This is a genomic window from Paenibacillus qinlingensis (assembly GCF_031455095.1).
GTDB lineage: Bacteria > Bacillota > Bacilli > Paenibacillales > NBRC-103111 > Paenibacillus_E > Paenibacillus_E qinlingensis_A.
Genome location: NZ_JAVDSB010000008.1, coordinates 57,672 through 173,014, shown reverse-complemented (window position 1 = coordinate 173,014; position 115,343 = coordinate 57,672). Strand labels below are relative to the sequence as shown.

Annotated in this window: 107 protein-coding genes (2 of these 107 cut by a window edge); 81 read left to right on the top strand and 26 right to left on the bottom strand. The window is 45.4% G+C overall.

Going from position 1 to position 115,343, the window contains the following annotated elements; genetic code table 11:
• Both J2736_RS20900 and yhbH read right to left on the bottom strand, forming a co-directional pair.
• Positions 1 to 587 carry the beginning of a SpoVR family protein gene (locus tag J2736_RS20900; RefSeq protein ID WP_310500516.1) on the bottom strand. The gene continues 847 nt to the left of window position 1, outside the view, so the window shows 587 of its 1,434 coding nt (coding positions 1–587); the start codon lies at positions 585 to 587; the stop codon falls past the left edge of the window.
• Positions 584 to 1,741, bottom strand: a complete 1,158-nt coding sequence (gene yhbH, locus J2736_RS20895; protein WP_310500515.1) for a sporulation protein YhbH — start codon at positions 1,739 to 1,741, stop codon at positions 584 to 586. The genes J2736_RS20900 and yhbH overlap by 4 nt, the downstream gene beginning before the upstream one ends.
• Before the next feature lie 316 nt (positions 1,742 to 2,057).
• On the opposite strand from yhbH, the gene J2736_RS20890 reads away from it, so the two are divergent.
• The 9 genes from J2736_RS20890 to J2736_RS20850 all read left to right on the top strand — a co-directional run bounded on the left by J2736_RS20890 (position 2,058) and on the right by J2736_RS20850 (position 15,786).
• Positions 2,058 to 2,624 carry a Uma2 family endonuclease gene (locus tag J2736_RS20890; protein WP_310500514.1) on the top strand — a complete coding sequence of 189 codons (567 nt, stop codon included), beginning with the start codon at positions 2,058 to 2,060 and terminating at the stop codon, positions 2,622 to 2,624.
• A gap of 215 nt (positions 2,625 to 2,839) precedes the next feature.
• The gene (locus J2736_RS20885; protein ID WP_310500513.1) at positions 2,840 to 4,366 is read left to right on the top strand and encodes a replicative DNA helicase; all 1,527 of its coding nucleotides are present in this window, start codon (positions 2,840 to 2,842) and stop codon (positions 4,364 to 4,366) included.
• A complete protein-coding gene (locus J2736_RS20880; RefSeq protein ID WP_310500512.1) occupies positions 4,350 to 5,111 on the top strand; it encodes a DUF6063 family protein in 762 nt (253 codons plus the stop codon). The genes J2736_RS20885 and J2736_RS20880 overlap by 17 nt, the downstream gene beginning before the upstream one ends.
• Complete coding sequence (locus J2736_RS20875; RefSeq protein ID WP_310500511.1) at positions 5,095 to 9,525, top strand: coiled-coil domain-containing protein; 4,431 nt, start codon at positions 5,095 to 5,097, stop codon at positions 9,523 to 9,525. Before J2736_RS20880 ends, J2736_RS20875 begins: the two co-directional genes overlap by 17 nt.
• Complete coding sequence (locus J2736_RS20870) at positions 9,522 to 10,763, top strand: plasmid pRiA4b ORF-3 family protein (protein WP_310500510.1); 1,242 nt, start codon at positions 9,522 to 9,524, stop codon at positions 10,761 to 10,763. Before J2736_RS20875 ends, J2736_RS20870 begins: the two co-directional genes overlap by 4 nt.
• 286 nt (positions 10,764 to 11,049) lie before the next feature.
• On the top strand, positions 11,050 to 11,883 hold the full coding sequence (locus J2736_RS20865; RefSeq protein WP_310500509.1) for a (2Fe-2S)-binding protein: 834 nt from the start codon (positions 11,050 to 11,052) through the stop codon (positions 11,881 to 11,883).
• 233 nt (positions 11,884 to 12,116) lie between these two features.
• Complete coding sequence (locus J2736_RS20860) at positions 12,117 to 13,958, top strand: FAD-dependent oxidoreductase (RefSeq protein WP_310500508.1); 1,842 nt, start codon at positions 12,117 to 12,119, stop codon at positions 13,956 to 13,958.
• 191 nt (positions 13,959 to 14,149) lie between these two features.
• Complete coding sequence (locus J2736_RS20855; protein WP_310500507.1) at positions 14,150 to 14,716, top strand: hypothetical protein; 567 nt, start codon at positions 14,150 to 14,152, stop codon at positions 14,714 to 14,716.
• A gap of 113 nt (positions 14,717 to 14,829) precedes the next feature.
• Positions 14,830 to 15,786, top strand: a complete 957-nt coding sequence (locus J2736_RS20850; RefSeq protein WP_310500506.1) for a 3'-5' exoribonuclease YhaM family protein — start codon at positions 14,830 to 14,832, stop codon at positions 15,784 to 15,786.
• A gap of 446 nt (positions 15,787 to 16,232) precedes the next feature.
• Here the strand turns inward: J2736_RS20850 and J2736_RS20845 are convergent, their stop codons facing one another.
• Together J2736_RS20845 and J2736_RS20840 are read right to left on the bottom strand one after the other, a co-directional pair.
• On the bottom strand, positions 16,233 to 16,358 hold the full coding sequence (locus J2736_RS20845; RefSeq protein WP_310500505.1) for a hypothetical protein: 126 nt from the start codon (positions 16,356 to 16,358) through the stop codon (positions 16,233 to 16,235).
• A complete protein-coding gene (locus J2736_RS20840; protein ID WP_310500504.1) occupies positions 16,355 to 16,816 on the bottom strand; it encodes an Lrp/AsnC family transcriptional regulator in 462 nt (153 codons plus the stop codon). Before J2736_RS20840 ends, J2736_RS20845 begins: the two co-directional genes overlap by 4 nt.
• A gap of 271 nt (positions 16,817 to 17,087) precedes the next feature.
• Here J2736_RS20840 and J2736_RS20835 point away from each other — a divergent pair, with 271 nt between their 5' ends.
• The 11 genes from J2736_RS20835 to J2736_RS20785 all read left to right on the top strand — a co-directional run bounded on the left by J2736_RS20835 (position 17,088) and on the right by J2736_RS20785 (position 30,291).
• The gene (locus J2736_RS20835; RefSeq protein WP_310500503.1) at positions 17,088 to 18,473 is read left to right on the top strand and encodes an amidohydrolase family protein; all 1,386 of its coding nucleotides are present in this window, start codon (positions 17,088 to 17,090) and stop codon (positions 18,471 to 18,473) included.
• A gap of 25 nt (positions 18,474 to 18,498) precedes the next feature.
• Positions 18,499 to 19,494, top strand: a complete 996-nt coding sequence (locus J2736_RS20830) for an aromatic ring-hydroxylating dioxygenase subunit alpha (protein ID WP_310500502.1) — start codon at positions 18,499 to 18,501, stop codon at positions 19,492 to 19,494.
• Positions 19,495 to 19,706: 212 nt separating this feature from the next.
• Complete coding sequence (locus J2736_RS20825; protein ID WP_310500501.1) at positions 19,707 to 20,789, top strand: ABC transporter substrate-binding protein; 1,083 nt, start codon at positions 19,707 to 19,709, stop codon at positions 20,787 to 20,789.
• Between the two features lie 24 nt (positions 20,790 to 20,813).
• Positions 20,814 to 22,193 (top strand): amidohydrolase family protein, encoded by a 1,380-nt coding sequence (locus J2736_RS20820; protein WP_310500500.1) that lies wholly within the window; start codon positions 20,814 to 20,816, stop codon positions 22,191 to 22,193.
• A 9-nt stretch (positions 22,194 to 22,202) separates the two neighbouring features.
• Positions 22,203 to 22,925, top strand: coding sequence for an NAD(P)H-dependent oxidoreductase (locus J2736_RS20815; RefSeq protein WP_310500499.1), 723 nt, complete (start codon positions 22,203 to 22,205; stop codon positions 22,923 to 22,925).
• A 101-nt stretch (positions 22,926 to 23,026) separates the two neighbouring features.
• Entirely contained in the window at positions 23,027 to 23,839 is an 813-nt protein-coding gene (locus tag J2736_RS20810; protein WP_310500498.1) for a creatininase family protein, read from the top strand.
• A gap of 38 nt (positions 23,840 to 23,877) precedes the next feature.
• Positions 23,878 to 24,681 (top strand): ABC transporter ATP-binding protein, encoded by an 804-nt coding sequence (locus J2736_RS20805; RefSeq protein ID WP_310500497.1) that lies wholly within the window; start codon positions 23,878 to 23,880, stop codon positions 24,679 to 24,681.
• Positions 24,682 to 24,701: 20 nt separating this feature from the next.
• Positions 24,702 to 26,045 carry an FAD-binding oxidoreductase gene (locus J2736_RS20800; RefSeq protein WP_310500496.1) on the top strand — a complete coding sequence of 448 codons (1,344 nt, stop codon included), beginning with the start codon at positions 24,702 to 24,704 and terminating at the stop codon, positions 26,043 to 26,045.
• Between the two features lie 135 nt (positions 26,046 to 26,180).
• Positions 26,181 to 26,960, top strand: a complete 780-nt coding sequence (locus tag J2736_RS20795) for an ABC transporter permease (RefSeq protein ID WP_397341245.1) — start codon at positions 26,181 to 26,183, stop codon at positions 26,958 to 26,960.
• Positions 26,961 to 26,999: 39 nt separating this feature from the next.
• Complete coding sequence (locus J2736_RS20790; RefSeq protein WP_310500590.1) at positions 27,000 to 28,241, top strand: amidohydrolase family protein; 1,242 nt, start codon at positions 27,000 to 27,002, stop codon at positions 28,239 to 28,241.
• Between the two features lie 142 nt (positions 28,242 to 28,383).
• Positions 28,384 to 30,291: a HAMP domain-containing sensor histidine kinase gene (locus tag J2736_RS20785; RefSeq protein ID WP_310500495.1), complete on the top strand. Its 1,908-nt coding sequence runs from the start codon at positions 28,384 to 28,386 to the stop codon at positions 30,289 to 30,291.
• A 43-nt stretch (positions 30,292 to 30,334) separates the two neighbouring features.
• On the opposite strand, the gene J2736_RS20780 is transcribed toward J2736_RS20785, so the two are convergent.
• From J2736_RS20780 to J2736_RS20770, 3 genes are all read right to left on the bottom strand, one after another.
• Positions 30,335 to 30,574, bottom strand: a complete 240-nt coding sequence (locus J2736_RS20780) for an NHLP leader peptide family RiPP precursor (protein ID WP_310500494.1) — start codon at positions 30,572 to 30,574, stop codon at positions 30,335 to 30,337.
• A gap of 74 nt (positions 30,575 to 30,648) precedes the next feature.
• Entirely contained in the window at positions 30,649 to 31,587 is a 939-nt protein-coding gene (locus tag J2736_RS20775) for a hypothetical protein (RefSeq protein WP_310500493.1), read from the bottom strand.
• On the bottom strand, positions 31,584 to 33,869 hold the full coding sequence (locus tag J2736_RS20770; RefSeq protein ID WP_310500492.1) for a helix-turn-helix domain-containing protein: 2,286 nt from the start codon (positions 33,867 to 33,869) through the stop codon (positions 31,584 to 31,586). Before J2736_RS20770 ends, J2736_RS20775 begins: the two co-directional genes overlap by 4 nt.
• 274 nt (positions 33,870 to 34,143) lie before the next feature.
• Here J2736_RS20770 and J2736_RS20765 point away from each other — a divergent pair, with 274 nt between their 5' ends.
• The 8 genes from J2736_RS20765 to J2736_RS20730 all read left to right on the top strand — a co-directional run bounded on the left by J2736_RS20765 (position 34,144) and on the right by J2736_RS20730 (position 42,052).
• Positions 34,144 to 35,067 carry an ABC transporter permease gene (locus tag J2736_RS20765; RefSeq protein ID WP_310500491.1) on the top strand — a complete coding sequence of 308 codons (924 nt, stop codon included), beginning with the start codon at positions 34,144 to 34,146 and terminating at the stop codon, positions 35,065 to 35,067.
• Positions 35,068 to 35,079: 12 nt separating this feature from the next.
• Positions 35,080 to 35,970, top strand: coding sequence for a carbohydrate ABC transporter permease (locus J2736_RS20760; protein WP_310500490.1), 891 nt, complete (start codon positions 35,080 to 35,082; stop codon positions 35,968 to 35,970).
• Between the two features lie 75 nt (positions 35,971 to 36,045).
• Entirely contained in the window at positions 36,046 to 37,647 is a 1,602-nt protein-coding gene (locus J2736_RS20755) for an extracellular solute-binding protein (RefSeq protein ID WP_397341242.1), read from the top strand.
• 143 nt (positions 37,648 to 37,790) lie between these two features.
• A complete protein-coding gene (locus tag J2736_RS20750; RefSeq protein ID WP_397341240.1) occupies positions 37,791 to 38,231 on the top strand; it encodes a MarR family winged helix-turn-helix transcriptional regulator in 441 nt (146 codons plus the stop codon).
• 39 nt (positions 38,232 to 38,270) lie between these two features.
• Positions 38,271 to 39,191 (top strand): AEC family transporter, encoded by a 921-nt coding sequence (locus J2736_RS20745; protein ID WP_310500589.1) that lies wholly within the window; start codon positions 38,271 to 38,273, stop codon positions 39,189 to 39,191.
• 98 nt (positions 39,192 to 39,289) lie between these two features.
• Positions 39,290 to 39,592 (top strand): hypothetical protein, encoded by a 303-nt coding sequence (locus J2736_RS20740; protein ID WP_310500487.1) that lies wholly within the window; start codon positions 39,290 to 39,292, stop codon positions 39,590 to 39,592.
• 35 nt (positions 39,593 to 39,627) lie between these two features.
• Positions 39,628 to 39,996, top strand: a complete 369-nt coding sequence (locus J2736_RS20735; protein ID WP_310500588.1) for a DUF423 domain-containing protein — start codon at positions 39,628 to 39,630, stop codon at positions 39,994 to 39,996.
• 190 nt (positions 39,997 to 40,186) lie between these two features.
• Positions 40,187 to 42,052: a putative bifunctional diguanylate cyclase/phosphodiesterase gene (locus J2736_RS20730; RefSeq protein WP_310500486.1), complete on the top strand. Its 1,866-nt coding sequence runs from the start codon at positions 40,187 to 40,189 to the stop codon at positions 42,050 to 42,052.
• Positions 42,053 to 42,095: 43 nt separating this feature from the next.
• Here J2736_RS20730 and J2736_RS20725 read toward each other — a convergent pair whose 3' ends face one another.
• A complete protein-coding gene (locus J2736_RS20725; protein WP_310500485.1) occupies positions 42,096 to 42,590 on the bottom strand; it encodes a hypothetical protein in 495 nt (164 codons plus the stop codon).
• Positions 42,591 to 42,725: 135 nt separating this feature from the next.
• Here J2736_RS20725 and J2736_RS20720 point away from each other — a divergent pair, with 135 nt between their 5' ends.
• The 13 genes from J2736_RS20720 to J2736_RS20660 all read left to right on the top strand — a co-directional run bounded on the left by J2736_RS20720 (position 42,726) and on the right by J2736_RS20660 (position 57,560).
• The gene (locus tag J2736_RS20720; RefSeq protein ID WP_310500484.1) at positions 42,726 to 42,998 is read left to right on the top strand and encodes a hypothetical protein; all 273 of its coding nucleotides are present in this window, start codon (positions 42,726 to 42,728) and stop codon (positions 42,996 to 42,998) included.
• A 125-nt stretch (positions 42,999 to 43,123) separates the two neighbouring features.
• A complete protein-coding gene (locus tag J2736_RS20715; RefSeq protein ID WP_065854190.1) occupies positions 43,124 to 43,426 on the top strand; it encodes a YunC family protein in 303 nt (100 codons plus the stop codon).
• Positions 43,427 to 43,700: 274 nt separating this feature from the next.
• Positions 43,701 to 44,441, top strand: coding sequence for a basic amino acid ABC transporter substrate-binding protein (locus tag J2736_RS20710; RefSeq protein WP_310500587.1), 741 nt, complete (start codon positions 43,701 to 43,703; stop codon positions 44,439 to 44,441).
• An 83-nt stretch (positions 44,442 to 44,524) separates the two neighbouring features.
• Positions 44,525 to 45,172: an amino acid ABC transporter permease gene (locus J2736_RS20705; RefSeq protein WP_310500483.1), complete on the top strand. Its 648-nt coding sequence runs from the start codon at positions 44,525 to 44,527 to the stop codon at positions 45,170 to 45,172.
• Between the two features lie 12 nt (positions 45,173 to 45,184).
• Positions 45,185 to 45,907, top strand: a complete 723-nt coding sequence (locus J2736_RS20700) for an amino acid ABC transporter ATP-binding protein (protein ID WP_310500586.1) — start codon at positions 45,185 to 45,187, stop codon at positions 45,905 to 45,907.
• Positions 45,908 to 46,032: 125 nt separating this feature from the next.
• Complete coding sequence (locus J2736_RS20695) at positions 46,033 to 47,787, top strand: sensor histidine kinase (protein ID WP_310500482.1); 1,755 nt, start codon at positions 46,033 to 46,035, stop codon at positions 47,785 to 47,787.
• Positions 47,788 to 47,795: 8 nt separating this feature from the next.
• The gene (locus J2736_RS20690; RefSeq protein WP_310500481.1) at positions 47,796 to 49,355 is read left to right on the top strand and encodes a response regulator; all 1,560 of its coding nucleotides are present in this window, start codon (positions 47,796 to 47,798) and stop codon (positions 49,353 to 49,355) included.
• Positions 49,356 to 49,512: 157 nt separating this feature from the next.
• The gene (locus J2736_RS20685) at positions 49,513 to 50,202 is read left to right on the top strand and encodes an ABC transporter ATP-binding protein (protein ID WP_310500585.1); all 690 of its coding nucleotides are present in this window, start codon (positions 49,513 to 49,515) and stop codon (positions 50,200 to 50,202) included.
• The gene (locus J2736_RS20680; RefSeq protein ID WP_310500480.1) at positions 50,192 to 51,226 is read left to right on the top strand and encodes an efflux RND transporter periplasmic adaptor subunit; all 1,035 of its coding nucleotides are present in this window, start codon (positions 50,192 to 50,194) and stop codon (positions 51,224 to 51,226) included. Before J2736_RS20685 ends, J2736_RS20680 begins: the two co-directional genes overlap by 11 nt.
• A 64-nt stretch (positions 51,227 to 51,290) precedes the next feature.
• Positions 51,291 to 54,197, top strand: a complete 2,907-nt coding sequence (locus J2736_RS20675; RefSeq protein WP_310500479.1) for an ABC transporter permease — start codon at positions 51,291 to 51,293, stop codon at positions 54,195 to 54,197.
• Positions 54,198 to 54,199: 2 nt separating this feature from the next.
• Positions 54,200 to 55,084, top strand: a complete 885-nt coding sequence (locus tag J2736_RS20670; protein WP_310500478.1) for an ABC transporter ATP-binding protein — start codon at positions 54,200 to 54,202, stop codon at positions 55,082 to 55,084.
• A 112-nt stretch (positions 55,085 to 55,196) separates the two neighbouring features.
• On the top strand, positions 55,197 to 56,492 hold the full coding sequence (locus J2736_RS20665) for a homocysteine synthase (protein ID WP_310500477.1): 1,296 nt from the start codon (positions 55,197 to 55,199) through the stop codon (positions 56,490 to 56,492).
• 204 nt (positions 56,493 to 56,696) lie between these two features.
• Positions 56,697 to 57,560, top strand: a complete 864-nt coding sequence (locus J2736_RS20660) for a M15 family metallopeptidase (RefSeq protein WP_310500476.1) — start codon at positions 56,697 to 56,699, stop codon at positions 57,558 to 57,560.
• Positions 57,561 to 57,615: 55 nt separating this feature from the next.
• Here J2736_RS20660 and namA read toward each other — a convergent pair whose 3' ends face one another.
• Positions 57,616 to 58,620: an NADPH dehydrogenase NamA gene (namA, locus tag J2736_RS20655; protein WP_310500475.1), complete on the bottom strand. Its 1,005-nt coding sequence runs from the start codon at positions 58,618 to 58,620 to the stop codon at positions 57,616 to 57,618.
• A 240-nt stretch (positions 58,621 to 58,860) separates the two neighbouring features.
• Between namA and J2736_RS20650 the strand changes: the two genes are divergently transcribed.
• Both J2736_RS20650 and J2736_RS20645 read left to right on the top strand, forming a co-directional pair.
• Positions 58,861 to 59,877 (top strand): Gfo/Idh/MocA family protein, encoded by a 1,017-nt coding sequence (locus J2736_RS20650; protein WP_310500474.1) that lies wholly within the window; start codon positions 58,861 to 58,863, stop codon positions 59,875 to 59,877.
• 36 nt (positions 59,878 to 59,913) lie between these two features.
• The gene (locus tag J2736_RS20645) at positions 59,914 to 60,882 is read left to right on the top strand and encodes a helix-turn-helix domain-containing protein (protein WP_310500473.1); all 969 of its coding nucleotides are present in this window, start codon (positions 59,914 to 59,916) and stop codon (positions 60,880 to 60,882) included.
• 300 nt (positions 60,883 to 61,182) lie between these two features.
• Here the strand turns inward: J2736_RS20645 and mtnA are convergent, their stop codons facing one another.
• Both mtnA and mtnK read right to left on the bottom strand, forming a co-directional pair.
• Complete coding sequence (gene mtnA / locus J2736_RS20640) at positions 61,183 to 62,259, bottom strand: S-methyl-5-thioribose-1-phosphate isomerase (RefSeq protein ID WP_310500472.1); 1,077 nt, start codon at positions 62,257 to 62,259, stop codon at positions 61,183 to 61,185.
• Complete coding sequence (gene mtnK / locus J2736_RS20635) at positions 62,256 to 63,476, bottom strand: S-methyl-5-thioribose kinase (RefSeq protein ID WP_310500471.1); 1,221 nt, start codon at positions 63,474 to 63,476, stop codon at positions 62,256 to 62,258. The genes mtnA and mtnK overlap by 4 nt, the downstream gene beginning before the upstream one ends.
• A 199-nt stretch (positions 63,477 to 63,675) precedes the next feature.
• On the opposite strand from mtnK, the gene J2736_RS20630 reads away from it, so the two are divergent.
• From J2736_RS20630 to sufB, 8 genes are all read left to right on the top strand, one after another.
• Positions 63,676 to 64,134 (top strand): Dps family protein, encoded by a 459-nt coding sequence (locus J2736_RS20630; protein ID WP_310500470.1) that lies wholly within the window; start codon positions 63,676 to 63,678, stop codon positions 64,132 to 64,134.
• A gap of 91 nt (positions 64,135 to 64,225) precedes the next feature.
• Positions 64,226 to 64,384 carry a hypothetical protein gene (locus tag J2736_RS20625; RefSeq protein ID WP_310500469.1) on the top strand — a complete coding sequence of 53 codons (159 nt, stop codon included), beginning with the start codon at positions 64,226 to 64,228 and terminating at the stop codon, positions 64,382 to 64,384.
• Positions 64,385 to 64,513: 129 nt separating this feature from the next.
• Positions 64,514 to 65,083, top strand: coding sequence for a DUF1802 family protein (locus tag J2736_RS20620; protein ID WP_310500468.1), 570 nt, complete (start codon positions 64,514 to 64,516; stop codon positions 65,081 to 65,083).
• 166 nt (positions 65,084 to 65,249) lie between these two features.
• Positions 65,250 to 66,080 (top strand): Fe-S cluster assembly ATPase SufC, encoded by an 831-nt coding sequence (gene sufC, locus J2736_RS20615; RefSeq protein WP_310500467.1) that lies wholly within the window; start codon positions 65,250 to 65,252, stop codon positions 66,078 to 66,080.
• 53 nt (positions 66,081 to 66,133) lie between these two features.
• Positions 66,134 to 67,429 carry a Fe-S cluster assembly protein SufD gene (gene sufD / locus J2736_RS20610; protein WP_310500466.1) on the top strand — a complete coding sequence of 432 codons (1,296 nt, stop codon included), beginning with the start codon at positions 66,134 to 66,136 and terminating at the stop codon, positions 67,427 to 67,429.
• Entirely contained in the window at positions 67,426 to 68,652 is a 1,227-nt protein-coding gene (locus tag J2736_RS20605; protein WP_310500465.1) for a cysteine desulfurase, read from the top strand. The genes sufD and J2736_RS20605 overlap by 4 nt, the downstream gene beginning before the upstream one ends.
• Complete coding sequence (gene sufU / locus J2736_RS20600) at positions 68,639 to 69,073, top strand: Fe-S cluster assembly sulfur transfer protein SufU (protein ID WP_310500464.1); 435 nt, start codon at positions 68,639 to 68,641, stop codon at positions 69,071 to 69,073. The genes J2736_RS20605 and sufU overlap by 14 nt, the downstream gene beginning before the upstream one ends.
• 62 nt (positions 69,074 to 69,135) lie before the next feature.
• Positions 69,136 to 70,533, top strand: coding sequence for a Fe-S cluster assembly protein SufB (sufB, locus tag J2736_RS20595; RefSeq protein WP_056624188.1), 1,398 nt, complete (start codon positions 69,136 to 69,138; stop codon positions 70,531 to 70,533).
• A gap of 54 nt (positions 70,534 to 70,587) precedes the next feature.
• Here the strand turns inward: sufB and J2736_RS20590 are convergent, their stop codons facing one another.
• Positions 70,588 to 71,013, bottom strand: coding sequence for a PH domain-containing protein (locus J2736_RS20590; protein WP_310500463.1), 426 nt, complete (start codon positions 71,011 to 71,013; stop codon positions 70,588 to 70,590).
• A gap of 189 nt (positions 71,014 to 71,202) precedes the next feature.
• Here J2736_RS20590 and J2736_RS20585 point away from each other — a divergent pair, with 189 nt between their 5' ends.
• The 6 genes from J2736_RS20585 to J2736_RS20560 all read left to right on the top strand — a co-directional run bounded on the left by J2736_RS20585 (position 71,203) and on the right by J2736_RS20560 (position 75,587).
• Positions 71,203 to 72,324, top strand: coding sequence for a C40 family peptidase (locus tag J2736_RS20585; RefSeq protein ID WP_310500462.1), 1,122 nt, complete (start codon positions 71,203 to 71,205; stop codon positions 72,322 to 72,324).
• Between the two features lie 121 nt (positions 72,325 to 72,445).
• A complete protein-coding gene (locus J2736_RS20580; protein WP_310500461.1) occupies positions 72,446 to 72,667 on the top strand; it encodes a hypothetical protein in 222 nt (73 codons plus the stop codon).
• The gene (locus J2736_RS20575; RefSeq protein WP_310500460.1) at positions 72,664 to 73,329 is read left to right on the top strand and encodes a hypothetical protein; all 666 of its coding nucleotides are present in this window, start codon (positions 72,664 to 72,666) and stop codon (positions 73,327 to 73,329) included. Before J2736_RS20580 ends, J2736_RS20575 begins: the two co-directional genes overlap by 4 nt.
• Before the next feature lie 4 nt (positions 73,330 to 73,333).
• A complete protein-coding gene (locus J2736_RS20570) occupies positions 73,334 to 74,530 on the top strand; it encodes a glutathionylspermidine synthase family protein (protein ID WP_310500459.1) in 1,197 nt (398 codons plus the stop codon).
• Positions 74,527 to 75,201, top strand: coding sequence for a signal peptide protein (locus tag J2736_RS20565; RefSeq protein ID WP_310500458.1), 675 nt, complete (start codon positions 74,527 to 74,529; stop codon positions 75,199 to 75,201). The genes J2736_RS20570 and J2736_RS20565 overlap by 4 nt, the downstream gene beginning before the upstream one ends.
• Positions 75,198 to 75,587 carry a DUF350 domain-containing protein gene (locus J2736_RS20560; protein WP_310500457.1) on the top strand — a complete coding sequence of 130 codons (390 nt, stop codon included), beginning with the start codon at positions 75,198 to 75,200 and terminating at the stop codon, positions 75,585 to 75,587. The genes J2736_RS20565 and J2736_RS20560 overlap by 4 nt, the downstream gene beginning before the upstream one ends.
• Positions 75,588 to 75,599: 12 nt before the next feature.
• Here the strand turns inward: J2736_RS20560 and J2736_RS20555 are convergent, their stop codons facing one another.
• Genes J2736_RS20555 through J2736_RS20545 form a run of 3 tightly spaced genes read right to left on the bottom strand, consistent with a single transcriptional unit; the run spans position 75,600 to position 78,486 of the window.
• Positions 75,600 to 76,649: an HD-GYP domain-containing protein gene (locus J2736_RS20555; RefSeq protein WP_310500456.1), complete on the bottom strand. Its 1,050-nt coding sequence runs from the start codon at positions 76,647 to 76,649 to the stop codon at positions 75,600 to 75,602.
• Between the two features lie 46 nt (positions 76,650 to 76,695).
• Positions 76,696 to 77,760, bottom strand: coding sequence for a ThiF family adenylyltransferase (locus J2736_RS20550; protein WP_310500455.1), 1,065 nt, complete (start codon positions 77,758 to 77,760; stop codon positions 76,696 to 76,698).
• A 21-nt stretch (positions 77,761 to 77,781) separates the two neighbouring features.
• Entirely contained in the window at positions 77,782 to 78,486 is a 705-nt protein-coding gene (locus J2736_RS20545) for a molybdenum cofactor biosynthesis protein (protein ID WP_310500454.1), read from the bottom strand.
• A 123-nt stretch (positions 78,487 to 78,609) separates the two neighbouring features.
• On the opposite strand from J2736_RS20545, the gene J2736_RS20540 reads away from it, so the two are divergent.
• The 11 genes from J2736_RS20540 to J2736_RS20490 all read left to right on the top strand — a co-directional run bounded on the left by J2736_RS20540 (position 78,610) and on the right by J2736_RS20490 (position 89,977).
• Positions 78,610 to 79,080, top strand: coding sequence for a hypothetical protein (locus J2736_RS20540; RefSeq protein WP_310500453.1), 471 nt, complete (start codon positions 78,610 to 78,612; stop codon positions 79,078 to 79,080).
• A 68-nt stretch (positions 79,081 to 79,148) separates the two neighbouring features.
• Positions 79,149 to 80,615: a bifunctional metallophosphatase/5'-nucleotidase gene (locus J2736_RS20535; protein ID WP_310500452.1), complete on the top strand. Its 1,467-nt coding sequence runs from the start codon at positions 79,149 to 79,151 to the stop codon at positions 80,613 to 80,615.
• 49 nt (positions 80,616 to 80,664) lie between these two features.
• The gene (locus J2736_RS20530) at positions 80,665 to 81,483 is read left to right on the top strand and encodes an undecaprenyl-diphosphate phosphatase (RefSeq protein WP_310500451.1); all 819 of its coding nucleotides are present in this window, start codon (positions 80,665 to 80,667) and stop codon (positions 81,481 to 81,483) included.
• Positions 81,484 to 81,600: 117 nt separating this feature from the next.
• A complete protein-coding gene (locus J2736_RS20525) occupies positions 81,601 to 82,734 on the top strand; it encodes an HD-GYP domain-containing protein (protein WP_310500450.1) in 1,134 nt (377 codons plus the stop codon).
• 69 nt (positions 82,735 to 82,803) lie between these two features.
• Complete coding sequence (locus J2736_RS20520; RefSeq protein WP_310500449.1) at positions 82,804 to 85,044, top strand: MMPL family transporter; 2,241 nt, start codon at positions 82,804 to 82,806, stop codon at positions 85,042 to 85,044.
• A gap of 126 nt (positions 85,045 to 85,170) precedes the next feature.
• The gene (gene yfkAB / locus J2736_RS20515) at positions 85,171 to 86,298 is read left to right on the top strand and encodes a radical SAM/CxCxxxxC motif protein YfkAB (RefSeq protein WP_310500448.1); all 1,128 of its coding nucleotides are present in this window, start codon (positions 85,171 to 85,173) and stop codon (positions 86,296 to 86,298) included.
• 24 nt (positions 86,299 to 86,322) lie between these two features.
• Complete coding sequence (locus tag J2736_RS20510) at positions 86,323 to 87,660, top strand: hemolysin family protein (protein ID WP_310500584.1); 1,338 nt, start codon at positions 86,323 to 86,325, stop codon at positions 87,658 to 87,660.
• A 14-nt stretch (positions 87,661 to 87,674) separates the two neighbouring features.
• Complete coding sequence (gene ytvI, locus J2736_RS20505) at positions 87,675 to 88,721, top strand: sporulation integral membrane protein YtvI (protein WP_310500447.1); 1,047 nt, start codon at positions 87,675 to 87,677, stop codon at positions 88,719 to 88,721.
• Between the two features lie 162 nt (positions 88,722 to 88,883).
• Complete coding sequence (locus J2736_RS20500; RefSeq protein ID WP_310500446.1) at positions 88,884 to 89,129, top strand: spore coat associated protein CotJA; 246 nt, start codon at positions 88,884 to 88,886, stop codon at positions 89,127 to 89,129.
• Positions 89,126 to 89,392: a spore coat protein CotJB gene (locus J2736_RS20495; RefSeq protein ID WP_310500445.1), complete on the top strand. Its 267-nt coding sequence runs from the start codon at positions 89,126 to 89,128 to the stop codon at positions 89,390 to 89,392. The genes J2736_RS20500 and J2736_RS20495 overlap by 4 nt, the downstream gene beginning before the upstream one ends.
• Positions 89,393 to 89,407: 15 nt before the next feature.
• Positions 89,408 to 89,977, top strand: a complete 570-nt coding sequence (locus J2736_RS20490; protein WP_310500444.1) for a manganese catalase family protein — start codon at positions 89,408 to 89,410, stop codon at positions 89,975 to 89,977.
• Positions 89,978 to 90,104: 127 nt separating this feature from the next.
• Here the strand turns inward: J2736_RS20490 and J2736_RS20485 are convergent, their stop codons facing one another.
• The 3 genes from J2736_RS20485 to nagB form a co-directional block, all read right to left on the bottom strand.
• Positions 90,105 to 91,514: an MDR family MFS transporter gene (locus tag J2736_RS20485; protein WP_310500443.1), complete on the bottom strand. Its 1,410-nt coding sequence runs from the start codon at positions 91,512 to 91,514 to the stop codon at positions 90,105 to 90,107.
• A gap of 438 nt (positions 91,515 to 91,952) precedes the next feature.
• Complete coding sequence (gene nagA, locus J2736_RS20480) at positions 91,953 to 93,125, bottom strand: N-acetylglucosamine-6-phosphate deacetylase (RefSeq protein ID WP_310500442.1); 1,173 nt, start codon at positions 93,123 to 93,125, stop codon at positions 91,953 to 91,955.
• Positions 93,122 to 93,850 carry a glucosamine-6-phosphate deaminase gene (gene nagB / locus J2736_RS20475; protein ID WP_310500441.1) on the bottom strand — a complete coding sequence of 243 codons (729 nt, stop codon included), beginning with the start codon at positions 93,848 to 93,850 and terminating at the stop codon, positions 93,122 to 93,124. The genes nagA and nagB overlap by 4 nt, the downstream gene beginning before the upstream one ends.
• Positions 93,851 to 94,064: 214 nt before the next feature.
• On the opposite strand from nagB, the gene J2736_RS20470 reads away from it, so the two are divergent.
• The 4 genes from J2736_RS20470 to J2736_RS20455 all read left to right on the top strand — a co-directional run bounded on the left by J2736_RS20470 (position 94,065) and on the right by J2736_RS20455 (position 96,666).
• The gene (locus J2736_RS20470) at positions 94,065 to 94,736 is read left to right on the top strand and encodes an HAD family hydrolase (protein WP_310500440.1); all 672 of its coding nucleotides are present in this window, start codon (positions 94,065 to 94,067) and stop codon (positions 94,734 to 94,736) included.
• A gap of 75 nt (positions 94,737 to 94,811) precedes the next feature.
• Complete coding sequence (locus tag J2736_RS20465; protein WP_310500439.1) at positions 94,812 to 95,036, top strand: spore germination protein; 225 nt, start codon at positions 94,812 to 94,814, stop codon at positions 95,034 to 95,036.
• 183 nt (positions 95,037 to 95,219) lie between these two features.
• Positions 95,220 to 96,263 (top strand): cation diffusion facilitator family transporter, encoded by a 1,044-nt coding sequence (locus J2736_RS20460; RefSeq protein WP_310500438.1) that lies wholly within the window; start codon positions 95,220 to 95,222, stop codon positions 96,261 to 96,263.
• 79 nt (positions 96,264 to 96,342) lie between these two features.
• Positions 96,343 to 96,666 carry an ArsR/SmtB family transcription factor gene (locus J2736_RS20455; RefSeq protein ID WP_397341236.1) on the top strand — a complete coding sequence of 108 codons (324 nt, stop codon included), beginning with the start codon at positions 96,343 to 96,345 and terminating at the stop codon, positions 96,664 to 96,666.
• A gap of 57 nt (positions 96,667 to 96,723) precedes the next feature.
• On the opposite strand, the gene J2736_RS20450 is transcribed toward J2736_RS20455, so the two are convergent.
• From J2736_RS20450 to J2736_RS20430, 5 genes are all read right to left on the bottom strand, one after another.
• Positions 96,724 to 97,830 carry a YheC/YheD family endospore coat-associated protein gene (locus tag J2736_RS20450; RefSeq protein ID WP_310500437.1) on the bottom strand — a complete coding sequence of 369 codons (1,107 nt, stop codon included), beginning with the start codon at positions 97,828 to 97,830 and terminating at the stop codon, positions 96,724 to 96,726.
• Between the two features lie 6 nt (positions 97,831 to 97,836).
• Positions 97,837 to 98,964, bottom strand: a complete 1,128-nt coding sequence (locus J2736_RS20445; RefSeq protein WP_310500436.1) for a YheC/YheD family endospore coat-associated protein — start codon at positions 98,962 to 98,964, stop codon at positions 97,837 to 97,839.
• Entirely contained in the window at positions 98,964 to 100,328 is a 1,365-nt protein-coding gene (locus J2736_RS20440; protein WP_310500435.1) for a YheC/YheD family endospore coat-associated protein, read from the bottom strand. The genes J2736_RS20445 and J2736_RS20440 overlap by 1 nt, the downstream gene beginning before the upstream one ends.
• 102 nt (positions 100,329 to 100,430) lie before the next feature.
• Positions 100,431 to 101,537 (bottom strand): YheC/YheD family endospore coat-associated protein, encoded by a 1,107-nt coding sequence (locus J2736_RS20435; protein WP_310500434.1) that lies wholly within the window; start codon positions 101,535 to 101,537, stop codon positions 100,431 to 100,433.
• Positions 101,538 to 101,551: 14 nt separating this feature from the next.
• On the bottom strand, positions 101,552 to 102,943 hold the full coding sequence (locus J2736_RS20430) for a YheC/YheD family endospore coat-associated protein (protein ID WP_310500433.1): 1,392 nt from the start codon (positions 102,941 to 102,943) through the stop codon (positions 101,552 to 101,554).
• A 382-nt stretch (positions 102,944 to 103,325) separates the two neighbouring features.
• On the opposite strand from J2736_RS20430, the gene J2736_RS20425 reads away from it, so the two are divergent.
• The 7 genes from J2736_RS20425 (at position 103,326) to J2736_RS20395 (ending at position 109,646) form a co-directional block, all read left to right on the top strand.
• Positions 103,326 to 103,643, top strand: a complete 318-nt coding sequence (locus tag J2736_RS20425) for a hypothetical protein (protein ID WP_310500432.1) — start codon at positions 103,326 to 103,328, stop codon at positions 103,641 to 103,643.
• Between the two features lie 32 nt (positions 103,644 to 103,675).
• A complete protein-coding gene (locus J2736_RS20420; RefSeq protein WP_310500431.1) occupies positions 103,676 to 104,653 on the top strand; it encodes an FAD:protein FMN transferase in 978 nt (325 codons plus the stop codon).
• Positions 104,650 to 105,222, top strand: coding sequence for a ferric reductase (locus J2736_RS20415; protein ID WP_310500430.1), 573 nt, complete (start codon positions 104,650 to 104,652; stop codon positions 105,220 to 105,222). Before J2736_RS20420 ends, J2736_RS20415 begins: the two co-directional genes overlap by 4 nt.
• 116 nt (positions 105,223 to 105,338) lie before the next feature.
• Positions 105,339 to 106,394, top strand: a complete 1,056-nt coding sequence (locus tag J2736_RS20410; protein WP_310500429.1) for an acyltransferase — start codon at positions 105,339 to 105,341, stop codon at positions 106,392 to 106,394.
• Between the two features lie 629 nt (positions 106,395 to 107,023).
• Entirely contained in the window at positions 107,024 to 107,752 is a 729-nt protein-coding gene (nfsA, locus tag J2736_RS20405) for an oxygen-insensitive NADPH nitroreductase (RefSeq protein ID WP_310500428.1), read from the top strand.
• A gap of 101 nt (positions 107,753 to 107,853) precedes the next feature.
• On the top strand, positions 107,854 to 108,141 hold the full coding sequence (locus J2736_RS20400; RefSeq protein ID WP_310500427.1) for a hypothetical protein: 288 nt from the start codon (positions 107,854 to 107,856) through the stop codon (positions 108,139 to 108,141).
• A gap of 176 nt (positions 108,142 to 108,317) precedes the next feature.
• Positions 108,318 to 109,646 carry a DRTGG domain-containing protein gene (locus J2736_RS20395; RefSeq protein ID WP_310500426.1) on the top strand — a complete coding sequence of 443 codons (1,329 nt, stop codon included), beginning with the start codon at positions 108,318 to 108,320 and terminating at the stop codon, positions 109,644 to 109,646.
• On the opposite strand, the gene J2736_RS20390 is transcribed toward J2736_RS20395, so the two are convergent.
• The 3 genes from J2736_RS20390 to J2736_RS20380 form a co-directional block, all read right to left on the bottom strand.
• Positions 109,643 to 109,936 (bottom strand): YtpI family protein, encoded by a 294-nt coding sequence (locus tag J2736_RS20390; RefSeq protein ID WP_310500425.1) that lies wholly within the window; start codon positions 109,934 to 109,936, stop codon positions 109,643 to 109,645. The two genes, J2736_RS20395 and J2736_RS20390, sit on opposite strands and share 4 nt — an antisense overlap.
• Before the next feature lie 85 nt (positions 109,937 to 110,021).
• Positions 110,022 to 110,513, bottom strand: a complete 492-nt coding sequence (locus J2736_RS20385) for a hypothetical protein (RefSeq protein WP_310500424.1) — start codon at positions 110,511 to 110,513, stop codon at positions 110,022 to 110,024.
• The gene (locus tag J2736_RS20380) at positions 110,510 to 110,842 is read right to left on the bottom strand and encodes a YtrH family sporulation protein (protein ID WP_310500423.1); all 333 of its coding nucleotides are present in this window, start codon (positions 110,840 to 110,842) and stop codon (positions 110,510 to 110,512) included. The genes J2736_RS20385 and J2736_RS20380 overlap by 4 nt, the downstream gene beginning before the upstream one ends.
• A 125-nt stretch (positions 110,843 to 110,967) precedes the next feature.
• On the opposite strand from J2736_RS20380, the gene J2736_RS20375 reads away from it, so the two are divergent.
• Together J2736_RS20375 and J2736_RS20370 are read left to right on the top strand one after the other, a co-directional pair.
• A complete protein-coding gene (locus tag J2736_RS20375; RefSeq protein WP_310500422.1) occupies positions 110,968 to 114,543 on the top strand; it encodes a DNA polymerase III subunit alpha in 3,576 nt (1,191 codons plus the stop codon).
• Between the two features lie 430 nt (positions 114,544 to 114,973).
• On the top strand, positions 114,974 to 115,343 hold the 5' portion of the coding sequence (locus J2736_RS20370; protein ID WP_310500421.1) for a phosphatidylglycerophosphatase A family protein. The gene runs 131 nt beyond the window's last position; the window shows 370 of its 501 coding nt (coding positions 1–370); the start codon lies at positions 114,974 to 114,976; its stop codon lies off the right edge, out of view.

Sequence of the window (115,343 nt, the reverse complement as noted above, 5' to 3'; positions counted from 1 at the left end):
TCATAACCATAGGTAGCTTCGCCTCGCACCGCTGGTGTAGCCGCTTTATTATTCTCTTGGCGTTTACGAGACTGACCATACGTTAGCGTTAGCACAGGGTCAATGTGCTCTTGGATAGCGAGAACAGCATCTATGAATTGTTCGACCTCATCGATGCCATGCTCAATTTCATATTGCCGGATGCGTTCGGCTGTCGCTGACATGCTTTCCACCATATTTCGATTCGTTTTGGAGAAGCGGGCATTATTTTTGAAGAAGTCGCAGTGAGCCAACACGTGAGCGACGATCAGTTTATTTTGAATTAAGGAATTCCCGTCCAAAAGGAAGGCATAGCAAGGGTCGGAGTTGATGACCAATTCGTAAATTTTACTAAGCCCAAAATCGTACTGTGTCTTCATGCGATGAAAATTTTTACCAAAGCTCCAGTGACTATATCGCGTTGGCATCCCATAAGCACCGAAGGTGTAGATGATTTCTGCTGGACAAATTTCGTATCGCATCGGAAAGAAGTCGAGCCCAAAGCCTTTGGCAATCTCGTTAATTTCATCAATGGCATATTCCAACTTCTGGATTTCGGATTTACTCACTTTGCAGGCACTCCTTCCTGTTTGGTGAAGAAGGTTTTTAACGCTTTATAGACTTCACCTTTTTCACGGATGACATAATGCAGGAATTTAGGGTTGTTAATATGACGGAAGGCCGACATGAGCGTTGAGCTGCGGTTGTATTGATTCACTTCCCCGTAACCGAACATGTTCGAGCGCTCCATCAACTGCGTAATCAGCTTCACACAGCGTTCGTTATCGGAAGTTAAATTATCGCCATCCGAGAAATGGAAGGGATAAATATTAAACTGAGAAGGGGGGTACCTTTTATCAATAATATCAATGGCGGTTTGGTAAGCCGAGGAGCAGATCGTGCCTCCGCTCTCCCCTTTGGTGAAGAACTCTTCCTCTGTCACTTCTTTCGCCTCGGTATGATGCGCGATGAACACAATCTCAACGTTCTCATACTTCGTGCGCAAGAAGCGGGTCATCCAAAAAAAGAAGCTGCGGGCTATGTACTTCTCAAAGGAGCCCATGGAACCAGAGGTATCCATCATGGCAATAATAAGCGCATTGGAGTGCGGCTTTTCGATCTCTTCCCATGTTTTGAACCGCAAATCATCTGGTGAAATATGATGAATACCCGGTGCGCTGCCTCGTGAATTACGTCGCATATTTTCGAGAATCGTCCGCTTCTTATCGATATTGGACATGATTCCTTTTTTACGAATGTCGTTGAAAATAACTTCGGTCGACGTCATGTTCCGCTTATCTTTTTGCTGTAGATTCGGAAGTTCCAACTCGGAGAACAGCATGGCTTGCAGTTCCTCCATGCTGACCTCGGCCTCGTAATAATCATCGCCGGCTTGATCGCCCGCGCCTTCGCCTTTGCCTGGCCCTTGCGCAGGCTGCGGGTCTGTTCCTAGAACATCGCCTACCTGTGAATCACCGTCGCCTTGGCCGACATGCTTGCCTTTGTTGAAGTTATAGCGGAAGCGGTATTCGTCCAAACTTTTTATCGGTACCTTCACGACTTGTTTTCCATTGGACATGACAATGCTTTCGTCTGTGACGAGATCCGGAAGGTTCTGTTTAATCGCATCTTTGACCTTCTCTTGATGTCTGGTTTGATCTTGGTATCCTTTGCGGTGGAGTGACCAATCCTCTTTGGAAACGATAAATAAGGGCTCTGTCATGGGGACACCTCCTTGGCGTTTATGATAAGCGGCAGCGCTAATCAGACATAGGGAAATAAAGCTTGTTATTAAATATATTCAGGAGTGTGGGGGATATGTGGTGCAAATTTTTTTGATAGCAAGGAATTAATGGCGTATGAGTTTGGCTGTTGAAATGATTTTGACAGGTTGGCAGTACGGATAGGGATGGTTACAGGTTGAATAGTTCGCATCCGGTAATAATGGGAAGAGAAGGTCTGTTGCCGGATTTACAACTTCGACTTTTCATCTATATGTGATAAAATAAGAGGAATATAGTAGAGAGTGAGGGACTTTCATGAAAATGCCTGAACAGGATCACCACTATAATTTTCAAGATCTGCAAGAATGGGAAGGCAGATGGGAGTTAATTAGTGGAGTACCATTTAATATGACGCCTGCTCCTTCTACGACACATCAACGAATCTTAAGTAGCATCTTTCTTGAACTTCACTCATCGCTCAAGGATTCCATATGTGAGGTATTTATCTCTCCGTTTGATGTGAGATTAAGTGAAACAGAAGAATACGACAATCCCGATACTGTCTGTCAGCCAGATCTATCCGTTATATGTAATCCATCTCAAATTGATGATAGAGGAGCGAAAGGGGCTCCCAAGCTCATTGTTGAAATATTATCTCCAGCTACTGCGATTAAAGATAGAAACCAAAAGTTTAAAACATATGAAAAGTTCGGAGTTTCAGAATATTGGATTGTTGACCCCGCACATCAAACTGTTGAAGTTTATGGTTTAGAAGAGGGGTCGTTTCAAAAGCGAGAGGTTTTTGGAAGAGAAGACAAGTTATATTCATTTGCTTTTCCAGAATGCGAATTTGAATTGAAGAATATATTCGTAATTGTGTAATACTGCTGTGGTGCAAGGATTGATTCATGCAACTACAAAAGTCTGCCTAATCTCCTGATGCCAAGCATTGGAGTTTAGGTGGATTTTTTTTCTTATTTCTGGAAGCTGTCAATGAGTAATGGTTTGAACGATTACAATCGGTTATGATGTAAGGTGGATAATTTCTCAAACACGAGTAACACACACGAGCTTTGCAAGATTTGGAGGCACACAGGATGGACTACCTAGACATTGGTCAAGTGATTTCCGGGTTTCGGGAACGCATGACCAAGCTGGCACTTTTTGACCCGCTCTATGAGCTGCAGAGAAAACGGCAAACAGATCGACAAAACAAACCAATTGATTTTATGGAACTTGGACTTTTAACATTACTTTACTTCTTTGAGCAAAAGCTGATGCGAAATAACAAGGCTGGCGTTAAGGACCTGGCCGAGTTTCTTTTGAAAGTAACGGGGGTCTTCATTGATTTAGATGAAGCTGGGTTCGAGGATCTGGCGAGGCAGATCACGCAAGTGTTTCGTCCTACGACAGGGAAGAAGCGCGATTTTACATTTATGAACTGGGAATCTGGCCAGAAGGAACATATTTACATATCGATTCTGAAAGCGAATGCCTTCGACTTAAAAACGAATACGCAGTACTACACGCTCGACGAGGATGGGTTGGAGCTTATTTTTGCGACCAAAGAATTTTATACTGAATTTCAATTGTCTATTCATCAATTGGTATTGCGCAAACAGCTGGAGAAGGGTGAGTTCGAAGGTGCCTTGCGTCAAATTAATGAAATGCGGATCGATGTGGAAGCTCTGCAGGAGCGGATGGTCAAACTTGAGCATGAGTTAAAGAGAAACATTGTATCTGAGGAAACATTCGGACGATATAAAGGTCTGCTAGAAGATATTTATGTGCGATTACAAATGGAAAATGACGAGTTTGAAGAATTACGACAATTCGTGAAAGAGACCAAGGATCGTGTTCATGCTCAGACCGTTAGACAAGTGGATCAACGACCTTATGAGTTAATTTTACGAATATCCAATGAACTCGAAAAGGTGCATGGCGAGCATTCTGTTCTTTTTCACCAGAGTATGGTGCTGAAATCACATGCCTTAGGCGCAGCGCAAGAATCCTTGTATTATACGGGACTGGATTCCTTTAATTGGGATCAGGATATTGCTTCGCTTATTTTCAGTACGCCGCTGCCTTTGGAGACGATGAAAGGTGTCATTGCCCCGTTCTTGCCAATTCAAGAGACGAAGATGTGGTCACTGTTGACAGTGTGGTCCGAGCAAAACTTGCTGGAAGACAGCACCGGTCAGGAGCGGGATGATACGTTTCTGGAAATTGGCGGAGACAGCGACGAATACCGGTACCAGACGATGCAGAAAAAGTTGTACAAGCATCTGATGGAGCTCCTTTTGCAGATGATGGAAGAGCAGGGACAAGTTGAAGTGAAACTTTTCATTGCATGGTTAGAAATGAATGAAGATACCAGATTGCTGAGCGAGCGAGCATTTTATGATTTTTGGATTTATCTACATCAGAGAAGCCCCTTACAGTCGGTGGATATGGATCAGCAGCATAATGAGGAGCAGGCGACGTTACTGGAAGATATGTATGCGCTACTCGGAAGCCGCTGTTTGGTCGTAATTGAACAAGGGGACATCATTCAGGTGAATGACAGGTTTAGCATACAGAATATGTTGATTTCATGGGGAGAACAGGATGACAATCGGACTTGATAATGGAACAGTAATGAAAGCTTTTCGAATTTACACGTTGCTCGCTCGCGATAACGAAGTCGGGAAAGAGTGGCTTCAAGCCTACATGGCGGACGACGTGGTACGCGGACTTGTGGATCAATTTGCCCGAGAAGTGGACTGCGTAACGATCATTGCTGGCGAACAATTGTATATGATTCCGGAGACAAGGCTATCTCCTTTTCATATGAATAATGAAGTAATTAAACGCACTTATCTGCGAGCGAACGCGGTAAATGCCGATCTATATCTCATGTATGTCAGCATTATTGTGTTGATAGGTGCTTTCTATGACAGTTACCAAACCATGGAGCCGACGAGAAGTTTTATCGGGATTGAAGAGTGGACTGCGCTTGTGAATGAGCGAATTGCCTTATTGCGTACACATCCGGAAGCGGAATTAAAAGAGATGGAGAAGGAATTCTCCTATAACTGGACAGCCCTAATCGAAAAATGGAGCGCTATGGACGATATCAAAGAAACGGCCGCAAAGCAAAGCGGGAATACAATAAGCCGGGTCAGCTTTATGGACTCTGTCCGCAAATTTCTCATCGCGCAAGAACTGGTAATTGATATTGGTAATCAAGAGATTACATTAACTGAAAAGGCCAAAGTCGTTGTGCAGCGGTATTTCATGGAGTTGGAGTATAACCGCGGTATTTTGGAGTTTTTATATCACAGTAATACGTTCGAGGGGGAGGGGAGCGAACATGCCAGCGATCTCTAGAATTCGGTTTACGAATGTCGTCTACGAGGACGGAAATAAGCGTTACAACGATGAATTGTTTCATTTCGATGGGCATAACGGCGCGATTTTGCTCGAAAATGGGGGAGGCAAGACGGTTTTCATCCAGTCAGCTATGCAAGCTATCCTTCCGCATGAGGAGCTAGCTGGACGTAAAATCAAAGATACGTTAAGTCTCGAAAATGGTCCTGCGCACATCGCGATTGAGTGGATTTTAAGTGAAAGGCCACGACGCTATGTCGTGACCTGTATCAGTTTGTTTTTGACAGCTACTGGGATTGATTCGTATCGATATGTGTATGACTATCCGGTGCTTGATCCCGACGCCATTGATCGGATTCCTTTTGTAAAGGGGAGTGCCGGGCATCTTCGTGCAGCGGATAAAGGCGAAATTCATGATTATTACCACGGCATGACGGCGAAAAGAATGAATGCGAAGATGCCTTCAACGATGAAAGAATACCGTAAAATATTGGAAAATAATTACCATATTATCGCGTCCGAGTGGGAACGAATTGCGAAGATCAATAGCTCGGAGGGCGGGGTCGAGAGCTTTTTTGATGAATGCAAAACGACGGGCCAATTGCTTGATCGCTTGTTAATCCCGACAGTTGAAGATGCCATGGCTGGTTATGAACAAGGCGAGTTCGCGAATAATTTTGAAATGCATAGGGATAGCTTCAAAAAATATAAAGAATTAAAGGAAAAAATCGAAGAAAACAAAAAAATCCTCGTGGAATTAGACCAGTATGTGCTTCATTATGCCACGATGGATACGAAGCAGATGGCATATGCAACTGCACAATCTGAAACGAAGGCGTATTGGCTGCTCGTTGGTGGGCAGAAGAATGAGGAAACCGCTAAGCTCTCACGGTGGCATCAGATGATGGCAGCATGCGATGAGCAATTGCAAGGACTCGCTCGGAAGAAGGAATCACTGCATATTGCGAAGCAAGTACAGGAGCAATCTGTCTTGGAAACAAAGCTCAAATTGGTCGAGGATGACGTGGAGTTCAAAGAACAACTTGTCCGAAGTGCGAAGGAGAGCTACTATTCGTTGCGTTTAGCCGATTACAAGCAGCAATGGACATCTGCCGAGGAGCGCATGAACTATGTGCAGCGCGAACTTGACCAATTCGGTCAAACGCAAGAAGAGGATGCACTGCGCAACGCGTGGACCCAGAATGGCGGGCAAATTCGCAGTATTTATAGCAAGATGGAGCGGGAGTGGCATGCTGAAGAAGAGAAACTCAGTCTGGAAGTAACTGCGCATCAGAATAGATTGAATCTAGAGGAAACGATTCTGAATGAACTCTCAAGTGAACTAGAGCTATTAAACAAGCAGCTCATTGAACATAGATCCCTTGTGCAAGCACGAGAAAGAGATAAAGATGAGTTGAGAGCTAATGTTTTGGCCAATCCTGCCGCCCAGAGCGTGGAAGACAGTATGGTTGACTGGATTCAGCGTTATCAGAAGTTGGATGAGGGCAATGTGGGGCTGGTGCAGAAGAACAAAGATTTAGCATTTGCTAAAGAGGAAAATGAAAGACAACTGGGGGATGTGAGTGAAAGTCTCAAGACCGCCTTTGTAGATCGTGCTAGTGCAGAGCATAAGTTTGCTTCATTTGAAAAAGAGCAGCAATCCATGCTGGAACAAATTGCTTCGTACAGGTCTGCATGGGGAAGACTCACGTCTGTTTATGAGAAGCAGAGTTCGATTGAAGAACGGCTTAGTGAGGATACGGCAAAACTGTTGATGGACAAGGAAGCTTACTTGCAGAAAGAGCGTCTTGCGTTCCGATATATCGATGATTATAGCGTTCAGTCTATATTTTTTGCCGATGACTATGTGGCGGGTTTGGTGGAGAAGTGGAAAAACCAGTTCACCTTATTGGAGACAGGTATTTACTATTTGCAGCGTTTAAAGTTAACGGAGCGTTCGTTGACTCATCCCTTGTGGTCTGTAACCTTGATTACGACCGAAGGCGAAGTCGGGGCAGTCACAAGCAAGCTTCGGCAGTATGCGGAAGATATGCAGTTCCCGATTCAAGTGATCTCCTCCCAAGAAGCGGCACGTCTGGTCAATAGTGAAACACCGGCTGCAACGGAGAACAGCACGTGGGTTGAACCGCGACATTGGCGTGATAATGCGGAGGACGCGGAATTCGTCATCTGGAAGCAGATGATCTCCATGAAAGGAGAAGAAGTTCGCACAGCACGCCAAGAAAAAGAACGTGATCTGCAGCGTACTTCTGAGCTTCAAGCTGCTTTTAGTCGATTCCTTCTGGCATATCCGCTTGAAACTAAGCAAGAATTGGAGCGGCAAGTAGGACTTGCTCGCGACTCCGTTCGTGAGCTAGAGAGCCAAGAGGATACCATCAAGAAAGCCATTCGTCAGGCAGAGATGATGATTCAACAGCATAATGCCGTTGTAGATGAGCAGAAAGAAGAGATGGTCCAGCTTGGGCAGTGGATCGAAAAAGGGCGGAAGTATGCCGAGCTAGGCAAAGAAATTGTCACATTAAACGGGGCAATCGATCAGCTTGCCCAGCAGTCTGACGATCAGCAGCATAAGCTGGAGGGCAGACGACGCTCGATGGAGCAGGCGAAGCTGCAGAGCGAATTGGTGAGAGGCAGAATGAACGTTTTGAAGACGGAGAAAGCGAGTCTGCAAAGCCAAGACCTGTACCTTGAATTAAGTGATGTACAGCCCATAGAGGCAAATCATAGCTTAGATTGGCTGAAAACAGAGCGAAAAGATTTGCATCTCAAGCTCAATCATATCTCCCAAGGACGCCAGCAGCTGGAAACGGAATTGAAGCATGCTCAGATTAGCAGAACATCGTTGGAGCGGGAGATGAACAAGCTTCGCTTAGAACAAGCGGACCTGAACTTGAACGAGGAACTCGCTTTCTCTGTCACGGGTGAAGATCAGATGTCTCAGCTCATGTCCGACCTCAAGGAACACGAGGCACGACTGATGCGCGATAAGGAAGAATTGGTTCGGATTAACAAACAATGTAATGAGATTACAGCGAGAATTAAATTACTTGTTGAGCAATATAGTGATACCCATCAGGGTGAACGGCCGCTGGCATTCTCAGAGTCGCTGAGCACAGTGGATGTACACGTCCAAAGTGAGGATACACGTCTACAACAGATGAAGTCGGACTTGCAACAGCAGCATACGCAAATCCAGGCGCAATTAAGTAAAATCGGAGACGTGATCGATTACTTAAATCAATACAAAATTTTGCATGGGTTTGAGAATCCACTCATTCAGGCAGCCTTAATCACACCGGAGCATAAAGCGGAGTTTCCGAATGACAGACTGAAATGGGTACAGAAATCTGTAGCCTCACTTACCGGATTAATGAAAGAACTGGAAGCGGAAGAGTCGACGGTGAAAAAGGCGAGACTTCATTTCATTGATTTTTGCCGGAAACAAATTAAGGATGTCAAGATGAGAGAGATGGCTGAGCAAGGGGTTGAGAACAAAGACAACTATCTCGAACTAACACAATTTCAGCATAAAATGCACAGCCGCATTGAACGCGTCAATCATGTCGCGGAAGAGACGATGCGCACGCACAACCAGCAACTCGAACAGTATATCATTCATGTGCACAGCCATTTGAAGCTGATCGCCTCTGAACTTCGAGATATTCCGAATAAAACGAGAGTGAGAGTCGAGGATCAGTGGAAACATATCTTCTCATTTCTCATTCCCGAATGGGATGAACTGGAGGCGAAGGATCATCTGCGTAAGCATCTGGAATGGGTTTTAACCGAACTGCAAAAAGGTCATTACCGCGATGAAAACGATCAAGAAGTGAAATCAACGGTTCGCAAGGAACTAGAAAAATGGCTGGATACCAAGCAGCTTCTGCAGATTGTTTTGCAAGAAAAAATCATGAAAGTCTCCTGTCGTAAGGTCACCAATGAGAATAACGTTACCAAAGCCTCATTCTCATGGGAGCAGTCGAACAATTGGTCTGGCGGGGAAAAATGGAGCAAGAATATGACGTTATTCTTAGGACTGCTCAACTATGTCGCTGAGAAACGCCAACATATTCAAGCGAACATGAAGCGGCATCGCACCGTAATCTTAGATAATCCCTTCGGTAAAGCATCGAGTGACCATGTGTTAAGTCCCGTATTTTTTATCGCGGAACAGCTTGGCTTCCAGATCATCGCACTGACTGCGCATGCGGAAGGCAAATTCCTCAAGGACTATTTCCCTGTTGTCTTTAGCTGTAGGCTCAGACAGGCGGCCAATGGCAGCAAACAGGTTATGACCAAAGAAAAGGAAATTAATCAAGCATATTTCCGTGATCATGCGCCGTTTTCGTTGGAAAGATTAGGGGACGTTAAGCAGATGGAGTTGTTTATATGAGGAGACACGAAATAGATAGGGAACATCTTGCAAAGTTTGTAAAAGTACCTGAACAACTTATCAAAGACTTCCTAACTTTTACGGATTATCTTACATCCCAAGAGGTTGGACTAACGAAGTCTAAGCAATGGCTTTCAAGAAATAACTTAATGGAACTGAATGCTCGAATGTCTGTACCTGAAGTGGGTCGTACGAAGACATCCGATCAGGACGCATATCCTCTCTTGCATTTGTATTATCATATTTGTATTGCAGCAGGATTTTATAACAAAATTCAGTCGAAGAGTGGGAAAGCAACACTTGAGGGAACAGAACGCCTCGCCTTGTTTCTTCAAATGAATGAGACCGAACAGTATACTTGCTTACTAGAAACCTTTTGGGTCGATGTAGATTGGGATGATCTGCAGTATGGAGAACGCTATAGCCCTGGTTATGGTGTATCTATTGTAATTGAACAAATACTGAAATACCCATTAGGAACTGTAGTAGCTGTAAATGATAACTCTGATAATGAGAATCTCGCATCATTCTTTTATAGATGGAACTATTTTATGCATTATTTTACCTATTTCGGATTCTGGGAGTTGACCAAAGACGAGGAACGTTCAGTTATATTTCATGCAAAATATTATTATATAGCTAAAACGATTACGCCGTCTCAATTACTTTACCAACTAGGTCCTGTTCTAATAGAAACAAGAGATTTGTGCGATTGGAATTTACAATTAAGACGTGACTCAGGAGATTGGCGTGGAGATTCGGATGAGTCTTTTATAGAAACACTTAAACCATTATTTCCAAGCGGAGAGCTGGTAAGTTCCTTGCCTAGACTAACGGGGATATTCTTAGATGGGACGTATGATCTTAGAATCACCTTGCACACTAAGTGCTGGCGTACCATTCGGATTTCATCCCATCATACCTTGCATCAACTGCATATCGCGATTCAAAGTGCATTTGATTTTGAAGATGATCATTTATATGCATTTTTTATGGATGGTCAGAGTTGGTCTAGATTTGCCTTCTATTCACCTGATGACGGAGAAGAGCCAGGGGCGGATGAGGCGGAACTTGGCGAGTTAAATTTAAGGATTGGTCAAACATTCCTGTATATATTCGATTATGGACTTGAATGGCACTTCCAGATTAATGTAGAAAGTGTGTCGGATATGAATTCGAAGGGAAGTAACCCTCAATTGTTGGATGGGAAAGGAAAGTCGCCCAAACAATACAGTTAATTCAAGTGTACTTGACAAGTGAACTTACCGCTTTAGACGAAGCTAAAGAAGGGATGATGGGTCAATTCACTGGCGGGAGATAGTCGTTGGTATGAATTAGCAACGTTGAAATACATAGAGAAAGCCTGTCTAATCGATCTCATTCAGTCGGAGAACGAGCAGGCTTTTTTTCGTTGTCATGAAATTAATTTTTCTTGCCATTAATAATGATTGTCATTATCAATGGTGGTATAATCAAGTGAGAATTCTAATGGGGTGAACTAAGCAACGACAAGGAGAGAGGAACATGAGCATATCAGTTCAGGTATATATAGCAGAAAATTACGGAGTTACAATGGATTCCCACCCTGACCCGATTTTCACAATGGAAGGAACAGTTCTATTGACGAAGAGAGGGATGGAGGAGCTATTGTATCTTTACTCACCTCTGATGAAAGCACTCGAACCCGCAGCTGCTGGAGCCTACTTAATCAGCCGTCTCGGAAGCCTAAATGCAGCGATGCAGTATATGGTTACACATGATGAATTAGTTGATCTGTCTCCTGAGCTTTGGTCGCTGCAAATGTATCGAAGTGAGAAGGGGTTTATTGAATTCCGTGTTGTGCTTCAAGAAATAAGAAAACTGAGCGGTCCGCTGTGCGGACTTCGAAACGAATGGCGTGAAGAGCACTTATCCCGTTGGTATGCGGAGACGATCCGGCCGCTTGTGGAAGCGATTGCCGCAGCTGCAGATATGGACATTATGCACCTTTGGAAAATTGTACCGGGACGACTTCGCATTATTTTTGGACAATGGAAAGCAGCGAGCACCTCTGAAGAATGGCAGGCTCGTTATGAAGAGGACCATCTTTTCGTTACAAAAGAGTTGAAGGGTGAGGTATTCGGCCGCCTCCGCAATCCTTTGTTTGTCAAAGTTGTGAATCTGGATTACCCTGGTAATCCCGGTGAGCCAGACACACCGATTAAGATGAAAACGGCCTGTTGCATGTTTTACCGAACGGAAGGCGGGCAATATTGTTACACATGTCCCCGTATGAAACCACAAGAGCGCGAAGAGCGCAAAGAACAATTGCGAGTTCAGTTCGCCGAAGCGGCAGCTGCTAAAAGTGTTGCGAAATAGCCATGATGTGCCAGTGGGGTTCAAAGAAGTCTGTTTCTCATTTCCGGCGGCTATGGCTGGGTTAATTGATTTCCATCGTGAAATCGGTTAGCTCTTTTTTTACATAACTCCTATTGCTTAATCGTATCTGTTGACTTTTTTGTTGGTTTTTTTCCACTTTATGCATACAATAAGGGAAGCACTAATTCGATGCAGCAGGGTGATGAATATTGAAAAATTGGTTCATGAGTAATATGAAATCGACAGTAATCTGTAGCATTCTCATCATCGTCGCGGCTGTTGGCGGAGTGTTAGGCTATTTCGGATTGCACCGAGATAGTGACGGCGGCTTCACGCTGCATACACAAACGTCTTTTCGGCCTGATGTCGTTGTGATGGGAACCGAGCTTGAAGGGATGTATCTCGCACAAAGGGCTAAACAGGAAGGCCTAGGCGTATTAATCCTTGAAACGAAGGGCAGATTGGGTGGACAGCTTATCCAGGGGGAAATGCTCTATCTCGATGGTACCTATGATGATGATGGTGACCAGCTCATGCAAGGCGGTATGAAGGAGTTATTTCAGCAGTACACGAAAGGAAGCGTTCGTACTAAAACAGATTTTGCTCATTATTTTCATAGGATAATTGAAGGAATTCCACTAGAGAAAAATGTTGTTCTTGAAGACGTGAGCATGTCAGGGAACAAAGTAGATTCGCTAACTTATCTTGACGGTAATGGAAAAAGGCGAATAGTAAAGCCTTCCTATTTCGTAGATAATTCGGATGATGCTGCCTTCATTCGCAAGCTTAATGTGGAGCCTCTCCCAGGGTTGGAAGCGCTATATGGGAGTAAGGAACGCGAATATATGAGCGGCACGTATATGATGAAATTCAAAGGGGTCGACTGGGACAAGTTTCAAACGCATTATTGGAAAATGAATAAAGTAGAGAGAGCACACAAATACGGACCTGAAAGTTATGTGAATTCACACATCGCCTATGGGTTCCCGCCAGTTGTATCGGCGTATGAACTGCGTAACAAGCAGGATCTGAACCTTCGAGGATTGAACATCCTGAATCAAGGTAACGGAGAAATTATTATTAACGCGTTGCAGGTATATGGTATCGATCCGAGCCAGAAAGAAACGATTCAACGAGGTATGGCGTTGGCGAAAGCAGAAATGCCCTTCATACGCGATCATCTTCGTAATCACATGGTGGGCTTCGAGCAGTTGGAAATAGGTGGAGAACCTAACGAACTGTACATCCGAGAGTTTAATCACTACCCAACCGAATATGTCCTGCAAGCCTCAGACTTAATGAGTGGCCGCATGTTCTGGGATAACGTAAGCATTGGCGGCTATTTTATGGACATTCAAGGTTCGCGCTCCAATCGGGAAGGATTAGCTATCGGTCGTCCAGATAAATATGGGATTCCTTTGCGAAGCTACTTGCTGCATGACTACGATAACGTTGTAACTACGGGGAAGCTGGTTGGGGCAACAGCGGTGGCCTATGGAAGTGCAAGGATTCAACCGAACGGAGCAATGGCTGGGGAAACAATCGGTGTGCTCATGGGGCAAATGAATGGAAGAAGTTTGAAGTCGACATCATCAGAGGAAATTAAGCGACTTCATGAACGGATGGAACACAAATATCAGATCAAGCTAGATGATCGCATAACAGCCAAGAATAAAATCGCTCATCTCTCTGAGGGAGAGAAAGCGGAATTGAATAGTGGAAGGATTACGCTGCTGAAAGGCAATAGGATTGCCCATCATCTGCCATTCATTCGGGTTAGCGTGGAAGGTCAGGCCATCACATACAATGGCATTAAGCCTATTGTCATTAATGGTATCCCCTGGGTGCCGTTAAGTCAGACATTCGAGAAGATAGGCCTTGGCGATGCTACTTATGATGAAGAAAACAAACGAATCCTTTACACGTTCAAGGGGAAATCAGGAACGATTGAGTCGGCAGACGTTCAGATACTGAACAATTTTGTACTTGTAAGTTGGGCGAAACTCGCGGAAGTGCTAGGCTACTCCTGGGAGTGGAATACAGCAGGAGACGAAGTTCTAGTAAGACGTCTTTAATGGCACTACAACGAAAATCTGTCGATTCTCCCTAGGAGGAAGGCAGATTTTTTGGGTTTTCAACTTGCAACGTTGGCTTACCAAGCCCGCACCATCTCCCGACATTAGCAATAGTCTACTCTATATGGAGTTTGGGAGTGTGAACATGGATGAGAATTAATCGAAAATGGAAGTTGACATCGAAAGCTAGCATGTCTGCAACAAGACCTATCCAACAACGGGTGTATGCCATACGCAAGGTTGCTACAATCATGCTGCCATTTTATCGTAAGCTTGCTAGCAGCCTTACTTTTTCCATACAGTGGGCAACAGCTGTGCGGAAAACAGATATTGCCCGGATGAATAAGCTGCTGCGTTCGGTCATCGGCGCAGAACCACTATCGGCCCTTGGATCTAATGGTGTAGGGTGGTTCGTTGATTTTCCGTTGCCGAAGCCGCTGCTAGAGATCACCAATGGCACCACGATTCGCCCAGGGCAAGTGCAATTCACATTCAGCTCCACGATAAATCGTGCCATCGCGAAGGCCGTTATTCCGCTGTATAAGGAGATTAGTTGTAACCCCTATTACGCGGCGCTTATCGTGAAGGCGATTAATACGCAGAATAAGGTATTGTTGAATCGCTTGGTACGGAGCACTGTAACAAGTCGGAGGTTAGTCTCGGTTGACATTGATTTCTCTGGCTTCTTTCTCGGTTTCAAATATCCAGAGAGTAAGTATGTGTATTTGAATGAAGTTTTTAGGGAGTATGTCATGTGATTTCGGAGTCATGTGCTGGCAAGAAGGATGCGGTATAAATTTCTAAGCGTGACACTAATCAATTGGGCCTATTTCGTAGTATAATGTTCCTATTGATTATTGGAGGCACATACATGACATTAATTAAACATTTTCAGGCACCAGATGAATTTACGGGCTTTTACTTAATTAAAGAATTGGAAATTAAACAAACGAATACAACACCTGCCAAAGATTTCATGGATATTGTACTCTGCGATGCGAGTGGACAGGTGTCCGCCAAGATGTGGGACGTCAGCGCTGCGGACAAAGAGACATTCTTTCCGATGACGTTAGTGAAGGTGCAGGGACTTGTTCAATTGTACCGCGAACGTTTGCAAGTGAAGGTTGGCAAGATTCGCAAAGCACTGCCGGAAGATGGCGTGCAAATCACTGATTTTATCCGCTCTGCGCCGATCAGTCCAACCGACCTCATTCATACGATTAATCATGTATTAGCGAGTATAACGAACCCAACGATTCAGTCCATCGTCTCGTTCTGTGTCGCGAAGGTACAAGATAAACTGGATCATTATCCAGCGGCCAAAACGCATCACCATGCGTATTTCGCAGGACTTGCTTATCATATCGTGCGGATGCTCGAGCTCGGTGAATTTATTTGCAAACAGCGTCCATTTCTTAATGCTGACCTGATCAAAGCGGGCATCATTCTCCATGATATCGCGAAGCCAGAGGAAATGATCTCGCAGCTCGGCATTGTCTCTGACTATAGCGTGCAAGGTAAGCTATTGGGGCATATCTCTATGGCCTCCAATTGGATTACAGAGGCTGCTTTGCACCATGGGGTTGATCTTCAATCGGACATCGTCATTGGATTGCAGCATATTGTATTGTCCCACCATAACTTACCAGAGTGGGGAAGTCCTGTTCTGCCACAGCTTCCGGAAGCTGTCGCGCTTCATTATATCGACTCGATGGATGCGAAGCTGCAAATGGTTGAGGACACGTTGCTACTTACACCGGAGTCCGATCAATGGACGCCGATGATTCGCGGGTTGGAGAACAAAGCGATGTATCGCTTGAAGCTGTAACATGGGAAGCTGTTTCCAAGTGGAGAGATCTACTTGGAAGCAGCTTTTTGTATGTAGAGGAAGAGCTTGTGTAAAGTGCCACCGCAAGGCCGTCTCCAATAGTGCCCGCCCCCGCCCCCAAGCTCAAACCAAAATCCGCGTCTTCAACCCAAGCCTAAGCGGTCAGCTAAAGGAATAGATGGAAAATATGTAGCTATTATCTTGTTAATCTTCGTTTTATTTGAAATAACTGTAAAAGTACAGCTGTTTCAGCCGAAATCGTCGAAATCCACAGAATCGAGAGAATTAAATGTACTTTTTCCATCTAATCTATAAATTTCACCTTAAATTGACGAAATAGCTGGAGTTTTTCCAGTTAATTGAGTTTGATGGGGTGAGTAGTTTGAGAGGGTTGAAAGGTTTGAGAATTTTGCGGCGACGGAGAGCTCTAAAAGGGCCGAATGATGCTATTTAACACCCAAGCCTGCCACAATTTTCACATTCAGCAGCATTACTATCAAGCTGTCACCTCGCCTGCCGAATTGAAGGCAGACAACCTCTCCCACCCAGTTGCTGCCAATCCACCAAATCATAGCTCCAGACCAGTCCCCTGCTTGAATCGTTTAATGACCATTTGTGTGTTCACCCGCACGACGCCGTTTAACTTGTAGATGTTCTTATAGAGGAATTCCTCCAACGCAGCGTCATCCTTCAATAAGGCATGCATATGCAAGGAGCTAGTTCCCGTCATTTGGTAGATCGACACCACATTCGGATCAGCCGAGAGTGTGTTTCCAACTTCTTCCGCGTAGCGCGGCTCCACTTCCACTTCGAAGAAAGCACTTACTACCTTCCCTAGCTTTGTTGCATTCAAACGTATCGTAAAATTCTCGATAATTTCATTGTCGATAAGGTTTTCAACGCGCTTTTGAATGGCGACACGCGATAGATTCAAAATTCCACCTATTTTCGCATAGGACATTCGACTATTCTCATGCAGCAACTTAATAATTTCTTGATCAACGGGGTCGAGATCGTGCAAATCTAACATGAATATCACTCCTCAAATTTTCTGAAAATATATACAATTGTTCATTATTCCATGCTATCTTCATTATTTGCTACAAAAAACACTTTAAAAATAACAGATGTTAATCAATTATTATAAAAAACGCGAATAAACGCAATCATTTTTGTAGTATGCATTTACACATGATGTTGACGATACTAGAATGTATACATATAATCGTGTTAATTAATATAACATGAAAATCCAAAAATACTTTTAATGTTAAACAATATAACATGAAAGAGGCTGTCACATGTCCAAAAAACTCATCTACAACGGAACCGTCCTGACGATGGATGCCACGAACCAAATGTTCAAACCAGGCTATGTGTACATGGAGCATGATGTCATTTGTGAAGTTGGCGAATGGAAGTCGGATGGCAGCTTAGATCACCTGCTCACTGAGGCCACTTACCGATACAATGCAGAGGGAAAAGTAGTTATTCCCGGTATCGTAAACGGTCATACACATCTGTTCCAAACATTTATGCGAGGCGTATCCGATCACTCCCCCTTAGCACAGTGGCTAAAAGAGATTATTTGGCCGATGAGTCTCGCGATGGAGCCAGAGGATTTCTATTTAGCTGCATTAATCGGTTGCATTGAGAATTTGAAATCTGGTGCGACGTATATGATGGATCATCACTATATCCACACGTATCCAGAGAATGATGCCAGTGTGCTAAGGGCGATGGTAGATTCAGGGATTCGAGGACATTTGGCACGAGGAGGCTCTGACCTAGCAGGAGAAGTTCGATTGCGAGAGACTGGTGAGCAGGTTTTCAACGCCACAGATCAATTACTTGATCAATGGGAAGGCGCAGGAAATGGCCGCATCCGAATAGCACTTGGTCCACTCAACTTATATGGTTGTTCCCGGGAATACCTCGAACGAGCTGCGGTGTTCAGTCGAGATCGCAAACTCATTTCTCATGTACATGTCGCAGAAACGAGCGAGCAAATTGAGACGACAATGGAGCGATACGGTCTTAGGAATTTGGAACTCCTAAATGAAGTAGGCTTACTCGGCGATCAGACACAGGTTGTTCATGGTGTTTGGCTGGACGACAGAGAGCTCGAGCTCATCAAAGAAAAACAAGCATCCGTCATTCATTGCCCTGTTTCCAATATGTATCTAGCCTCTGGTGTTGCACGTGTACCTGAGATGCTGCAGATGGGCATCAATGTTGCCCTAGGAACAGATGGCCCTGGCAGCAACAACTGCCAAGACAATCTTGAAGTGCTGAAGTTTACTGCGTGCTTGCACAAAGTGAATGAGCTGGATGCCACATTATTACCCCCCATGGATGTGTTGCGAATGGCAACCGTAAATGGCGCAAAGGCAGTAGGCCGAAGCCAAGATCTAGGCAGTCTCGAACCTGGGAAGAAAGCAGATCTAGTAACAGTTGATATGATGAAAGCCCATATAAGTCCCGTGCATCGCGCTTCTTCAGCTCTAGTCTATAATGCGAATGGCAACGATGTCGATTTGGTGATGGTAGGCGGGCAAGTAGTCGTAGAACATGGCAAGAGCACATGGATTGATGAGCAGGAAGTTTTAAAAAGAGCGCAAGCCAGAGTTGACGTACTTAGAAGTAAGTTAGCGGGGCAGTACCCTATTTTTGCTAATCAAATGTAGGTCCAATTAGAGGAGGATGAATTCTATGGCATTACAACGTCTACATGATCCCGTTCTTGAAAATGATTGGCATGCGGTGTACCTTGCATCTGAGCTGAAAGATCAACCGGTAGGTGTCATCATTTTAGGAGAAAGAGTGGCCCTTTATCGCTCAAGCCGAGGCGTTCACGCCATGCAAGATCTCTGCGTCCATCGTGGAGCCATGTTATCCAAGGGGTGGGTCAAAGATGATGTGCTGGTCTGTCCGTATCATGGCTGGCAGTACGACTCCTCTGGACAGTGTGTCTGTATTCCTGCACAACCCAAAGGCGAGAAGATTCCACTTCGCGCGAAAGCCGTGACGTATGCTTGTGAAGAAAAATATGGCTTCATCTGGGTATGTATTGGTGAACCAGCAGCCCCAATCCCGCATTTTGAAGAGTTTGCGAATCCTGAGTACCACCCTCTTCCGTGCGGACCCTATAAGGTTGCTGCAGCAGGGACGCGTGTCATTGAAAATTTCACAGACTTCGCTCACTTAATGTTCGTTCATCAAGATTTACTAGGTCACCCAGATTATGCCGAGCTTCCTGATTTCCAGGTTGTCAAAGAAGAGGATCGCATCTATATCGAAAATATTCCGATCTTCCAGCCTGTTGCGCATTCGGGTTCGGATAAAAGTGAGGGCACTACGTATGTCTATATGAAGGAAGTGTATCGGCCATTGTCAGCTAGACTATCGAAGGCGGATCCAAGTAATGGTCAAACGTTATGGATTATGCTCACCGTTCTGCCTGTAGCCGCTGAAGAATGTGTTGTCTTTATGATGGTTTCACGTAACTATGCGTACGACGTTGATGATGCGAACTTCATTAAATTCCAAGACATCGTGTTTGAACAGGATGCTAGAGTCATTGAGACGCAGAAGCCGGAGTTGCTGCCATTAGATCTGCAAGTTGAGCTGAATCATAAGGTGGACCGCTTCTCCATAGCATATCGTCGTTGGCTAAGAGAATTAGGTGTGGTGGTTGGGACAGTTTAGCTCCAAGGTACATTGTTCGGGTTTTAATGGAAATATTCAATTTACAATAATTATATAGTTGTAAAAGTGATTAAAAGACGTACTTTTATTGTGAAAAATTACAAAACGTTAGTCTATTTGTTGACGCAAACAAGCCGTGAAACGTATATTTGACTCAAGGTTAAACAAGATTCGTAGACATAGAAAAAACCAATATGGAGGGGAAGTTAACCATGAAACAAATTCAACGTACACTTGCACTTGCAACGAAACGCCCAGGAGCTGTATCCCTTAGTTTAGTGATGATTTCCAGTTTGCTAGCCGCGTGCGGAAGTTCCAGTACGCCCGTTTCCTCGTCAGCGCCAGCAGCAGCACCAACGGTGGCGGCGGCTTCTCCTGCAGCATCAGCAGCTCCAGCAGCCAAGCCGATTGTTCCAGCAACGGTGGTGTTGAACTGGTTCGCTGAGCCTGAGCATGGCGGGAATTTCGCAGCATTGTCCAAAGGCTACTACAAGGATGCAGGCTTTGATATGACATTAATGCCTGGTGGTCCTTCCGTTTCCTCGACACAGATTGTAGCTTCTGGTAAAGCCCAATTCGGGATGGCGAACGGTGATGATATTTTGGTAGCCAGACAAGAGGGGATTCCTGTAGTAGCTATTGCAACCTCGATGCAGAAGAGTCCACAAGCCCTGTTTTATCATAAGGATTCGGGTGTAAAAGACTTCGGAGACTTAAACACGCACAAAGTGTACGTAGCATCCACGGCGAGCTTCTGGCAATTTATTAAGAACAAATACAAATTAACGAATGCACAAGAAATGAAATATACAGGTCAATTAGTGAACTTCGTGAGTGACAAAACAGCGCTAACGCAAGGCTACGTGACCTCAGAGCCATTCACGATGGATCAACAAAAAGTTGATTATGGCACACTCTTGGTAGCCGATTCTGGTTATAAAATTTATGCTGGCGTGTACTTCACGACAGAGAAAATGATTGCCGAGCATCCCGATCAAGTCAAAGCTTTCGTTGAAGCAACAGTAAAGGGTTGGGATTATTACAAAGATCATTCCGATGAGATCAACCCAAGCATCCAAACGAAGAATCCAGATATGGGCCTCGACATGATGAAGTATAGTGCAGCGAAAGAAATGGACTTTGTATTCGGTGGCGATGCAGCGACCAAGGGCACAGGCATCATGACCAAAGAGAGATGGGAAGAAGTGCAGAAGCAATTGGTGGAAGTTGGCGTTCTGAAGACGGCTGAGAACATTGATAAAGTGTTTACGACACAATTTTTGCCTAAGAAATAAACAAAACTTCGGGAGGTGGCGGCATTGGCTTCTAACAACAATATCGATCTATGTAACGTCAGATTGCCATTATTAAATGAAGGGGAATTATATCGTCTCTCGATTCGCGATGGGAATTGGACACACATTCGACTGCAAGAAGCAGATGCCGCTGCGTCCCTTTCAACCTCGCTGGAGTCATGGAATCCTAATCAATATGGAGAAACGTCCAGCATCACAACACTTGATCTTGAAGGTAAAATGTTGCTGCCAGGCTTCGTGGATTCACATATGCATCTCGACAAAGCGTTCTCGTTAACAACGGTTGAGAATATTAGCGGTACGCTAGAAGAGGCTGTTCGCAATTATTCGGCGGCATCGCCTACATTCTCAAAAGAAGAAATTAAAGCCAGAATGATGCGATCTGCGCTACAGGCTCTGTCTTTTGGGACTACGCACATTCGCACGCATCTGGATTTTAATCTTCGATTTTCACGTGACATTGCTTTACGCACAATTGAAGCCGCATTGGAGGCTAGAGAAGCCTTAGCACCCTACATGACTTTGCAGCTCTTCCCAATGTGTCCCTACAATTTCATGTCGCTGGATAATGAAGCCATTGAGGAAGCTTTACGTATGGGTGTGGATGGCATTGGTGGCGCGCCGCATTTATCGTTAACCCCTAAGGAAGATATTGATTTTATTTTCAAAATGGCAGAGAAATACGATGTACCGATTGATCTACACTGTGATGAAACGGATAATCCACAGATGCGAACGGTTGAATATGTCGCAGAACGCACGAAAGAAACAGGCTACGAGGGCAGAGTGACCGTTGATCACTTGTGTGCATTAGCCTCGATGACCGATGCGGATGCAGGCGGCATCATCGACAAGATGGCAGAGGCCAAATTAAAGGCAGTATCCTTGCCTGCAGTTAATCTGTATTTACAAGGCAGACATGATTCTTTTCCTGTGAGAAGAGGCGTCACTCGCTTGAAGCAAATTCATGAGAGAGGCATCCCAATCGCAGTTGCATCGGACAATATTCATGATCCTTTCCACCCTTTCGGGCGCGGGGATTTACTTCAAATAGCACTGATCTCTTCCTATGCTGCGCATATGGGCAGACCCGCAGATCTTCGCACATTGCTGCGAATGATTACGGAAGCTCCCGCCCATGTTCTTGGACTTACAGCCTATGGGATTACAGAAGGTAATCCAGCCAACTTCGTTATCGTTGATGGTCATTCCGTCGAAGAAATCTTTACCATGCTTCCTGAACGAAGATGGGTGTACAGCCAAGGACGCTTCGTCAGATCCCCAGGTACAAAAGCTGCGTGGAACAACCATGCTTTAGCTCAGTTCTGGCAGAAGGCAAGTGAAGCTGTATCGTTCCAAAAGCCCGAATTCGCGAAAGGGTGAACCGTCAAGATGGCTAATCTGTTGGTCATTTATTACAGCGCATTTGGTCATGTGTACCAGATGGCGCAAGCCGTAGCAGATGGTGCTAGCCAATCTGGTGCGCATCTTGTGAGGATTGTGCGTATACCTGAGATGGCAGCAGATGCGAACCGTGTGATCAGACCTGATCAAGACAGACCCCCTGCTGTGCAGGAGAAGACATCTAATTCCACTACATTAGCTAAGCAATTTCGCCTAACAGATCGTTATCAGAAGTATGAAGCTACAGTAGCGCTGCAAAAAGAAATTCCAATCGCGTCAAATGATGATCTACGCTGGGCTGATGGGATCCTTTGGGGGTTCCCGACGTATTATGGCACGATGCCAGCGCAAGTTAAATTGTTCCTTGAGATGGCTGGAGAGCTTTGCATCGAGGGTGCCCTTGAGGGCAAGCCGACCGGTATATTTAATAGTACAGCATCCATCCATACGGGGCATGAAGCAGCCATATTAACCGCGATGGTACCCCTATTCCATTTCGGTATGATCTTCGTGGGATTGCCTTATTCGGAAAATCCAGAGTACTTAACGGCGGATGCGATCGGTTGCTCGCCTTATGGGGCATCTACCTTAGCTGGTCCGGATAGTTCATTGTCGCCAGATCCAAGGGAGCTCTTGATGGCAGCGCGATTAGGTGAGCGAGTAGCAGATATTGCGGCGGCTATCAAGCAGTTTCAAACCAAGAAGGCTTAGGAAGCGCAATACTCCAAATTGGCAAGTAGAAAGAACCCCTCTAGGAAGAGTTTGGTTCTTTTTTCGCAAATACATGATCCAACCTACAGGAGGTACTCAGCATGACATTCAATCGCTATCAAGGGAAAGCCTGGGATCAGTGCTTCTTCCCAAGTCTTAGTAAACTTCAAGTGGCTGAGATTCCTAAAGAAAATGCGTTAATCGTACTGCCGGTTGGAGCTGTTGAGCAGCACGGTCCACATATGCCCGTGTTTACCGATACGTTAATCTCGGAAGTGCTGTTGACAGAAGCCTTCGAGCAGCTTCCTAACGATCCGAATATATGGTTGTTGCCAGCTATCCCCTACGGGAAGAGCACAGAACATCTAGGTCATGCGGGAACCATCACTTTATCGGCAACAACGTTAATGGCTGTTGTGATGGATATAGCCAAAAGCCTGCGGAAAAGCGGATTTCAGAAGCTCGTTCTCGTTAACTCGCATGGCGGAAATACGGATCTGTTGAACATGATGGGCAGAGAGATTCGCATCGAAACGGGTTTAGCTGTATTTCGCTTAGATCCAGGAGGACTTGGCGGTGCTGATGAATGGATGACACCGCTAGAGAAACAGGCGGGCATTCATGCTGGTGATATGGAAACATCCATCGTGATGGCGGCGATGCCGCACTGGGTGAACATGGATGCAGCACCAACGGAGTATCCGAATTATCCAGAGTCCCGTTATCTGGCGCTGCGGAATCGGGCTTTTGCTTGGGTGATGGATGATCTCTCTCATACTGGCGTCTCAGGCGATGCAACGGTGGCAACGATAGCCAAAGGCAGGGATATGACGTATAAGTACGGGACATATATCGCTGAGGCGTTGCTCGTATTCCAAGCCTTCGATATGCAATCGCTCAAACTCAGCAAGTAGAGTTGGTAAGCCACTAAAACGTATAGGAGATGATACGCATGTCGAAAAATTCTTTGCTAATGGACACAGTTAGCCCTCAGTCCCCAGGATCTACTTTCGTGAGCATGACGAATCTTTCCAAGACTTACCCGAACGGAACGATTGCCCTGCAGGATGTCAACCTGACCATTCAAGAAGGTGAATTCTTATGCTTTGTAGGTCCATCGGGTTGCGGGAAATCAACGATTTTCAAAATCATTACCGGCTTATCCAAACCAAGCAAAGGCTCGTTGGATGTCTTTGGAACAACACCGAAGGAAGCGCGCAAGCAAAGTGATATCGCTTTTGTGTTTCAAGATCATACACTCTTACCGTGGTCGACGGTTGAGGCGAATGTGAAGCTTCCGCTGGAATTACGCGGAGTGGATAAAAAGACCCAACAACAAGAAGCGGAGCGAGTGCTTGAGCTTGTTGGATTGAAGGATTACATGAAAGTGCTGCCTAGGCAGCTTTCTGGTGGTATGAAAATGCGCGTATCCATCGCGCGTGCGCTAATTTCGAGGCCGAAGCTGCTGCTGATGGATGAGCCGTTCGGTGCGTTGGACGAAATTACGCGTCAAACCTTGCAAATGGAGCTGCTCAATATTTGGCAGCAAGATAAATCGATGACGGTGTTGTTCGTGACACATAATGTGTTCGAGTCCGTGTTCTTATCGACAAGTGTCGTTGTTATGACACCTCGGCCTGGCAAAATTTCAGCGCGCATCGATATACCAGTTCCTTTTCCAAGAGATGAAACCTACCGAACAACAACGCAATTTAGCGATTTAGTGCGCATTGTCAATGACGCTTTGGACCATTAAGACGAGAGGGTGAAGACAGCATGTCCACAGAAGCGGAAGTTACCTGGATTCATGAAGTCGAAGAGCAGCTAGGGAAAGAAATCGTATCCATCGATCAAGAAACAAGAGATAAGCTTTCCAAGGATTATTACTGGTACTCCCCTGTACTTAATCGTAGGCTGGAGGGGATTGCATCGGCTGATGTCGTCGTGCTGCCCCGCAATGAAGAGGAAGTGGCCAGGGCTTTGGCATTTGGCTATCACCATGGGATTCCTGTGACAGTACGCGGTGCTGGGACTGGCAATTACGGTCAGGCGGTTCCTTTACAGAAAGGGATTGTGCTTGATCTAAGTCGTATGGATCAAATTCTAGAAATTGGGTCTGGATTCGCTCGTTTACAGTGTGGCGTGCGTTTAGGGGTTATTGATAAGAAAGCGCGTGAAGTTGGGCAAGAAATTCGCATATACCCTAGTACGTATGTGAAGGCGACCGTTGGCGGATTTGTGAGCGGTGGTTCTGGTGGAATCGGTTCAATTACACATGGCAATCTATGGGATGGCAACGTCCTCGAGGCTGTGATTTATACAATGGAATCAGCACCACAGCGCCTCGTTGTTACTGGGCCTGAGTTGTACAACTATATCCACAATTATGGGACGACGGGTATTTTGACCGAGGTCACCATGCCACTTTCGCCGCGAACCGAGTGGGCGCAAGCCATTGCGCAATTCCCTACCTTTGAGCAGGCGATGCAGTTTGGTGAGGCTCTCGCTCGAGAAGAAGCGATTCCTAAACGTCTTATCGCACCAATGGAATGGCCAATTCCTTCCTATTTTGTACCCTTTAACAAAGTAATTATGCCAGAAATGGCTGCTGTTATGTTGGAGTTTGCAGAAGAAACATTACGGTTAGTAGAGGTACTTGCGAATCAATTTGGCGGACATATCGGTCACGTAATTGAGGCCAAAAACTACCGAAAAACAATAGGTGTATCCGACTTTACATGGAACCATACAACCTTGTGGGCTATGAAGACTGATGCATCGATGACATATCTGCAAGCAGGATTTAAAGTGGATAGCTACTTAGAACAAATTAAGCAAATTAAAGCGAAGTTCGGCGATGAGGTTTATTTGCATGTCGAGTGGGTGCGCAGTGGCGGGGCTGTGACGCCATCGGCACTTCCTGTTGTAAGGTTTACTACGGAAGAACGCTTATATGAAATTATCGCGTTTTTCGAGTCCGTTGGTGTCAAAATATTCGATCCACATACTTGGGTACTCGACCAAGGTGGTCGTGGTGAAGTAGGCAGTATGGAACGCAAGAAACGGGAGAATGATCCGAAGGGACTTCTCAATCCTGGCAAAATCATTTGTAAATCATAAAGAAGGGGGATCTGTGCAATGGCTGTCGATTCGAAGTATTTGCAAATATTACCTGATGAAATATTTCCTGCGCGTGAGCGTGCAGCTTGGATGAGTCGCATGGAGGAGGGCGTGCCGTTTAGTCGCCGGTTGTTGATGCTGCTCAAACAGCTGCTGCCGCCTTTAGTGGCGTTCGTGGTCTTTATTGGCGGATGGGAGCTAATCGCTTCCTTGACGAATGCGCCTGTATATCTTGTTCCTAAACCTTCGGATATCGTGAAAGCGGCCATTGAGAACAGGAGCGGGCTTTGGGTATCCGTGCGAACGACAACTTTTGAAGCTGTACTTGGATTTATCCTAAGTATTATCCTGGGTATTGCGGGTGCTATTTTACTTGCAAGCTCGAAATGGATTGAGAAAAGCGTGTATCCTTACGCGATCATCTTACAAACAATTCCCATTGTTGCTATTGCACCATTAATCGTGATCTGGTTCGATGCTGGCATGAACGCGATCGTAATCATTACGTTCTTAATCGGATTCTTCCCCATGCTATCCAATACCTTGATTGGACTTAATTCGACGGATCAAAATATGAGCAACCTCTTCTATTTGTATAATGCGAATGGCTTTCAAACGATGTGGAAACTACGTATTCCTGCAGCGCTTCCTTATATTGTGGCTGGCTTGAAAATTTCTTGTACTTTGTCTGTTGTCGGTGCCATTGTCGGGGAATATATTGCCGGAATTGGCGGTGGGCAAGGTGGATTAGGCTATGCTATCACGTATGCAGCAGCGAGATTGAAGACGCCTTACTTGTTCGCTTGTGGGTTATCGGCTTCCGCACTAGGGATTATTTTCTTCCTGCTGGTGAATGCCTTCGCGAAATGGCTCTTAAGCTCTTGGCACGAGTCTGAAATGAAGCGTGATAATTAATCGCGTAGTTCTAGGTAAGAGGTGATAAATTTGCTTGATATGGTCTATCGTCAAGTGCGTGTACTCGGTAATCACGAGTTCCAAGGTCCTATAGATATCGGTGTGTTAAACGGCAAAATTGTCGCGATGGGTGAGGTTGCTGACCATGGCGAGCGAGAGGTTGATGGGACGGGGCACTTGCTGCTGCCACCTTTCGTGGAATCGCACATTCATCTAGATACGGTGTTAACTGCAGGGGAACCTGATTGGAATGAGAGTGGTACACTGTTCGAAGGGATAGGCATTTGGCAGAAACGGAAAGGGACACTCACGTATGAGGACGTCATGGCACGTGCTGAGAAGGTGCTTCGGATGCAAATCTCAACAGGAGTCCTTCATGTACGTTCGATGGTGGATATTTCAGATCCAAATCTCACTGCATTAAGGGCGCTGTTAGCGCTGCGTGAGCGTGTTAAGCCTTATCTGACATTGCAGGTCATCGCCTTTCCGCAGGATGGGATTCGTGCCTGTCCCGATAACGAACAACGGCTTGAACTGGCCTTGGAGCTTGGTGCAGACGGCATAAGTGCTGTCCCGCATCTAGAGGCTACGCGATCGGAAGGAGAAGCTTCCTTAGAAATCTGCTTCCGGATAGCGGAGAAGTACGGATGCTTCGTGCACGTATTCTGCGATGAAATGGATGATCCTCACTCCACATTCTTGGAAAATGTTGCTCATTTAGCGATACGCTCAGACCTAGGCAGTCGAGTAACTGCCGCACATGTGAATGCGACAGCTTATTATAGTGAAGCGTATTTTCAGAAAGTACTGGGCATCGTGGCTAGATCGGGCATTCATATCGTATGCTGTCCGCTGATTAATAGCGCCATGCAAGGGCGATTCGATAGTAGTCCCAAAGGGCGCGGAATTGCTCGCATTAAGGAGATGTGGCTGGCAGGCATTAATGTCAGTATTGCTCATGATGATATTCGGACGCCATTCTACCCGCTAGGTACGGGGAATATGCTGCAAGCCGCACATATGGCTGCACATCTTGCCCATATGACGGGGCGCGAAGAAATTGCAGAGCTAGTCCGTATGATTACCATACGAGCTGCCCAAACGTTGCAGCTTTCCGAATACGGAATTGCGGTAGGACTACCTGCTAGCTTCATAATGTTGCGAGCAGACAATGAGATAGATCTTGTTCGGGGACAACCTTTGTGCCGTCATGTGGTTAGTCGGGGGCAGCTTCTCACCGAAGCCTTACCAGCCCAAACCTTTTGGTTTACAGATTATTAAGGGACGCTTGCCTTGCTAGTAAAGTGGGCAAGTGTTTTATTTTGTTTTTAGAATGTTTACATGGTTTAGAAGGAAAGCACAAACCCCCGTCGAATTCATTTAATGTAAATAACTTACAGGTGTCTTGGGGGAAGGTGAATACATGCAACAATTGCTTCTAAAGCATCAATTGCGATGGAAAACATGGTTAGTTCTCCTTATTGGGCTTTTATTTATGGCTAATCATGTTTTCGCGGAGCAGCCTGATGGCATGAAAGCGATTCCAAATTGGTCGTTATTATGGGGAATTCCCACGGATAAGATCGAGGATATCATGGCTTCGCCACGTGAGAATCAATGGATGACCATCGAGAGTGGAGCGGAGATGCCAGATAAGCCAGATAAAGTTTCTACAGCCTGGGTACGCATCCAACTTCCGAAACAGTTGCCCAAGGACTATGGCATGTATATTGATCGTATCTATGCGCAACATTTGTCCGTGTATATTGGAGGCCGGCTCCTAAATGAGGTTAAATTTGATTTTCCTACGGATCAACAACGCAGCCTATTTCCACTGAGTGCAGAAGACGCTGGAGGGATTGTGTATCTAAAGCTTCAGACCTCCATGGAGCGTCTAGGCATTCAATCTGACATCGTGATAGATCATTACTCCACTTTGACGCGAACGTTTATTTTCCGTGATTTACAGAATATTATTCTTGGGTTTGCTTTTCTTTTTATTGCCGTCATCATGCTTATTTGTTCCTTCTACTTGAAAAAAATAGGGCGGGCTACATGGATTTCTCTAAGCTTAATCATTCTAACCTTAGGTACAATTTTTCTTACCTATTCGCCTTTTCTTTATGCCAATTTTACCCGCTTTGGGGTCGTATTTTTAGATATTTTTGATATTTCACTGGCTGTCTTACTGCCAGCGTTAACGTACTTTTTTGAGAAAATTTTCGACAATGGCCGTTTCAAATGGGTTCGATGGTTTCGTAAGTTTCAAATTATGTATTCAACGTTCTGTGTTGTATTAATCTTATTCAATCAACTCAATGATTATCAATTTATTGGTGCCTATCATTTGTTCACGGTTACCCTCTTAGGTGCCATCATGATTATCCAATTTATTACGATTATAGGACTTTCTATCTTTTTTGTCATAAAAGGCAATAGAGAGGCTGTCATTTTCTCTTCTGGTTTTGCTATTTTCGCACTCATGGGGATGTTTGATCTCATTCTCTACTATGCGAATAATCAAAAGTATCAGTTTTTCCTTTGGAAATTTGGCGTAGTTGGCTTCATTATTGCACTTATCGTCATTCTGGGTAGGAGATTTGCGATTAATCAGGAGCAGATGTCGAACTATTCGAAAGAACTAGAATTCTACAATCATCAGTTGCAGCTATCGGAGAAGATGGAAATGATTAGCTCATTAGCGGCATCTGTCGCGCACGAGGTGAGAAATCCGCTCCAAGTTACGCGTGGGTTTCTGCAGCTTGTGGCAGCTAGAACAGACGACAAGAACAGGGAATATATGAGTATTGCGATCGAAGAATTAGATAGGGCTTCCGTGATCATTACTGATTTTCTGACCTTTGCGAAGCCGCAACTGGATGAGATCGTGGAATTAAATGTGAGTAAGGAAATTAGCCAGATTGAAGGAATCATTGTTCCTTTAGCGACATTGAATGGTGGAAGAATCACCGTCAGCGTACCAGCGGATTTGCACATCTATGGGAACTCTTCGAAGCTGAAGCAAATCTTGATCAATATTATTAAGAATAGTATCGAAGCGTTCCAAGTGGATGGTCAAATTAATATTTGGGCGTATAAGAAAAATGAGGAAGTCTTTATCCATATCAAGGATAATGGTGAGGGGATCGAGCCGATACAGCTGGCAAAGCTAGGAGAGCCCTATTATTCAACAAAAACGAAGGGGACAGGCTTAGGCTTAATGGTCACCTTTAGGCTTATCGAGATTATGAAAGGCAACATTGAGTTCAAAAGTCAAAAGTATGCAGGGACAGAGGTCATCATGCGTTTCCCCTATGTGATTGTGAATTGAAAAAAGGTGTTCCGCTTACGAAGCGGACACCTTTTTTATATGACTACCAGATACCTTGTGCACCATTGGAAGTAACCAATATCTTAGCTGGATTTGTAGGGATTACTAGAACGAATTCTGTTGATGTTTCTTCAACAGCCTTAACTTTGATATCGTTTGGGAGTGTAATGTTAAATGCTTGTTTAAGCGCAGCTTTGGGATCGGCTAAAAGTTGTTGTTTAAAGGCTTCATCTTCCCAAGCTTTTTGAATAATTTTGGCTTTTACGCTTTCATTTGTGGACATTTGTATTCACTCCTAGTCATTTGGGTAATTTTTCCTACAAGAAAAAGTATACCATGACTATATCTAATAATCTATCAAAATTTATCATTATTAGACAAAAAATAGTAGAATCCGCCAGAGAGTAAAGCAGCCCTTCTATCTTTGATTTCATTCGCCACCCGATGGATATTCTGTACGAGTGAATCATGGAAAGCGGTGAGCTGCCCCATACCGACAGCCAAGCTTAGCAGATGCTCGTGATGAGCGTCCGCAATGCCGGCATAAGCAGCAAACATATCATGAACATAAAGCTGCTTTTTGATCAATTCAGGCGTAAGGGCATCTGCTGTCGAAAGCTGCAATGTGTTGCGGATGGATGATAATAAGCAATTATAGGATCCATCCACTAGATCCTCTTCCCAATCTGCCCAATCGTCCAACATTTGCAGGGTAACAAGCGTTTGCTCAACCGCAGCTGTGACGGCGGGGATTAGATGCGATTGATTAGCTAGAAGAAGCGCGCCTGTACTGGCATTTTTAACAGGACTCGCTTTCTTGGCTATTTGCAATTTGTCCTGATGAAAGTAATCAGATTGCTGCTCATTCGTTACACTTTGGGCCCATTCAAGAATATACGTCTCATAGTAGCTCCAGAAGGGAGAATCTGAAGGAAAGAGTTCCCGATAGATGGACAGGAACTGAAAGTGAAACAAGTTAGCTAGAGGCAACTTGCTCGCATGCTCCCCTTTGGCAGCATCCATAATATCATCTTGAATGAAGTAATAGAGCATGACGAATATATTGGCCAGTGACAGCTTATTCAGCGTTTCGGCACGAAGCTCACTGATATCTTCCATCCAATAGGGGAGGAGATAGCAAATATAATTTTTGGTAGTACCCTCACGACTTGCGTCAAATTTGGCTAGATAGGCGAGACCGAGCTGATCCAATGGCGTTGGAAATTGGCGGACTGCTTCCTTAGCTTCTTCAAAAACAATGTGTAATTGGTTTTCGTGTGCAGTTAGCCATGTCATCGTTCTTCAATTCCTTTCTGATGAAGGGTATTTTCGTATTTCAGCTGCTTGCGGAAATCGTTCGGGGTGATGCCATTGTATTTCTTGAACAACCGGTAGAAATAGGAGTCGCTTGTGAAGCCGGTTTTTTCAGCGATTTCAGCTACGGAGAGTGATGTGTTTAGGAGTAAATCTTTGGACTTATGCATGCGCACATCTTGGATAACATCGGTAATGGCGATCATCGTATGCTGTTTGTACAAGCGGCTGATATAGATGGAGGACATCGCTAGCTCGTCGGCGATGGAATTGAGGGATAGATTTTGATTCGCATAATCCCGATCAATAATGTCGTTCATCTTTTTGATGAGTTCCACGTGTTTGGAGCTTCGTTTTTCATCTAACTTTTTCTGTAGCTGCCTAAATAAGTCAATGAATTGTCCGTTGATTTCTTCAATCGTCTCTACGTGAGTCAGAGAAGCGACTGCAGCATCCAGATAAAGGGGGAAAGCAAGCGCATTATTCTTATTAATCGTCGTCAGTACATTATTGACGGTTAACGTTAGATGGGATATGGCCAAATGAACGACGGTGTAGGGATATAAAGACGTTTCATAAATGATCTCGGTATAAATACGTTCAGCCTCTTCGGAATCACCCGTCATGAGACAATCGACAAGCTGTCTTTCTTTTTGAGAGGGGAATTTGTACTCTTTGGTGCGGTACGCAATGATTTCTTCTGACGAAATGATACAGCCATGGCCTCTAAACAAGCGATGGTAAGAGGCTTCTAGCAGCTGTTTGTAAAGCTGAAAGCTCTGATTGGCATCATCTTGCAGCGGACTCACGGTGATTGATACGGATAACTTAATGAAGGACGCGATGGACGCTTGCATGTTTTGGAGTAACTCGGCAAAAGCGGAGCACTCCCAGATGAAATCCGCTTCCTTAGCAGAAAGAATCAGGATGATATGATCGTCTCCCATATCGACGCCCTCCGCGTGATAGGTTGTTGAGCTGATCTCTGTACAAATATTCATAACGGCATAGCGAAGCAAGGTAAGCTGATCCTTATAGGTGCGGATGTTTTCTTCGTAGCGATCCATTTTGACCATAAGCAATAAAGAGGGATGTCCGATTGTGATGTTGGAGCCAAAATACGTTAATTTTGACTGCAAAGCCTGAGGGTGATAAGCGTCTCTTCCCATAATAATATTTCTCAGGAAATTTTGCCGCAGAATTTGTAGATTATCACGTTTTTCTATCTCTAACGTTTTTAAGCTTCGAATGACTTTATCGATGGGATCGAAGAGTCGTTTAGACATAATGAGTGAAATCAGCAGCCCCACAAGAAGAATAGTGAGGGAGATATAAATCGTTTTGAGACGCATGTCTCGGATTTCTTCCGTAATAATGGTGTAGGGGGTTGTACGCACATAACGCCAACCTAGAGAATCAGGTGCTGTGTACGAAACTAATGATTTCGTTCCATTCACTTGATCGACCAAATAGCCTGGTGAGGATGGATTAGCGATAATCTGTTGGATATACCCCTTATCGGCATAATTGGACAGGATGGGATTTGTCCCATCTGTGGAAATGAGAGTGCCTTCTTTATTAATAATGATTTCATTGCTTGCTCGATTGTTGGCTACGTTTTTCAAAGATTTATTGAAGAAGGATTCAGAAATATTGACGACGACAGCCGAATTTAAGGAATTATTTAAATTAATCGCATCATAGCACAAATAAGAATAGATCCCGATGGAAGTTGATTCAAGTGAGTTTGGACCGTTTGCTTTGAAGTACCTGGGGATTGGTAAGAAAGGGATATAATTCTGAAAATGATCGAGAATATCAATCATGCTAGGATCGCCTAGCGTGGCTTTCGTTTGGATACCGCTCTGGAAATTGTTAGAGCTGACATAGAAGAGCTCCGATTTTCCATTGTATACATAAATTGATTCGATGAATGGCATGGCTAGACGATATAAATTCAATTGAGACATGCTGCCTTGGACATCATAGATATCGGGTTTATCGTAAAACAACAATTTACTGATCACAAAATCGCGATAAATTTGAAAGGACAGGGAGGTTGCTGTTTCCGTTATGGTTCGAATTTCTTGGCTTGTTTGGAGCAAGGAGTTGGAATCGGATTCATACACTTGTTGAAGTGCAATATTATCAAAATTAACATAGAGGATCGTTGAGGAGACAAGCAGTGTTATGACAATGGATAAAACGATACTAAGCAGTATGTTGCGATACATGAATTTGCTCTCTTGATTGCGAAGCATCATGCGATCTGTCTCCCCCTTTGGTAAAAAAAGTATATACCAACTATATACTGTGTGCAATGGAATCGGATAGTCCTGGGGGCTGAAAAGCGCGAGAAAAGCCAGTTTTTCCATGAAAGTTTAGTTTGTGCATATGCGATAATGGGCTTCACTGGTGATTTCGTTCATAAATGTTAGCAGATCTTCAGTTTCGCTGATGATACGATCCTGTCTATAATTCGATTATGGCAACCGACAAGAACAACAGGATACATTAATGCTAGGGAGGTTTTACAGCATGATCCGAAAGAAAGGTTTCTTCTATGAGTTAAACAAAAATAAATTGTTGTTTCTCATGATAGCGCCAACATTGATTTTCTTCTTTATTAACTCGTATGTACCGATGGTAGGGATCTACTTCGCATTTACCCGTTTTGATTTTAATGGGGGGCTTTTCGGAAGTCCATTTGTAGGATTCGAGAATTTCGAATTCTTATGGAAATCTGGCGTGCTTTGGACATTGACGCGCAATACAGTGGCCTATAACCTGGCATTCATTGTTTTCTTAAATGTGACAGCCATTTTTTGCGCCATCCTATTAAGTGAAATGTCAGGCAAGTTTTTCAAGAAACTTACGCAATCCGTGATGTTCTTACCTTATTTTATTTCATTTGTTCTGCTTAATGCAATCGCTTACAACATGTTTAATTATGATACGGGATTCGTGAATACCACGCTTAAATCCTGGGGATCTAACCCGGTCGATATTTATAACACGCCATCCTCCTGGGTCTTTCTGCTAGTCATGTTCTATGTATGGAAAAATGTAGGCTACACCATGGTGATCTATCTGGCTACGATCACAGGGATCAGTGATGAGTATTACGAAGCTGCGAAGATTGACGGAGCGAACATATTTCAACGAATCTGGTACATTACGATTCCAATGCTCAAACCAACTTTCATTATCTTACTTTTGTTTGCTCTGGGCAGCATTATGAAAGGTCAGTTTGATTTATTTTACCAGTTAATTGGAAATAACGGGATCTTGTACAATGCAACGGACATCTTGGATACGTATGTATTCCGTTCTTTGAAAGTGACGTTTGATATCGGCATGGCGACTTCTGCTGGGTTATATCAGTCCATCTTCGGATTTGCGCTGATTATGACCGTCAATTATTTGATCAAAAAATCTAACGATGAATATGCACTCTTCTAGGAGGTGAATCGCTTGCGTACCAAAGGAATTGATTCTGTCACATTTAATCTCCTTGCCTATCTCGTCATTATCGCGATTTCTATTGTCTGTATGTTTCCATTCTTGCTCATCATTTCTGGCTCTCTAACAGATAATGAATCGATTATACGCGATGGCTATCACCTCATTCCGGATGTCTTCTCATTAACAGCTTATAAAGCTGTGCTGACCTACCCTGAAAAAGTGTTAAGAGCTTACGGCGTTACCATCTTCGTTACCGTGGTTGGCACCGTGCTAGGGTTGTTCATGATGACCATGGCAGGGTATGTCCTTCAAAGGAAAGATTTCAAATATAGGAATAAGCTTTCCTTCTATATTTACTTTACCACCCTATTCGGAGGCGGTCTTGTCCCATGGTACATCATGATAACGAAATATCTGCAGCTGACAGATACGTATGCTGCACTGATTTTTCCTGGGCTCATGTCTCCCTTTCTTATTATATTAATGCGCAGCTTCATTAAGTCTTCGATTCCTGAAGAGCTGACGGAGTGTTCGAAGATTGACGGTGCAAATGATTTTACCATTTACTATCGTGTCGTACTGCCTCTAGCCATGCCCGGTATTGCTACGGTTGGGTTATTCCTGGCTTTACATTATTGGAACAGCTGGTTCTCCACATCGCTTTTCATTAATGATCAGAACAAATACGAGTTGCAATATTTCTTGTATAACATCATAAACACAGCAGCAGCGGTATCCAGTCTTGGCATCAGCACAGGTGCGACGATGAGTCAGGAAATTCCGACGGAATCCACCAAACTAGCAATGGCCATCATCGTGACGGGCCCTATTCTATTCCTGTACCCATTCGTTCAACGGTTTTTCGTTAAAGGCCTAACGATAGGCGCTGTCAAAGGTTAGAACTGAAACGGAATCACTCCGTCAGCTAACATAGATTGTTGTTCTCATTCTAAATTTACTCAAATAAAAGGGAGGATTTACATGAAAAGAAATGCAAAGAAGATGTATAGTGTGTCCGTTGCCGTTGCGCTCGCAGGTTCCGTCGTAGCAGGGTGCAGCAGCACCACAACTACAAGTTCTCCGAGCCCTTCCGCAGCAGCAGTAGCAACCAAAGCGCCAGAAGCAACGGCGGCAGCGGCTACCGCGAAACCAACAGGACTAGATACATCGAAGAAAGTGGAATTGCAATTCTACATGTTAGGACCTGCACCGAAGGATCTTCCTGTCATTGAAGAAGAAATTAACAAATTAGCCTTGAAAGATTTGAACGCGACGGTAAAATTCAATTTCACAACATGGACGGATTGGGATCAGAAATATAAGCTGCTATTATCTTCCGGTCAAGCGGTGGATCTGATCTTCACAGCGGAGTGGACACAGTATCAATCGTACGCGAAAAAAGGAGCCTTCCTAGCACTCGATGAGTTACTCCCGAAAGCGGCACCGAAATTGAATAGCTTCGTACCGAAAGATATGTGGGAAGCTGTCAAAATTGATGGCAAAATCTTCACCGTTCCTGCCACCTATAAAGAGTATGTAACGACAGGTTTCATCTGGCGTGAAGATCTCAGAGAGAAATTCAATTTGCCGAAACCGGATTCCATGGCTAATTTCGAAGCCTATCTAGCTGGCATTAAGAAAAATGTACCTGACATGGTACCATTGGCAGCCAATAGCGATGTGAAGGGCAGTCTTTCTGATCAATACAAGAACTTGACGATCGACCCAATTGGAGCTGTTCCTTATGGGTTGAACATTGGTTATAAAACACCATCAGAGGTTAGCTTGTATTGGGGCTCCCCTGAGCACTTAAATGAGTTGAAAACGATGAAGAAATGGCAAGACGCCGGTTACATTACGAAGAACGTCTTGAATACGAAGGATGCCATGACAGACCTGATTACAAGCGGTAAAGCTGCAGCGAATCTAGGGGATAATCCTACGCGTTTCAACGATCAGAAGCTCAAAATTGCCTCTACACACCCAGATTGGAAGCTTGAGTACTATCCAGCTCCTATGATCAAAGGTCATGCTGAGCCTGTTCACCCGATTCACAATGGCTTTGCGATTCCAAAAAGCAGTAAAAATGCTGAGCGTGCGTTGGCGTTCTACGAAAAAATGGTAACAGACAAAACGTATAATCAATTAACGGAGTATGGTATTTTAGGCAAAAACTATACGGTTGATAATGGTTACTACACCATGATTGGTGACAGCAACAGCAATGGTTTCCCAAGAGAAGCTATGCAAGGTTGGGCATGGAGAAATCCAGAGTTTATGTTATTCGACAAAGGGTATGACGGCGTGAAAAAGATTTTCGCAGATTTAGATAAAATTGCAACCCCAGATAAATACACAGGTTTTGCAGAAGACTACACAAGCTATCAAGCTGAAAGAGCGGCGTTAGAGCAAGTTGAGAAGCAATACCTCTACCCACTTGAAGCAGGGCTTGTAGCAGACGTAGAAGGCGGTCTCAAAACATTTATGGAGAAAGCGAAAGTAGCTGGGCTGGATAAAATTCAAGCGGAATACAAGAAACAATGGTTAGAGTATGTAAAAAGTCAAAATATTAAATAAGTGAGTTTAAATAAATTCGAGTCAGCCGAGGAGCGCCTGTTGGAGGGGCGTTCTTTGCGTTTTGTATTGACAGTCAGAGGCTTTTTGTTTAAATTGGAAGCAAATCGATTGTTCACAATATGACGGAGAGAAAGGAAACGACAATGAACAGTAGTGAATTTTTGAAGCTGGAAAATCAACTTTGTTTCAGCCTATATGCGAGCTCCAGAGCGATTACTCGTATGTATCGCCCTTTTCTCGAAGAACTCGGTATTACCTATCCGCAATATCTTGTACTGCTTGTGCTCTGGGAACAAAAGGAAAGTACGGTGAAGGAGCTAAGTGAGAAGCTGGATCTAGACTCAGGGACCCTAACACCGATGCTCAAGCGAATGGAGGCCCAGAAGCTTCTCGTTCGTAACCGTTCGCAGGAGGATGAGCGTGTTGTTCTTATTCGCATCACAGAGGCAGGGCTGGCCCTGCATGATCAGGCGCTGTGCATTCCACAGACACTGTTTGCTGCAAGTGGTTTGTCAGCTGAAGAAATTGCCAATTTTAATGCACAGTTGAAACGAATTATTACTAGCGTGAATGCCTCAATGTAAGGAGCATCTTGGGGATTCTCGATGAATCGAGGCTTTCAAATGAATTACTTTGTGTATATTCTTATTAATAATATTGTTCCCATTTGTATTATGATTGCGATTGGCGTAACGATGTATCGGGCCTTCCGCATTGATATTCGTACGTTGTCGAAGCTTAATTTCTATGTATTCTCCCCTGCACTTGTTTTTGTGAAGCTCTATGAATCCGAAATGAGCCTTTCCATCCTGATGCAGGTGCTCTTATTTTTTGCCATTTTTTTCAGCTTGTTATTCGCGATCATCGAAGTAATCATTCGCATACAGAAGATGCAACGCGGCATGCGTATTGCTATGCGGAATAGTGTTATTTTCTATAATAGTGCGAATTATGCACTGCCATTGAATCAGACTGTATTCGGCGGCAATGCCTATACACTTGCGATTCAGATCGTGATTATGATTATGCAGACGCTCATCCCGAATACCTATGGGATTTATACGTTAAATGCACATAAAGCTTCTTGGAAAGCAACATTGAAAACGATTCTCTCGTTACCGGTGATTTATGCCATTCCCATCGCGCTTTTGTTACGTTATTACCATGTGCCGGTGCCATCTTCCATTCATATCCCGTTGAATTACATTGCAAATGCCTTTATGGCAACAGCGTTGTTGACCTTAGGTGTACAACTTGGTGCGATGAAATGGGAGTTTCACTTCTCGAATGTGTTATTATCAAATATGTTGCGATTGGCGATTGGACCGCTGTTAGGTTTTTTTGTCGTGTGGATGCTGGGGATTGAAGGCTTGACGGCTAAGGCATTAGTTCTATCTTGCGCAGTTCCTACTTCACTCAGCAGCGTACTGCTAGCCATAGAGTATGAAAATGAAGCGGAATTCTCCTCTCAGGCGGTCTTTACATCAACGCTATTTAGTATGTTTACGATTCCAATTGTTATCTATTTATTGGATTTTATGTGAACATAATAGGGAATCATGAAAATAGCAGGAATATCGACAATTTTCGGCGAATGGGTACTTATACCTAAAATTATCCAAATCTAAGGAGGAATTTTACGATGAGATACCAATTTTGCCAGTACGTTACGATTGTCGATATGAATGATGAGATTATGTCTGAGGTATTATTTGAACATGGGGAATATGAAGCGAATGCGGTTGCGATCGGTTCATCTGTTCTAATTCACCAACTAGGTTTGAAACAGTTCGATGTTGTCTATGACAAGCGTGAAGGCAAGACAATTCGTTACAAGATCGAGGATATTGAAGTGAATCTAATCGAGATGCCTACTGTTTCGCGTGTCTTTTTGGAGCCAGTTCAATTGATTGTGGGTCAACATGATATTGGTGAAGTCGAGTAATTTATTTTAGCTGTGAAAGGAAAGAAAGTCTTATGATGAAATTGTTTTTGCTGATTGGAAGTTTGAATGCCTTCCTATCCGTTGCCTTAGGTGCATTTGGCGCTCACTATTTAAAAACGAAAATTCCGGATAAGATCGATGTTTTTCAAACCGGCGTTCATTATCACATGATTCATGCGATTGCTCTTATCGCGGTCGCATTGCTTACGGACAAGCTAGGAAATAATTCGCTGGTAACTGCATCTGGTTGGGCGATCTTCATCGGAATTATTTTGTTCTCTGGTAGTCTGTACGGATTGAGTTTGACGGGAATCAAGGCCTTTGGGCCTATAACACCTTTAGGTGGACTAAGCTTCCTAGTCGGCTGGATCCTGCTAGCCCTTGCTGCGCTTAAGTTGAAATAGGAGAAAGAGCCAGAGAAATCTGGCTCTTTTTAGCATTTTATGGCAAGTTAGCAGGAAATGGCACTACCTTTGTAGAAATAAAGAAGGATTAGTTATTCGTGCGTGTATATCGGACAACATTTGGGAGTCAGGTCGGACATCTATGAAAAGCTTCCCTAACGAAGATAGAACAAGGTAAGGAGGCCAATTCGTGAAAAATCGGCTCTATATTGGCATATATGTGCTTGCAGCCATATACGTTAGTCTTTTTGTAAAGCCGTACGCACCATGGATTTGTCTCTTGGGTGCACTTGTATTGCTTTACATCTTGCTTGGTAATAGGATGCGGCAAGTAAAGTCGATTTCCAAGGAACTACCGAGGGATCACGCCTATCTCAGCGTACTGGATTCCCTTTTTGAACATAACCCCAATGCGATCGGAATTTTAAATGAAGAGGGTAAATTCATTCGCATGAATCAAGCGGCGGAAACGATCCTAGGGTACTCGGTTACAGATCTCTTGCACCGACCTTTTACGAGCATTGTAACGGAAGAACAATTGAAGCTTACGGAGCGGCATTTACAGCAGAGCCGTAATGGAATTCCATATACGTTTGAGACTGCTGTGCATCATCAGCGTGGTTATCGTGTTGATCTACACGTCACAGCTGTACCCGTCGATATCCATCATCACGCCAAAGGCAATATTCTGATTTGTCAGGACGTGACAGAGCGTAAGCGTGGGGATGAGCAAGTCCGTTATATGGCTTATTACGATGATATGACGGGGTTGCCGAATCGACGGTTATTTAGAGATCATCTGAATGAACGGCTTCGTTTGTGTAAGGCGGATGGGCATAGAGTTGCGGTGTTTTATTTGGATATCGATCGCTTCAAGCTGGTTAATGACAGTTTCGGCCATGATTATGGCAACATGCTACTGCTTCAACTAGCAGAGCGATTCACGCGGTGCGTAACTGATGAGGATTTTCTAGCACGCACGGAAGGTGACGAATTCGCTTTTTATTATTCACATGTTGAAGATGTGAACGATGTAATGACGGTTATTGCAGAGATCAATCGTGTCTTGGAGAAGCCGTTTCTTCTTGAACAATACGAGTTGCATATTACTTCGAGCATCGGTGTAGCTATTTCAGCAGATGATACAGACGAAGCTGATACACTGATGAAATATGCGGATATTGCATTGGCGAGGGCGAAAGAGAAAGGTCGAAATGATTTTCAGATCTTCAATTCGGACATGAAATCTGTTTCTATTAATCGGTTGAAGCTGGAGAATGAGCTTCGCAAAGCGCTAATTAATGAAGAATTCGTACTGTACTATCAGCCGCAAGTCGAGATTGAATCGGGACGTATCGTTGGTGTTGAAGCTTTGATCCGTTGGAATCACCCCGATAAGGGGATGGTTATGCCCAATCATTTTATTCCATTAGCGGAAGAAAGCGGATTGATTGTTCCCATTGGCGAATGGGTGCTCAGAGCCGCATGTAAGCAAAATAAAACCTGGCAATCTGAGGGTTATACCCCTATGCCTATCTCCGTGAATTTATCGATGAGACAGTTCTTTCAACATAATTTAAAAGGGAAAATCAGCCATGTCCTTGAGCAGACAGGGCTCGATCCGGCCTATTTGGAGCTGGAGATTACCGAAAGTATGACGATGGATGTTGAACATGCGATTCTATCGCTGCTGGAATTGAAAGCACTTGGTGTGAATGTAAGTATCGACGATTTCGGTACGGGTTACAGCTCACTCTATTATTTGAAGAAATTTCCCATAGATAAGTTGAAAATTGACCGATCCTTTGTAAGAGATATTATGGTGGATCCGAATGATGCGGCTATTGTGGCGACAATTATTGCCATGACGCACCATTTGAATCTGAAGGTCATTGCAGAAGGTGTGGAGACGGAAGATCAGTTGAATTTCTTATATCAGAATCGTTGCAATGAAGTGCAGGGATATTGGTATAGTCCTCCAGTTAACCGTGTTGAGTTGGAACACATGCTCAAGAACGGTATTGCTGCTGCGTCTGCAGTTTCGTTAGCTAAATAGAAAAAGGTACCCTTGCAGATGGTCTGCAAAGGTACCTTTTTGTTTAGTGAGTGGCTACATAATCCTCAATTTCATTGAGCTTAAACAGATAAACCTTCTTCTCATCGACATGATAAACGGTTACATTCTGGCTCATGCTATCGAAATTAAGGATGCGACAAGGAAGGCTCAATTTAATACCTTGTGCTTTAATCACTGTCAAACGAATCAAGGTATTATTGGTTTTAAAATTTTCTAGCTGCTCAACAATGTTCAAAGCAGCTTCGGAGTGGTTCGTTCTGACCGTAGAAACTGGTGAAGAAACGGAAGGCTTTTTATTTGAATGTGAGGAAGCTAAACTTCCTTGTTTCGTGTTCAATTCAATAAGTTGACCGAGCTGAATACCTTTAAGGATTTGATAATCTTTAACGGTTTCTACATTTAATAAATGAAGGAGCTTTTCCATTGCAAGGCCATTCGTTTCGTCTTCAATTAATATCTCTACGGTGAATAAATGCCCATTCTTTGGACTTGAGTTTGGGTTCCGCGGGTTCATCATTGCCTCCTAACTGCACTGAAAACACAATAGCTTTACTATATCATGATATCATGACCAAATGTAGCTTCGTTTTTCATAATTCGTTGTGTTAGAAGAATACAATTAGATGATTATACCGTGAAGGAAGGTTGAGCTATGAAATGGATTGTACTCGTTCTTGTTCTAGTGGGGATCCTGCTTTTAGTTTATCGGATGACGTTGAAAGTAAAAGATAAGGTTACGGCAGGGAAGATCATTAAACTGTCCGTGCAGGGGAAGAAATCTTCGAAGCTGAATAAGCAAACTTGTTCATTTTGCCGTAAGAAGCAAAAGAAACTCATTTTTTACTCAGACGAGCAGGGAAGGGTTGTTGGCGTCTGTCCGGTCTGTAAGCAACAAGCGGAACGAAGAGCGTTAATGCGGTTGTAATCGAAAATGAAGACCATTTTCACAATAAATAGGAAATTCACACAGAATCTTTACAGTAACCTCACACCGTACTAGCCGCAGGCGCATATACTACCGTAAGACTGCGAAGAGGAGCTGTGCAGAGCATGATGCGCGTAGAACCCATTCTTCTTGAAGGCCATACAGCAATCGCGATAGAGGTCAAATTGCCGAAGACGACCTTGTTAGTGGTGACGACGGATAAAGGTTACATTATGTGTGGAGCCCTCGATGTGGGGCTGCTGAATGAGCGATTGAGTGACAGGAATATTGTTGCGGCGCGAGCAACAGGGGTTCGAACGATTGAGGAGCTGCTGGAAGCACCGCTTGAATCAGTGACCTATACAGCGGAAGACCTGGGCATAGTAGCTGGGATGACAGGTAGAGAAGCTATTTTGAAAATGATGTAAGTCATATGAAATGGTATGCTTGAACGCTAGGGGGTATGGACCTTAGCGTTTTTTTGCATGTGCAAGTTTACAAAGCAAGGCATCTCGGCTGTGCATGAAAATAAAAATGAATAAAAATTCATACTTCCTGCAATTTCCTCGCTTTTTTTATACATAAAGGTGTTGTTATTTTATTAACCAAGTGTTAATATATGATTCGTCCAATACATAGAATGGGGGAAAAACAGTGAAAAAGTTAATGATTTCTATCGTAGCAGCAGCTCTAGTTCTAACAATGGCCGGATGTGGCTCAAAAGATAGCGGTGGTACTAAAATTAAATTTGCAACAGATGCAGCCTATGCACCGATGGAATATATGGATAAAGACAAGGTGGCAGGGTTTGATATCGATTTCCTTGCGGAAGTCATGAAAGAAGCCGGTCTTTCCTATTCGATTACCAACACAGGTTGGGATACCATGTTAACGAGTGTTCAACAAGGTAAAGAGTATCAAGCAGGTATTTCCAGCGTATCCATCACGGATGAGCGTAAACAAACGTATGATTACTCTGCTCCATATTTTGAATCAACGAACATGATCCTTGTTAAAGAAGGCAGCCCGATCAAAACAGCACTAGATTTGAAAGATAAGAAAGTAGCTGTTCAAATCTCCACGACGGCAGATACGCTTATGACGAAAATCATGGGTAGCGAAAACAAGTCTTTGAAACGTATGGATAACAACACGCTTGCGCTATTGGAGCTTGAGAACAACGGTGTAGACGCGGTAGTTGCGGATATTGCTATTATTCGTGAGTACGTTAAAAATAATCCAAACAAAAAATTCGTTTCGATCGCTGACGCGAAAAACTTCGAATCCGAATACTATGGCATCTTGCTTCCCAAAGGCAGCGACCTGAAAGCGAAGCTTGATCCAGCCATCAAGAAAGTCATTGAGAATGGCAAATACGCAACAGTGTACAAAAAGTGGTTTGGTCAAGAGCCAGATACGAAAAAATTGCTTGATCAAAAATAAAAGTTCAAAAGCATGCGTGATGTAACCAAGCGCATGCTTTTCTTCTGTAAGTAGCAAAATAATGCATAGAAAGGAAGTGTGGAATGGATTTTCGCTTTGATATTATTTTGGATTACCTGCCATTGCTGCTAAAAGGTACGCTATGGACGATTGGTATTTCCATTCTCTCCATCTGCTTCGGTTCTGTATTGGGACTGGCGGTTGGTTTGGGCAAAATGTCGCACCGCGGCTATCTGAGATGGCCAACAAGTATGTATGTTAACTTTTTCCGTGGCACACCGTTGCTGGTTCAAATATTGCTCGTCCATTTCGGGGTAGTGCCTTTATTCTTAGGCTCAACGAACCCGATTATTGCTTCCATTGTGGCACTATCCTTGAATTCAGCAGGATACATGGCGGAGATTTTCCGTGCAGGTATTCAGTCGATTGATAAAGGTCAGACCGAAGCAGCTCATTCTCTGGGTATGACGCATTTCCAAACGATGAAATCGGTCATTTTACCGCAAGCCATTAAACGTATGATTCCGCCTTTTGGGAACGAATTTATCGTATTGATCAAGGATTCGTCGTTGTTTGCCATCATTGCAGCGCCTGAACTTATGTATTGGTCGAATGCCATGCGCAGCCAATATTTCAAAGTATGGGAGCCGTATTTAACAGCTGCACTTATCTACTTCATTCTTACTTACTCTCTTAGCAAGCTTCTCAGCTATATTGAAAGGAGAGTATAAACCATGACAGCTATGATCGAAGTGAGGAACTTAAAAAAAGCCTTCGGAGATAATGTCGTCCTTCGCGACATCAGCGCAGATATCCAGCATCAAGAGGTTCTGGTTGTGATTGGGCCTTCCGGATCAGGAAAATCTACGTTCTTGCGTTGCTTGAATTTGTTGGAGCAGCCGAATGGGGGGACGATCTCCATTGAAGGTCGAAATCTCATGGATCCAACGAATAAAATTAATGAGATCCGCATGGAACTGGGCATGGTATTTCAGCGGTTTCACTTATTTCCACATATGAAGGTTATAGATAATATTATGCTTGCTCCGATCCAGGTACGGAAGTGGCCTGAAGAGAAAGCACGTAAGAAAGCCATGGAGCTTCTAACTAAAGTCGGACTTGCAGATAAAGCGAATGCACTGCCGGACTCTTTATCAGGTGGTCAGGCACAACGTGTCGCGATTGCACGTGCACTTGCGATGGAGCCCAAAATTATGCTATTTGATGAACCGACTTCAGCTCTAGATCCCGAAATGGTTGGCGAAGTGCTGGCCGTCATGAAACAATTAGCCAAAGAAGGGATGACGATGGTCGTCGTTACCCACGAAATGGGCTTTGCGCGCGAAGTAGGCGATCGCGTTATGTTCATGGAGCAAGGGGTTATTGTGGAGGAAGGCAAGCCAGAGCAAATTTTTGAGGCACCGACCCAAGAGCGTACGAAATCATTTTTGTCAAAAGTATTATAGTTCTAAGATAGGGGGAGACGCTGTAGGCGTCTCTCTTTTTTTTACCAAAAAATAAACATGGGAAAAATCACAATGTGCTATGATAGAAAGATATTATCCCATTTATTAGTAACGAAAGGTGACGTATGCCATCGCTGTTCTCTCACCTCATTAATAGATTTCAACTTCGTATTCTACTTTATTTGCTTGTAGCTATCACCTTGCCGTTGTTTGTCGCGATCTATGTGGGCAATCACCAATTCTCATCCTACAGTGAGCGAGCCATGATGCAGGACATCGATAAGCAGCATGATCAACTTGTCCAAGGCGTACAACGAGAACTCTCCGATTTGACGGAAATAACGCATCGACTTGCTGCGGATTATGGGATCCTTTCGTTGGCCAAGCGCCAAGAGGCAGCTAATCCAACAACAGCGGATTTGAATGCCTATGTGAATAGTCTGCTTTCCGAGCAAACGGAGCACACACGGTATATTGAACAGGCGTGTTTAACTGTCCTGGCATCCAACCGAACCTTATGTGCGCAAGCTGGCGAAGTAGATGGGAAGCTGATGTTGCAAGGAAAAAGTTTGAATAAACGCTTCGAGCCGTTAGGAGAAGAAGTTAGTCATGCCAACGCTTATCTGCTGACGTATTCGGAGTCCATGATAGATCGGGCAAGCACGCAAGAGCTTGGTAAAGTGATCATTTGGATAAATATGAACAAGCTGATGAAAGAGATTACGGGGGGCACGGGGAAAAACACTTCCTATACCCATGTGTTGCTAGCCCCAGATAAACGGATGGTTTACCGAGATGGTGTTTACACAGGGGATTGGCAAGGCGGGGTCCAAGAACTTGGCAGTGTACATAAGGATGGAACACGGATCTATTCCGTGAAACAAGTGGACGTCATTGGCAATGACCCTTGGTTATCGTATTACGATGCACCGCTGTTACCAGATAGTTTACGTGCATGGCCTGCTTACCGTATTTGGCTTATCGTACTAATTGGTTTAGTTATTGTACTAAGTTTAGGGGGAATCCTGCTTTTTATCTCCACGGTAACGAAGCCGCTGTATGTACTGAAAGCCTTAATGAATCGTGCTGAGCGAGGGGATCTGCGCGCGTATTGGACATTCAAAAGCGCTGATGCATGGATGCAAGTGGGGCAAAGCTACAATCAGATGTTGAATCGGTTGGAAGATCTGATCAAGCAGGTGAAGCGGGAAGAGTCTCTGAAGAAAGAAGCGGAGATGGAGGCGCTCCACTATCAGTTGAATCCGCATTTCCTCTACAATACGTTGAATACGATAAAATGGGTGGCCAAGCTCCACAAAACACCTCAAATCTCAGAGGTCGTTAGTGCATTAGTACGTCTTTTGCAAGCTAGTTTAGGGAAAAAAGGGGATTTTATTACGCTGCGTGATGAAATGGGGCTGACCCATGATTATATGGCGATCCAAAGGTTTCGTTATGGGGATCGGATTCAGCTCCAGACGCATGTGGATGACATCACACTAGGGTGTTTAGTTCCAAGAATGCTCTTGCAGCCGCTAGTGGAGAACGCGATTATTCACGGCATTGGACCGACCAAACGAGAAGGCGTCATTACAATTCGGTCATGGTTAGATCGAGATCTTTTATTTTGCCAGGTGGAAGATAATGGTGTGGGGATGCAGGTCGCGGAAGGGAGTTCGGGCTGGGAAGCTATGCAAGCTGCAGGTGGAGCACAGGCAGAGCGTATGCTTAAGGAACGGATGAGCGGTGTGGGAATCTCACATATTCGGGAGAAAATTAAACTGATCTATGGGCCGGAGTTCAAAATGCATATTACGAGTAAACCTGGTGAAGGGACCACGGTCAGGATGTTTCTTCCCATCCATCAGGGCGAGGAGTGAAGGGGCAAATGAATGTACTTGTGGTGGATGATGAACCTATCATTCGGCAAGGATTACGTGAATTAGTAGATTGGGAATACCATGGCTTTACCTATGCTGGGGATGCGGAGGATGGTCTGGAGGCATACGAGCTTCTGGATGCTTTAGCTATCGATATCGTGATCACAGACCTCATCATGCCGCGAATGGATGGGTTAGCCTTGATACGAAAGTTAAAAGACAATCCAAGACCGATCAGTGCCGTCGTACTGAGCTGTATGGATGATTTTACGTATGTGAAAGAAGCGATGAAGCTGGGGGCTAAGGACTATTTGCTGAAGCCGACGATGGAGCCTGAGTCCTTAATTGACATTCTGCTCGGAGTGAAGACAGAACTCCAAAATCAACGATCCGAACGAAGGGATCAAGAGCTGCGTGAGCTTGAATTGGCGTCGACCCTGCAGATGCAGCTAGCGCATCGTCTGCAGTTGTATTTGCAGACGGGGCTCGGTGAAGCTGAGCTGCAAGAGGAGCTATTTGGCGCTGCGGAATCTGCAAGTGCCAGTCGTACACATCTTACAGCAGGCGGCTTAGTCAGCTTGCTGCTGCACACCGGAACCAGCGCTGCCGCCGCAGGCTGGCGCTGGACGGGCTGCGTCGCGGCGCTGCCGCTGGCCGCCGAAAGCGTGCTGCTGCTCATGCCGGCAGCAGCCACAGACGCTGCCGCCGCGCTGGAGCGCGCGGCGCAGGTCCGGCTCGCGGATGCGCCGGACTGGTTCATCGGAGCCGGCGTCGTCATCCGCCGGCTCCAAGACGTGCAGCCTGCTGCGGCGCTCCACGCGCAGCAGCTGCATGAGCGATTCTACGGCGGGAGCCGGAATCGCCGGATCGTGCTTGCGCCCGAGGCCGCAAGCCTGGTTACAACAGCGCTGCCGTATGACATACGCAGCGACCTTCTGCGCTGTATCGTGCACGATAACAGCGAGGGATATCTGCATCATGCGGACGCCATGTGCGCACGATTGTTGGAGCAGCGCCCTGAGAAGGGGAAGGTGCTGCCCTTTATCCAAGAGCTGCTAGCGCTGGCTGCCGGTTATGCGCGCGAACGCGGCTGCGCAGAGATAGAACGCTATGAAGAACTGTTCGTTCATAACCAAGCCCTAAGCCATTGTGTTAGCTTTGAACAGGTTACGGAGCTTGTTCGTCAAGCGCTGAGCATGCTCATGGCAAACACGGGTGCTGTGATAAGCGGCGATCAGCCGCCTCGCTCCAACAACACGTTCATACGTAAAGTGCTGACCTTTATGCAAGAGAACTATGCTTTGCCAATCAGTACATCAGACATGGCTGATCACGTTCGACTCAGTCGCAGCTATTTAAGTGATTTATACAGTAAAGAAATGGGAGAATCCCTGAGTGAAACGTTGACCCGCATTCGGATGGAGGAAGCGAAGAAGAGATTGCGAACGGGGGAGATGAAGGTCTACGAAGTAGCGGATGCGGTAGGCTTTCCTGATGCCAAAACATTCGCCAAGACGTTCAAGCGCGTTGTAGGTTGCTCGCCCAAAGAGTTTGAGAAGCCGATATAGTCGCTTTGGTCCATATCTCGTATCTCGTAAGATGAAAAACGAACAAACAGACACCTTTTCCAACAAAGGTGGTCTGTTTATTTGTGATGTAAAGGTTTACATTTAAAGGGATCCTAACCTGTAGATTGAGTGTAAAGATGAGGTGTTAGCTTTGACTATGCATGAGTATCAAGTGCCTATGGTGCAAGCCATTGGTGTCACACGTGTATTTGGGAAGGGAACCGGTGTGGTTCATGCTTTGCGTGGAGCCAACCTTTCGATACCAAGAGGCAGACTTGTTGCCCTACGCGGGAGGTCTGGATCTGGTAAAACAACGCTGTTGAATATCATTGGCGCCTTGGATCATCCTTCGGAAGGTGCCGTATATCTGGAAGGGATGGAGATCAGCTCGCTCTCCGAGTCCAAACGTAATGAGCTTAGACGGAAGCAGATTGGCCTTATCTTCCAATCATTTGCCTTAGTTCCGTATATGTCCGCTTACGAAAATGTAGAGTTCGGTTTGCGCATTTCGGGTATTCCTCCCAGTCAGCATAAATCATTAGCTGAAGAAGCGCTGCATTTCGTAGGTTTGAAAGCTAGAATGAAGCATCGTCCTTATGAGCTTTCTGGCGGCGAGCAGCAGCGAGTTGCTATTGCCAGAGCAATTGCTCACAAGCCTAAACTGATTCTGGCCGATGAGCCTACGGCGGAACTAGATAGTCGAATGGGTCTTCAGATTCTCAAATTGTTCAAGGATTTGGTGCAAGAAGGTATGACCATTATTTTAACTACACATGATTTGGCAATCATGGAGATTGTCGATGAAGTCTATGCATTGGAGGATGGTTCCATTGTCGATGAAGGTTAATACAATCGCTTCAAGGCTTATTCTAATAGCGGGCTCCCTATTCATTCTAGCGGGCTGTTCTTTACTGCCGAAGGAAGAAGAAGCGTTGAAGCCGCCTTTAGTTAAACCAGTCAAAGAAAATTTCGAGCTGTATGAAGTGAAGAAAAGTACGATTACCAGAAAGCTAAGTGCGCTTGCGACATTCAGATCTAGCCAAACGACGAGTTATTCCTTTAAAGAATCTGGGCATCGATTAGCTGGCATGCGGGTCAAATCCGGAGATATCGTGAAGCAGGGGGATGTACTTGCGGAATTAGAGCAGGGTGACTTGCCAACGAAGATTGCGCTGCAAAAGTTAAACCTAGAAAAAGCGCAGATTGCCAGCCAACAGGCGAAGATGACCACGCCAGATCAGGAGTTTGCGATTCGACTTAAGTCTATCGATGTGGAGGCAGCGCAGCTGCAACTTGCCAATCTGCAGGCTGAGCTAGCAAAAACTAGAATTACGGCTGAATCCGGTGGCGTTATTACCTTTGTAACAGATGCGCAGGCAGGAAATATAATCGATCCTTTCAACACATTAGTGGTCGTGTCGGATCCAGCGAAGCTGCAATTATATTATGAGTCATCCGATAGTGCAGCGCTGGCAGGTGTTGAGGTTGGGATGAATGTGGATGTGAAGATCGGCTCACAAGGGAGTGCGGTGCCAGGTAAAGTGCTGCAGACGCCTTCAAGCGCACCTCGAACCGATAATAAACAGCAAGCTGAACGAAATGCCAAAACGATCATTGTAGGCATTCCAGAGGGGACGGCGGGAGCACAGATCGGAGCATCTGGTGATATGACGATCATTGTAGAGAAAAGAGAAAATGTGCTCGTAATCCCAAGAACAGGACTTCGTTCTTATTTAGGTCGTGATTACGTGCAAGTGCTCAACGGTGAAAGCCGGAAAGAAGTGGATGTAGAGAGAGGGCTTCTCACAGCCACCGAAGTGGAAATACGTTCAGGACTGACCGAAGGTCAGCAAGTCATTTTAAATAATTAGCGTGCTTTAGAGCGTATGCTTATGAGGCTAGTTTTGCTTAAGCCAAACTTGTAGGAGGATTGCAATGGCTTTATTTCTGATGATTCTCCGTAAAATGGCCAAAAACCGTTGGTTAGAGCTAAGCCTACTCATCGGGTTAATTATTTCCGTTGCGCTAGCTAGCTCAATGCCGATTTATACACATGCCATTTTGCAACGTATGCTGATCAAAGATTTGGAAGTTCAGCAGTCAGATACACAGAGATTTCCTGGATTAGTGAACAATCATGCCTTCTTTACGGAGGTTAAAGATGGCGCTAATCGTATGCGTGATGCAGAAGCGTATATGTCGGAGCACATTAAGCAATTCGGATTGCCCATTCTTCAGTCTACGATTACGCGCAGCACCAAGACTTTTGAACTTACGCCTAGCGACCCAAGCAAAGTTGATCCGAAAGAGAAACGATATGGCGAAATCACTGCTATGACAGATTTGGAAAAGCACATACGCTTGGTAGATGGTGTGATGCCTGGGGCTAAGCTCGTAGATGGCGTCTATGAAGCATGGGTATTTCCTGAACTATTAACGAAGTTGAAAATCGTACTTGGCAATGAAGTGACAGTTAAGAGCGAGGAACAGAATAGAAATATTCGCATCAAACCCGTAGCTGTTATTGATCGCGCAGATCTTGCTGATGTCTACTGGACGACGAATACAATGCCGGATTTGAGTTCAAGATTCTTCATACCTGCTTCCTTATTTGAGCAAGAATTAACGAAGGGCAGCAAGTTTATTGATCAATTAACGTACTGGAATTATGCCTTAGATTATCATCAATTAAAATTAGAAGGACTAGATACATACATCACGGCCAATGCACAAATGGAGGAATACGCTTGGAATCATTTGGAGACCTACAAGTCGTTTAATCAAACGATCGTTACCTTAACCACGTATGATGACAAAGAGAAAAAGCTCCGCATTTTACTCTGGTCCTTGAATGTACCCGTTAGCATCTTGCTTGCTTTCTATTTATTCATGGTTGCTAATTTGATAACGGAAAGACAGAAAACAGAGATTGCCGTTCTGCGAAGTCGAGGTGCTAGTCGAACGCAAATCCTATTGGGGTATGTGATAGAAGGTATATTACTAGGAGGCATTGCACTGCTTGTAGGGCCTTTACTGGGACTTCAATTAACACAAATTCTAGGGGCTTCGAATGGGTTTCTATCATTTGTCCAACGCGCTGCGATGGAAGTGAAGCTGAATAGAGAGGCGTATCAATACGGTGTCATTGCAGTTGTTGCCTCCGTAGGGATGACACTCATTCCTGCGGTCTTAGCTACGCGTGTAAGTATCGTTGGCCATAAGCAAACGCTAGCAAGGAAGAATAAGCTTTCTTTTGTCCATAAAATATATCTGGATGTCGTTCTACTGGCTGTTTCCATGTATTTATTACAAAGCTTTAATCGAAGAATGGGTGATCTGGTCGCGCTAGGCTTGGACTCTATGGATATGAAGGTAGATCCGCTTCTATTCGTGGTGCCCGCCATTTTTATCTTCGCATTGGGGCTTGTGGTGTTGCGGATTTACCCGTGGATTATTCAACTCATTTATATCATTGGGCGAAAATGGTGGCCGCCTTACTTGTATTCTACGTTGCTTCAGGTGGGCAGATCCACGACACAATATCAATTCATCATGCTTTTTATTATTATGACGCTAGCAACAGGGATTTTTAGTGCCAGTGCCGCCAGAACGATGAACAAGAATGTAGAAGAGAAAATTCATTATAAAAACGGTGCCGATATTGTTCTCCAAACGACATGGGATAACGATGCCCCTCCCCCACAGTCTGGGCCGCCAGGGGCTGCTGGTGAAGCGAACGCATCAGGCAGCGCAAGTGGAGGCAACAAACGCGTCCAATACGTAGAGCCCCCGTTTATGCCGTTCTCACAACTGACAGGGGTAGAATCAGCGGCTCGCGTGTTTAAGAAACAGGACGCCTATATCGCACTAGGCAAAGATACGAAAAAAACTACGCTCATGGGGATTGATACAGATGATTTCGGACGAACAGCCTGGTTCAGGGACCAGCTGCTAGATCATCATTTCTATGAGTATTTGAACGTGTTAGCGACTGATTCCAAAGCCGTGCTGATCTCGAGATCGATTGCTGATGAAATTGGAGCGAAAGTAGGCGATGTCGTTCGGATTGGTTGGAATGATGTGGAGGGAGCTACCTCTGTCGTCTATGGCATTATTGATTATTGGCCTAGCTGGAATCCGAATCCTGTTTTGGCTGCGCCGACAAGTTCAAGCTCGACAAGCAGTTCAACTTCCACGAAGCCAACGAAAGTGGACATGCCGAAACTGGTCATTGGTCATCTATCGTTCATCCAAAATAATCTTGCGGTAGAGCCATATGATGTGTGGTTAAAACTGAAGCCAGACATGACAAGCCAAGCTTTGTATGAATTGTTGGAACAGAAACATATGTCGGTCACGCGTTTAGTAGATACGAATATGATGGTGATTCGTTCGAAGAATGACCCCTTCCAGCTGGCTGTGAATGGTGTAATGACGCTCGGCTTTTTGATCGCGATAAGTATCAGCTTCATTGGCTTTCTGTTGTACTGGCTGCTCTCTTTGTACGGGCAGATTCTACAATTTGGTGTGCTCCGTGCCATGGGGATATCTTTCAGGCAATTAATTGGGATGCTAGTTGCCGAGCAACTGCTAACCTCGGGTGCAGCGGTGATCATTGGCATGATAACGGGAAATGCAGCCAGCCGTTTGTTCGTTCCCTTATTCCAATTAACGTTCGATTCATCGAGTCAAGTACCGCCCTTTCAAGTCCGTTTCGATCCGCAAGATCAGCTTCATTTATATGTCATTGTGATCATCATGATTGGCATTGGATTATTACTTCTCGGCACGATGCTCTCCAGAATTAAGATTCATCAAGCCGTTAAGCTTGGGGAGGATTAAGCATGATTCATTGTGAAAATCTAGTTAAAATATATAAAGCGGCTGATCTTGAAGTCGTTGCTCTGCAAGGGCTTGACCTTCATATTGAAGAGGGAGAATTAATGGCTATTATCGGCAATAGCGGTAGTGGCAAGTCGACTCTGCTTAATATGCTTGGTGGGCTCGATCGTCCTTCAGCTGGTAATCTCAGTGTGGATGGGAAAGATTTATTGAAATTTAAGGAAGCGGATTTGGTAAAATACAAACGGGAAACCGTGGGCTTCGTGTGGCAAAATAATGCGCGGAACTTGATTCCTTATTTGACGGCCATGGAAAATGTGGAATTGCCGATCCTTCTGCAGGGCCGGCGCAAGCGTTATCGTGCGCTGGATTTATTGGAGGCTGTAGGCTTGAGCCATCGGAAAAATAATAAGCTCAATGAGCTTTCTGGCGGTGAGCAGCAGCGCGTTGCGATAGCGATAGCGCTAGCTAATCAGCCAAGGTTGTTGCTTGCAGATGAACCGACTGGATCCGTCGATACGAAGATGGCGAACCAGATTCTGGACCTGTTTCGTGAGTTGAACCGCAGCTTCGGCTTGACGGTCGTCATTGTAACGCATGATCCGCTTCTGGCGAAGAAAGTAGATCGTGTAGTCGCGATTCGAGATGGCAAAACCTCCTCCGAAATATTACGACGCAAATCCTATCAAGAGGAATTGCTGGAACTTGAGCAAGGGATAATTTCGTCAGAAGAAGATTCTCATGTTGAATATGCGGTCGTTGACAAGGCAGGCAGATTGCAGATTCCGGCGAACTATCTAGAGTCCATAGGCGCTGCAGGTACGAATAAAATGCGGGTGGAAATGGAGAATGGGCGGATTATACTTCTGCCACAGGATAAAGCTTGACTTTAGGAAGAAAGTGCCATTAAAATTATAACATACTATTCCAGTAGGAATTAATTTTACTGCTATTTCTAAATCGCTCGACAAACGAAACATAATCCTAGGAGGCATGCTCATGTCCAATTCTGAACGTAAACACTTACCGGAAACACTAGCGATTCATGCAGGTCAAAAAGTTGATCCTGCGACTAATTCACGAGCGGTTCCCATTTATCAAACGACGTCTTATGTTTTTAACGACACGGAGCATGCCGCTAACCTATTTGCACTCAAGGAATTCGGCAATATTTATACACGAATTATGAATCCGACAACCGATGTATTTGAACAACGTATTGCTGCACTCGAAGGTGCACCAGCAGCGCTTGCTGTGGCATCCGGTCAAGCTGCAATCACATTTTCGATTCTGAACATTGCCGAAGTTGGAGATGAAATCGTATCGGCTTCCGCTTTATATGGTGGTACATACAATTTATTTGCCAATACATTGCCTAAATTAGGGATCAAAGTGAAATTCGTAGATGCTAGTAATCCTGACAATTTCCGGGCAGCGATTACGGACAAAACGAAAGCCATCTATGCGGAATCCATTGGTAATCCCAAAGGGGACGTCTTGGATATTGAAGCTGTTGCGGCGATTGCGCATGAGAATGGCATTCCGCTTATCGTAGATAATACGTTCCCTAGTCCGTATCTGCTTAGACCAATCGAGCATGGCGCTGACATTGTGGTGCACTCAGCGACCAAGTTTATCGGAGGTCATGGTACGACCATCGGTGGTGTTATTGTAGACGGAGGAAAGTTTGATTGGGCAGCAAGTGGCAAATTCCCAGGTTTGACGACGCCAGACCCGAGTTATAACGGTGTTGTTTACACAGAAGCAGTTGGTGCGATTGCCTATATTATCAAAGCGCGCGTGCAACTATTGCGAGATTTGGGAGCATCTTTGTCCCCGAACAGTTCATTCTTATTATTACAAGGCCTAGAAACGTTGCATCTTCGTCTTGAGCGTCACAGTGCCAATGCGTTGAAAGTAGCTCAGTATTTAGAAGCTCATGAGTCTGTGGAGTGGGTTAGCTATGCAGGACTTGAAAGTCACCCGTCCTATTCCCTAGCGAAGAAATATTTACCAAAAGGACAAGGCGCCATTCTAAGCTTTGGCATCAAAGGCGGCATCGAAGCAGGCAAAAAGCTGATACACGCCGTGGAACTATTCTCACATTTGGCCAACGTAGGCGATTCCAAGTCCTTAATTATTCATCCAGCAAGCACAACACATTCGCAATTGAATGAACAGGAACAAACATCAGCAGGTGTTTCACCAGGACTTATACGTTTATCCGTCGGAACAGAAGCCATTGAGGATATTATCTATGATTTGGAGCAAGCGATCGTTGCTAGTCAGAAGTAAACTTGAAACGATAACTTTTTCCGCATAAAATATGAGAAGGCTGCGATTTAGGAGCTCAACCTAAATGCAGCCTTTTTTTGTTGAGGTATAAGAATAGCGAGAATGAAACTTTTTGATCCGAATCGCTGTCTATTATTTTGAAAAGCTTTTTTCACCCTCTAAGAGGCATGACGACACGAAATGAAAGGACTATTGATAACCAACATGAAAATCAAAATGAACGTATCCATCGCCATACTATTGGCATTAACGATTGTGGCAGGTTGTGGGAGTAAGAATGAAGGAACCTCTACGATTTCTCCTAGCCCCACACCTGCAACTAGTGTGACAACAAGCCCTACGGCTTCACCGAGTGGTACTACACCAACGACACCAGCAACTACTTCCCCGGCGGCTACGGCTACTGTGAAGCCATCCTCACCTCCTGTGACTTCACCTGCTCCCAGCACTACGCCAACTAAGAATGGCGCAGTTCAAGTGATTGCCAAACCGGAAAGTATTACCGTGCTGGTTAATAAACAGAACTCGCTGCCAGCGAGCTATGAGCCGACAGACCTTGTGTATCCGAACATTGCTTTTACTTTTTCCGAGAAAATTGATAAGCGCAAAATGCGCCAAGTCGCAGCAACAGCTATAGAGAAGCTATTCGCTGGAGCGGCCAAAGATGGCGTTCCATTAGCAGGTGTTTCTGCGTATCGTTCGTATGCAACACAGAAATCACTTTTTGATAGCTATGTGAAAAAAGATGGTGAAGAAAAGGCTAAAACCTACAGCGCCGTGCCGGGAACGAGTGAGCATGAAACAGGACTTGCTATTGACGTAGCAGGAAGTAATGGCAAATGCGCGGCGTCAGACTGCTTTGGCGGAACGAAGGAAGCCGTTTGGCTCGAGAAGCATGCTGCTGAGTACGGTTATATTATCCGTTATCCACAAGGAAAAGCGGCCATTACAGGCTATCAATATGAGCCTTGGCATTTGCGATATGTAGGGACTGATATTGCGAAGGAAATTCAGTCGAAAAATGTGACAATGGAAGAATATTATCATACGGTTGCTGTCTCCAAATAACGTATAGCAAACAACCCCACTGGGATTCTGAAAAATCCATGTGGGGTTGTTTTTGTTACCAGCCTCGCTGGTAAGGAGTAGGAGGCACGAGTTCTACGCGTAAGGCATGCGCAGCTGATCTAGCCCAATATGGGTCGCGTAATAGCACTCTGCCTAGAAATACAAGATCGGCGCGGTTATTTTGAAGAAGTTCTTCCGCTTGCTGCGGCTCTGTGATGAGTCCGACTGCCCCAACAGGAATCGCAGCTTGGGTGCCGATTTCTTCGGCGAAGGGCACTTGATAACCTGGGAAAAAGTGTGGAACTATCGGTGCATTGCCGCCAGAGCTGACATCAATCAGATGAACGCCAAGCTCTTTGAGCTGCGTCGCGAAATAGACATGATCCTGTGGCGTAAGACCGCCTTCCACATACTCATGGGCCGAAATCCGGACAAACAACGGACCGTCCCACCGGGTTTGAATTGCCTGAACCGTTTCACGTAAGAAGCGGAATCGCCTATTTTGATCACCGCCGTATGCATCTTGACGATGATTTGAGTAGGGAGATAGGAATTCATTAATGAGATAGCCATGTGCCGCATGAATTTCGATGACATCAAATCCCGCTTGCTTGGCACGATCAGCCGCGTCAGCGAATGCTTGAATCGTCTCATGAATGTTTGTCAGTGTAGCTTCATCAGGTGTTTTGAACGTATCTGAGAACGGGATGGAGGACGGGGCAATGATGGGTGTATCGAGGACGGCTTTTCTGCCTGCGTGTGCGAGCTGAATGCCCACATGAGTACCATGTCCATGGATGGAAGAGACAATGCGCTTTAAACCATCGATATGCGCGTCCTCCCAGATGCCCAAATCCCGCGTCGAAATTCGTCCTTGTGCAGTGACTGCTGTTGCTTCTAATAGGATAAGTCCAACTTGGCCGACGGCTCGTGTAGCGTAATGAACATGGTGCCAGTCTTTGACTTCACCTGAATCATCAGAAGCATACATACACATCGGTGACATGACGATCCGATTCTTGAGCGTGACGCCAGCTATCGTATAGGGGGTAAATAACATAGGGAATGAACTCCTTTCAGGGGATGAACAATAATCCCTTAATTGTATACTAAACAAATAGGAATTATCAACTTTAAGATAATGCTTGACGTTCCAGCGATTCTATCATAATCTTCGTGTAAGAACATCAATACAAGTATGTCGCAATTTTGCACCTTGATCTGTCACTAATTCGGAATTTAACCGCTTCATAGCCCATGATACAATGATCCCAAGTCACTTATTTGGAGGTTATTAAAGATGAAAGTAGCAATGTTGAGTTTCTGGCATGTACACGCAAAAGATTATGCTAAACAGGTAAACGAGAACCCAAATACAGAGATTGTTGCAATTTGGGACGAGATTGTGGAGAGAGGTCAGCAAGAAGCTGAAGCACGCGGTGTGGCTTTTTACGCAAGTCTTGAAGAGTTACTCGCGAATCCAGAAATCGAAGCTGTTGTTGTAGATACACCTACCAACCTTCACCGAGATGTAATCATCGCTGCTGCAAGAGCAGGTAAACATATTTTCACAGAGAAAGTTATTGCTCCTACACTTCGTGAAGTGAACGAGATTCTCGCAGCTGTGGAAGAAGCAGGCGTAACGCTAACGGTCTCTTTACCACGTTTGAATTCACCTTCTACACTAGCCATTCAAGAAATTATTGCCAAAGAGTTGTTAGGCGAAATTACGCTTGTTCGTACACGTCTTTCTCATAATGGCGGAATTTCAACTTCGGCGAATCCGAACGGCTGGTTGCCGCAGCATTTCTATAACGCCGAGCAATGTGGTGGCGGAGCACTCATCGATCTTGGCTGTCATCCGATGTATCTCAACCGTCTTTTCCTAGGATTACCTGTCTCTGTAAGCGCTTCTTATGGTTATGTGACAGGAAGAGAAGTTGAAGATAATGCTGTATCGCTGCTGCAATATGAGAACGGTGCTTTGGGAATAGTTGAAGCTGGCTTTGTGAATGCTTTCTCGCCTTTCGTCATTGAAGTTCACGGAACAGCAGGTAGTGTCTTGTATTCGGAACAAGATGGCCGTGTTATGTTACGTACGAACAAGCTAGAGGAAGCTACAGGACAATGGGTGGCGTACGAGTCGCTGCCAGAAGCAAACCCGAGTGCATTTGACCAATGGGTAGCTCATATTCAAAATGGTACCAAAGCGACTGAGAATATCGGGCTAGCTGTGGACTTAACGAAGCTGATGGAAGCTTCTAATCTATCCGTTGCAAACAAGGGCCAAGTCAGATTAGATTCTTTGCAAAAATAAAGCTCACATCCTGGATAGGAAGCGGTGTTTATCCTCATGAGTCAACCCTTTTACTTCGAACCTATGCTTGAAAATCCGATGGCTTTAGATCGCCTAGAGTTAAGTTTTCGTTGGGGAGCCTACGGCATTCGCGTATTGCGTTGTCACCTGACTTCCTTTCCTCCAGGCGCTGTCGTGAATTATCATCAGCATTCGGAGTACGAGATTCACTATATCCCCAGTGGTAAAGGCAGAGTTATTCTGGAGGGGATTACACATCCCCTTCATGAAGGACTGCTCTACGTCACAGCGCCTGGTGTTATTCATCGGCAAGAAGCAGATGAACATGAAGCGATGGGCGAGCTGTGTCTCCATGTGGATATAGTGAAGCTAGCGGACTATGAGGATGGTGCTTCCACGGCCAGCTCTGCCCCTGGTTGGGGAGAGGAGTGGGAGATCGCAGAAGCGGAAGCCTGTATCGGGCAGCTAAGCCATCTTCCCTTAATCCCGGCTGTTGATCGTCACGAAGCGATGAAATGTTTCCTCGTCGCGTATGAAGCCTGGAGAAACAACCAACTAGGTCAGTACACGGTTATCAAACAGTCCATCCTCCAGATGCTCTTAAGAACGGTTAGCGCCTATAAGCCGGAACAACAGGGAGTGAACTTGCCTGCCCGCGATATGAAAAGCTATCGTTATCACATGGCGGTTCAATTCATTGCAGATAATTTCCGCCGTCCCCTTACTTTGGAAGGGGTAGCGGAACGCGTACAGATCAGTTCAAGGCAGCTCCAGCGGATTTTCAAGGAAAAGGCGGATGTTTCGTTTAGCGAGTATTTGGAACAAGTTCGCCTCAAATTCGTATGCAGCGAGCTGCAGCAAACGACCTTGACGCTGGAGAAAATAGCGGAGCGCAGCGGCTTTACGTCTAGCAATTACTTGCACTATGTCTTCAAAAAAGCGCATGGCACAACGCCAAACGCCTATCGCGAAAATAAACTGCTCCAACAAGTCAGCACCATGTAAAACCGCGAGCAACTCAAAGAAGCTCCAACGTGGAATCTACTACGTTGGAGCTTCTTTTTTGTGCTTCATATACCAAATAACTGGAAAACATCCAGCTATTTTCAGTAATAAACCTGCTAAATTCGGTTTAGCAGGAAAAACTCCAGTTATTTTCAGGCTATGTCCGCAAAGGAAGCAGAAAGCCGAAATTTAACTGGAGTTTTTCCATCTAAGTTCCTATTTTAGCTGAAAATCGAGAATTTAACTGGACCTTTCCAACTATTCCCATGGAGGTAAGTCCTAGAAATCGACTTCCGAGCTCTATTCAAAAAGCTTCCGCAAATTTTCCGTATAAGGTGCTTGAACGATTCCTTTTTCCGTGATAATCGCAGTCACATACTCATTGGGTGTCACGTCGAAAGCAGGATTAAACACTTTCACGCCTACAGGCGCTGTGCGTTTGCCAAAGCCTTGCGTGATCTCGTCCTCGTGGCGCTCCTCAATCGGGATATCGCCGCCAGTCGGCGTGTTCAAGTCGATCGTGGACAACGGACTTGCCACATAGAACGGGATGCCATGCGCCTTTGCCAGCACAGCAACGCTGTACGTGCCGATTTTGTTGGCAACATCGCCGTTAGCCGCCACGCGGTCCGTTCCGACGATGACCGCTTGAATCCAGCCCTTGGCCATGACCGCGCCGGCCATGTTATCACAGATCAGCGTGACGTCAACGCCCGCTTGCTGCAGTTCAAAGGCTGTCAGCCGCGCACCTTGCAGCACGGGGCGAGTTTCATCGGCGAACACTTTGATGTTCAGCCCTTGTTCCTTCGCCAAGTAGAACGGCGCTAGCGCCGTGCCGTACTTGGCTGTAGCCAAACCGCCGGCGTTGCAATGCGTCAGCACGCCAAACCCATCCTCGAACAGCGTGAGCGCATGTTCGCCAATACGGCGGTTGGTGTCTTCGTCCTCCGCCTGAATGACTTGCGCTTCTGTCAGAAGCGCAGCTTTGAAGGCATCCGGGCTCACGGCTTCGGCTGCCAAAGCACTTGCTCTCGCCCGCATGCGATCGAGTGCCCAGAACAAGTTCACCGCTGTCGGACGCGATGTCGCCAGATAGTCCGCTTGCTTCTGGACTTCCGCCAGAAGCCCATCAATCGCAGCATCCACGCCGCGGATGCCGAGGTACACCCCATACGCGGCGGCGATCCCGATCGCAGGAGCGCCGCGCACTTTTAAGTGCCGAATCGCTTCCCACACCTCAATTGGTGTCTCCAGCGGCAAATACACGATCTCCTCCGGAAGCAGTCGTTGATCCAGCAAATCTAGCTGCTGGCCGTTCCAGCGCAAGGACTGCAAAGCCCCTTGCACTTCATTTTCCACGTTATTCGTTGTTGTCATAGTACATAACCTCTTTCTGCTGCTCGTGTTGCAATGGTAATAAGCTCATCAATGGATGTTGCTTGACGATTCGCTCGAATAGCCGCCGTCCCGATGGCTAAAGCCAATCGTTGCGCGCGCTCTCTTGCTGCAGCGTCTTCAATTTTATCGATATCTGCGACATGGGCAAGACCGACTACACGACGTACCATTTTGGCACCGGTGAATCCGACCGTATCACGAAGCAAGTTGGCAATGAAATAATCTTGGTAACCTGGAGCAGCAAATACACGATCTACCCCTTGTTCGTTCCATAATGCACGGAAATTTTGCTCGAAATGCGTCCATACATCCTTCACTGTTTGCGTCAAATAAGCGCGGTAAGCGGAACGGCTTGCTGCATCTTTACTCCATCCTTCTTGAGCTGCAAAGTTAAGAAGGAGGTTGGCTAGAACAGCACCGATATCAAAGCCCATCGGGCCATAGTAAGCGAATTCTGGGTCAATTACTTTGGTGGAATCCGGTTTGATGAAAATACTGCCTGTATGCAAGTCGCCATGCAAGAGAGCTTGTGCTGAAGTCAGGAACTTGTTGCGCAGAATCGCAACTTCGAAGTGAAGTTCGTTGTCTGCCCAAAGCTGTTCCGCCGCATCACGGATAGGCGCTTCAATGTTGTTCGTTTCTGAATCACGATAGGGATCATCGAAGATTAGATCTTCTGTGATTTTGCAAAGTTCAGGGTTGTTAAAACGACCCATCTGAATTTTTTTCTCTTGTTGGTTTTTCCCTAAATCCGAAGTGAAGAACAACGTGTTAGCTAGAAAACGGCCAATATGCTCAGCAAATAGCGGGTATTGGTTACCCTCGATCAGTCCTCTACGCATAATTACATGATCGCTCAAATCTTCCATGACGGTGAGTGCTAGATCAGCATCATAGGCATATACATGCGGGACAAGGTCTGGTACAAGCCCCTCTTCGATAATCAAAGCTTCACTCTCAATGCGGGCACGGTCTAGTGTCAGTGGCCAAGATTCACCAACAACTTTGGCATAAGGGAGTGCTTGTTTCAAAATAATACTTTTTCCTGTAGCCGCTTCTGTTATGCGAAATACGAGGTTTAAATTCCCATCCCCGATTTCTTGGCTAGTCAAATCAGCACCAGCTTGGAACAATTGCGGAATTTGGCGCGCGTATTCAATGGCTTGCGCTTCCGATAACGGATGATAAGTGGACATATTCGAGCCTCCTATAAGTGATTGGAATTAATTCCAACTAATTTACTGAGTATTAATAAGTCTTTACCTAGTATAAGTCAAAATGTATCCGCATGAAATACACTTTTCAGAAATGTCGTTTATTTTACATAAAATCCCCCAAATAAACGTAAATTAGCATGTACAAGGACAATTTCCAGGCAACATGAGGAGGATTAAGATGACGAGCGCAACCTTAGTATCCACGCAATCGATTCAAGCTGTTCTTAATAAACAGATCGCCAATTGGAATTTACTGTTCGTAAAACTACATAATTTTCATTGGTATGTAAAAGGAAATCAGTTTTTCACACTTCATGTGAAATTCGAAGAGCTTTATAATGAGGCTGCCCTGCATGTCGATGAATTGGCTGAACGCTTACTAGCCATTGGAGGACAGCCTGCCGCCACGATGAAAGCTTATTTAGAGATTTCTTCTTTGAAAGAAGCCCTAGGTACGGAGACCGCTACGAAAATGGTTGAAGCCATTATTGAAGACTTCACCATTCTTACGCAAGAGTTAAAGGCAGGCATGCAGATCTGTGAAGAAGCCAGTGATGATACGACATCGGATATGCTGCTAGCGATTCAAACATCCTTAGAAAAGCATCGCTGGATGCTGCAATCATTTCTTGGGTGATAGATTTACACAATCTTCACTACCCTCGAATATTCACCTAATGTTATTCAGTTAATCTAGAGACTAATCAGGGTCAAAGGATGTGGAGTGGATGAAATTCATATTTGCCGTGGCAGCCTGCATTCTTTTATTGCTTCTTGCCTATCAGGCTGATACGCCAGATCGCACCCAAGATCCCCATCCAATGAAACATAATCAAGAACAGTTTTCCCGAATGCAGCCTGCGTATGATAAGGATTCGGCGAAATAAGGAGAAGGAATGGCCTGAATTTTGGGCTGTTCCTTTTTATTTTTCCTGTAAAATGTCAAATCCATTTGTTTTGCATACAAAGTTTATTTATAATAGATGGATTAATGAGGAGAACTAGGAGTGGGCGTTATGGGACAGGGGAAGGCGTTAAAGGAATGGGCGTCTGCGGTCAATGCGTTAGAAGCTGGCTCGCAAATTTTTATTATGCGCAAGGGAGGTATTGTTGAAGAGACGAGAGATTTCCAGGTGGAATCGAATGATTTTTTTCTGTATCCAACCTACGAGCACCAGAGAAAAACATTGTTGAAAGAAGAGTTTCAGGGAATTATCGATGAAACTTTAGTGAATTGGAGTGCGCAAGATACACACGTGACCATCACTTCTTTTGCCCGCGTGGTTGAAGATATCGAAGTGAGCGATCAGGAAAAGCTGAATCTGCTGTATCCTTTTCACATTTGGACGGAAAATTTTACGGAAGAGCGTTTGAAGTGGAAACGTAAAAACCCCCTGCATATAATGCTACTACGGGTCTATACGCTTCAACAGCCGCTTCAAATTGAGATCGAACAGGCCTACATTGGATGCAAGTCATGGATACAGCTTGGCGTTTCGGTTCCAGACGATTCTGAGATGACACCCGCGTTAAATGACGAACAATTTTTCGCACAAGTTGCTGAAATTAAACGTACTTTGGCGTAAAATTTACGTAGTAATTCACAAAACGCTCGCCTTTTTCAAGGGATTGCCCTTTCTTGATTTGTTACAGTAAGTTATAATAGAATTATTCTAATGAGAATCAGTGATAATCACTACACAAGATTGTCATCTATCAAGTACACTCAAACATTATGGAGGCTTAAAGAAAATGGCAAATTCATCAACATTTACAATAGACGGTCTGAAGGCGACCATCGAAGGAAAGGAAATTTTAAAAGGTCTTAGCCTAGAAATCAAAGGCGGCGAAATTCACGCGATCATGGGGCCGAACGGTACGGGTAAAAGTACATTGGCATCCGCGTTAATGGGTCACCCGAAATATGAAGTAACAGAGGGTTCTGTCACTTTGGATGGCGAAGATGTTCTTGAGATGGCGGTTGACGAAAGAGCACGCGCTGGTTTGTTCTTGGCAATGCAGTACCCAAGCGAAATCACTGGTGTAACGAATGCTGACTTCTTGCGCAGTGCTATGAACGTTCGCCGCGGTGAAGGTAACGAGATTTCCTTGATCAAATTCATTCGTCAAATGGAAGCAAAAATGAAGCAACTGGAAATGAACCCTGAGTTCATGCACCGTTACTTGAATGAAGGTTTCTCCGGCGGTGAGAAAAAGCGTAATGAGATTCTTCAAATGCTTTTGCTTGAGCCTAAATTCGTGATCCTTGATGAAATTGACTCCGGTCTAGATATCGATGCTTTGCGTATCGTAGCTGAAGGTGTTAATGCAATGCGCAGTGAAGAGCGTGGATTCTTGATCATTACGCATTACCAACGTTTGTTGAACTACGTGAAACCTGATTTTGTACATGTTATGATGCAAGGTCGTATCGTGAAATCCGGTGGTCCTGAGCTTGCTGAGCGTTTGGAAGCGGAAGGTTACGACTGGATCAAAGAAGAGCTCGGCATTGTTGATGAAACCGTTGGTCAAGATACGGAAGAATTCAAAGTTCCTATGAACACGACTGGACCGAAGTACTAGGAGATGAGAAACTTTGATCTTCGGGTCAAAGATACTTATAAATGGAGGAAATCATGAGCACTAAAACAACACTTTCCATCGATACTAATGCTGTTACTGAGCTCTCCCGCAGCAAGCAAGAGCCGGAGTGGATGACAGCCCTTCGTGCTGAAGGCGTAGCATTAGCGAATTCGTTGGAATTACCTATACTAGAAAAAACAAGAATCGACCGTTGGAGCATTTCTGCTTACGGTTCCTATAAAGAGCAAGCCGCTTTGAGTTCACTTGATGCGTTGCCTGAAGTGACCAAAGGCTTGACGAATTCCGAGAACCTGATCGTACAACGCAACTCCGGTATCGTGTACAATCAAGTGTCCGAAGATTTGAAAAAGCAAGGTGTTATTTTCACAGATTTAGAAACAGCGGTTCGTGAGCATTCTGACCTTGTAAAGCCTTATTTCATGAAAGCTGTTCAAGCGAATGAGAATCAGCTTACAGCGTTGCATGCAGCTTTGTGGAATGGCGGTATCTTCATCTATGTTCCTAAGAACGTGATTGTAGACATCCCACTTCAAGCTTTGTTTGTAGCAGATGATGCAGAAGCTACATTTGCTCCGCATGTTCTGATTGTAGCTGAACAATTCAGCTCCGTGACATATGTAGATAACTTCGTATCCTCCGTTGGCGGTGCAGCTCTTGTACAAAACGGGATTGTTGAAGTATTTGCAAAACCAGGTTCACGCGTAAGTTATTCCTCCATCCACAGCTTGGAAGCATCCGTAACAGATCTTACGTACCGTCGTGCGGTCCTTGAAGATGATTCCCGTATTGGCTGGGTTGTTGGTGAATTGAACTATGGGAATTCGATGTCTGATACGACATCTATTCTCAAAGGTAAAGGTTCTGACTCCGATGCCAAAGTGATCTGCGTTGGTACACAAGAACAAAAACTTAATCTGACGACACGCGCTGTACATTGGGGCAAAGCGTCGACAAGCGATATGATTACACGTGCAGTTATGCGTGATGGTTCTACAGCTATCATCAATGGAATTACGAAGATCGAAAAAGGCGCGCAAGGCTGTAATGGTCAACAGACGGAGAAAGTCTTGATGCTAAGCCCGAAAGCTCGTGGAGACGCGAATCCGATTCTTCTAATTGACGAAGATGATGTTAAAGCAGGTCATGCCGCGAGCGTTGGGCAAGTAAATGCAGAACAAGTTCACTACCTCATGTCCCGTGGTATTACGAAGGAAGAAGCTCAACGCTTAATCATTTACGGATTCTTGGCGCCAGTCGTTTCCGAAATTCCTGTTAAGAGCGTTGAAGAACAGCTGCAAAGCTTAGTGGAGAGGAAGCTAGGACAATGATACCTGCCGAGATACGTGAACTTTTTCCCATTCTGAAGCAAGAAGTGAACGGTCATCCTCTGGTTTACTTGGATAGTGCTGCTACTTCCCAGAAGCCTATTCAGGTGATTGAGGCGCTGAAGCATTACTACGAGTGGGATAATGCGAACGTTCATCGCGGGGTTCATACCCTTGGTTCCCGAGCAACGGATGCGTACGAAGGAGCTAGAGCCAAAGTGGCTAAGTTCATCGGCGCAGCCAGCGAACAAGAAATTATTTTTACTAGAGGCACGACAACTGCAATTAATATCGTGGCAGCTAGTTTTGCCGAGTCAGTCCTACGTGAGGGCGATGAAATCGTCCTTACACCGATGGAGCATCACAGTAATCTGATCCCTTGGCAGCAAGCAGCTAAGAAATCAGGGGCTACTTTAAAATATATCCCGTTGCAAGCTGATGGATCTATCTCCTTAGCAGATGTTGAGAATACCATTACAGACCGTACGAAGATCGTGTCGATTGTATATGTATCCAATGTGTTAGGCGTAATCAATCCGATCAAAGAAATTGCAGCTATTGCTCACAAGCATGGCGCCAAAATCATGGTCGATGGTGCTCAAAGCACGCCGCATATGAAGGTAGATGTGCAAGATTTGGATTGTGACTTCTATGCCTTGTCCGGGCATAAGATGTGTGGTCCAACCGGAATCGGGGCATTGTATGGGAAGAAGTCTTTACTGAATAACATGGAACCTGTTGAGTTTGGCGGCGAAATGATCGATCATGTCGATCTTTACGAGTCAACTTGGAAGGAACTTCCGTGGAAATTTGAAGGCGGAACGCCTATGATTGCAGGAGCAGTAGGTCTTGGCGCAGCGATCGACTTCTTAACTGAGGTCGGGATGGATAATATATATAAACATGATGTTCAACTGACGAATTATGCTTTGGATCGTATGATGCAGATTCCAGATTTAGCTGTTTACGGGCCGACAACGAATCGTGCAGGTCTTGTAACGTTTAATCTTGGAGATGTTCATCCGCATGACGTGGCAACCGTTTTAGATTCCATGGGCATCGCTGTCCGTGCTGGTCACCACTGCTGCCAACCGCTTATGAGATGGTTAGAACAAAGCAGCACAGCTCGTGCTAGCTTTTATCTATATAATACGGAAGATGATGTAGACCGTCTTGTGACGGCTTTACTGAAAACAAAGGAGTACTTCGGCGATGCAATTGGATGATTTATACCGTAGAGTAATTATGGATCACTATAAAACTCCTCGCAACCGTGGAAAATTTGAGTCCGGCGAGTCCGTCACGATTGATCTTAACAACCCGACCTGTGGGGACAAAATCTCCTTACAGATGCAAGTTGAAGAAGGAATCGTGAAAATGGCGAAATTCACAGGTGAAGGCTGCTCGATTAGTTTATCCTCTGCTTCCATGATGACGGATGCTGTCAAAGGTAAAACAGTCGAAGAAGCACTGAAGATGGCTGATGATTTCTCAGGCCTCATGAAGGGCGAATCCGTAGATTTTGAATATGAAGACATTGAGGCCCTGTCGGGCGTTAATAAATTCCCAGCGAGGATTAAATGTGCAACTCTTGCGTGGAACGCTCTTCGCAAAGGGATTGAACATACTCATAAGACCGATAACTAACGCATTTGCGATGGAATAGGTTAACTATATGTAAGTAAGAGAACGTTAAGGAGGAATCAACCATGGCTAAACAAATGCCAGATTTAGAGGATTACAAATATGGTTTTAGAGACGAGCACAAATCCATTTTCCAATCCGGTAAAGGTTTGACTCGTGAAATCGTTGAAGAAATCTCAAGAATTAAAGGCGAACCAGAATGGATGTTGGAGTTCCGTCTGAAATCACTTGAGCAATTCTTCAAAATGCCGATGCCGCGTTGGGGCGGGAACATGGATGATCTGGATTTTGATGATATCCAGTACTATGTTCGTCCATCCGAAAAGCAAGGTAAAACGTGGGAAGAAGTTCCTACAGAAATTAAAGAAACATTCGACAAACTTGGTATCCCTGAAGCAGAGCAAAAGTTCCTTGCTGGTGTATCTGCTCAGTATGAGTCAGAGGTTGTTTACCACAGCATGCAAAAAGAGCTCGAAGATCAAGGTGTTATCTTCACAGATACAGACACAGCTCTTCGTGAATACCCAGAATTGTTCAGACAATATTTCGGAACGATCATTCCACCAGCTGACAACAAATTTGCTGCATTAAACAGCGCGGTTTGGTCGGGTGGATCTTTCATCTACGTACCAAAAGGCGTTAAATGTGAAGTGCCTTTGCAGGCTTACTTCCGTATTAACTCCGAGAACATGGGTCAATTCGAGCGTACATTGATCATCACTGACGAAGATAGCTTCGTACACTACGTAGAGGGCTGTACAGCTCCAATCTACAGCACGAACTCCCTTCATAGTGCGGTTGTTGAGATCGTATGTTTGAAGAACTCTCGTGCTCGTTACACAACGATCCAAAACTGGGCACCTAACATCTACAACCTCGTTACGAAACGTGCGGTTGCAGAAGAAGGAGCTACGATGGAGTGGGTTGATGGTAACATCGGTTCCAAGCTGACAATGAAGTACCCAGCAGTTGTACTTAAAGGCCGCGGCGCTAAAGGGATGGTTCTTTCCATCGCTGTTGCGGGCAAAGGTCAACATCAAGATGCGGGCGCGAAAATGACGCATTTGGCTCCAGATACAACGTCCACAATCGTATCCAAATCGATTTCCAAGCATGGTGGTAAAGTAACGTACCGTGGTTTGGCTTCCTTCGGACGCAACTCCCAAGGCTCCAAAGCTAACATCAAATGCGATACGTTGATCTTGGATAACGAATCTACTTCGGATACAATTCCATACAATGAAATCTTGAACGATAACATTACGCTAGAGCATGAAGCGACAGTATCCAAGGTATCTGAGGATCAATTGTTCTACCTCATGAGCCGTGGTCTTACCGAAGCAGAAGCGACGCAAATGATCGTTATGGGCTTCATCGAACCGTTCACCAAAGAACTTCCAATGGAATATGCCGTAGAAATGAACCGTCTCATCAAGTTCGAGATGGAAGGGTCCATCGGTTAATCCTCTTTATAAGTCAAAAAGCGTGCCAGAGAACTTCTCTGGCACGCTTTTTATTTACCCATTAATCCGCTTCCGATTTTGTGTCGCGGCTGACTGGAGAGCCACGTACAGTGATTGGATATTGAATTTTTTCTTGAATTCAAAGCGGTATGCAGCCGTTGTTATGTTATTCGCTTTGTAATAGGGAGACGTTATGTAGTGGATGATTAACTCGCTATCATCGAATCCTGTGCCGCCAGATTCCATGGATACTTCGTAAATGGCATCCAGATCGATGGTGGAAACTTTGGTCTTCTTGCCTGTAACCCCTTGGTGATCAATTAAAATGATGCGCTCATCGGTGATTACGAATGAATCCCGAACTAACTTAAAGCCTGTAGATATGACTTCATTCGGCATCAAATAAGCGCCATATTGCTTGGTGAGATCCTCAACCGAAACTTCTGATAAATTTCCAAGTAATCCACTGAAAATACCCATTAATCATCACTCCTCCTTGAACAAATATATGTGTACATTCTACAAATATACGGTGCATCCCTTTTTCTATGTGAAGGCCTCCTTCCAACATAAGCCAACTCAGATTGAACGAAGGAATTGCATATTTGTCTGCCACTTGTCTCACTCTATAAAGGATAAGAAATGTGTCCCTGAAGGAGAGAGAAATTCATGTGGAGTAAGCTAAAGACACCAGCCATAGGGAGTATGGTCGTCATGCTGGCGATTTCGACAGCAGCTTGTGGGAAGGATACTGGGCGTCCCCAGATTGTATCACCATCGCAAAGTCCATCTGTAACTGGAACAGGTAATTCGATTACAAAGAGTTTATCTCAAGCGGGTAATAATGTTATTGGACTTGCAAGTAACGATGCGATTCTCCCCATGAAACAAATCGGGAGCGTAAACTACGTATCTGCGCAAGACCTTATCAAAACATTGAACTTTCAATCGGAATGGGAAGATAACCAAGGTAGGCTGATTATAGGTGATAATGATGCTAATTTCGAATTGATTATGAACTCGAATAAGGCCGTTAAGGACGGGACAGATATTCAACTTAGCCAGCCTGTTGTGAAAGAAGGGACCACAGCTTATTTGCCTGTTTCAGATTTAGCTGATCTGTTTCAAGATGATATGTCTTATGAAGTTAAGACGAATGAGGTCGTTATTCACGCTTCACCTATTGCAATTATTGAGCATGAAGATGATCCTGCTAGCGCGAATGACAACTCGCCGGAGCTAAATTTCGGTGATGATCCGACCGATCCATTCAAAGGGGATGAGGCTGAGGCCAATCCCGCATGGATTCCAAATCAAACAAATGCAGATTTACAAGTGTTACAAGCTTGGTCGGCTAGTAATCCAGGTGAGGTCATGCCTGTTCTGAAAAATATCGATATCAATGCCCTGATCAATAAAGGGAAGAACTATTTAGGTGTAAAATATAAATTTGGGACGGGATCTTATCCCAAAACGGGGCGTTTTGATTGTTCCACCTTTACCCAATATATTTTTGGCAAATATAATGTCAGGCTGCCACGCGTGGCACGTCAACAAGGTGCTAAAGGCAACTTGATCTCACGCAAGTCCTTGCGTAAAGGGGATTTGATGTTTTTTTATGTGCCAGGGCGCTTCAAATCCAATAGAACAGTTGGCCACGTAGGCATTTACATTGGCAATATGAAGATGCTTCATGCTTCGCCAGAGCCTAAAAATGGCGTGCAAATTACGAATATTAATAAAGCGTATTGGAAAAAAACATTTCTAAAAGCAAAACGTATTGCCTATTAATGGTAGTAGTGGTAAAGGTCTATCCCATGGATAGGCCTTTATTTTTGTTAATTTTGAAACAAATGAATGCCTTATGCGTTTAATTGTGTATGAAGTTTTTTTGTGGAGGAGGCATGACTGGATGACAATTGTACTTTATGAAAAATTGCTCGAGGGGCAACTGCTCCGACTTGGCGAACGAACATGGGATGATAAGCTGATTCAAGCCTTAAATGTGGCTAACTTTATCCTCGTTGGTGGGAAGGAATACGAAATGATTGAGGGGCGATTGAATTTAGATCTCAACGTGTTTGAATTGCTTCTCGTAGCTGCCAGCTCAGAAGGGGGAGGGAGCAAGGAGTGAAGAGACCGCTTAAAGTACTATCGGCTTCGCTTAGTCTGATTCTGTTGGGGCAAATGATGCTAGGCGCTGCTCAGGCTGCGGAGACGCCAAGTCCGAATGCAGGTTCAGCCAAATTAGTGGAATGGTCAAATGAGGATGTCAAAGCTTATTATGATCCGCAGGTCGATTGGAGCCTACCTATCCCGCCGGATAAGAGCGTAGCTTCACCCTCACCATCCCCTACTCCGAGTGCAGGGGGGAGCACGGCACCTATTATTGTGAATCAAGTGTCAGGCGGTGGTTTCGGCTGGGATGATTTATTGCTGTATCATCTCATTTTCAATACGGTAAGTCCTTATTCATCTAGCAATTGGGGGAGTAAGCACCGCTCATATTATTATCGTTCAAATACACCTTATGTGAATAAAACCTATCAGCCAAGCTCGTTTACGAATCGTTCGACCACGAAGACACCGACGACCTCAAGCGGAAGCGGAACCTTTACGACGAATAAGGCGTCAACGCCAGCCAAATCGGGCACGTCCAGTTCTTCTGTTGGCAGTTCAAGCTCGAGCGGTAGCACTTCATCCAGCGGTTCCAAGTCGACTTCAACCTCTTCGGGCAGCATAGGCGGCAAATCAAGTGGTTTTAGTTCCTCCTCCAGCTCAAGCTCAGGGGGGTAATCGCATGGCGTTTGAAGTTATCGGAACAGCTGCCCCCGACCGAGATTCACGTGTTCAGCAATTAGCTGAACTAGGGTTCACGTGGGCCAATTTGGAAGATGAAAACTACTGGATTGATCAACTTGTTAGTATGCCGAACGAAGTGTACCAGGAGCTTATTAACGCAGCAGCAGGGCTGTGGAAGGTGTTTGATAAAGCGGCTCGTTTCGTTCACGGGAATAGGGAGCTATATGCAAGCTTATCGATCCCGGAAGTACTATGGGATGGCTTAGATCGACTTGAGATGAACGATGAAGGCGTCATAAGCCGTTATGCCAGATTTGATTTCACCGTTAATCAGGCAGGCAACATCAAACTTTTGGAACTAAACGCAGATACACCTACAGGCTATGTCGAAGCAGCTATTGCGACTCCTTGGCTCTGCGAGCAATATGGTTTAGAATCACCAAACCTGCAGATGAAAGAGCTTGTTAGAGCGGCATGGGAAATTGAAGCGCCTGATTACGCAGCGTGTATCGCTTACGGCAAACATGCAGAAGACACCGGCACGATCGATGCACTTGTCGCACACAGCGAAAGAAAGATGACGTGCGTGGATTGTTTGGATCTATGGATTGATGAAGGTGTCGTCAAGGTGGGTACGGATCAAATCATTCAGCGTATGTTTGCCTTATATCCGAAGGAATGGATGGGGGTAGACGATGGCGGAGAAGCGCTGTCGTATGCGATTGAAGAACAATTCGTACATTTGTTTAATCCCTTGCATGCCGTGATTTTGCAATCCAAAGGCTTACAGGCGATTATCTGGGATCTCCATTCAAATCATTCGGACTTATTTACCCTAGAGGAGCACGCAATTATAAAGACCTACATGCTGCCCACGTACATGGAGCCGGTTCTTGAAGGTCATTATGTGTCCAAATCGATGTTTGGTCGCGAAGGCGGCTCTGTCGAGCTATATAATGAGCATGGTAAGCTGGAGTTCAAGGATGAGGCAGGCTTTGACACCAGTGTGTTTTTTAAACGTGTGTATCAACAACGGGCTGATTTGCCGCGGCTATCCTTCCAGCATGGCCATGGGTATCTATTGACCGGTTTATTTGTATTAAATGGTACGCCATGCGGGCTTCTCGGCAGGGCTGGCGGGATTATAACAGGAAATGCAAGTCAATTTGTGGCGATTGGAGTGAAAGCGCCTTGAAACAAGGAAGATTTATGTTATTGGCAGTAGGATTTATCGGCATTATTGTGATCATCTGGATCATCAGCACGGCATTTGATAAAAAGCCATCTGTTTTTAGCCAATCTACATCAGTTAATCAAGTATCAAACTCCAGCAATGGAACAAACAATACAAACAATACAAACAATGGTGAAGTACCTTGGGACTACCAGGTCCAGCAAGTCAAGGTTGGTGATCTAATTGATGGTGATATGGTGTTGCTGCCGAACAATGAACGGATTTCTAACGACCAGAATTTCGCAACTGGGGATACCATTTGGGTGTTGAGTTTTATGCAAGCATCGATGAAAGCAGATAGTCAGGGGAAGAATGAGGTTACTTTATCACAATGGAAGCCTCTAAAGTCTTTTAAAACAAAAGAAGAGGCAGATAAAGATTTGGCGGAGTTGAAAGTAGAGATAAAAACGGATGTAAGTTTGGTTGGGGTTTATAAAACAGAGCTGGATAGCAAATTTAGGTACTTTGCTGTGGTGGAACTGCCAACGGGACAGAAGGTTAAACAGCCGATTCCAGAAGATCGGTATACAACTTTTAAAGATAAAAAAGAAGTTAGCGTGGTTCTAGAAGAAGTACATGATTATACAAATTTTGATCAATCCATGGCTAAATTTCGGGGGTGGGCAGAGTGATCGTAGTGGATCTTATTATTAGTTTATTTGTCATTGTCCTATTACAGTTTGCAGGTATGTACATTTTTAGTTTAATGACACCTTATCGGGATATGGAAGAAGTAAACAACGGCAATATGGCTGTAGGGATTACCATGGGAGGTAAGTTCGTGGCCACTGCTATTATTTTGGGCATAGCTGCCTATACGAACTCCTCCATTTGGCATATGAGCTTGTGGTTTGCGGTTGGTTATGTATGTTTAATTGCTTCCTATTGGGTTTTCGATTGGTTAACCCCTGGCTTGAAGCTCTCAGACCAGTTAAAGCAAGGTAACGTAGCTGTTGGTACCCTGCTTGCTTCTGTGTATATTGGTATTGCAATTTCGGTAAGCAGTTTAATTATTTAAATGACGGAAGTCTTAGATCGCAATTTTGGTAATTTCAACATCCCCAAGTTGCGATAAATCTAAGAACTGATTGTCAATGTTGATGAGCGGTCGGAAGAAATCAGTAGGGTTCGTCATGATGATCGTTCCTTCACGTCCGTCGCTCAAAGACACTTTTTTGCCAATGAAGTTTGGAATCATGTTGCGAATGAAAACTTGCGTGATTTTGGGGTCCAGTTCACCAAAGCTCATGCGATGAAGCTCTTTCAATACAAACAAGAGATCACGTCGCTGTTGATAGACCCTGCTGGATATCATGGCGCTGTAGACATCAGCAACTGCGACAATACGCGAATAAGAATGGATGTCCGTCCCAACCTTTCGCAATGGATAGCCAGTGCCGTCCATACGCTCATGATGCTGTAGGGCAACGAGAGCGAGGGTTTCATCCTTTATCGATTTGCGAATGATATCATAACCATGAATCGTATGCTTCTGAACTTCCTCGAACTCTTCCTTCGTCAGCTTGCCGGGTTTATTCAGAATATCGGGATGAATTCTACATTTCCCAACGTCATGTAAATACCCTGCTTTTCCTATAATCAAAGCATCTTTTTCGGATTTATTCATCCACTTGGCAATATAATAAGACAACATACCAACTTGGACGCTATGTTGAAGCGTATAGTCATCTTGACTATGTAACGAAAGAAGTAACGAAACCACATCTTTCTCGTCTTGAATGCTCTCGATTAGAGGATTGAAAGCGGATTCTACATCGTCATTGCGAAGAGAACCCCCATCTTGTAAACTTTCAAATATTTCTCTGATGCCCTGACTTGCGTTATTAAATGAGGTAACCTGTAGCGTATTCGCTTGTCTGGTTGGGGTTTCCTCGACGACGTTCTCAATTTCACTGGTTCTTGGAGCTATATCTACATAATCCACACTGTGGCGATTGAGCATCGAAATGTCTCCAGCATCAAGAATCGTCCCGGACGATAGAAGATGTAGACCTACTGCATTGTAGGAATCGGAAATTAATTTGTCACCAACGATTAGTTGAAGCACATGTACGCGCATAGAAGCTCCTCTCCAAGTCCTAGTATCTGGTAGGTATATTGTTATACTACATCCCAATATAACGACTGTAAAGACTTTTGGCCTGAATTAAATCTTCAGTCCCCTGAATGAGAACACGACCGCCAGGGAATAGGATAATTTGGATATCTTCAGAAGCGTAAAACTTCAACAAAAATCGATTTTTCTCAACGAGGCCAAGGGGTTTCAAGCGCTCCTCCCAATATTCCAATGGTTGCGAGCTGGGAATAACCGGATGAATTTGAACCGAGTTGCGTCCACATAAGGATTGAATCGTATCGCTTTCGATATGGGCATCTAAGTACTCATATTGCTTCAGTCCACAAGCGGGACAATCCGGCTTCTTAGCCCCAGATACCCGAATTGCTGAATTTTGATTGAACCATAAGTCCCATTGCTGCATGCTGAGATTGAGCTGATCTGTAGCTCCAACTAGTAGTTTGAGTGCCTCAGTGGCTTGAAATGAAGCAACAACATGGATAATTCCTCCTATGACTCCGGCTGTGTCACACGTATCTGTCGTACCTGCAGCTGGTGCTTGTGGGAAAAGACAACGTAAGCATGGCGTTTGTTCTGGAATTATCGTTAGTGAGACACCTCTGGAGGCGACGGCACCGCCATAAATCCATGGAATGCCCAATTTCATGCTGATATCGTTGAGCAGGAAACGAACGGCAAAATTATCTGTACCATCGAGAATCACATCGACATCATGAAGCAATTGTTCGGCATTCGTAACGTTAAGATCGCAAACATGCGGATCAATAACGACAGCGGAATTCACTACCTGCAGACGTTTGGCTGCGGCAATAGACTTTGGAACCGTCGCGGAAGCATCTTCTTCATCGTATAGCATTTGTCTTTGCAGATTGCTCTTGTCAACAAAATCACGATCAATGATCCTAACATAGCCAACACCTGCACGTACCATATGATTAGCTAGAACAGTACCAAGAGCACCCATACCAACAATGGCAACACGGCCTTGGCCAAGCTTACGCTGACCCTCCATGCCAATAGGGGGGAAGAGAATTTGTCTGGAGTAACGCGGGTCAACATCTGAAGCGATTTCTGTATGTAAATGTGGTTCCAAGAAAAGTCATCTCCGATCAAATCAGTTTTCTGCGTTCGGTATTTGGAGCGGGTTCCAGGGTCCTGTTTGATTCCCTTTCCATTCGGACCCATCTTCCCAGATTTCTTTTTTCCAAATAGGGACGATTTGTTTCAAGCGCTCAATGGCGTAGCGGCTTGCGTCATAACAATCCGCACGATGAGGAGAGGATACGGCAATCACGACACTTGCCTCTGCAATCGCAACTTTACCTAACCGATGTGTAATGGCACACAGTGTGCCTGGCCACTTGGCATCGATTTCTTCCCCGATGCTCGCCATCGTTTTTAAAGCCATTGGGATGTAAGCTTCATACTCCAATAGGACAGTTCGTTGTCCAAATGTCATTTCACGGGTTGTGCCAATGAATGCAAGGGAAGCACCGTGATTCGGATGATTCACCTTGGATGTCACCGATACAACATCAATTGTTGAATCAGTGATTTCATATAGCGAAGGTTGTCCGCCGGAAACAGGCGGTATGAGAGCGAGCTCATCGGAAGCGGACACGGTCTCTTGATCGCTGGCATAAGCTTGATTTTTAGCAAAAAAGCATATAGGAAGCTGCGCCGTGGCCGCAGGATAGTCAGTCATGATTTTATCCTTCAATTGTGCGATTGTGATGGCGTCTTGTTCAATGGAAATGGTCAAAACAGAAGACCCAAACAGGTCAGCGAGACCTGCGAAAAGTTGGATGTGTAGGTTCAATTTGTTTCTCCTAGTGATAGATGTTAGAATCCCTTACAGCATATCATATTTTGTCCTGAAAATGGTATAATGGAGTGATCCTTGGGCAGGAAATGCCCTGGATAAAGGGAAGGAGATTTCGGCATGCAAGCTGACTTACACATAGTTGTGACTGACATACATAGGAAGATGGAGACTTTTACCGTTGAGGAAATGGTGGCTTTGGCGGATCAGCGATTCCCTATTCAAGAGCGTGTACCGTCGGTAGCTGGTGCGGCATTTGATCTTAAATCCTGGTATCGAAGTTGGCAAAGCCAGAGGCAAGAGAACGAGGCGGAGGAGCCAACCCACGTCAGGGTGGAAGCTGTAGATGAATTTCAGGCGTTGATTCCGTGGATTCAAGTGGATCAAGCTGCATTTCTGTATGAACAAGAGGGTCTTCCGCTCAAGAAAGGGTATCCTATTCGTCTATACGTACCGGATGGCAGCAGTGAATGTCTCAATGTAAAAAGTATTGTTAAAGTGTGGTTTCTGAATGAACCTGCCTTGGGCGATGAAGCCACGTATGGGTTTAAGAACAAGGTATCTTTGGATGATCTGAAATTCAAGAAATGAGCAAGCGGAAACTTGCATACTATAGAGACATGCTAGGAACTAGTTGACCACGAAGAGAGGTGAACGGGATGTCGGCGCCTTTGCAACGACTCGTAATTTTACATACGAATGATATTCACAGTCATTTTGAACAGATGCCCAAAATTAGTGCCTATTTTGATCGAGTCCGCCGCCTTTGGCCCCCTGATCAGGTACTGACACTTGATATTGGCGACCATATGGATCGGATGTTTCCTGAGACCGAAGGGACCAATGCCATCGCTAATTTGGAAATTATGAATGCCACAGGCTATGAGGCCATGGTTCTAGGAAATAATGAAGGACTTACTTTCACACCGGATTGGCTGCGATCCGTTGTGCTAGAACACGCGCAATTCCCGATTATTGGCAGCAATATTACGGAAATAGCCACTAAGACGACGCCGGATTGGATGCTGCCGTCGCTCACACTTGAGAAATCGGGTCTTCGAATCGGTCTGATTGGGGTTACAGCCGCCTATCAATCCTACTATGAATTGCTAGGTTGGGATGTAAGTGATCCTATGAAGGCTGTAAGCGCCCACGTAAGCCATCTTCGCCCTAAGGTGGACATTCTAATCGTTATGTCGCACCTAGGCCTGAGAACGGATCAGCGGATGGCTGAGGAGCTGGAGGGCATTGATGTCATCCTCGGCGGACATACCCATCATCTTCTTGAGGAGCCGCTCTTGCTCGGCGGCACTTATATTTGTGCGGCCGGCAAGTTCGGTCAATACGCCGGCCACATCGAACTTGCCTACGACCCGGCGCAGCGCCGGATCGTAGAGCTGCAGGGCCGCGTCGTCCCGATGACCGACGCGAGCGAAGAAGACAGCAGCGTCATCACGCTGCTGGAGCACTACCGCATCGCCAGCAGCGCCTCGCTGGCGGCGGAGGTAGCGCAGCTGCGGCAGCCGCTGCGCCTGGATTGGTACGGCGAATCCCCGCTCGGCAACTTGCTTGCCGCGGGTATTCGCCGCTGGACCAGCGCCGACATCGGCCTGGTCAATAGCGGGCAGCTCCTTCAGGGACTGAAGGAGGGGAGCTTGACGCGGGGCCGACTGCTGGAAATCTGCCCCGGCCCGATCAATCCCTGCCGCATGGAGCTCAGCGGCGCGGATATTCGTCAAGCGCTCGAAGAGTCGCTGCTTGACGAATTCATGGAGAAGCCGATACGCGGCTACGGCTTCCGGGGGGAGGTGCTCGGCGTACTCTGTGTGGACGGGATGACTGTCCACGTGGATGCCACGAGACCCCCGAATGAGCGCATCCTCGCCGTCTATGTTGGCGAGGAACTGTTAGACCCGGAACGATCCTACCTCGTAGGTACGATCGATATGTTTACGTTCGGCTCGGGCTATTTATCCCTGAGCCGCGGCAAGCAGATCGTTTACATGCTGCCAGAATTTATCCGTGATGTTCTGGCGGATCAACTGCAGAATGAGACTGCGATAGCTAGCAGCCATCAGCTTCGATTCATAGATGTTGTCAGACCCACACACAAACAGGTAGAATAGGAACTTGGAGCAAGATCTTTCTGATCGTATCAGATTATAGGGGGCTATTATGCATACAATTTTTGAGGCGATCATTATTGGGATCGTTGAAGGCTTAACTGAGTTTTTACCCGTATCTTCAACAGGGCATATGATTTTAACTGAAAGTTTGTTACACATTGACACGGAGAATGACCCGGTGATGAATACGTTCAATTTTGTCATTCAATTGGGCGCTATTCTAGCCGTTGTACTTATCTATTGGAAGCGAATCCTTTCTTTATTTGGATTAGTGAAACGCAAGAGTGAAAGTAAAACAGGGAAAAAGCTGAATTTATTTCACATTTTAATTGGTATCGTGCCTGCAGGGATCGTCGGCGTACTCTTTAATGATATTGTGGATGAAAAGCTCTTCAACACGACAACCGTGTTAGTTGGACTCGTGCTTGGTGGTGTTCTGCTGATCATTGCGGAGAAGAAAAAGGAACAACCTACAACGATGGTGCTGGATGACTTGACGTATCGTCAAGCTTTTGCGATTGGATTATGGCAGCTCATTTCCATCTGGCCAGGGTTTTCAAGATCGGGTTCCACGATCGCAGGGGGAATGCTGTCTGGTGTAAGCCGTGCGGCTTCTGCTGACTTTACCTTCATCATGGCGATTCCGATTATGTTCGGAGCTTCCGGGGTCTACTTTTTGAAAAACTATGATGCGCTTTCGTCCGATGATTTGGCCTTTTTTATCGTTGGTTTCCTAGTGGCTTTCGTTGTTGCCCTGCTGGCTGTCGTAACATTCATTAAACTTGTTCAGAAAATGAAGTTAACGTATTTTGCTTATTATCGTTTTGCGATTGCGATTATTTTCGCACTTTACATGTTTCTTAAGTAAAATAAGGCGTAAGACTAGCGAATCGCGTCGAAAGACGCGGTTTTTTGTATTGAACTTTTCCCAGAAATCTATTACATTTAGATAGAACGTAATGCTCACCTAGGCGGGGGTCCTGAAATGCTGTTTATGCCGATCAACATGTGTCAGCCTGGAATGAGGTTGGCCAAGAATATATACAACGATGATGGTATGGTCCTGCTGGCTGTGAATGTTGAGCTTACACAGAGACTCCTTGATCGCCTGTTTAGTTATGGAATCGATTATATCTACATAGAAGACGCTAGAACGGATGACATCATTCAAGAAGATATCATTCAAGACGAAACAAGAAGCAGAGCAGTTACCGAAATTCGGAACACTTTCAAGAAGGTCATGGAGGACTCGAATAAACGCGGAGCTGTTAATTATTATAATATTGGCCGTAATTTTCGCGATGTGATGAAGATGATTATTGATGATCTCAGTGCTCATGAAGGAGCCATGGTGATGCTCAATAATATGAACGTCAAAGATAATTACTTATTCCAGCACTCCGTGAATGTAAGTATATACGCAATTATGCTTGGTATTAGTTATGGATACAGCAGGGAAAAGCTAGAGACGCTGGGTCTGGGTGCATTGTTGCATGATATTGGGAAGACCAAAGTCCCATTAGGCATTCTACGAAAGCCTTCTCAGCTAACTCCTGAAGAGTTTCAAGAGATGAAGAATCATACAACCTATGGTTTTAATCTATTGAAGGATGAGCCGAACATCCCATTACTTTCTGCCCATTGTGCCTTGCAGCATCATGAACGTATTAATGGCAGCGGTTATCCACGCGGGATTAAAGGGAATGAAATTAATGAGTTCGCCAGATGGATTGGACTTGTTGATTCCTATGATGCCATGACAACTACGCGGGTATATCGAAGACCGCTATTACCGCATGAAGCGATGGAGCAGTTATTTGCAGGCTCTGGCACCATGTATGATCAAAGTCAGATTGCCCTGTTCCGTGACAAAATCGCCATTTACCCATTAGGGATAACGGTACGTCTAAATACAGGGGAATACGGAATTGTATCAAAGTTGAACATGGCAGTACCGCACAGACCGACGATACGCGTGCTTCAAAATGAGGCAGGTACAGTGTTGAAGGAACCTTATGAAGTTGATCTTTCAAGCAAGCTGTCGATATTAATTTCCGAAATTGGGGAAATTAAAGTGAATGATTTACAGCTTGATGCAACTATGCCAACCATTCTTTAGAATAAACATAGCACTTATTGAATGAAGAACCTGGGAAACCAGGTTCTTTTTGTAAATCAAGGAGGATGCATGATGCGGGAGACCATGGAACAAGGGAAGTTTTGGAAATGGGGGCACGCCATGTTTCGGTTCCGCTGGCTGGTGCTGGCGATTGGAATCAGCTTAATGCTCATCTTTGCTGTGTTCGCGCAGAAAACGCCGGGGATGCTGAAAGATAACGGGTTTACACCGAAAGGGAGTGAATCGGATCAGGGCTTGATTCAGATGAGGGACGAGCTGGGTGTGCCGCGAACGCAGTTGAGTTTGGTGTATACAGGGCATAATGGGCTCCATTTAACGGAAAAAGCGCAGCAAGATGCCATCATGGCATCACTGACGAAGCTGAAAGAGCTGCCTTATGTTGAGGACGTGAAATTTGTAACTACGCCACGTAACGAGGGGCATCTGGATGTTCAAGCAGTGAACGTGTCGCTCGAGTTGGATACAGATCCTGCCCTAGAGAAATTCCCAGAGCTTAAGTCACTCGTACATCCACCGGATGGCATGGACGTGTATGTAACTGGAGGACCAGCGATTCTATATGACATGCAGGTGGCCAGCAAACATGATATTGCCAAGTCAGAAGCAATCGGTTTACCCATTGCGCTCCTTGTTTTGCTCGTCGTCTTTGGTACATTCGTTGCAGCGCTCCTACCAATGATCGTAGGAATCATGAGTGTGACTCTTACGCTTGGAGTGACCTATTTCATCGCACAACATCAGTCTTTATCTAATTTTTTGCCCAATATGGTGACGATGCTGGGACTTGCTGTCGGCATTGATTATGCACTCTTTCTGGTCAGCCGCTTTCGTGAAGAGCTCAAGGTTCAAAGCAGTGTAGCTGCTGCCGTGGCGATGACGTGTCAAACGGCGGGGAGATCGATTTTCTTTTCGGGCATCGCTGTGCTCATTGGGTTATTGGGTATGCTGTTTGTCGATTTAACGTTCTTCAGATCCCTATGTCTCGGAGGAGTCATCGTTGTTTCGATTTCCGTGGTTGTAGCCAATACGGTGCTGTTAGCGCTCCTAGGTATTTTGGGACATCGAATTAACTCCCTGCAAGTCGTTCCTAAGCGATTTCGTAAACAAGAAACCTCGAAGTTCTGGGAGAAAATTGCTTACGCAGTGATGAAGCGTCCAGTCGTATTGGTCGTTCTTGTTGGTGGTGTATTGATCTACAGTATGACACCCATTGGACATATGAAATTAGGCGTACCTAATGCTGAGGTGCTTCCTCCAAGTTATGAATCCCGCTATGGTGCGGAACTGTTGAAAACGGCCTATGATCCTCGCATGACAGGACCGATTCAGGTTGTGATCCATACGAAAGAAGAGATATGGTCATCAGCTTCGATTGGGGAAATTCATGCTTACGGGGATCGCGTCAAAGCTGTGGCTGGTGTTAAAGAAGTGCAGAGCTATTTAAGTGTATTAGGGACACATACGGAGACAGAACTTGCTGGTATGTTTACGAAATCTGAGGTTAAAAAGCAAATAGAGGACGCGCAATTAGCGAAAGGCCATACGGCTTTAATGGTTGTTGTTCCTGAAAAGGATACCGACGATCCTGCGACGGATGCGCTAGTTCATGAGCTGCGCAAGCTGAATCATGAAGGTTTAGTGACGGCAGTTACAGGTGGACCGGCCTATCGATTGGACATCATTGACCGTATTCAGAAGGAAATCCCGGCAGTGCTCATTTTCGTCATGGGGATTACTTATCTGGTTCTGCTATTTGCTTTTCGATCTATCCTGCTTCCTCTGAAGGCTGTACTTATGAATATGCTTAGTTTGGGTGCTAGCTTGGGTATCGTTGTTGTCGTATTTCAGTATGGGTATATGGCGGATATGCTGCACATCACGTCAATCGGTTATGTGAGCGCGACCTTGCCTGTCATTATTTTCTGTGTCGTGTTTGGCATTTCGATGGATTACGAAGTATTCCTTATTTCTCGGATCATGGAGGAATATGAAGCAACCGGCGACAACGATCAGAGTACAGCGGAAGGTTTGAAAAAAACGGGGAGCTTAATTACAAGCGCAGCTTTCATTCTTGTTGTCGTTGTGGGTTCATTTATTTTCACGGATATTGAAATTATGAAAGCGCTGGGACTTGGGCTCGGACTTGCCGTATTGATTGATGCCACAATCGTACGCGTTATGCTTGTGCCTGCGCTTATGAAATTGCTTGGTGAAGCGAATTGGTGGGCGCCGAGGTGGCTCCGAGTAAAGCCCCAAGTGAAGCTTCAGGCCAAAGTGGAGAAGCCGTAGCTCTTCGTGGCTCCTTCGGCTGTTTCCTTTTTTGTGAATCATAAGTTACAATAAAGGGCATAGGTATAGGCATAATAGGTACTAATAAGTTCTTGAATAGGAAATGATAGGTCAGGTGTAAACAGCATGAATAGGAACGCAACACACTCCATCTTACCGGAGCTAACTCCCCAGTATGATCCTTGGGACCCTATCCGGTCGTATCGGAAATACGGGAAACATGTATTAACAAGTATTGAGCTAACCATCACCAATCTGTGTAACATGCGTTGTGAGCATTGTGCAGTTGGGGATTCACTTACAATGACAGAAGGACCACGTATCCCATTGCCGGTCATTTTGCACAAGCTGGATGAAATTGAGCATTTGGAAACGATCAGTCTTACGGGCGGCGAGCCGTCGTACCACATTAAGATCGTGAAGGACTATATGCTTCCGATCCTTAAGTATGCGAGGGAGCGGGGCATTCGCACTCAAATCAATTCGAATTTAACGTTAGATTTGGAACGTTATGAGTTGCTTGCACCCTATCTCGATGTGATGCATATCTCGTTTAATTATTTGAATGCTGACGACTTCCATCAAGTAGGGTTTGTTAATTCGGAGCGTCCTGTAGGACAAATGGTGGCTGCAGGGATGTATGAGCGAATGGTGAATAATACAATCGCACTTAGCAAAGGCGGCTTGTATGTTTCAGCGGAATCCATGATTAATACTCGGACGCATTTGAAGTTGCCTGAGATTCACCAGCTGATTAATGAAATGGGCTGCCAGCGTCACGAGGTACATCCCATGTATGCGAGCTCTTTTGCCTCACATCTTCCGATGGTTTCACTGGACGAATTGCGTGCGAGTATCCATCGTTTGTTGGATCAGCGTAATCCTGACATGTGGATGCTGTTCGGAACACTGCCTTTCTTCGCATGTAATCAACTAGATGCGGATCGAGATTTAGTAAAAAGGCTGCGTGAAACTCCAAATGTTACGGTTCGTAATGATCCGGATGGACGAAACCGGCTGAACGTCAGCACATTCACTGGCGAAGTGTTCGTCACCGATTTTGCTAATGAGCCTCCGCTTGGAAATATACATGATGATGGGCTTGATGCCATCTTTGCACGTTGGGAGAATAATGCGCTGAACCAGCGCGTGAATTGCTTCTGTAGTGCCGCATCTTGCTGCGGTCCCAACCTGCTTGTTGCTGATTCGTACTATCGAGATGTAGATTTCAAAAGCCGTAAAGCTATTATCTAATCCTCTTTCTGAAGGAGCAATTACATTTTGCATACGTCGTTTGATTTCGGTTCTATCGTACTTAATCTTTTCCTAGTTATCCTACTCGTGATGCTAAACGGATTTTTCGTAGCAGCGGAGTTTGCGCTTGTGAAGGTTCGACAGTCTCGTATTCAACAACTGGTTAATGAAGGCAGCGGCAAGGCCAAATATGCGAGTAGAGTAACTTCTCATCTGGATCGGTACTTATCCGCTACACAGTTGGGGATTACACTAGCTTCCTTGGGGCTAGGTTGGATTGGGGAACCAGCGATTGATGAGTTGATCATGGAGCCCCTTTTTCACACACTTGGTATAGGCGAATCGGTGTATACAACGACTTTGTCGTTTATCGTCGCTTTCGGTTTTATTACGTTTATGCACATCGTGCTCGGTGAGCTTGCGCCTAAATCCTTTGCCATTCAAAAGCCAGAATTGACTTCCCTGTGGTTATCAGCACCGTTATTGTTTTTCTATAAATTATTTAGCCCGATTATTTGGGTACTTAACGGAGCTGCGAATAAATTTCTAGCTATGATTGGTGTCGAGCCCGCGAGTGAGAATGAGGGTGCACATACGGAGGAAGAGATTCGAATCCTGATGGATGAGAGTGTCAAGAGCGGTCATATCAACGAAGATGAAATGACGCTGTTTGATAATATTTTTGAATTCTCCGATCTCATTGCTCGGGAAGTTATGCTGCCGCGGACGGATATGGATGTTCTATTTCTAGAAGTAAGCTTTATTGATAATTTACGTTTCGTTCATGAAACCAAGCATACACGCTATCCCGTTGCTGATGGGCACAAAGATAACATTGTAGGCTTTGTACATATTGCCGATCTACTTACGGCAGATCCAGATGTTGAGCAGGAGCTTAAGACATTCATTCGTCCTATTCTGAACGTTCCTGAGTCGATGGAAGTTAGCCGCGTGCTTAAGCTCATGCAGAAAAAGCATTCCCAACTCGCAATTGTCGTTGATGAGTATGGGGGAACGGCAGGGCTCTTGGCATTAGAAGATATTATCGAGGAAATCGTGGGAGAATTGCATGATGAATTCGATGTGAATGAGCGCCCTGGTGTGGAAGTGAAAGATAAATACACCTCTGTCGATGGTCGTGTATTGCTTGAAGATCTAAATGATATGCTAGACCTCCAAATCGAAGATGAGGATGTCGATTCGATAGGCGGCTGGCTGTTTAAAAAAGTGGAAGGCGCGCCCGTCAAAGGTAAAAAAGTACCTTATGCCAACCATGTGTTTGAAGTGACAGAGGTAGATCGGTTACGAATTGTTCGTATACATATCACGAATATCGACACTGTCAAACCGGGAAATGAATAATCGGAGGAGTCCTTATGTCACCTAAGACAGCCATACTCGTGGTTATAGGATTAGTGCTGTTGTACGTGTCATTCACCATAGGACTGCCATTTCTCCTAGCACTGGTGACAGCTATTTTCTTAGACCCATTAACAACGCTATTGATGCGTGTCGCGAAAATAAAACACTTTATGGCCGCGACGATCGTCAGCACCTCATTTACCCTTCTGATGATCGCTTTAATCTACTTTATCGGGATGAATGTCGTAACGGAGCTGATTGATCTAGGGCGTAAAGCACCTGGCTATATGGAAGATGTCAATAAATACGTGGATCAAGCCGTCTTGCGAACCCAAGTATTCTATGAGTCTTTATCGCCGGAAATGGCAGCCCAGGTACAGTCCTGGTTGGAACGCAGTACAGAAACACTCACAGGCGCTTTAACAAGTATCCTGAGCTTGGTATCTGGATTTTTCCTCAACTTGGCAGGTAAAATCCCTAATTTATTCATTTTGTTGATCGTATACGTGATCTCCATGTATTTGTGCCTATACAATTTAGGCAGCATGAAGGCTGCTTTCCTGTCGATCTTTGAGCTGAAAACGCGAGATAAAATGGAGAATATGCTCATTTATTTGCGTGAGGCGATTTTTGGCTTCATTCGTGCTCAGTTGATCATGGCGATTTTCACCTATTTGCTCACATTCATCGGCTTGCTCCTTTTACGAGCAGAGTATCCGCTGGCGATTTCGCTGCTGGTCATGGTGATGGAGTTTGTACCCGTGATCGGTACCGGTATTGTATTTATTCCATGGATTATCTATCAATTGCTGCTGGGGAATACCGGTATGGGTATCGGATTGTTTGTACTCTTCTTGGTCCTGATCATTTTGCGCCGGATTGTCGAGCCTAAAGTGCTAAGCGATGCCGTTGGTATCAATCCATTAGCAGCGCTGATTTCCTTGTATATCGGATTTGAGTGGCTTGGTCTTGCAGGACTGTTCCTCGGCCCCTTGGTCGTTATTATTTATCAAGCCTTACGCAAAGCAGATGTGTTGAGATATAATATCAAATTAGATTAACGGAGAGTAACTTAAATCCCTTTTCGAGTTGTGTTTGACGCAACTGGAGAGGGATTTTTCAGTTATTTGAGACCATTTACTCGAAAAAGATGGAAATCAGTGATTTTGGTCAAGTTATACCGCATATAACGTGTCATATAGGCTCTGAGAAGGAGGAGACGTATGAATCACACACAATTTAAAAGTTGGTACCCCTATATTGGGCCGTGCGATCCTTGTCCGCCGATTCGCGTGAAATGGTATAATACACCGCCACAATTATATATGCATGTTCAACCGCCAGGATTGCCGCAGTTTAGTCCTTATGATGCTTTAAGAGTTGGGACGCTTTGGCCTGCTCTTTATGGACCTTATCCAAATCCATTACAGGAGGAGCCAAGAGGGGATGAGGGGGGTCAGACTACATGAGCGAGCGTGTGCTGCCAGAAGCCTATTACAAGCAACTTCGTGATCTGCAAGCCGTGGATTTTGTATTGGTGGAGTTAACGCTCTATTTGGACACACACCCTGATGATATGAGCGTGATTCAACAATATAATCAATTTGCCCACAAGCGAATGCACATGGTTCAACAGTTTGAGTTGGAATTCGGTCCTTTGATGTCCTATGGACGTAGCTTCTCGAAAGCGCCATGGCAGTGGGGCGAAACACCTTGGCCGTGGCAAGTTTAGGAAGGAGGATTGTCAATGTGGGTTTATGAAAAAAAGCTGCAATACCCGGTCAAGGTTAGTAAATGCGACCCTCGGATGGCCAAACTGCTTCTAGAGCAGTACGGAGGGGCTGATGGGGAGCTCGCTGCGGCGCTTCGTTATTTGAACCAACGCTACTCGATTCCGGATAAGGTTGTCGGATTATTGACGGATATTGGCACGGAAGAATTTGCTCATCTTGAGATGATCGCTACGATGGTGTATAAGCTCACGAAAGATGCGACAGTCGAGCAGCTGAAGGCAGCTGGCCTGGATGATCACTACGTTGCTCATGATCGAGCCGTATTTTATCAGAATGCTTCAGGGGTGCCATGGACAGCTGCCTACATACAGGCAAAAGGTGACCCTATCGCCGATCTTTACGAGGATATAGCGGCAGAGGAGAAAGCCAGAGCGACATATCAGTGGCTGATCGACCTCACGGATGATGTGGATTTACAGGATAGCTTGAAATTTCTGCGGGAGAGAGAGATTGTGCACTCGCTTCGTTTTAGGGAAGCTGTTGAAATTTTGAAGGATGATCGGGTCCAGAAGAAGATCTTTTAAAAGGATATTGTGGATGGTATGTCCTCTTGGCCTTATGAATCCAATCCGCAGATATCCGATGAACTTGGTTCCTCACGCATTAAAAAAGCCACCCTTCTCAAGGGTGGCTTAACCATTATGACCTTATTTATTGTCTAACGACATCTTGACTCGGCTTTGGCGAAGAACGCAGCCACACAAAAAGCACGAAGAATATGACAATACCAAGCGCGATAAACAAACCATTAGATACGTTAAGACTGGCTGCTTCTATTGAATGATGCTGGGACACAGCTGAAGCATCTCTCCAAATAACAAAAGCTAATAAACAAATGACAATAGCTACGGAAGAGACGATCTGTTCAATCAAATCATTTAACACAGATCCTTCTACGAGACTATCCTCCGGCAAAGCCCCCAGTCCTGCTGTGGTGGCGGGAATGCTGGAAAGTCCAAACCCGGCTCCCCTTACTGCCATTAGCAAAGTAATAAACCAGAATGAGGTAGTAGAAGTTAAACAACCGAGCAGGAGCGTCGTTACCCCGGTTATTCCAAGGCCCCAGGCAACTACATTCCGCGCACCTTTTCGATCCAGAATTTTGCCTCCAGCCAGCATGAATATCCCTGTCATCACTGCATCAGGAATAAACAGAAGGCCAGTATACGTAGCACTATAATGATACACATTCTGAATAATGATCGGTATTAATAAAAACGATAAATAATAACCTACAGCAGTTAACGTGGTAACGATCGTACCGACCCGAAATTGCTGGATTTTCAACAAGGACAGATTCAATAAGGAATGCTTACGCCGTCCGAAGATAAAAATGATTATACAGCATATCCCAGCCAACAGTAGGCCCCAATGAAATAGGCTTGATACGTTTTCTACCGTATTCATGTTACCAAGTGCATATAAGGACAATCCAATACCTGCTGACAGATACAAATATCCTTTTGCATCAAATGGAGAGTCTTGTTTGTTATCAGAATCAGAAGCCTTAAGAAACCGCACGGCTGTTATTAAGCCAAGCAAACATGTAGGAAGGTTAATTAGGAATAACAGACTGGGATCCTTGTGGTCGATAATCAATCCACCCAGGGTGGGTCCAATTGTTGGGGCTAGCATACTTACTACACCCCAAATTCCCGTTGCCATTCCCCTTTCTTGAGCAGGAACAGCCGTAAAGATAAGCGTAATTGATAAAGGCATTAAAAGTCCCGCACCAAACCCTTGCAAAGCACGGCAAGCAATAAGCGCCGCAAGATTCCCACAAACTGCTGCCAAAGCTGAACCAATCAGAAAAAGAACCAAGCCGACCAAGTACACCTTCTTGGAACCAAATTTCCTGCTAAAAAATCCCGTTAGCGGAAGTGTAAGACCCATTACTAATACGTATATGTTAATAATCCAGCTGACGCTTAATTCGTCAACTTTGAATTGCTCTGCAAAAGCAGGCAAGGCCGGATTGAGTAGACTTGTATTTAATATCACCGTAAATGTGCCAAGTAATACAGCTAGAATTACCGGCCACTTTCGCGTATCTTGCTTCATATTTTCTCCTCCAGGTGGTACCTCAAGGAAAAAGCGAATCCACAATCAACGTCAGTCACGTTAGATTATTGTTGAATTATGCTATTCGCCCGAGGCCCATTATTTTATTGAATGGGTTTTCTCTGGCGTAAAGATGATGAGCAGGTTCATAGACCGGACCACTTCCTTTCTCGACAAGTATAGAGAGTCGCTTTTTATAAGTCAATCGAATCTAGCAAGTAAATTCTTCACTTCAGCTGTGGGCGTAATCCTCACTGACAGCTGCGCATTGATGTTCGTAAAGATGTGCTGCCGCGGTGCGTGTCGCAAGGAGGATTTAACGCCAAAAGGGGCGTTAAATCAAATGGAAAAGCCGGCTGCTTCTACCGCCGGCGCAAAGCAAAAAAAGGCCCGAAAGGGCCTTTTTCTTAAGAGCACTGGGGACAGGAACGCCCCCTATTATTGTTTCATCGCCGAGCCATGCACCCATACCTGCTCCAGCTCGAGCTCTGAGCTGAGCAGCAGCAAGTCGGCGTGTTTGCCTTTGGCAATCGAGCCGTGCGTATCCGCGAGGCCAAGCAGCCGCGCCGGATTACCGCTCGCATAGCGGCTCGCGTCTGCGACGCTGACACCGACCTCGCGCACCATAAACCGGAGCGCCTCGATCATCGTCAGCGTGCTGCCGGCGAGCGCGCCGCCCTCCGTCAGCCGGGCAACGCCCGACTGCACGGTCACGGCTTGGCCGCCAAGGTCGTACTGCCCGTCGCCGAGCCCGGCAGCGGACATGGCGTCCGTGATCAGCAGCAAGCCATGCGGCTGCTTCACCATCGTCAGCAGCTTAATCGCTGCTGGATGCACGTGAATGCCATCGGCGATCACCTCGCCGCTGATACGCACGTCGGTGAGCACAGCACCGACGGTCCCTGGCTCGCGATGATGCAGTGGCTTCATCGCGTTGAAGGTATGCACCGCATGGGAGAGCCCCACTTCCGCCGCCGCCTGAATGTCGGCGTAGGAGGCGTCCGTGTGGCCGCATGCGGCAACGATGCCTTGATCGCGCAGCCACGCGATCATCTCATGGCCCCCCTCGCGCTCGGGGGCCAACGTCAACTGCTTCATGAGCTGCGGGAATCGCTCATGCCAATCTTTTAACCAATCAAGCTGCGGCGTGACCATGAGCTTCGGATCTTGAGCGCCTGCCCATTTGGGCGAGATGAAAGGACCTTCCAAGTGCACGCCAAGCAGCTGAGCGTAAGGCATCTCCTGCTCCATATAACTTTGCACTTCAACTAGCACGCGATCAATCGCTTCACGCGTAGCGGTCATCGTCGTGGCCAACATACCCGTTGTGCCATGCGAAGCATGAAAACGGGTGATCGTATCTAGGTTCTCCGTGTTCGAATCCATGAAATCGGCCCCGTAACCGCCATGTACATGGACGTCGATGAAACCAGGCAGCAGCCATTTGCCGCTGGCATCAATTCGTTCCGCGTCTGGACTAGCAGGGTCTGCCTTCGAACCTGCTAACTCACCTACGTACGCTAATTTGCCATCAATGACGTGAACCAATCCATTGTCAATGACGCCTTGTTCGGTAACGACCTTGGCACCTGTGATGAGAAGTTCGCTCATTCGAACAGCCTCCCAGCCTCAGCGTCCAGTAGAACAACAAGGTGAGGATGCGTCTGAAGCAGTGTGGCTGGAACTTCGGTCGTAATAGGTCCTGTAAGGGCACGGTGTACGATTTCTGCTTTATCTGCACCGCGTACGATTAAAAGGATGGTTTTGGCTTTAAGGATCGTACCCACTCCCATTGTCAAAGCGTGCGTAGGCACATCATGGATGGAATCGAAGTAACGAGCATTCGCTTCACGTGTTTCTTCTTTTAATTCTACGCGGTGAGTGCCGCTAATTAGGGAATCGTCAGGCTCATTAAAGCCGATATGTCCGTTATGACCAAGCCCTAGAATTTGAAGATCGATTTGCTTGGCGTCATCCAAAAGTTGATTGAATCGCGCACATTCTGCTTCCAAATCAGAGGCATTACCATTGGGAATATGAGCGGATTCAGCAGGAAGGTCGATATGAGCAAATAAATGCTGCTGCATATAGGCATGGTAGCTTTCAGAATGGTCGTCAGGTAAGCCGACGTACTCATCCAGGTTAAAGGTCGTTACTTGTTTAAAACTAACGCGGCCTTTTTGATAAGCCTTCACCAGCTCTTCGTATATGCCTACGGGAGTTCCGCCTGTTGCCAAGCCGAGAACCGCTTTTGGCTGCATTTGAACGAGGGAGGTGATAATACCTGCACCTGCTTCGTTCAGTTCTTGTTGGTTTTGGAAAATATGAAGATTCATAATCATTATTCCTCGCTTTCAGAGATGAAAGTTCAATTTATTTTGCATGAAAATATCATTTTTTGATCGAATTATTCTCATTTCAATCATAACTGAAATTATTAAGATCGGCAATAAGCATTTTCCATGATTGTACATTGACTTACATGGGTATGTTTGCCATTCTTAACTTAGATCATTACAACTATTTTATTCATAATAAAGGAGTAAGAAGATGACTACTCGGGGACAACTGCCAGAAGCAATGCTGTTTGATTTGGATGGGACTTTATTTCAAACGGAAACCTTACTTTTACCAGCGTACCATGCGACATTCGACGAACTTCGAGCAAAAGGTATTTATGAAGGTGAGACACCGCCAGAGGAACGAATTCTAGGTGCATTGGGCATGCTTCTTGAACACATCTGGATGCGTGTCATGCCAGAAGCGTCTGTAGCTGTACATAAGGAAGCGGACAAGTTATTGATTAAATACCAGATTGACGGACTGCAGGAGGGCCGCGGCGTGTTGTATGAAGGTGTGGCAGAAACCCTGCAAATCTTGCATGCGAAAGGTGTTCGTTTATTTGTAGCCAGCAACGGGTTAGAGGATTATGTCAAAGGAGTCGTAGCTGCGATGGGAATTGCTCATCTTTTTGAAGGCTTATTCAGTGCTGGCGAGTACCAAACGAGATCCAAAGTAGATTTAGTCCAAATCTTGCTGGAAAAACACGGGATTCAGTCCGCTTGGATGGTTGGAGATCGCTCGTCCGATGTGGAGGCAGGACTTCGTAATAACTTGACCGTTGCAGCTTGCGATTACGCAGGCTTCCGAGATGCTGGTGAGCTCGAGGGCGCACATATTCGAATCGGTCGATTTGCAGAGTTACTCCATCATTTATCCTAATTCACGCAGGTTGTCGCAAAGCGGGTCCTTTGGGCATACACTGTAGCACATTGAGAGATAAAGGTGCTGATCAGAATGCCTTCTTTTGTAGGAATATTTAATATTATAAGGAATGAAGGAAACCTGATTAACGGAGATACAGCTGTCATTGCCCCGACAAGTGCCTCCAAAACATATACAGGCGCTGGCGGTGGAATCACAGGGGATTTCTCGATTTCCACATCCGTTTTCAGTGCAACGATTACGTTAGATCCTGACGTGATTGAAGCGGGAGCGAATAAAACAGCGACAGGGACCTAGTCCATGGAGCTGAGCACGGTGAAGACCGATTCAAACTCACATACGTGAGTTGATGAATCGGTCTTTTATTTTTGGTGAAGCCTATTGACACTGGCAAGTCTGCTTATTTATTATTAACATATGAGCAATCATTCATATATAAAGATATAGACCTCATTTGTGAGCAGCTAGGGAGGGAATGCCATGCATCAGCATGATTCGGAAAAGGAACACGCATGTGGACATGACCATGGGCATGAGAAGAAAGGCCATGAGCATCAAGCTCATGAAGGGCACAGCCATCACGGTTATGACGATCATCATGGACACAGTCATGGACACGGCCATCATCATCACGGACATGGGCATCATCATGGACATTCTGGTAATAAGGCGGGATTACTCATTGCCTTATGCATAACAGCGGGCATCATGTTAGTTGAATTTGTTGGCGGCCTCTGGACGAATAGTTTGGCGCTGCTCTCGGATTCGGGCCATATGTTAAGCGATGCTGGTGCATTAGCATTAAGTCTATTGGCTCTGTGGTTTGCAGCGAAGCCGACGACGGGGCGATTATCCTTCGGTTTTCATCGTTTTGAGATATTGGCTGCACTCTTTAATGCGGTGACGTTATTCGTCATTGCTGGACTCATTATATGGGAAGCCATTGAACGTTTCCTTCAGCCTACAGTCGTTGCTAGCGGGTCTATGATGTTGATTGCGTGTATCGGACTACTCGCCAATTTATTAAGTGCCTGGTCGCTCATGCGCAAAGGAGATGTTCATGGCAATTTGAATTTACGCAGTGCTTATTTGCATATATTAGGAGATGCGTTAGGCTCTGTAGGTGCAATCATTGCTGGTGCTTTGATGCTTCTGTTTGGGTGGTATGTGGCCGATCCGATCATAAGTATTATTGTGTCTCTTCTTATTTTGAAGGGGGCATGGGCTGTACTTAAATCAACGCTTCACATCTTGATGGAAGGAACACCCTATGCGATCTCGATGACATCTGTGAAACAAGTCCTAGAAGGTATTGAGGGTGTCGTTGACGTACATGATTTACATGTGTGGACGATTACTTCGGGTATGGAAGCTTTAAGCTGCCATCTGTTGATAAAGGATGATCAAGACAGTCAAGTCATTCTGCAACAAGGGATTACTGCGATTGAGAAACAATTTGGCATAACGCACACGACGATCCAAATCGAGAAGTCAACGAACAACCACCAGGCTCTTCAAGTATAAAAAGTAGCGAAGTCAGGAGGGGATAAGCGTGGATAAAGGATTGCTGGAAGTAAATACGGTCGCTGAGGATTGCAGCTGCGTGCATTCGGATCCGAATCAAGTTGAGAGCGAGATTGGGCTAGCCGATGAGCAAGCGATTGGGATTGCTGAGATTTTCAAAGCTTTGGGAGATCCAACACGCGTTAAAATTATATATTTTTTGCTGAATAAAGAGCTTTGTGTTCATGATCTTGGGCTGCGAATAGGGATGGAGCAATCTGCGGTTTCACATCAACTAAGGTATTTGAGGGATCTGCATATTGTCAAGAGACGCAAAGAAGGAAAGACGGTCTACTACTCGCTGGATGATGAGCATATTGAGCAGATTTTTGTTCAAACGATGGGGCATCTAGGTCACGACTAAGCTGTACAAAAAACAAGCGTTCACTCTATCGAGTGCAACGCTTGTTTTTATATGTTATTAATCATTCCTATCGTCAACGCTTTTTTTTTGACTGAGCATCCAGAGCGCATATTCGAGTGGTCGTGTGACGGCTTTCTGGTAAGTGGCATGCTGACCTATTCTGCGGAATACTTCCCGGGAAGGCTTCGGATTCACTTCTAGCAGCCAGACATTGCCTTTGAGATCGACGGCGATGTCCATGCCCAACTCACACAGCTTACCGAATTTGACTTCCAAGTAGTCGGCCAGTTTATAAGCGAATTCGTTCATCTCTTCCTTGATGGATTCTCTTTTCTCTGGGGAAGGGAACCGATAACTTAACAAGCGATCTTGCGTTACAGCCGTACCGCCGCCGTGAAGATTCGATGTAATACTGCGATGAGGACCGATTCTTCCTGCACACCCCGTTACTTCCCATTCGCCTTGACCATTTTTCTGAATAAGCAAACGATAGTCATGAACACGACCGTCATTCAGAGTCAGATGAATACCTTGCTGAACGACATAGTCAGGGCTCAGATTCAGCGTATGCAGCTTGATGGCCAGCTGTCTTTCATTCGCTCTGAAAGGCGCGATGATGGAGCGATATTGATTTCTACCTTGCAACAAATACAAATCGGGGGAGATTTGTTCAATTCGTAGAATCCCTCTTCCCCCAGTGCCATTCTTCGGTTTAACATAAATGAGCTTATATTTCTTTAGAAACTTCATTAACTCGGAGATCGAACTGTAGCGAACTGTGGCGGGGAGATAGGGACGAATAGCTGTGCTTTGTGATAAGGTTTGATGCATTGACCATTTATTCGCGAGTGGTTTACTTAAATAGATGAGCTTGGCATGTCGATTGCGAAAGGCTTGAAGCATATGATAATTCGCCGCGGCTTTATAGCGGCAACGATCATAGATAATGGGAGGTAAGGTGGTGTATTTCCGAAGCCATCTTCCTCGATTGGAGTCAAATGTGAGTGTTCGCACTGCGTTTCCCTGTACATCCGCCGGAGTGAATACCTCAACTTGAACGCCTAGTCGTTGGCCTTCCTTGCTTAGCCGTTTGAAATAAGCCAGTTCTTCAAGTCGTGAGTTGTTTAGATAGATAGCGAGTACGCCTAGTCGTTCTTGAGCCAAGCATAATCACCTTCTTCTCCTAGAATTAATCAAATGCAAGCTGTATTGAATAATTCGTTCAAGTGATTTCTGGCGGATTCGGGGTTCGTCGAATTTCATTGGCTTCGAATTTGCCTCAAAGAACCAGATGTGTCCAGAAGTGTCAACACCAATATCCATCGACATTTCGCCAAGTGGATTACCCGATGATTTCTCTATTTGAGTGGCTAAGGTAACAACCGCGGCTCCCACTCGTTTTAAAATGTTTTTGGCCTCTTTAGCTCCAAAAGCATAGGTGAGCAGCTTTCGCGGTTCGTCAATCGAGCCTCCGCGCGGAACGTGTGTTGTAATACTTGCTTTACCAGCAACTCGGGCTCCAATACCCGAAACATTCCATTCACCTTTTGCGGTTTTCTGGACTAGAGCACGCAAATCATAGGCACGTTCTTTGAAGCGGGTAAGTGCAATACCTTGTTGGACGATATAATCTTGGCCACCGCGATGACGGTCCCATTCCTGCCAGATATCATCTGCCGTATTGTGATAGCTATAAACCATTTTCTTCTCATGAAGACGGCTCAAACGATAGTGTCCACTGTGTCCCTTCGCATTTACGCGATCTATCCGCATAATCCCCATGCCTGCTTTACCTTTAACGGGTTTCAAGTAGAGGACGGGGTGCTTCTGTAGTAATTGGGAGACATCGGATGCTTCATTCATTTGCAACGTATCAGGCATGAACGGCTTACTTTCCTTCGCGCTATTTAACCAACTGAATAATGTCCATTTGTTAAAAAAGGAAGGATTGAATAAATGAATGCTGGTGCTGCGCTTGCAGGCTTGAATGGTTTGTTGAACCTCTGGTTTCATTTCCATTTTGCGGTAGGGAATACGGTTATAGACAACTTGAGGAGAGGGAACGAGTTCCCTGCTCCATTTCTTCGCACTTGGGTGAAAGCGATAACCGTACATTTCAGAGTTTGAAATACTGAAGTCTTTCGTAGTTACGACATACACGTCGAGCCCATAGCGTTCACCTGTTCGAATCAGATCAAGAAAGTTATCTAAGTTTCCCCGAAATACACGGGAACTGTCTTTTACCGTGAGGATAGCTAATGTAGGTTTAGAAGATTTCTCATGAAGGGTAAAACCCATTAGTTCTCCCTCCTTGAGCGGAAGCGGCTCAAATAAAGGCAATGCTCATAGACACTTTGCAGTGTGGCGTTATCTCCGTCTTTTAGTGAGGGATGTTTGAAAATCGATCGACCAGGTTTCGCATTGGCTTCGAACATCCATATTTTTTCATTTTGATCAATACCGATATCGAATCCAAGTTCACCGAGCAAATGATTGTAATTATTTTCAATGCCTTGCGCGAGCTTAATCGCTGTTTCCTTGGCATTATCGAGAATCTGTTCCCCACGTGCCCCATAAACTAAACGAAGAACCTGCTCCGGTGTCATGAGTTGGCCGCCGTTGCGGATATGTGTGGTAACACTGCCTTTACCAGACTTCTTAGCCCCAATGGCAGCGACTACCCACTGATTACTACCATTTTTTGTTAAATGAAAACGGAAATCGATAGGGCAATTATCAATTTCTATAAGCCGAATCCCTTGTTGGGCAACGTAGCTTGCTAATCGACCCCGTCCTGTTCCCAGCATCTGCATCAAGCCTTCAAATTTGGAATAACGAATCAATACATTTTTATTGGCTTTTCGATACCGGACGAAATAACCGCGCTTCGGATTATAAGTCACGCGATAAATACCGATGCCTAAGCTGCCTGCTGTTGGTTTCAAGTAAATAAATTTATGTTTATCGAGCATATCTTTGATCTGCTCGGCAGTGGGATTTATGCGGGATTCAGGTACGAAACGAAATGCTTCGTCACCGTCTAATAGTTTGTAAACATCCCATTTATCAAAGAAGCTCCAGTTAAAGATTGGAATCCCCCGGCTCACAAAGCGATTCTTAAAACCCTCCATGCCTGCTGATTTCTCTGCTTTACGGCTGGATAGCCGATTGTAGATAACATCTGGAAGCGGGAATGTTTTACGTGTCCAACCTCCGCCTTCTTTGGGGATAATGCCTGATACGGTTTCTGAAATCCAATTCACACTCTTAGGGCTAAAAGCAAAGCTGAAAGAGCGTTGTGAACCTGTGTTGATCACTTGACGAATGAAGCCTGTTTTGGAACCGAAAGGTGATGTACCGCTTTCCACATTGGTTAGAACGCCAATAAGCGGACCGATGCGAAGTTCTTTATTGTTGGTATTGATGACTAACACATTCCCTGTGCGAGGTATACGCAAGGAGGCCATTAGGGAAAGCGGGATGTACATATGCTGACCACTTTTTTTGATCAAACGGACCGGTAACGAAGTCCCTTTACTCCCAACCTTTACAGTAATGGATTTAGTTCCGGTTAACCGTAAAGCTTTGGCGAGATCACTCGTTAAGTAGACCGATCTATCTGTTCGTTGTACGGCGTGGAGCATACACGATGTCAAACTCATTAGGTTACCCTCCTAAACTTGTTGCCCTACGGGGCTTTCCGTGTCAAACAAGCAGATGACATTCTGCCCCCATGAGCACATTCAAACAAAGCTTAGCTCCTGTCAGCTCAGCTGTTTGTTCAACAAAAATCCAGCATAGTGGATCGGATTTGTAATTGATTTTGTTCGTGCTCGTTCATTATGCAAACGGGCGAAAATCGTTCGGCCCGGCTTTGAATTGACTTCTAGAATCCACACGCTTCCGCTGGTATCAATGCCGAAATCAATGCCTAGCTCGGCTAATCGACCATGATAGGACTCCAGTACGGATGGTATGTGCTTAGATAGCATATCGATCGTATCCATCAGTTGCGTTGACTTTGATTGACCAAATTCTCTGGTGAGATAATCGCTTGCGTCTTCGGCAGTTCCTCCGCCATGCAGATTGGAGGTAATGCTTCCTGGTTGACCTACGCGAACGGCCACTCCTGTGTGTTCCCAATTCCCGCGTCCGTTTTTCTGTACTAAGGAACGAACATCGTAAGACATCCCGTTCATAGAGTGGAGATGCAAATATTGTTGCAGGAGGTAGGGACGGGAACCTAATAAACGCTTCAGCCACTGCCAGCAAGTGGTCCATTTTTGGAACTCTGCTGCTACGGGTTGGTTACGTCCATCTCTTCCTTTTACTTGAAAAAGGTGGCCATCTTTGTGTATGTGTATGGCACCTTTGCCTTGACTTCCACCTTGGGGCTTTAGGAATACGTCTTGCTGGCTCTGCAGCCACGTTTCAAGTTGCTGACCGCTCCGTAATTGACTAGTCTCTGGCAAGAATGGACGGAGAGCAGCATCTTGATGGAGAATCTGGCCTACTTCCCATTTGCCGCCAAGTCCGTAACCTAGAAAGCGGATGGTGGGGAGTTCTCGCAATTTGCGCACATGATATTGATAAGTGAGATAACTCTGCTTCGTACCGAAGAAGCAACGATCATAAATAAGTGATGGAAGAGGGAACAGCTTGGTAATCCAGGCCAACTGTGTCCGATCATACATATAACCCCGTACCGTTGCTTGCAGCCAATCGATGCGATTAGGCGAGAAAACAAACACATCGATGCCTTTGTTAGCACCCTGTATGGTTAGATTCTGATAGAAACTGGAGCTGGCAAAAGGAAGGTCGCGGTTCAGTTCGGTAACCATGATACCTAACAAAGGGCGTTGTGTTCGCATTCGCATCATTCACCTCAATACTTCGCTAGAAAGCGAGCGTATTTGACTAATGTTTTGACAGAAGGCCTAATTTTATTTTTAGTATTATCCGTGTTAAGAGCTGTATTATCGTCTTTCGAAGGTTTGGAGTTCACTTCAAGCAGCCAAACTCTACCTAATCGATCTACGGCAAGATCAATGCCTAGTTCACCGAAATGACTGGGAATCTGAGTTTCGATTCCTTTAGCGATATCCAACGAGGCTTTGCGTAATCGACGTATAATGGAGGCGCGGGCTGCAGTTGTCGAGAACGAGGCTTTGGCTAACGCTGCCGGTACCGTGGATAAGGATCCGCCTCGTGCCAAGTTGGAAACAAAGTGCTGCGCACCTGCAATCCGACCGACAATGGAAGTAATTTCCCATTCTCCTTTTTCCCCCCGCTGTACAAGTGCACGGAAATCAATTGGATTTCCCTCGGTTGTAATGAGATCAAGCCCTTGTTGAATTTGAAAGCGCTGCGTTTTCAGCTTCCCAGAAATGGATTGAAACACGGCTAGCAAAGAAGGGAACGTTTGTCTGCGTACACCAGCAAGACTAGTTGAATGAGCTGTATACGATTCACCAAGGCCATCTCTTCGAATACGAATAATGCCATTGCCAAGACTTCCAGTAATTGGTTTAAGGAATAACGTGCTGTGGCGGCCGGCCATAGATTTCAGCATTTGAAAGTTTTTGAAAAGATGAGACTCAGGTAAGTAGGTATGCAATGAGCTATCTTTGCGTAAAGCCTCAAACACCTCTGTTTTGTTCAAATATTTCTCATTAAAAATTTCCGTGCCATAGCGAGATTTGACGTCTTTCATGAACTGCTGGACATTGGTCATATTCTCGTACTTGCGTGAGGTGAGTCGATTGTAGATGACATTCGGAATAGGGAACGTTCTTTTACTCCAAGAGCCATTTGCGTAGGAATAAGCAGAAATGGATTGGGGATTGGCGCGCATTTCTTTGGGTGGGAAGAAACATACACTAGCCCCTAATTGATCACAAGCAACAGTCAACTCTTTGCAAAAGGTGGTAATTGGACCGAATGGGCGACTCTGGGAACTCGCATTAACGCGGCTAATCATTACGCCAATTAAGGGTCCAATCGACATTGTATTCGAAGTTGGCTTATAGTTGATCGTAAGCCGAGCCCCTTGTTGAAGACCTATCTTAGATGCAAGCGCAGGGTCGACGCGGAGGCTATTCGGTACAGCAGCTGTGACCACTTTGACATCCTGCTGATAAGAGCCGAATCGCATGTTAATCATTTGATTGGATGGAACTTTCCATTTTTTTGCAATGGCTGCACTTAGAACAACGGTCCGATCATCCAAATAAATGCTGGTGCTTTGAATGGATACGCCAACTTTCGTTCTGGTCAATAGTGAACACTCCTTCCAGCATGAGAAAATCCCTATCGAGGTCATTCAAGGATGATCGACCGCTATTCTCCCCTACAAAGTGACCTTTGCGGGGCCCCGGGAAAGTTAGATTTTATCGCCAACAAGAAAGCTATTTTCGTTCGTCGAAAACGTATCTTTTCTCATATGGTCACAATGGTATTACTGCTCAAGCAAAGTAAACTACTCCATCATATGAGGACATATTTCCCTTTGTGCCTAGGCTTCTGCAGGAAAGCGCCCATTCTTCAAACATAACTTCAGGGAGCATTCAGCCATTTTTTAGGAATTATTCAGGATTTTAAGCCCATAACCGCGTATAATGAGCTTAGATTCTTAATCGTTGAGATGGGATGGATGAGGTATGAAAGTATCCTCGAGATGGACGAAGTGGCAGATTGCAATCGTTATCGCGATGATTGTGGTTTATTTGTTTCAAGAAGTCAAAGAGAGCCCAGAGTTCCTAGCAGCTGTTCGCGAAGCGGCGAATGCCAAGCTGCCTATCGTCCCCGTTACAATACAACCAAGGCAAGATAGCTCATCATCAGAACCTCTCGATAAAAATGCACCTGCGAAAATGGAGCGCACGGGACGAAGCCGCGACCAACTGAATGAGACGGATGATTCGTTCTCGCAATCCCTTTCACAAATAAAGCCCCATACTAAAAGCCGTGCATCCTAGTCTTTTGGAGCTAGGAAGGGAGTTGATATCGTATGTTTCACGAACTCACATTTCGATCCATGAATGCACAGGTGCAGCTCCTTCTGGAATCCGATGTGCCTTTGGCTGAGCTTGAAATCCCCGTATTGAATCGTTTCGTGCAGGCAGAACAACGGTTTAGCCGTTTTCTTTCTACAAGTGAATGTTCGTATCTCAATGCGAGAAGCGGGCAGCTAAGTTTCGTTTCTGACAGTATGCTCGAGGTACTTGAGTTAGCGAAGTACTATCAGGAACACACGAATGGCGCTTTTGATATCGGTGTTGGACAAGCGATAGCGCAGGCCGGATATAGACATTCTTTTGAGAACATACAAGATAGTCGTGTAGAGATTGAACAGCAGCAGCAGCCCCTCGGCCAATTAGGCAGGTCACTGCTAGTAGATGCTAGAATGAAATCAGTTCGCATCCCGGAGGGACATCGGTTGGATTTTGGCGGGATCGTGAAGAGCTGGACCGCACAACACACAGCGAATCACCTACAGATGGATTGGCAAGTGAATAGAGGCTTCATCAATGCAGGCGGCGATGTGGCCGTGTGGGGAGGATCATCGGAGAAGGAGCCCTGGTGTATTGGTATTGCAAATCCCTATGCATCGGATGTATCGGATACGTCTCAAGAAGCTTCGGTTGAGCTTGTAACGGGTGCTGTAGCTACCTCGAGTAAATGGCATAGACGTTGGCAAACGAGTGAAGGAGAGAGGCATCACCTCATTGACACACGTACGATGCAGCCCAGTCTATCCGATGTGGTGCAGTGCACCGTCGCTGGTCAAGATTTGATTGCATGTGAAGTATGGGCCAAAGTGCTGTGTATGCAAGGTATTGAGGATGGTGTCCCCCTCTTTCAGAGCAAGGCCCAGGGAATGGAAGCTCTAATGTTCACCTCAGCCGGTGATATGTGGCATGTGAAGCCGCGTTTCGGCAGCATGGAATTATTCTGGACAGGTCTGAAAGGAGTAAGATGCCTATGATTCATATGTTGGTTGAATTACCTACTTGGATGCTCATTCGATCATTCGGTATCCTATCCTATCTCACCTTGTTCATTGGCATGGTAATGGGGATTAGCTATAGCTTTCCTACTATTAAAGGGCACCGTAAGGGCCTACTTCTTCGATGGCACACTTATGCCAATATAACAGGAATGGGCTTCGCACTTCTTCACACGGTTCTTCTCATTATAGATACTTTCATGCCTTTCGACTGGGCTGAACTCCTAATCCCTTTTCATGCGGCAAATAGCCCGTTATGGAATGGCCTAGGTACAATCGCGATGTATGGCTTACTTCTTGTTCTATTGACAACGGATATTCGGCATAAGTTAAAAAGAAAGCTGTGGCTGGCTCTGCATATGTTGTCCTATCCGATCTTTGCATTGTTGTTACTCCATGGATTCTTTTTAGGAACAGATAGTAAGCAAGGTTGGGCAATCCTGATGTACGTGGTAACAGCCATCATCCTTCTTGGTTTAACCGTATTGCGGATGCAACAATCCATACGAAAACGTCAAGTTAAGTTAGGTCCAACCAAACATTTGTGACGCAGAGTTTCAATCCCTTGGATTGGGGCTCTTTTACATATTCCCTTGTTGCGAAACATGTCGAAAATGTCTATAGTTAAAGGGTATTTATAAGGAAATGAGGATAATAAACCCATATGGCAAAAGCAAAAATCACAGAGCTTGATATTGTTAGAGCAATTTCGATCCTTGCTGTTGTTCTGATTCATGTAACGGCGGATTGGACCGTGGATCCAGCTTTGAAAGGCAGCAGCACGCAGTTGCTTGTTTTATTTTTAAACAAAATAAGTTATTTCGCAGTTCCTGTCTTTATCTTTTTGAGCGGCATTGTGTTGTTCTATATTTATGCAGATAATTGGAGCGCTAAGCAAGCAGGCATTTTCTATTGGAAACGTGTTAGGCAAGTGCTTGTTCCTTATATTGTTTGGTCGTTTTTCTACTATATATATAATCCGTGGCTGTGGACGCCAGGGCATCCCTTTAAAATAGATCTGAAGGTCTTTCTCGAGCAGTTAAAATGGGCAGATTCTGGCTATCATTTGTATTTTATGATCATTATCGTGCAGTTCTACTTGTTGTTTCCACTGCTCGTGTGGGCAGTAAGAAATGCCGCATGGTTTCGTAAAACGCTCGCATTCTGGGGGTTAGCGATTCAAGCAGGTGTCTACATTTACAGTCACTGGGTCGGTCCTATTAGCCATAAACCGGAGTTGTGCATTACCTATTTTGGCTACTTCCTCGTTGGCGGTGCCATAGGGATGAACTATAGCAATTTCCGTGCGTGGCTCGACCGCAACAAAGGGTGGGTCATTCCAGCTTCCATCGTAAGCGGATTGGTATACACAGGGCTTTATCTATTAGCATCGCGGGGCTATTCCTTTGAAAATACGTGGTATGAGATCGCGTGGCTAATCTACAATCTGGGCATAGGCGTGAGCATGATCTGGATGGCGAAGGAGCTTCTAGTAAGATGGAAGCGTGTTGCGCAATTTTTCGTCTCGCTGGGGTCGGTTTCCTTCGGCGTATACTTGATGCATCCTGCTTTGCTCTCCTTGTGGAAATATAAGGTGCATATGCCGGGCTCGATTCTACTATTTAATGCTTATAATGCCATCGTGTTTGTTTTGATTGTGGCCATACCGTGGATATTGACTTTGTTATATCGGAAGGGAAGAAAGCTGCTTTTCAAGTGAGAGCGGACTTCGTTGGCTAGGTGAAGGTAAATGCAGATGCAGATGCAGGAACAGATACAACCGCAAGTCCTCGATTCTTATAAACGTAGCTCCCGTAAATTTTTTTTGCTCGCGAAAAGTGCTTACACAACCACAAAAAAAGCTCCCACAAAACTGCGAATATGCATCTTTTGCGGGAGCTTTTTCGCGTAAATGGAAAATGCATGCGAATATGCAGTTTTTTAAGTAGATTTCTCATGAAAACCATAAATATGTGGAAAAAAGATGCATATTCGCATCTATTTGCTAGTTTTGAGCCGAAATGTGGAAAAAAGCTGCACTTTTGCATCTTTTTGATCCCCTTACCTTCTAAAGTTAAGGGGTCAGGTTACAGAATCACAGTAGTTGCATTACTAAACATCCGCTATAGCCAGCAAACAGGTCACTCACATTCCTCACATCCCTACAATTCACCAAACTAGTCACATTCCACACATCCGCTACAGCCAGCAGACTAGTGACATCCTGCACATCCGTTACAGCGAGCAAACTAGTTACATTCCCAAAGCACTCCCGCCCTAGCAAAATTTGAAAATTGCTCAATTTTCAAGGATACTGGGAGAAAAGAGATAAAGGAGAGAATTCCATTCATGAATGCAATCATTGAACTTCTACAAAATCATCGTTCCATTCGAAAATTTACCCAAGAGCCCGTTAGCAGTGAGCAGCGAGAGGCCATTATCCGCGCTGCCCAGGCTGCCTCCACGTCAAGTAATATGCAGGCGTACAGCATCATTCACGTGTCCGATGAGCATATGAAAAGCCAGCTAGCGGAGCTAGCCGGCAATCAAGCTTACGTCAGCGAGTGCCCGCTCTTCCTCGTGTGGTGCGCAGACCTTCACCGCTTCGCGGGGGCGGTCCAGAGACACGTGGACACGCCAGTCACCGGCAATGCTGAGAATCTCATCATTGCCACGGTCGACGCTGCATTAGCTGCGCAAAATGCAGCGATCGCCGCCGAGTCACTCGGCCTCGGCGTCTGCTATATCGGCGGGCTGCGCAATAAGCCCGCGGAAGTATCCGAGCTGCTGGGCCTGCCCCAGCTCGTGTACCCGATCTTCGGCATGTGCATCGGCATGCCGGATCAAGAGCCGCTGCAACGCCCGCGGCTCCCGCTGGAGGCTGTGTACCACGAGAATCGGTACACGCCGAACTCAGCCGCGGTCGAGTCGTACGACGAGACGATCCGCGGCTACATGAACTTGCGTACCGACGGCAAAGTCGATACGACGTGGACCAAGGAAATGGCTGCGAAAGTGCAGCGACCAAGGAAGCATATGAAAGCTTTTCTGAGCAGCCAGGGCTACGAAGTGGAATAAACTTGACCACAATACGACCCATACGCTCATATATCAAGAACTTGTCTCATACAATGGCAATAGGTAGAGAATGGTTCGAGGTTATTTTGAGCGAAAGGTGAGTGATTCCTTTGAAAGGTTTCAAAAATGTCGTGTACATGGGCTTAGCCGTCGGTATGTTATTTTATTCCATTCCCAAATTACAATTTCGCGAGGTTGGTTCCTTGCCGATGATCTTTAGTGTCATTTGGCTCGTGATGGCCCTGCTTATCATTGCCGCGCATTTACATCAAATTCTTGGTGTTGATGAAGAAAAACGCAAACAACAGCTGCGTATCAATCGGATGAAGAAATGGCAAATGGAGCAGCTTGTGCAGGGCAGACGGAAGCTTTTACAATTCCGCAAGTAACAACAAAGTTTTGACATCGAACACATGTTTGCTATAATGAAAATAGAGCATCCAATCCAATAGGGTTGGATGTTTTGCATTCTCCCATTCTCCATAACCCTCATTGTTCTTAACCGTTAGAACGATTATACTAGTAGTACAGACTAATACAGGATCTAGTGAATGAGGTGTAACAGTTGGATGCACATTCGGTCGATACATTAACGAAGCATGAGCAGATTTTGCGGCATATTGAAGACTTGAAGCTTGGCAGTCGGATTTCTGTGCGTAAAATTGCCAAAAATATGGAAGTTAGCGAAGGTACAGCCTATCGCGCGATTAAAGAGGCCGAGAATCAAGGACTCGTTTCGACCAAAGAGCGGATCGGAACCGTGCGTGTGGAGAAGAAACTGCGCCAGAACATAGACAAACTAACCTTTGCCGAGGTTGTGAATATGGTGGACGGTCAGGTGCTCGGTGGGGCGAAGGGACTGCATAAGACGCTGCACAAGTTCGTCATCGGCGCGATGGAGCAAGATGCGATGATGCGCTACATTGAGGCAGGCAGCTTACTCATTGTAGGTAACCGGAATAAGGCTCACTTGTGTGCCCTCGAGCAAGGCGCAGGCGTTCTCATTACAGGTGGATTTAACACGAGCCCAGAGGTCAAAGTTCTGGCGGATGAGCTGGAGTTGCCGATAATTTCAAGCAGCTATGACACCTTTACCGTCGCTTCCATGATTAACCGAGCTATCTATGATCGTTTGATCAAAAAGAAAATCATGCTCGTAGAAGATATTCTCGCCTCTGGTGCAGCGCTCTTCGCCTTGAAGGCGAACAGTACATTGAAAGATTGGCAGCGCATGTCCGAAGATACGGGCTATAGCCGCTTTCCTGTCGTCGATGAGTGGAATCGCATTATCGGTGTTGTGACTTCCAAAGATATGGTCGGTGCGAGCGCACAGCAATCTGTCGACAAATTGATGACACGCAATCCGCTGACCGTTTCTCCGCAGACTTCAGTCGCCTCGGCAGCCCACATGATGGTGTGGGAAGGTATTGAGCTTTTGCCCGTTGTGGATATGAATCGCAAAATCGTCGGCGTGCTCAATCGCAGCGATATCTTGAAGGCGATGCAATCCATTCAGAAACAGCCGCAGAACGGTGAAACTTTTGAAGATTTGATCTGGTCCGGGATGGAAGAGGTTAGAGATGAGAAGGGCAAACTGCAATTTCATGGGGTTATTACACCGCAGATGACGAATCATTTGGGGACGGTATCCGAAGGTGTTCTTACAACGCTTATGACGCAGGCGGCATACCGCATCGTGCAGGAGCATAAGAAGGGGGATCTCGTCATGGATAACATGTCGACCTATTTTCTGAAGCCGCTTCAGATTGATTCCAAAATAGAAATACGACCCACCATCATTGAGGTGAGCCGTAAATTTGGCAAGATAGATGTAGAGATTTATCATGCAGGTGCGCTGGTTTCCAAGGCGATGCTAACCGCTCAAGTGATCTAGCGCAGCAAACGATCGAAGTGCCCATGATTACGGATGCCAACGAAAACATTGAAAACGCCGATCAACACGAGTACCGTGCCAAAAATACGGCGGAAGCTGGATTCGCTGAAGAAGAAGATCTGCGTAACCGCAATGAGCACGAGCATAAGCCCCATGAAGATGTTCATACGAGCCGTATACAAGCCTCGTTTGGCGGCATCTGGCTCGCGACGTGAGCGAATGCTATAGAACAAGGTAAGTCCGAGCATGAGGCAAATAAGAATGAATAACGTCAATTGTATAGCGTGCATGGCGACAATCCGTCCCTTATCGTTGAATTTACAATTAACTTTAGCGATTTTAGGACAGGATTGCAAGATGAGACCCCAATTCTTGTTAGGTCTTTTTCTCCTCGGCAGTGATCCAAATCGTTAATTCTGTCTGAATCAGCACAATAGATTTGACCTGGACCACATATTTTTTATCATGAAGAAAATACGTTCTTTGCGTAATCATACGCTCATAGAGTGGCTGGGCATCGCCAACAAACGAGGCCTTCTGGCCAATGACGACTTTAAGTTCGCTTTTAATATCTCCTTCAATTTCTTTTTGAATGTCATCACTAAAGATGTCGGTGTCATTTTTGGGAAGCAGATGCACATTGACTACATTGACAAGTGTTTGATTATTTTTAGTCTTTTTTAAATTAGCGATATCGGAAGTTAGATTTTCATTCTCCTGTAAAACCTTATGCAACTGCACATATAACTCATTATACGTGTGTTGATGAATACTCATATAGACCGCGCTCCCAATGATCGCTCCCGACAACAGTAATCCGAAGCTCGCAAGCAGTCGTTGGTATCGGGCAAAAGGAGGGACTCTCAAGTCTGATGGCCCCCCTTGCAGATCATTTGGATGAGCGCAGTTCCGAACTGTGCCCCTGTAAAAGCAACGATGATATAGACAACTTGTTTGATTGCCGGGTTGAGATGGCCGATGGCCACATGACTTTCAATATAACGGATTGGATCTATGGTACCGCCAACGGCAGCAACCATAGCCCAGATCTTGATATTTTCTGAAATGGTCAGCATTTTCTCAGTTGGAGATTGCAAGGTCAATACGGCAGCGATGCCGCTTAGCATACTTCCTCCGAATACAACCCCAAATGCAATACAGAAATACATGATAATACTTGCCCAAAAGCCAGCCATGTGCCAATCGCTTCCTTTCTACTGAGTTGGGAGGACAAACTCTCTCTCTACTACTGTATGGGACTGGCTAGCTCCAATATGATAAAATGCTTGGAAATAATTCAATAAGAAGGGGGGACCCACGGATGAGTTCGTTTGTACATCTGCACGTACATAGTGAATATAGTTTGTTAGACGGTGCGGCACGCATGGAGGAGCTTGTTTCACAAGCGGCTAATCTTGGCATGACCTCTCTGGCTTTGACGGATCATGGTGTCATGTATGGGGCCATAGCGTTCTACAAAGCTTGTAAACAACGTGGGATCAAACCGATTATCGGGTGTGAAGTTTACTTCACTGCGGGTTCCATTCGGGATAAAGGAACACGGCAGGAGCAGCCCATTTATCACCTTATCTTGCTTGCCAAAAATTTAAAAGGCTATCAGAATCTCATGAAGCTCACGTCGATTGCACATCTACAGGGCTTTCACTATAAACCGCGAATTGATTTAGAACATCTGTCCCAGTATTCGGAAGGTTTGATTTGCCTAAGCTCTTGTTTAGGAAGTGAGGTTTCTCAGCATTTACTTCATAACCGCTATGATGAGGCTCGCCAAGCGGCAGAGCGTTATCGTGATATTTTCGGAGACGATTTCTTTCTAGAAATCCAAGATCACGGCATGCTTGAACAGAAAAAAGTGATGGTTTCCATGATTGAACTTAGCAAAGAAACCGGTATTCCTTTAATCGCGACGAACGATGTCCATTACGTAACAGAGCCAGATCATGTGATGCAGGATATCCTCATTTGTATTGGGACGGGCAAAACCGTAGAGGATACGGATCGGCTCAAGATGGGGACAAGCCAGATGTATTTGAAAAGCGAGGAAGAGATGCGGCGTTTATTCGTCCATGTGCCTGAAGCGCTTGCGAATACAGCTGTGGTTGCTTCGCGTTGTGATCTCGAACTGACGTTCGGGAAGTCGATTTTACCGAGCTTTAGCCCGATTCCAGATCATGTAACAGCAGGTGCTTATCTGCAGGAGCTATGCAAACAAGGTCTGGAGCAGCGTTATGGGAGCAAGCCAGAGTGGCAGGATCCGAGTCATCCCCTTCGGAAACAGGCGGAAGATCGCCTTGCCTACGAGCTTGGTGTCATCGAGAACATGGGCTTCTCCGATTACTTCTTGATTGTATGGGACTTTATTCGATTCGCTCACGAGAAACAGATCATGACAGGACCAGGGCGGGGGTCGTCCGCAGGAAGCTTAGTTGCCTATGTACTGCGCATAACGAATGTGGACCCCTTGCAGTATAAGCTGCTCTTTGAACGATTCTTGAATCCGGAACGGATTTCCATGCCTGATATCGATATCGATTTTAGTGATGAGCGGCGGGATGAAGTTATTGATTATGTCGTTGCCAAATATGGACATGAGCATGTAGCGCAAATTATTACCTTCGGAACGATGGCGGCGAAAGCTGCGGTTCGGGATGTCGGGCGCGTACTTAACGTTCCTTACGGGGACGTGGATCGGGCTGCTAAAGCAATTCCTAATCAGCTTGGAATGACACTGAAGGAAGCGCTGCAGACGAGCTCTGACTTGAAAGGAATGGTAGCTAGACAACCTAAGACCGCAGAACTGCTGGAGATGGCTATGCGAGTTGAAGGGATGCCGCGCCATGCCTCAACGCATGCTGCTGGTGTCATTATTTCGCGAGAGCCGCTGACGCATTACGTGCCTTTACAAGAAGGGACGACACAGACGGCACTCACCCAATATACAATGGAGCATTTAGAGGCGATCGGACTTCTCAAAATGGATTTCCTAGGTTTACGGACGCTGTCCATTATTGAACGAACGGTCGATTGGCTGGCCCAAATGGAAGAGATTCACGTTAACTTCAATCTCCTTAATATGGATTCCGATGATATTACCTATGAGATGCTCAGCAAAGGGGAAACAACAGGCGTATTTCAGTTAGAATCGACAGGCTGTCGTAAGGTTCTCAAGGACTTGAAGCCGTCCCAATTTGAAGATATTATTTCCGTCTTAGCCTTGTACCGTCCGGGCCCGATGGAGTTTATTCCTAAATATATAGCAGGTAAACACGGACAGGTTGAGGTTGTTTATCCACATCCAACACTTGAGCCCATTCTTAAGGACACTTACGGCATCATCGTGTACCAAGAGCAAATTATGCAAATTGCGTCTTCGATGGCAGGTTTCAGTTTAGGAGAAGCGGATTTATTACGTAGAGCTGTGTCCAAAAAGAAGCGCGAAGTCCTCGATGAAGAGCGTACACATTTCGTATCGGGAAGTTTACGACAAGGCTTTAACGCGGACGAAGCTAACCTGGTCTATGATATGATCGTGCGTTTTGCCGATTACGGCTTCCCGCGTGCGCATGCAACAGCTTATGGGGTGCTGGCTTTCCAAACAGCTTATCTCAAAGCGCATTATCCGATTTATTTCATGGCTTCGATGCTGACCGCCGTCATGGGGAATCATCGCAAGGTTGCTGAGTATGTGGATGAATGCCGACGTGTGAAGCTAGCTGTTCTGCCACCAGATGTGAACGGCAGCGGAACGGTCTTTACGCCGGATTCTAAGGCTGGTGCTATTCGATTCGGCTTGGCAGCCATCAAAAATGTCGGTACACAAGCCATCGATGCCATTCTTAGTGAGCGAAAGAAAGCTCCTTTCGAAAGTTTGCTTGATTTCTGTCGCAGGGTCGACCTCCGTGTAGTTAATAAACGTGTTGTTGAATCGCTGATTCAAGGCGGAGCTTTCGATTCACTCGGCGGTCATCGTGCTCAGCATCTCGCTATTCTCGATGAAACCATTGCCTCCGCTACGAAATGGCGCAAGGAACGAGATGATTTACAGCTTCACTTGTTCGGATTCGTTGAAGAGCCGAATTGGGAGGTCGAGGTGCCGAACATCCCTCCGATGCCGCAATCCAAGCAGCTTGAGCTGGAGAAAGAGCTGCTTGGCATGTACATTTCTGGCCATCCGCTGGATACGTATACGGAGCAGCTTGCCGAACTGGATGCCGTGATGCTGCATCAGCTGACAGAGCTACCAGATCATAGCGATGTTCTGGTTGCTGGGATGATCCTCTCGAATAAGACCATCGTCACCAAAAAAGGTGATCCGATGGCGTTCATGGAGCTGGAGGATCGCATTGACAAGGTCGAGGTGGTCTTGTTCCCCGAGACCTGGAAGAAGTCGGCTCCGCTCGTAGGGAAGGGCAGGCTCGTCCTCGTCCGTGCGAAGCTGCAGCTTCAGGACGAGGACCCGCCCAAGCTGCTCGCGGAGCAGCTAGCTGCGCTGGACGACCCGGAGGCCGTCCAGCGGCTTCGCCGGCAGCCTGCGGCACGCCGATCCCCTGACGATGTCAGGGATCGTGCGCCGCGCGCGGCTGCCCCGCAGGCGGCTCGCGCTGGCGCTGCGCCAGCGCGGGTCGAACCCGCCGCTGCTGAGGCGAAGCCGCAGCGCGTGTTCGTCAAGATCACGGCTGACTGTGAGCAGCCGGATAAGCTTTTGCAGCTAAAGGCGCTGCTGAAGCTGCATAAGGGCCAGCTCGCGGTTGCGCTTTTCTATGAAAGCAGCAACAAGCTCTTGGCCTTGAGCGACCAGTATCGGGTCGATCCGACCAAAGATTTGATGCGCATGATCGAGACGATTATGGGCAAGGATTCCGTCCGGGTGAAATGAGGAAATCTCAATCGAGTCCATTCAACCACTTTCTCCATTTCGCTGGCGGGTAACTGCTCTAGCGCACAATTCTTGTGCGCAAGCGAGCGCAAAGCGTCGCAGTCACCGCCCTAGCGCACAATTGTTGTGCGCAAGCGAGCGCAAAGCGTCGCAGTCACCGCCCTAGCGCACAATTGTTGTGCGCAAGCGAGCGCAAAGCGTCGCAGTTACCGCCCTAGCTCACAATTGTTGTGCGCAAGCGAGCGCAATCCGTCGTGGTAACCGCCCTAGCGCACAATCATTGTGCGCAAGCAAGCGCAATCGGTCGTAGGCACTGCCCTAGCGCACATTTCTTGTGCGCAAGCGAGTAGTAAAGATAACTTCCTCCGCATATGAATAGGAACCCGGGTTTACTTTTCATATAAGCATCCCTATGCTAGGAGGAGGATTTATGACCGAACAACATATGATCCAACTACTCCAGAAACGCGGCGTGTCCGTGGATCAAGTGTCAGAGATCGTGTATAAGCTGCAGAAGCCGTATAATGATCAACTTACGATTGAAGAATGTGCAGACAGCGTAATGGCAGTGCTTTCGAAGCGAGAAGTGCAATATACCCTCTACACAGGGATTGCCCTAGATGAATTAGCAGAGAAGAAGCTCCTGCCGGAACCGCTGCAATCTATTCTTGAAGCAGATGAACCCTTGTATGGGGTAGACGAGACATTGGCACTTGGCATTGTGCATGTTTACGGGATGATTGGGTTAACCAGCTTTGGTTATTTAGATAAGGAAAAAATAGGAATTATTCGCGCATTGA

Bases quoted from the DNA above. Each gene is read 5' to 3' on its own strand.
- yhbH (WP_310500515.1), bottom strand. From the start codon at position 1,741: ATGACAGAGCCCTTATTTATCGTTTCCAAAGAGGATTGGTCACTCCAC.
- J2736_RS20890 (WP_310500514.1), top strand. From the start codon at position 2,058: ATGAAAATGCCTGAACAGGATCACCACTATAATTTTCAAGATCTGCAA.
- J2736_RS20885 (WP_310500513.1), top strand. From the start codon at position 2,840: ATGGACTACCTAGACATTGGTCAAGTGATTTCCGGGTTTCGGGAACGC.
- J2736_RS20880 (WP_310500512.1), top strand. From the start codon at position 4,350: ATGACAATCGGACTTGATAATGGAACAGTAATGAAAGCTTTTCGAATT.
- J2736_RS20875 (WP_310500511.1), top strand. From the start codon at position 5,095: ATGCCAGCGATCTCTAGAATTCGGTTTACGAATGTCGTCTACGAGGAC.
- J2736_RS20870 (WP_310500510.1), top strand. From the start codon at position 9,522: ATGAGGAGACACGAAATAGATAGGGAACATCTTGCAAAGTTTGTAAAA.
- J2736_RS20865 (WP_310500509.1), top strand. From the start codon at position 11,050: ATGAGCATATCAGTTCAGGTATATATAGCAGAAAATTACGGAGTTACA.
- J2736_RS20860 (WP_310500508.1), top strand. From the start codon at position 12,117: ATGAAATCGACAGTAATCTGTAGCATTCTCATCATCGTCGCGGCTGTT.
- J2736_RS20855 (WP_310500507.1), top strand. From the start codon at position 14,150: ATGTCTGCAACAAGACCTATCCAACAACGGGTGTATGCCATACGCAAG.
- J2736_RS20850 (WP_310500506.1), top strand. From the start codon at position 14,830: ATGACATTAATTAAACATTTTCAGGCACCAGATGAATTTACGGGCTTT.
- J2736_RS20845 (WP_310500505.1), bottom strand. From the start codon at position 16,358: ATGATTTGGTGGATTGGCAGCAACTGGGTGGGAGAGGTTGTCTGCCTT.
- J2736_RS20840 (WP_310500504.1), bottom strand. From the start codon at position 16,816: ATGTTAGATTTGCACGATCTCGACCCCGTTGATCAAGAAATTATTAAG.
- J2736_RS20835 (WP_310500503.1), top strand. From the start codon at position 17,088: ATGTCCAAAAAACTCATCTACAACGGAACCGTCCTGACGATGGATGCC.
- J2736_RS20830 (WP_310500502.1), top strand. From the start codon at position 18,499: ATGGCATTACAACGTCTACATGATCCCGTTCTTGAAAATGATTGGCAT.
- J2736_RS20825 (WP_310500501.1), top strand. From the start codon at position 19,707: ATGAAACAAATTCAACGTACACTTGCACTTGCAACGAAACGCCCAGGA.
- J2736_RS20815 (WP_310500499.1), top strand. From the start codon at position 22,203: ATGGCTAATCTGTTGGTCATTTATTACAGCGCATTTGGTCATGTGTAC.
- J2736_RS20810 (WP_310500498.1), top strand. From the start codon at position 23,027: ATGACATTCAATCGCTATCAAGGGAAAGCCTGGGATCAGTGCTTCTTC.
- J2736_RS20805 (WP_310500497.1), top strand. From the start codon at position 23,878: ATGTCGAAAAATTCTTTGCTAATGGACACAGTTAGCCCTCAGTCCCCA.
- J2736_RS20800 (WP_310500496.1), top strand. From the start codon at position 24,702: ATGTCCACAGAAGCGGAAGTTACCTGGATTCATGAAGTCGAAGAGCAG.
- J2736_RS20795 (WP_397341245.1), top strand. From the start codon at position 26,181: ATGCTGCTCAAACAGCTGCTGCCGCCTTTAGTGGCGTTCGTGGTCTTT.
- J2736_RS20790 (WP_310500590.1), top strand. From the start codon at position 27,000: ATGGTCTATCGTCAAGTGCGTGTACTCGGTAATCACGAGTTCCAAGGT.
- J2736_RS20785 (WP_310500495.1), top strand. From the start codon at position 28,384: ATGCAACAATTGCTTCTAAAGCATCAATTGCGATGGAAAACATGGTTA.
- J2736_RS20780 (WP_310500494.1), bottom strand. From the start codon at position 30,574: ATGTCCACAAATGAAAGCGTAAAAGCCAAAATTATTCAAAAAGCTTGG.
- J2736_RS20775 (WP_310500493.1), bottom strand. From the start codon at position 31,587: ATGACATGGCTAACTGCACACGAAAACCAATTACACATTGTTTTTGAA.
- J2736_RS20770 (WP_310500492.1), bottom strand. From the start codon at position 33,869: ATGATGCTTCGCAATCAAGAGAGCAAATTCATGTATCGCAACATACTG.
- J2736_RS20765 (WP_310500491.1), top strand. From the start codon at position 34,144: ATGATCCGAAAGAAAGGTTTCTTCTATGAGTTAAACAAAAATAAATTG.
- J2736_RS20750 (WP_397341240.1), top strand. From the start codon at position 37,791: ATGAACAGTAGTGAATTTTTGAAGCTGGAAAATCAACTTTGTTTCAGC.
- J2736_RS20745 (WP_310500589.1), top strand. From the start codon at position 38,271: ATGAATTACTTTGTGTATATTCTTATTAATAATATTGTTCCCATTTGT.
- J2736_RS20740 (WP_310500487.1), top strand. From the start codon at position 39,290: ATGAGATACCAATTTTGCCAGTACGTTACGATTGTCGATATGAATGAT.
- J2736_RS20735 (WP_310500588.1), top strand. From the start codon at position 39,628: ATGAAATTGTTTTTGCTGATTGGAAGTTTGAATGCCTTCCTATCCGTT.
- J2736_RS20725 (WP_310500485.1), bottom strand. From the start codon at position 42,590: ATGATGAACCCGCGGAACCCAAACTCAAGTCCAAAGAATGGGCATTTA.
- J2736_RS20720 (WP_310500484.1), top strand. From the start codon at position 42,726: ATGAAATGGATTGTACTCGTTCTTGTTCTAGTGGGGATCCTGCTTTTA.
- J2736_RS20715 (WP_065854190.1), top strand. From the start codon at position 43,124: ATGATGCGCGTAGAACCCATTCTTCTTGAAGGCCATACAGCAATCGCG.
- J2736_RS20710 (WP_310500587.1), top strand. From the start codon at position 43,701: ATGGCCGGATGTGGCTCAAAAGATAGCGGTGGTACTAAAATTAAATTT.
- J2736_RS20705 (WP_310500483.1), top strand. From the start codon at position 44,525: ATGGATTTTCGCTTTGATATTATTTTGGATTACCTGCCATTGCTGCTA.
- J2736_RS20700 (WP_310500586.1), top strand. From the start codon at position 45,185: ATGATCGAAGTGAGGAACTTAAAAAAAGCCTTCGGAGATAATGTCGTC.
- J2736_RS20695 (WP_310500482.1), top strand. From the start codon at position 46,033: ATGCCATCGCTGTTCTCTCACCTCATTAATAGATTTCAACTTCGTATT.
- J2736_RS20690 (WP_310500481.1), top strand. From the start codon at position 47,796: ATGAATGTACTTGTGGTGGATGATGAACCTATCATTCGGCAAGGATTA.
- J2736_RS20685 (WP_310500585.1), top strand. From the start codon at position 49,513: ATGCATGAGTATCAAGTGCCTATGGTGCAAGCCATTGGTGTCACACGT.
- J2736_RS20680 (WP_310500480.1), top strand. From the start codon at position 50,192: ATGAAGGTTAATACAATCGCTTCAAGGCTTATTCTAATAGCGGGCTCC.
- J2736_RS20675 (WP_310500479.1), top strand. From the start codon at position 51,291: ATGGCTTTATTTCTGATGATTCTCCGTAAAATGGCCAAAAACCGTTGG.
- J2736_RS20670 (WP_310500478.1), top strand. From the start codon at position 54,200: ATGATTCATTGTGAAAATCTAGTTAAAATATATAAAGCGGCTGATCTT.
- J2736_RS20665 (WP_310500477.1), top strand. From the start codon at position 55,197: ATGTCCAATTCTGAACGTAAACACTTACCGGAAACACTAGCGATTCAT.
- J2736_RS20660 (WP_310500476.1), top strand. From the start codon at position 56,697: ATGAAAATCAAAATGAACGTATCCATCGCCATACTATTGGCATTAACG.
- namA (WP_310500475.1), bottom strand. From the start codon at position 58,620: ATGTTATTTACCCCCTATACGATAGCTGGCGTCACGCTCAAGAATCGG.
- J2736_RS20650 (WP_310500474.1), top strand. From the start codon at position 58,861: ATGAAAGTAGCAATGTTGAGTTTCTGGCATGTACACGCAAAAGATTAT.
- J2736_RS20645 (WP_310500473.1), top strand. From the start codon at position 59,914: ATGAGTCAACCCTTTTACTTCGAACCTATGCTTGAAAATCCGATGGCT.
- mtnA (WP_310500472.1), bottom strand. From the start codon at position 62,259: ATGACAACAACGAATAACGTGGAAAATGAAGTGCAAGGGGCTTTGCAG.
- mtnK (WP_310500471.1), bottom strand. From the start codon at position 63,476: ATGTCCACTTATCATCCGTTATCGGAAGCGCAAGCCATTGAATACGCG.
- J2736_RS20630 (WP_310500470.1), top strand. From the start codon at position 63,676: ATGACGAGCGCAACCTTAGTATCCACGCAATCGATTCAAGCTGTTCTT.
- J2736_RS20625 (WP_310500469.1), top strand. From the start codon at position 64,226: ATGAAATTCATATTTGCCGTGGCAGCCTGCATTCTTTTATTGCTTCTT.
- J2736_RS20620 (WP_310500468.1), top strand. From the start codon at position 64,514: ATGGGACAGGGGAAGGCGTTAAAGGAATGGGCGTCTGCGGTCAATGCG.
- sufC (WP_310500467.1), top strand. From the start codon at position 65,250: ATGGCAAATTCATCAACATTTACAATAGACGGTCTGAAGGCGACCATC.
- sufD (WP_310500466.1), top strand. From the start codon at position 66,134: ATGAGCACTAAAACAACACTTTCCATCGATACTAATGCTGTTACTGAG.
- J2736_RS20605 (WP_310500465.1), top strand. From the start codon at position 67,426: ATGATACCTGCCGAGATACGTGAACTTTTTCCCATTCTGAAGCAAGAA.
- sufU (WP_310500464.1), top strand. From the start codon at position 68,639: ATGCAATTGGATGATTTATACCGTAGAGTAATTATGGATCACTATAAA.
- sufB (WP_056624188.1), top strand. From the start codon at position 69,136: ATGGCTAAACAAATGCCAGATTTAGAGGATTACAAATATGGTTTTAGA.
- J2736_RS20590 (WP_310500463.1), bottom strand. From the start codon at position 71,013: ATGGGTATTTTCAGTGGATTACTTGGAAATTTATCAGAAGTTTCGGTT.
- J2736_RS20585 (WP_310500462.1), top strand. From the start codon at position 71,203: ATGTGGAGTAAGCTAAAGACACCAGCCATAGGGAGTATGGTCGTCATG.
- J2736_RS20580 (WP_310500461.1), top strand. From the start codon at position 72,446: ATGACAATTGTACTTTATGAAAAATTGCTCGAGGGGCAACTGCTCCGA.
- J2736_RS20570 (WP_310500459.1), top strand. From the start codon at position 73,334: ATGGCGTTTGAAGTTATCGGAACAGCTGCCCCCGACCGAGATTCACGT.
- J2736_RS20555 (WP_310500456.1), bottom strand. From the start codon at position 76,649: ATGCGCGTACATGTGCTTCAACTAATCGTTGGTGACAAATTAATTTCC.
- J2736_RS20540 (WP_310500453.1), top strand. From the start codon at position 78,610: ATGCAAGCTGACTTACACATAGTTGTGACTGACATACATAGGAAGATG.
- J2736_RS20535 (WP_310500452.1), top strand. From the start codon at position 79,149: ATGTCGGCGCCTTTGCAACGACTCGTAATTTTACATACGAATGATATT.
- J2736_RS20530 (WP_310500451.1), top strand. From the start codon at position 80,665: ATGCATACAATTTTTGAGGCGATCATTATTGGGATCGTTGAAGGCTTA.
- J2736_RS20525 (WP_310500450.1), top strand. From the start codon at position 81,601: ATGCTGTTTATGCCGATCAACATGTGTCAGCCTGGAATGAGGTTGGCC.
- J2736_RS20520 (WP_310500449.1), top strand. From the start codon at position 82,804: ATGATGCGGGAGACCATGGAACAAGGGAAGTTTTGGAAATGGGGGCAC.
- yfkAB (WP_310500448.1), top strand. From the start codon at position 85,171: ATGAATAGGAACGCAACACACTCCATCTTACCGGAGCTAACTCCCCAG.
- ytvI (WP_310500447.1), top strand. From the start codon at position 87,675: ATGTCACCTAAGACAGCCATACTCGTGGTTATAGGATTAGTGCTGTTG.
- J2736_RS20500 (WP_310500446.1), top strand. From the start codon at position 88,884: ATGAATCACACACAATTTAAAAGTTGGTACCCCTATATTGGGCCGTGC.
- J2736_RS20495 (WP_310500445.1), top strand. From the start codon at position 89,126: ATGAGCGAGCGTGTGCTGCCAGAAGCCTATTACAAGCAACTTCGTGAT.
- J2736_RS20490 (WP_310500444.1), top strand. From the start codon at position 89,408: ATGTGGGTTTATGAAAAAAAGCTGCAATACCCGGTCAAGGTTAGTAAA.
- J2736_RS20485 (WP_310500443.1), bottom strand. From the start codon at position 91,514: ATGAAGCAAGATACGCGAAAGTGGCCGGTAATTCTAGCTGTATTACTT.
- nagA (WP_310500442.1), bottom strand. From the start codon at position 93,125: ATGAGCGAACTTCTCATCACAGGTGCCAAGGTCGTTACCGAACAAGGC.
- nagB (WP_310500441.1), bottom strand. From the start codon at position 93,850: ATGAATCTTCATATTTTCCAAAACCAACAAGAACTGAACGAAGCAGGT.
- J2736_RS20470 (WP_310500440.1), top strand. From the start codon at position 94,065: ATGACTACTCGGGGACAACTGCCAGAAGCAATGCTGTTTGATTTGGAT.
- J2736_RS20465 (WP_310500439.1), top strand. From the start codon at position 94,812: ATGCCTTCTTTTGTAGGAATATTTAATATTATAAGGAATGAAGGAAAC.
- J2736_RS20460 (WP_310500438.1), top strand. From the start codon at position 95,220: ATGCATCAGCATGATTCGGAAAAGGAACACGCATGTGGACATGACCAT.
- J2736_RS20445 (WP_310500436.1), bottom strand. From the start codon at position 98,964: ATGGGTTTTACCCTTCATGAGAAATCTTCTAAACCTACATTAGCTATC.
- J2736_RS20440 (WP_310500435.1), bottom strand. From the start codon at position 100,328: ATGAGTTTGACATCGTGTATGCTCCACGCCGTACAACGAACAGATAGA.
- J2736_RS20435 (WP_310500434.1), bottom strand. From the start codon at position 101,537: ATGCGAACACAACGCCCTTTGTTAGGTATCATGGTTACCGAACTGAAC.
- J2736_RS20425 (WP_310500432.1), top strand. From the start codon at position 103,326: ATGAAAGTATCCTCGAGATGGACGAAGTGGCAGATTGCAATCGTTATC.
- J2736_RS20420 (WP_310500431.1), top strand. From the start codon at position 103,676: ATGTTTCACGAACTCACATTTCGATCCATGAATGCACAGGTGCAGCTC.
- J2736_RS20415 (WP_310500430.1), top strand. From the start codon at position 104,650: ATGATTCATATGTTGGTTGAATTACCTACTTGGATGCTCATTCGATCA.
- J2736_RS20410 (WP_310500429.1), top strand. From the start codon at position 105,339: ATGGCAAAAGCAAAAATCACAGAGCTTGATATTGTTAGAGCAATTTCG.
- nfsA (WP_310500428.1), top strand. From the start codon at position 107,024: ATGAATGCAATCATTGAACTTCTACAAAATCATCGTTCCATTCGAAAA.
- J2736_RS20390 (WP_310500425.1), bottom strand. From the start codon at position 109,936: ATGCACGCTATACAATTGACGTTATTCATTCTTATTTGCCTCATGCTC.
- J2736_RS20380 (WP_310500423.1), bottom strand. From the start codon at position 110,842: ATGGCTGGCTTTTGGGCAAGTATTATCATGTATTTCTGTATTGCATTT.
- J2736_RS20375 (WP_310500422.1), top strand. From the start codon at position 110,968: ATGAGTTCGTTTGTACATCTGCACGTACATAGTGAATATAGTTTGTTA.